The 90,694-nt window shown below is 63.8% G+C and carries 88 protein-coding genes, 1 tRNA gene and 1 pseudogene (1 of these 90 running past the window's edge); 50 read left to right on the forward strand and 40 right to left on the reverse strand.

Annotated features, from left to right (window positions below; all coding sequences use genetic code 11):
* From NDO48_RS08215 to NDO48_RS08255, 8 genes and pseudogenes are all read right to left on the reverse strand, one after another.
* A protein-coding gene (locus NDO48_RS08215) for an ABC transporter permease (protein ID WP_018430228.1) crosses the window boundary here: on the reverse strand, positions 1-308 show its 5' portion. It extends 580 nt beyond the left edge of the window; 308 of the gene's 888 nt are visible here — the first part of the coding sequence; its start codon is at positions 306-308; the stop codon falls past the left edge of the window.
* A complete protein-coding gene (locus NDO48_RS08220) occupies positions 301-1,290 on the reverse strand; it encodes an ABC transporter permease (protein ID WP_018430227.1) in 990 nt (329 codons plus the stop codon). The genes NDO48_RS08215 and NDO48_RS08220 overlap by 8 nt, the downstream gene beginning before the upstream one ends.
* A gap of 13 nt (positions 1,291-1,303) precedes the next feature.
* On the reverse strand, positions 1,304-2,905 hold the full coding sequence (locus NDO48_RS08225; RefSeq protein WP_018430226.1) for an ABC transporter substrate-binding protein: 1,602 nt from the start codon (positions 2,903-2,905) through the stop codon (positions 1,304-1,306).
* A 27-nt stretch (positions 2,906-2,932) separates the two neighbouring features.
* Entirely contained in the window at positions 2,933-4,489 is a 1,557-nt protein-coding gene (locus tag NDO48_RS08230) for a serine hydrolase domain-containing protein (RefSeq protein WP_198292876.1), read from the reverse strand.
* A gap of 5 nt (positions 4,490-4,494) precedes the next feature.
* Positions 4,495-4,623 (reverse strand): hypothetical protein, encoded by a 129-nt coding sequence (locus NDO48_RS08235; protein WP_267321273.1) that lies wholly within the window; start codon positions 4,621-4,623, stop codon positions 4,495-4,497.
* Positions 4,624-4,812: 189 nt separating this feature from the next.
* Complete coding sequence (locus tag NDO48_RS08240; RefSeq protein ID WP_018430223.1) at positions 4,813-6,024, reverse strand: alanine racemase; 1,212 nt, start codon at positions 6,022-6,024, stop codon at positions 4,813-4,815.
* Positions 6,025-6,067: 43 nt separating this feature from the next.
* Positions 6,068-7,941: pseudogene (locus tag NDO48_RS30550) on the reverse strand (ABC transporter ATP-binding protein).
* Positions 7,942-8,193: 252 nt separating this feature from the next.
* Complete coding sequence (locus tag NDO48_RS08255) at positions 8,194-9,147, reverse strand: LysR family transcriptional regulator (protein ID WP_018430220.1); 954 nt, start codon at positions 9,145-9,147, stop codon at positions 8,194-8,196.
* Positions 9,148-9,269: 122 nt separating this feature from the next.
* Between NDO48_RS08255 and NDO48_RS08260 the strand changes: the two genes are divergently transcribed.
* The 6 genes from NDO48_RS08260 (at position 9,270) to NDO48_RS08285 (ending at position 16,796) form a co-directional block, all read left to right on the forward strand.
* Positions 9,270-11,201: an ABC transporter substrate-binding protein gene (locus NDO48_RS08260; protein ID WP_245262256.1), complete on the forward strand. Its 1,932-nt coding sequence runs from the start codon at positions 9,270-9,272 to the stop codon at positions 11,199-11,201.
* Between the two features lie 76 nt (positions 11,202-11,277).
* Positions 11,278-12,315: an ABC transporter permease gene (locus tag NDO48_RS08265; RefSeq protein ID WP_026227644.1), complete on the forward strand. Its 1,038-nt coding sequence runs from the start codon at positions 11,278-11,280 to the stop codon at positions 12,313-12,315.
* Complete coding sequence (locus tag NDO48_RS08270) at positions 12,312-13,184, forward strand: ABC transporter permease (RefSeq protein WP_018430217.1); 873 nt, start codon at positions 12,312-12,314, stop codon at positions 13,182-13,184. Before NDO48_RS08265 ends, NDO48_RS08270 begins: the two co-directional genes overlap by 4 nt.
* Before the next feature lie 22 nt (positions 13,185-13,206).
* Entirely contained in the window at positions 13,207-14,883 is a 1,677-nt protein-coding gene (locus NDO48_RS08275; RefSeq protein ID WP_267321274.1) for a serine hydrolase domain-containing protein, read from the forward strand.
* An 8-nt stretch (positions 14,884-14,891) separates the two neighbouring features.
* On the forward strand, positions 14,892-15,983 hold the full coding sequence (locus NDO48_RS08280; protein ID WP_267321275.1) for an aminotransferase class I/II-fold pyridoxal phosphate-dependent enzyme: 1,092 nt from the start codon (positions 14,892-14,894) through the stop codon (positions 15,981-15,983).
* Positions 15,984-15,998: 15 nt separating this feature from the next.
* On the forward strand, positions 15,999-16,796 hold the full coding sequence (locus NDO48_RS08285) for a M55 family metallopeptidase (protein WP_267321276.1): 798 nt from the start codon (positions 15,999-16,001) through the stop codon (positions 16,794-16,796).
* Positions 16,797-16,950: 154 nt separating this feature from the next.
* On the opposite strand, the gene NDO48_RS08290 is transcribed toward NDO48_RS08285, so the two are convergent.
* From NDO48_RS08290 to NDO48_RS08300, 3 genes are all read right to left on the reverse strand, one after another.
* Complete coding sequence (locus NDO48_RS08290; protein ID WP_267321277.1) at positions 16,951-18,594, reverse strand: ABC transporter substrate-binding protein; 1,644 nt, start codon at positions 18,592-18,594, stop codon at positions 16,951-16,953.
* Positions 18,595-18,696: 102 nt separating this feature from the next.
* A complete protein-coding gene (locus NDO48_RS08295; protein ID WP_267321278.1) occupies positions 18,697-19,494 on the reverse strand; it encodes a 2-keto-4-pentenoate hydratase in 798 nt (265 codons plus the stop codon).
* Positions 19,487-20,485, reverse strand: coding sequence for a zinc-dependent alcohol dehydrogenase family protein (locus NDO48_RS08300; protein ID WP_323848095.1), 999 nt, complete (start codon positions 20,483-20,485; stop codon positions 19,487-19,489). Before NDO48_RS08300 ends, NDO48_RS08295 begins: the two co-directional genes overlap by 8 nt.
* 135 nt (positions 20,486-20,620) lie before the next feature.
* Between NDO48_RS08300 and NDO48_RS08305 the strand changes: the two genes are divergently transcribed.
* Positions 20,621-21,478 (forward strand): LysR substrate-binding domain-containing protein, encoded by an 858-nt coding sequence (locus NDO48_RS08305; RefSeq protein ID WP_018430210.1) that lies wholly within the window; start codon positions 20,621-20,623, stop codon positions 21,476-21,478.
* A 268-nt stretch (positions 21,479-21,746) separates the two neighbouring features.
* On the opposite strand, the gene NDO48_RS08310 is transcribed toward NDO48_RS08305, so the two are convergent.
* The gene (locus tag NDO48_RS08310) at positions 21,747-22,178 is read right to left on the reverse strand and encodes a cupin domain-containing protein (RefSeq protein ID WP_267321280.1); all 432 of its coding nucleotides are present in this window, start codon (positions 22,176-22,178) and stop codon (positions 21,747-21,749) included.
* 183 nt (positions 22,179-22,361) lie between these two features.
* The gene (locus tag NDO48_RS08315) at positions 22,362-22,943 is read right to left on the reverse strand and encodes a cupin domain-containing protein (protein WP_267321281.1); all 582 of its coding nucleotides are present in this window, start codon (positions 22,941-22,943) and stop codon (positions 22,362-22,364) included.
* A gap of 227 nt (positions 22,944-23,170) precedes the next feature.
* On the opposite strand from NDO48_RS08315, the gene NDO48_RS08320 reads away from it, so the two are divergent.
* From NDO48_RS08320 to NDO48_RS08350, 7 genes are read left to right on the forward strand one after another with little or no spacing between them, the layout of a single operon-like run.
* A complete protein-coding gene (locus NDO48_RS08320) occupies positions 23,171-24,382 on the forward strand; it encodes an ROK family transcriptional regulator (protein ID WP_018430206.1) in 1,212 nt (403 codons plus the stop codon).
* Positions 24,382-25,635, forward strand: a complete 1,254-nt coding sequence (locus tag NDO48_RS08325; RefSeq protein WP_267321282.1) for a M20 family metallopeptidase — start codon at positions 24,382-24,384, stop codon at positions 25,633-25,635. Before NDO48_RS08320 ends, NDO48_RS08325 begins: the two co-directional genes overlap by 1 nt.
* A 36-nt stretch (positions 25,636-25,671) precedes the next feature.
* Positions 25,672-26,733 carry a substrate-binding domain-containing protein gene (locus NDO48_RS08330; protein ID WP_267321283.1) on the forward strand — a complete coding sequence of 354 codons (1,062 nt, stop codon included), beginning with the start codon at positions 25,672-25,674 and terminating at the stop codon, positions 26,731-26,733.
* Between the two features lie 59 nt (positions 26,734-26,792).
* Entirely contained in the window at positions 26,793-27,857 is a 1,065-nt protein-coding gene (locus NDO48_RS08335) for a substrate-binding domain-containing protein (protein WP_267321284.1), read from the forward strand.
* Positions 27,858-27,904: 47 nt separating this feature from the next.
* Positions 27,905-28,882, forward strand: coding sequence for an ABC transporter permease (locus tag NDO48_RS08340; protein WP_267321285.1), 978 nt, complete (start codon positions 27,905-27,907; stop codon positions 28,880-28,882).
* A gap of 11 nt (positions 28,883-28,893) precedes the next feature.
* Positions 28,894-30,093 (forward strand): alanine racemase, encoded by a 1,200-nt coding sequence (locus tag NDO48_RS08345; RefSeq protein WP_267321286.1) that lies wholly within the window; start codon positions 28,894-28,896, stop codon positions 30,091-30,093.
* A 9-nt stretch (positions 30,094-30,102) separates the two neighbouring features.
* A complete protein-coding gene (locus NDO48_RS08350) occupies positions 30,103-30,852 on the forward strand; it encodes an ATP-binding cassette domain-containing protein (RefSeq protein ID WP_267321287.1) in 750 nt (249 codons plus the stop codon).
* Between the two features lie 152 nt (positions 30,853-31,004).
* On the opposite strand, the gene NDO48_RS08355 is transcribed toward NDO48_RS08350, so the two are convergent.
* Positions 31,005-31,080 (reverse strand) — tRNA-Ala (locus NDO48_RS08355).
* 18 nt (positions 31,081-31,098) lie between these two features.
* Entirely contained in the window at positions 31,099-31,314 is a 216-nt protein-coding gene (locus NDO48_RS08360) for a hypothetical protein (RefSeq protein WP_267321288.1), read from the reverse strand.
* Between NDO48_RS08360 and NDO48_RS08365 the strand changes: the two genes are divergently transcribed.
* The 3 genes from NDO48_RS08365 to NDO48_RS08375 all read left to right on the forward strand — a co-directional run bounded on the left by NDO48_RS08365 (position 31,313) and on the right by NDO48_RS08375 (position 32,645).
* Positions 31,313-31,603: a YggT family protein gene (locus NDO48_RS08365; protein ID WP_026227641.1), complete on the forward strand. Its 291-nt coding sequence runs from the start codon at positions 31,313-31,315 to the stop codon at positions 31,601-31,603. The genes NDO48_RS08360 and NDO48_RS08365 overlap by 2 nt on opposite strands.
* Positions 31,604-31,613: 10 nt before the next feature.
* Positions 31,614-31,928, forward strand: a complete 315-nt coding sequence (locus tag NDO48_RS08370; protein ID WP_018430198.1) for a DUF167 family protein — start codon at positions 31,614-31,616, stop codon at positions 31,926-31,928.
* Positions 31,929-32,036: 108 nt separating this feature from the next.
* The gene (locus NDO48_RS08375) at positions 32,037-32,645 is read left to right on the forward strand and encodes a hypothetical protein (RefSeq protein WP_267321289.1); all 609 of its coding nucleotides are present in this window, start codon (positions 32,037-32,039) and stop codon (positions 32,643-32,645) included.
* A 62-nt stretch (positions 32,646-32,707) separates the two neighbouring features.
* On the opposite strand, the gene ppa is transcribed toward NDO48_RS08375, so the two are convergent.
* The 5 genes from ppa to NDO48_RS08400 all read right to left on the reverse strand — a co-directional run bounded on the left by ppa (position 32,708) and on the right by NDO48_RS08400 (position 36,174).
* On the reverse strand, positions 32,708-33,244 hold the full coding sequence (gene ppa, locus NDO48_RS08380; protein WP_018430196.1) for an inorganic diphosphatase: 537 nt from the start codon (positions 33,242-33,244) through the stop codon (positions 32,708-32,710).
* A 104-nt stretch (positions 33,245-33,348) separates the two neighbouring features.
* The gene (locus NDO48_RS08385; RefSeq protein ID WP_267321290.1) at positions 33,349-33,855 is read right to left on the reverse strand and encodes a GNAT family N-acetyltransferase; all 507 of its coding nucleotides are present in this window, start codon (positions 33,853-33,855) and stop codon (positions 33,349-33,351) included.
* A 148-nt stretch (positions 33,856-34,003) separates the two neighbouring features.
* Positions 34,004-34,642, reverse strand: a complete 639-nt coding sequence (locus NDO48_RS08390) for a TPM domain-containing protein (protein WP_267321291.1) — start codon at positions 34,640-34,642, stop codon at positions 34,004-34,006.
* Positions 34,643-34,648: 6 nt separating this feature from the next.
* On the reverse strand, positions 34,649-35,506 hold the full coding sequence (locus NDO48_RS08395) for a TPM domain-containing protein (RefSeq protein WP_267321292.1): 858 nt from the start codon (positions 35,504-35,506) through the stop codon (positions 34,649-34,651).
* A 32-nt stretch (positions 35,507-35,538) separates the two neighbouring features.
* Positions 35,539-36,174: a LemA family protein gene (locus tag NDO48_RS08400; protein WP_018430192.1), complete on the reverse strand. Its 636-nt coding sequence runs from the start codon at positions 36,172-36,174 to the stop codon at positions 35,539-35,541.
* A 102-nt stretch (positions 36,175-36,276) separates the two neighbouring features.
* On the opposite strand from NDO48_RS08400, the gene NDO48_RS08405 reads away from it, so the two are divergent.
* The 5 genes from NDO48_RS08405 to NDO48_RS08425 are packed head-to-tail and all read left to right on the forward strand — an operon-like array spanning position 36,277 to position 38,853.
* On the forward strand, positions 36,277-36,534 hold the full coding sequence (locus NDO48_RS08405) for a hypothetical protein (protein WP_018430191.1): 258 nt from the start codon (positions 36,277-36,279) through the stop codon (positions 36,532-36,534).
* Positions 36,534-36,758: a hypothetical protein gene (locus NDO48_RS08410; RefSeq protein WP_018430190.1), complete on the forward strand. Its 225-nt coding sequence runs from the start codon at positions 36,534-36,536 to the stop codon at positions 36,756-36,758. The genes NDO48_RS08405 and NDO48_RS08410 overlap by 1 nt, the downstream gene beginning before the upstream one ends.
* The gene (pdxY, locus tag NDO48_RS08415) at positions 36,758-37,660 is read left to right on the forward strand and encodes a pyridoxal kinase PdxY (protein WP_267321293.1); all 903 of its coding nucleotides are present in this window, start codon (positions 36,758-36,760) and stop codon (positions 37,658-37,660) included. The genes NDO48_RS08410 and pdxY overlap by 1 nt, the downstream gene beginning before the upstream one ends.
* The gene (locus tag NDO48_RS08420) at positions 37,657-38,415 is read left to right on the forward strand and encodes a DUF429 domain-containing protein (protein WP_267321294.1); all 759 of its coding nucleotides are present in this window, start codon (positions 37,657-37,659) and stop codon (positions 38,413-38,415) included. The genes pdxY and NDO48_RS08420 overlap by 4 nt, the downstream gene beginning before the upstream one ends.
* A 33-nt stretch (positions 38,416-38,448) precedes the next feature.
* Positions 38,449-38,853 carry a DUF4440 domain-containing protein gene (locus NDO48_RS08425; RefSeq protein ID WP_018430187.1) on the forward strand — a complete coding sequence of 135 codons (405 nt, stop codon included), beginning with the start codon at positions 38,449-38,451 and terminating at the stop codon, positions 38,851-38,853.
* 17 nt (positions 38,854-38,870) lie between these two features.
* On the opposite strand, the gene NDO48_RS08430 is transcribed toward NDO48_RS08425, so the two are convergent.
* Together NDO48_RS08430 and NDO48_RS08435 are read right to left on the reverse strand one after the other, a co-directional pair.
* Entirely contained in the window at positions 38,871-40,121 is a 1,251-nt protein-coding gene (locus NDO48_RS08430; protein ID WP_267321295.1) for a multidrug effflux MFS transporter, read from the reverse strand.
* Positions 40,118-40,594, reverse strand: a complete 477-nt coding sequence (locus NDO48_RS08435) for a MarR family winged helix-turn-helix transcriptional regulator (protein WP_018430185.1) — start codon at positions 40,592-40,594, stop codon at positions 40,118-40,120. Before NDO48_RS08435 ends, NDO48_RS08430 begins: the two co-directional genes overlap by 4 nt.
* A gap of 130 nt (positions 40,595-40,724) precedes the next feature.
* On the opposite strand from NDO48_RS08435, the gene NDO48_RS08440 reads away from it, so the two are divergent.
* The 3 genes from NDO48_RS08440 (at position 40,725) to typA (ending at position 45,705) form a co-directional block, all read left to right on the forward strand.
* The gene (locus NDO48_RS08440; protein WP_267321296.1) at positions 40,725-42,773 is read left to right on the forward strand and encodes a M3 family metallopeptidase; all 2,049 of its coding nucleotides are present in this window, start codon (positions 40,725-40,727) and stop codon (positions 42,771-42,773) included.
* Between the two features lie 19 nt (positions 42,774-42,792).
* A complete protein-coding gene (locus NDO48_RS08445; protein ID WP_267321297.1) occupies positions 42,793-43,752 on the forward strand; it encodes a small ribosomal subunit Rsm22 family protein in 960 nt (319 codons plus the stop codon).
* A gap of 132 nt (positions 43,753-43,884) precedes the next feature.
* Complete coding sequence (typA, locus tag NDO48_RS08450) at positions 43,885-45,705, forward strand: translational GTPase TypA (RefSeq protein WP_018430182.1); 1,821 nt, start codon at positions 43,885-43,887, stop codon at positions 45,703-45,705.
* Between the two features lie 61 nt (positions 45,706-45,766).
* Here typA and NDO48_RS08455 read toward each other — a convergent pair whose 3' ends face one another.
* Positions 45,767-46,081, reverse strand: a complete 315-nt coding sequence (locus NDO48_RS08455; RefSeq protein WP_018430181.1) for a YciI family protein — start codon at positions 46,079-46,081, stop codon at positions 45,767-45,769.
* Positions 46,082-46,295: 214 nt separating this feature from the next.
* Here NDO48_RS08455 and NDO48_RS08460 point away from each other — a divergent pair, with 214 nt between their 5' ends.
* The 3 genes from NDO48_RS08460 (at position 46,296) to NDO48_RS08470 (ending at position 53,392) form a co-directional block, all read left to right on the forward strand.
* Positions 46,296-46,910 carry a LysE family translocator gene (locus NDO48_RS08460; protein WP_267321298.1) on the forward strand — a complete coding sequence of 205 codons (615 nt, stop codon included), beginning with the start codon at positions 46,296-46,298 and terminating at the stop codon, positions 46,908-46,910.
* A gap of 184 nt (positions 46,911-47,094) precedes the next feature.
* Positions 47,095-51,900, forward strand: coding sequence for an NAD-glutamate dehydrogenase (locus NDO48_RS08465; protein ID WP_267321299.1), 4,806 nt, complete (start codon positions 47,095-47,097; stop codon positions 51,898-51,900).
* Positions 51,901-52,015: 115 nt separating this feature from the next.
* A complete protein-coding gene (locus NDO48_RS08470; RefSeq protein ID WP_267321300.1) occupies positions 52,016-53,392 on the forward strand; it encodes an MFS transporter in 1,377 nt (458 codons plus the stop codon).
* Between the two features lie 43 nt (positions 53,393-53,435).
* Here NDO48_RS08470 and purH read toward each other — a convergent pair whose 3' ends face one another.
* The 4 genes from purH to htpX all read right to left on the reverse strand — a co-directional run bounded on the left by purH (position 53,436) and on the right by htpX (position 59,427).
* Complete coding sequence (purH, locus tag NDO48_RS08475) at positions 53,436-55,052, reverse strand: bifunctional phosphoribosylaminoimidazolecarboxamide formyltransferase/IMP cyclohydrolase (protein ID WP_267321301.1); 1,617 nt, start codon at positions 55,050-55,052, stop codon at positions 53,436-53,438.
* 120 nt (positions 55,053-55,172) lie between these two features.
* Positions 55,173-56,903: a heparinase II/III family protein gene (locus tag NDO48_RS08480; RefSeq protein ID WP_267321302.1), complete on the reverse strand. Its 1,731-nt coding sequence runs from the start codon at positions 56,901-56,903 to the stop codon at positions 55,173-55,175.
* A gap of 104 nt (positions 56,904-57,007) precedes the next feature.
* Positions 57,008-58,417 carry an RsmB/NOP family class I SAM-dependent RNA methyltransferase gene (locus NDO48_RS08485; protein ID WP_267321303.1) on the reverse strand — a complete coding sequence of 470 codons (1,410 nt, stop codon included), beginning with the start codon at positions 58,415-58,417 and terminating at the stop codon, positions 57,008-57,010.
* Positions 58,408-59,427 (reverse strand): zinc metalloprotease HtpX, encoded by a 1,020-nt coding sequence (gene htpX, locus NDO48_RS08490; RefSeq protein ID WP_267321304.1) that lies wholly within the window; start codon positions 59,425-59,427, stop codon positions 58,408-58,410. Before htpX ends, NDO48_RS08485 begins: the two co-directional genes overlap by 10 nt.
* Before the next feature lie 185 nt (positions 59,428-59,612).
* Here htpX and NDO48_RS08495 point away from each other — a divergent pair, with 185 nt between their 5' ends.
* From NDO48_RS08495 to NDO48_RS08505, 3 genes are all read left to right on the forward strand, one after another.
* Positions 59,613-59,825: a DUF1674 domain-containing protein gene (locus tag NDO48_RS08495; protein WP_267321305.1), complete on the forward strand. Its 213-nt coding sequence runs from the start codon at positions 59,613-59,615 to the stop codon at positions 59,823-59,825.
* A 65-nt stretch (positions 59,826-59,890) separates the two neighbouring features.
* Entirely contained in the window at positions 59,891-60,160 is a 270-nt protein-coding gene (locus NDO48_RS08500; protein ID WP_018430172.1) for a PepSY domain-containing protein, read from the forward strand.
* Between the two features lie 44 nt (positions 60,161-60,204).
* Positions 60,205-60,660 carry a thermonuclease family protein gene (locus tag NDO48_RS08505; RefSeq protein WP_267321306.1) on the forward strand — a complete coding sequence of 152 codons (456 nt, stop codon included), beginning with the start codon at positions 60,205-60,207 and terminating at the stop codon, positions 60,658-60,660.
* A 301-nt stretch (positions 60,661-60,961) separates the two neighbouring features.
* Here NDO48_RS08505 and NDO48_RS08510 read toward each other — a convergent pair whose 3' ends face one another.
* The 3 genes from NDO48_RS08510 to NDO48_RS08520 form a co-directional block, all read right to left on the reverse strand.
* Positions 60,962-61,357, reverse strand: a complete 396-nt coding sequence (locus NDO48_RS08510; RefSeq protein ID WP_267321307.1) for a carboxymuconolactone decarboxylase family protein — start codon at positions 61,355-61,357, stop codon at positions 60,962-60,964.
* Positions 61,305-61,721 (reverse strand): MerR family transcriptional regulator, encoded by a 417-nt coding sequence (locus tag NDO48_RS08515; protein ID WP_267321333.1) that lies wholly within the window; start codon positions 61,719-61,721, stop codon positions 61,305-61,307. Before NDO48_RS08515 ends, NDO48_RS08510 begins: the two co-directional genes overlap by 53 nt.
* A gap of 119 nt (positions 61,722-61,840) precedes the next feature.
* The gene (locus NDO48_RS08520; RefSeq protein WP_026227634.1) at positions 61,841-62,665 is read right to left on the reverse strand and encodes a creatininase family protein; all 825 of its coding nucleotides are present in this window, start codon (positions 62,663-62,665) and stop codon (positions 61,841-61,843) included.
* Between the two features lie 260 nt (positions 62,666-62,925).
* On the opposite strand from NDO48_RS08520, the gene NDO48_RS08525 reads away from it, so the two are divergent.
* The gene (locus tag NDO48_RS08525; protein ID WP_267321308.1) at positions 62,926-63,153 is read left to right on the forward strand and encodes an excalibur calcium-binding domain-containing protein; all 228 of its coding nucleotides are present in this window, start codon (positions 62,926-62,928) and stop codon (positions 63,151-63,153) included.
* 50 nt (positions 63,154-63,203) lie between these two features.
* Here NDO48_RS08525 and acs read toward each other — a convergent pair whose 3' ends face one another.
* Entirely contained in the window at positions 63,204-65,159 is a 1,956-nt protein-coding gene (gene acs, locus NDO48_RS08530; RefSeq protein ID WP_267321309.1) for an acetate--CoA ligase, read from the reverse strand.
* Between the two features lie 309 nt (positions 65,160-65,468).
* Here acs and NDO48_RS08535 point away from each other — a divergent pair, with 309 nt between their 5' ends.
* The 3 genes from NDO48_RS08535 to NDO48_RS08545 all read left to right on the forward strand — a co-directional run bounded on the left by NDO48_RS08535 (position 65,469) and on the right by NDO48_RS08545 (position 68,303).
* Positions 65,469-65,741, forward strand: a complete 273-nt coding sequence (locus tag NDO48_RS08535) for an usg protein (protein ID WP_018430165.1) — start codon at positions 65,469-65,471, stop codon at positions 65,739-65,741.
* 107 nt (positions 65,742-65,848) lie between these two features.
* Entirely contained in the window at positions 65,849-66,979 is a 1,131-nt protein-coding gene (locus NDO48_RS08540) for a T6SS phospholipase effector Tle1-like catalytic domain-containing protein (RefSeq protein ID WP_267321310.1), read from the forward strand.
* 217 nt (positions 66,980-67,196) lie between these two features.
* The gene (locus NDO48_RS08545; protein ID WP_267321311.1) at positions 67,197-68,303 is read left to right on the forward strand and encodes a branched-chain amino acid ABC transporter substrate-binding protein; all 1,107 of its coding nucleotides are present in this window, start codon (positions 67,197-67,199) and stop codon (positions 68,301-68,303) included.
* Positions 68,304-68,385: 82 nt separating this feature from the next.
* On the opposite strand, the gene NDO48_RS08550 is transcribed toward NDO48_RS08545, so the two are convergent.
* Entirely contained in the window at positions 68,386-69,048 is a 663-nt protein-coding gene (locus tag NDO48_RS08550; protein WP_267321312.1) for a YggS family pyridoxal phosphate-dependent enzyme, read from the reverse strand.
* Between the two features lie 143 nt (positions 69,049-69,191).
* On the opposite strand from NDO48_RS08550, the gene leuS reads away from it, so the two are divergent.
* From leuS to NDO48_RS08565, 3 genes are read left to right on the forward strand one after another with little or no spacing between them, the layout of a single operon-like run.
* Positions 69,192-71,810, forward strand: a complete 2,619-nt coding sequence (leuS, locus tag NDO48_RS08555; RefSeq protein ID WP_267321313.1) for a leucine--tRNA ligase — start codon at positions 69,192-69,194, stop codon at positions 71,808-71,810.
* Positions 71,797-72,360, forward strand: a complete 564-nt coding sequence (gene lptE / locus NDO48_RS08560) for an LPS assembly lipoprotein LptE (protein WP_267321314.1) — start codon at positions 71,797-71,799, stop codon at positions 72,358-72,360. Before leuS ends, lptE begins: the two co-directional genes overlap by 14 nt.
* A 23-nt stretch (positions 72,361-72,383) precedes the next feature.
* The gene (locus tag NDO48_RS08565; protein ID WP_267321315.1) at positions 72,384-73,517 is read left to right on the forward strand and encodes an AAA family ATPase; all 1,134 of its coding nucleotides are present in this window, start codon (positions 72,384-72,386) and stop codon (positions 73,515-73,517) included.
* Here the strand turns inward: NDO48_RS08565 and NDO48_RS08570 are convergent.
* Entirely contained in the window at positions 73,514-74,413 is a 900-nt protein-coding gene (locus NDO48_RS08570; RefSeq protein WP_267321316.1) for a DMT family transporter, read from the reverse strand. The two genes, NDO48_RS08565 and NDO48_RS08570, sit on opposite strands and share 4 nt — an antisense overlap.
* A gap of 132 nt (positions 74,414-74,545) precedes the next feature.
* On the opposite strand from NDO48_RS08570, the gene NDO48_RS08575 reads away from it, so the two are divergent.
* Positions 74,546-74,983 (forward strand): Lrp/AsnC family transcriptional regulator, encoded by a 438-nt coding sequence (locus NDO48_RS08575; protein ID WP_018430157.1) that lies wholly within the window; start codon positions 74,546-74,548, stop codon positions 74,981-74,983.
* 61 nt (positions 74,984-75,044) lie between these two features.
* Here the strand turns inward: NDO48_RS08575 and fsa are convergent, their stop codons facing one another.
* Positions 75,045-75,698 (reverse strand): fructose-6-phosphate aldolase, encoded by a 654-nt coding sequence (gene fsa, locus NDO48_RS08580; protein ID WP_026227632.1) that lies wholly within the window; start codon positions 75,696-75,698, stop codon positions 75,045-75,047.
* A 90-nt stretch (positions 75,699-75,788) separates the two neighbouring features.
* On the opposite strand from fsa, the gene NDO48_RS08585 reads away from it, so the two are divergent.
* Positions 75,789-77,972: a primosomal protein N' gene (locus NDO48_RS08585; RefSeq protein WP_267321317.1), complete on the forward strand. Its 2,184-nt coding sequence runs from the start codon at positions 75,789-75,791 to the stop codon at positions 77,970-77,972.
* Position 77,973: 1 nt separating this feature from the next.
* Here NDO48_RS08585 and NDO48_RS08590 read toward each other — a convergent pair whose 3' ends face one another.
* Positions 77,974-78,492: an SAM-dependent methyltransferase gene (locus NDO48_RS08590; RefSeq protein WP_267321318.1), complete on the reverse strand. Its 519-nt coding sequence runs from the start codon at positions 78,490-78,492 to the stop codon at positions 77,974-77,976.
* Between the two features lie 130 nt (positions 78,493-78,622).
* Between NDO48_RS08590 and NDO48_RS08595 the strand changes: the two genes are divergently transcribed.
* The 8 genes from NDO48_RS08595 to NDO48_RS08630 all read left to right on the forward strand — a co-directional run bounded on the left by NDO48_RS08595 (position 78,623) and on the right by NDO48_RS08630 (position 85,239).
* Positions 78,623-79,327, forward strand: a complete 705-nt coding sequence (locus NDO48_RS08595; RefSeq protein ID WP_267321319.1) for an aspartate/glutamate racemase family protein — start codon at positions 78,623-78,625, stop codon at positions 79,325-79,327.
* 69 nt (positions 79,328-79,396) lie between these two features.
* Positions 79,397-79,792: a DUF4345 family protein gene (locus NDO48_RS08600; protein ID WP_267321320.1), complete on the forward strand. Its 396-nt coding sequence runs from the start codon at positions 79,397-79,399 to the stop codon at positions 79,790-79,792.
* A 227-nt stretch (positions 79,793-80,019) separates the two neighbouring features.
* Positions 80,020-80,580 (forward strand): F0F1 ATP synthase subunit delta, encoded by a 561-nt coding sequence (locus tag NDO48_RS08605; protein ID WP_267321321.1) that lies wholly within the window; start codon positions 80,020-80,022, stop codon positions 80,578-80,580.
* The gene (atpA, locus tag NDO48_RS08610; RefSeq protein ID WP_018430150.1) at positions 80,580-82,109 is read left to right on the forward strand and encodes a F0F1 ATP synthase subunit alpha; all 1,530 of its coding nucleotides are present in this window, start codon (positions 80,580-80,582) and stop codon (positions 82,107-82,109) included. The genes NDO48_RS08605 and atpA overlap by 1 nt, the downstream gene beginning before the upstream one ends.
* A gap of 16 nt (positions 82,110-82,125) precedes the next feature.
* Complete coding sequence (locus NDO48_RS08615) at positions 82,126-83,004, forward strand: F0F1 ATP synthase subunit gamma (RefSeq protein WP_018430149.1); 879 nt, start codon at positions 82,126-82,128, stop codon at positions 83,002-83,004.
* A 65-nt stretch (positions 83,005-83,069) separates the two neighbouring features.
* Positions 83,070-84,599, forward strand: a complete 1,530-nt coding sequence (gene atpD / locus NDO48_RS08620; RefSeq protein WP_026227631.1) for a F0F1 ATP synthase subunit beta — start codon at positions 83,070-83,072, stop codon at positions 84,597-84,599.
* Between the two features lie 2 nt (positions 84,600-84,601).
* Positions 84,602-84,841, forward strand: a complete 240-nt coding sequence (locus tag NDO48_RS08625) for a hypothetical protein (protein ID WP_018430147.1) — start codon at positions 84,602-84,604, stop codon at positions 84,839-84,841.
* Positions 84,841-85,239, forward strand: coding sequence for a F0F1 ATP synthase subunit epsilon (locus tag NDO48_RS08630; RefSeq protein ID WP_018430146.1), 399 nt, complete (start codon positions 84,841-84,843; stop codon positions 85,237-85,239). The genes NDO48_RS08625 and NDO48_RS08630 overlap by 1 nt, the downstream gene beginning before the upstream one ends.
* Positions 85,240-85,319: 80 nt before the next feature.
* Here the strand turns inward: NDO48_RS08630 and NDO48_RS08635 are convergent, their stop codons facing one another.
* Positions 85,320-86,417 carry a CaiB/BaiF CoA transferase family protein gene (locus NDO48_RS08635; protein WP_267321322.1) on the reverse strand — a complete coding sequence of 366 codons (1,098 nt, stop codon included), beginning with the start codon at positions 86,415-86,417 and terminating at the stop codon, positions 85,320-85,322.
* Between the two features lie 246 nt (positions 86,418-86,663).
* Between NDO48_RS08635 and NDO48_RS08640 the strand changes: the two genes are divergently transcribed.
* Both NDO48_RS08640 and NDO48_RS08645 read left to right on the forward strand, forming a co-directional pair.
* Positions 86,664-86,873, forward strand: coding sequence for a DUF2892 domain-containing protein (locus tag NDO48_RS08640; protein ID WP_267321323.1), 210 nt, complete (start codon positions 86,664-86,666; stop codon positions 86,871-86,873).
* A 17-nt stretch (positions 86,874-86,890) separates the two neighbouring features.
* Positions 86,891-87,385 carry an RNA polymerase sigma factor gene (locus NDO48_RS08645; RefSeq protein WP_018430143.1) on the forward strand — a complete coding sequence of 165 codons (495 nt, stop codon included), beginning with the start codon at positions 86,891-86,893 and terminating at the stop codon, positions 87,383-87,385.
* A 32-nt stretch (positions 87,386-87,417) separates the two neighbouring features.
* Here NDO48_RS08645 and NDO48_RS08650 read toward each other — a convergent pair whose 3' ends face one another.
* The 4 genes from NDO48_RS08650 to NDO48_RS08665 are packed head-to-tail and all read right to left on the reverse strand — an operon-like array spanning position 87,418 to position 90,577.
* Complete coding sequence (locus tag NDO48_RS08650; RefSeq protein WP_267321324.1) at positions 87,418-88,095, reverse strand: class II aldolase/adducin family protein; 678 nt, start codon at positions 88,093-88,095, stop codon at positions 87,418-87,420.
* A 3-nt stretch (positions 88,096-88,098) separates the two neighbouring features.
* Positions 88,099-88,416, reverse strand: a complete 318-nt coding sequence (rhaM, locus tag NDO48_RS08655; protein ID WP_267321325.1) for an L-rhamnose mutarotase — start codon at positions 88,414-88,416, stop codon at positions 88,099-88,101.
* Between the two features lie 12 nt (positions 88,417-88,428).
* Positions 88,429-89,718, reverse strand: coding sequence for an L-rhamnose catabolism isomerase (gene rhaI, locus NDO48_RS08660; protein WP_267321326.1), 1,290 nt, complete (start codon positions 89,716-89,718; stop codon positions 88,429-88,431).
* Positions 89,719-89,740: 22 nt separating this feature from the next.
* Positions 89,741-90,577 (reverse strand): TIGR01459 family HAD-type hydrolase, encoded by an 837-nt coding sequence (locus NDO48_RS08665; protein WP_267321327.1) that lies wholly within the window; start codon positions 90,575-90,577, stop codon positions 89,741-89,743.
* Between the last annotated feature and the right edge of the window lie 117 nt (positions 90,578-90,694).

Genomic DNA, 90,694 nt, shown 5'->3' on the forward strand with positions numbered 1-90,694 from the left:
ACGACGATCAGCGCGACCTGAACGGAGACGCGCGCGCCCATGACAGTCCGGCTGAAGATGTCGCGGCCCATATTGTCGCCGCCGAAGAGGTTGGTCAGGCTGCCGCCGTCCTGCCAGGCCGTCGGCACATAGCGCCATTCGATGACCTGCTGGGCATGGTCATGCGGGGCAATAACGGGGGCAAAGATGGCGCAGAACACGATGATGCCGATCAGTGCCAGTCCGGTCGTTCCCTTGACGCTGCGGCCGAGGCTGCGGAGGAAACGGCGCTCGCCCTTGGCGGCAGGTATGACAGCGGCCTCACTCATCACGCACCCTCGGATCGATGAAGCGGTAAAGGATGTCGACGATCAGGTTGAGCGAGATGAACAGGATCGCCGAGATCAGCACCACTGCCTGGATGATCGGATAGTCGCGCACGTGGATGGAATCGACCGCGAGGCGGCCGATGCCCGGCCAGGCGAACACGGTTTCGATGACCACGGTTCCCGACAGCAAGGCACCCATCTGGAGGCCGGCAAGCGTGACGATCGGCAGCAGCGCATTGCGCAAGGCATGGCGCAGGATGATGGTTCGCCTCGGCACACCCTTGGCCGTGGCGAAGGTGATGTAGTCCTGCTGCAGCACTTCGAGCATGGCCGAGCGGATCAGCCGCGCATTGACGGCGACCAGCACGAAGGCGAGCGAGATCGACGGCAAGATAAAGTAGCGGAAGGCGTTCCAGAAGATCGAGGCATCGCGCTCGACCACGGCGCGCCCGAGGGCGGCAAGTGCCGAGCCGCGATAGCCCGATGCGGGCAGCCAGCGCAGCTCGATCGAGAACCACAGGATCATCAGCACCGCCAGCAGGAAGCCGGGCATCGACACGCCGAGCACGGCAATGAAGGTGCCGGTGTAGTCGAGCCAGCTGTCGCGCTTCAGCGCCGTGGCGATGCCCAATGGGAGGGCAATCGCGAAGGCGACGAGCAAGGTCCAGAAGGCCAGTTCGGCCGTCGCCGGCAGACGCTCGGCGATCAGCGTGCTGACCGGCACGCCCTGGCGGATCGACATGCCGAGGTCGCCCTGGATGGCATGGCCGAGATAGGTGACGAACTGCTCCGGCACCGAACGCGTCAGCCCCATCTTCTCGCGCAGGCCGTCCATGTCCTGGACACTCATGCCGGGATTGCCCGCCGCAATCACGTCGACGGGGTCGCCGGGCACGAGCTTGACCAGCGAGGCCACCACAAGGATGACCCCGAGCAGGATGACGCAGGCATAGAGCAGCCTGGAGACGATCAGCCTCAGCATTCTGTGGCGCGGACTATGACGACATGCCGAGCAGGTCGATGCGCAGCTCGCCGCCGGCATTGATCTGCCCGTCAACAACGTCCTTGGAGACGACCGCGAAGTTGAGCGGCTCGAACAGCGGCTTCCAGTAGGCTTCGGTCACCACCTTGGCCTGGATCTTGTCGAGCAGTGCCTGCCGCGCCGCCGGATCCGAGGTGACGCGCTGCTCGGCGATCATGCCGTCTAGCTCCGGGTTCTCGTGGAAGGCGCGGTTCAGCGCGCCCTTGGTGTGGAGCACCGGATAGAGGATGTCGGCGTCGGTGTAGGAATAGGTGCTGATCACCATGTCCTGCCCGCCCTTGGCGGTGAGTGCCGCCCATTGTGCGATCGGCAGCGTCTCGATGGCGATCTCGACGCCGATCTCGCGCAGTTGTGCCTGCACGACTTCGGCGGTACGGCGGATGACCGGTGTGTCATTGGCGACCAGCGTGGCCTTCAGGCCGCTGCCGACACCGGCCTCGGCCAGCAGGGCCTTGGCCTTTTCGGGATCGTAGCCGTAGCTGAGTTCGGCAGTCTTGGCGGAATAGCCGGGAATGGCGCTGGCCACCGGTGACGTTGCCGGCACGGCAAGGCCGTCGAGCGCAAATGCGATCAGGCGCTTCTGGTCGATGGCATGGGCAAAGGCCTGACGTACCTTGGGATTGTCGAAGGGTGCATGCTTCTGGTTGAAGACGAGCGCGCGCATCATCTGGGCAGGACGTTCGAGCAGCACCGCATCCGGGTTACCGCGCAGGCGACGGACGCTGTCCAGAGGAACGGACGAGCCGCCATAGATGGCATTGATCTCGCCGGTTTCAAACGCGGCGAGGCGCGTCGAATCCTCGGGGTAATGGAAGAACTCGACAGCATCGATGCGCGCCGGCGTGGTTGCCTTGTAATCATTGTAACGCTCCAGCCGCATGCCGCGATCGGTTGACCACGAGACGAAGCGGAAGGGGCCTGCGCCAACAGGATTGCGGCCGTACTGGTCGCCGGACGCTTCGACCGCCTTGCGCGAGACAGGCGCGGAATAGCCCAGCGTGAGCCCGACCCAGACCGGCACGAACGGTTCCTTGAAATGATAGGCAACGGTGAGCGGATCGACGGCCTCGGCGCTTTCGAGCGGTCCGAGGAAGAAGGCGCTCGGGGAGGCGGCTTCCGGCGCGAGGTGACGCGCAACCGTCCAGGCCACTGCCTCGGCATCGCATGGCGTGCCGTCATGGAAGGTGATGCCGGGTTTCAGCTTGAAGGTCAGCGTCTTGTTGTCGTTGGAGAATTCCCAGCTTTCGGCGAGGCCAGGCACGACTTCGCCCTCAAGGCTCATGCGCGCCAGCGGCTCGTAGATCAGGTCCATCGTGGTCGACGAGACCGACAGCGTGGTCTTGTGCGGATCGAGCGTATCGGGCTCTTCGGAACGGCCGACGCGCAGCGTGCCGCCGGTCTGCTGCGCCAAAGCATCGCCGGGCAGGCCAATGGCGGTCGCGGCGGCAAAGGCCGCGGCACCCGCCAGGAAGCTGCGCCGCGACAGGGTCGCCTGGCGCAGGTAGTCGCGCGCCAATGCGTCGAATTCCTTGGGAGAAAGGCTCTTCAGAGACATGGTGGACCTCGCCGTGATGATTATTGGTCAGGCGCGCGTGAAGCGCAGTTTCTTGATCCGGTCCGAGTTCATTTCGAACCCGTCGGCAGTTACGCTCAGCGTTGCGTTCCAGGGCAGGCCCGGGCGCATGTCGGTGCCGGGCTGGAGCAGGAACCAGAGATCGCTGTCGGCCGCGACGATGGGGGCTGACATCGCGCCCAGACCCGAGCGCAGGCGGAATTCGCCCTGCTGGGCATCGCCTGAAATCTCGACCTCAAGGTCCTGGGCCTTGTTGGTGTAGTGCCCGGCCAGCGGGCGGGCGGCGGTGGCGTTTGCCGGAAGCGGTGTATAAAGGCGCGGCGTGCCGCAGAACATGCCGTCGACCTTGCCGTCGGCGCGCGGGCTCAGCACCAGATCGGTGATGGCGCGTTCGGGTTTGGCGCCGCCTTCATGACCGAAGTCGAAACCGCCGACACCGCCGGAGTTGAGGAAGGTCGGCACGCCGTCCTTGGCGACGATCTCGAAGACGTCGGGGCCGCCTTCCTGGCGATAGCGACCGGGAGCAAGTGCGATGGGTGCAGGCGACTTGTCGCCGAAATAGATGTCGGCGATGCGCCGGCCAAGCGCGAAGGAGGCGACCTGGTCGTTGTTGGCGATGATGACGACGCCGAAGCCATCATCGACGAAGCGGGTCGATTCCGATTTGCCGCCGGCGACCGTGCCGCCATGGCCAATTGCACGGCGTCCGCGATAGACGTCGGTGACAAGGCCGAGGCCATAGAAGCCGGTGGCGCCATTGTCGAAGACGCAAGGCGTGGCCATGCGTTCGTACATCTCGATAGTGCCGACCTTGGGATCGAACAGGTTCTGCTGCCAGACGATCATGTCATCGAGGGTCGAGATCATGCCGCCCTCGCCACCGAGATCGAGGCCCCAGTTGAGGTTGGCCCAGCCTTCCGTACGCTTGGTGTAATGCGCTGCAAGCCGCTTCATCGCCGCGCCGTCGCGGATCAGAAGCGATGTGTCGTCCATGCCGAGCGGACCGGTGATGCGCTTGCGCAGCACCTCGTTGAAGGTGGCGCCCTCGATCTGCTCGATGATCTCCGACAGCATGAAGAAGCCGGCATTGCAGTAGGTCATGGCGCTGCCGGGCTTGAAATTCAGCGCGTCCTGGCGGGCGATAACATCACGGCCGGTCTGCCGGTCGGACGGGGTGAAGATCGACATGCCGGCGAAGATCATGGCTTCGAGATGGTCGCGGAAGCCCGACGTGTTCGACGCGAGATGCGCCAGCGTGACCGGCCGCTCGAGCCGCGGCACGTAAGGCAGGTGCTTCTGCACTTCATCCGACAGGCTGAGCTTGCCCTCGGCTTCCAGCATCAGGATCAGCAGGACGGTGAACTGCTTGGTCTGCGAGCCGATGCGGATGATGGTCTTTCGTCCCATCGGTACATCGTTGTTGATGTTGGCGAGACCATAGGCATTGGCGAAGATCTCGCGGCCGTTCTCGGTGACCGCAACGACTGCGCCTGGCATCTCAGGGCCGGTGAACTCGCTGAACAATGCGTCGATGCGCTTGGCAAAATCGGCGGGTGCCCTGGTCATGGTCGTCATTCCTCGGTGATGATGCTGGTGGAGGCGCTTCCCGCCCGGCGGTTGGCAAGGTCGGTGGCGGAAAACAGGCAGAGGACCGCGCCGAATATGCGCGCCGGAAGGTGCCTGTGGTGTTCGCTGTGCATGAATTTGCCTCCCGGCCGGCGCAGCGCGCACGACATCCCTCGGCGCAGGAGCAACCCCACGCTTCCTCTCGATTTCCAGTTCCCGGTTTCTTGTTGCCTAATCGGTAAGTCGTATTTTTCTATACGTCAATAATTTTCGTAAACGCTAAATCCTGCAGTGATCAGGAAAGTGCTTCCAACGCCGGTAGCTCAGGTCTGGCCGGAGCGGGCGTCGACAGGGAGAGTGACGGCTTCGCCGTCGGCACGGCGCAGGGTAAATCGATCGAAATTGGCGATCGTGGCGCAGGAGTGGTTGGGAAAGATGCGGACCCGGCTGCCAAGAGGCAGCGGGCGGCCGGCGACAGATACAAAGCCGTGCTCTTCGGAAAGACGCTCGAGCGTCCAGACTTGCCCGTCGGTATTGTCGTCCACGGCCACCACCATGCCGTAGCCGGGGCCGCCCAGGCCATGAGCGCCACGATCCGAACTCATGCTCTTCGAGCCGGCATCGACAATGAAGTGATGCTCGTTGGCGGCCACGACGCGGGCAACGACCGACAGCGCCAGATCGTCTTCCGAGCAGATGCCCAGCCTGAGTGCCGTGCCATCCAGAAACACGTAGTTGCCGGGGCGGATGCATTGAGCGCCGGCCGGGAGCGGGGCGGCAAGGCAGGTCGGCGTGGCCCCGACTGATATGCAGGGGACGGCGATTCCCGTGCTTCGCAGTTGTTCGGCGAGTGCCGATAGCGAGGCCGCTTCGTCGTTGGCGATCGATGCCAACTGCGCGCGGTTGGCAGCTGCATAGGCGTGGCCGGCATGTGAAAGCAAGCCGGCAAAGTGCAGGCCTTTTGCAGCAACGATGCGCTGGCACAGCGCCACTGCCAATGGGTCGTGCGGCTTCACGCCGACGCGGCCGAGGCCGACATCGACCTTGAGGAATACGCCGATTTCGACGCCATGGCGCATGGCAGCGGCTGACAGCGCGTCAACGCCTGTTTCGCTTGCCGCGATCGTGCGCAGCTCGGTGCCATGCGCCTTTACCGCCGGCAGCAGGCGATCGAGCGAACCGGCACTGACGATCGGGTAGGCGACGATGATCGAGGGGATGCCGGCCTCGACAAATACCAGAGCCTCGCTCGGCTTGGATGCGGTGATGCCCCTCGCGCCGAGCTGGAGCTGCTGCTTGGCGATGTGTACGCTCTTGTGGGTCTTGATGTGCGGAAACAGGGCCACGTCTGCCGCATTGGCGCGGTCCTGCATGACGCGCATGTTGCGCTCGAGCCGCAACGCGTCGACTTCGACGTAGGGCGTGGGGAGGTCGGCGGGAAGGGAGCGCCTGAGTCCGTTCGTTGCAGGCTTGTCGTGAACGCGTGTTGCCGCGCCGGCCGCCGCCGGCGGCCGCGATACTTCGGAAGTGGCCATTTTCGGAATTCTCGATCTGGAGGTTGGTCTGGCGGCCCGGCCGTCAGGTCGCGGCAGCCTGTCTTGCAAAATGGGTCGAGGAAATCTGCAGCATCGGAAGCTCGACCGGGACAAAATCCGGTGCCCGCAAGGCACTCGGTATTTCGTCCGACATCGGCTGTCGCAGCTCCGGCCTCAACTTGGGATCGGCGACCGGAACCGTCGACAGGAGTTTGCGGGTGTAAGGATGCTGCGGGTTGTTGAAGACCGAGCGGCGATCGCCGATCTCGACGATTTCGCCGAGATACATTACCGCGACCCTGTGTGCGATTCGCTCGACCACGGCCATGTCGTGGCTGATGAACAGAAGCGCGATCTGCATGTCGCGCTGCAGGTCCATCAGAAGGTTGATGACCTGCGCCTGGATGGTCACATCAAGCGAAGCGACCGCCTCATCGGCAACGATGAGGCGCGGGTTGAGCGCCAGGGCACGGGCAATGCAGATGCGCTGGCGCTGGCCGCCGGAAAACGCGTGCGGATAGCGCTCCAGATGCTCCGCCGAGAGCTCGACCTTGGCAAGCAACTCGGCAGCACGGGCACGCAATGCCTCCGCCGAGCCCAGCTTGTGGACCCGCATCGGATCCATCAGCGACTGGGCGATGGTCATGCGCGGGTTGAGCGACGAAAACGGATCCTGGAAGATCATCTGCGCTTCACGCCGGAAGCGCGTCAGCACCGGTCTTGGGGCGCCAACAAGCTCGACGCCGTCGAAACGGATGGAGCCGGAGCGTGGCTTGTCGAGTTGCATGATGCTGCGGGCGACCGTCGACTTTCCGCAACCGGATTCGCCAACAAGAGCGAGCGTTTCGCCAGGAAAAATGTCGAAGGAGACATTCTCCACCGCATGGACGCGACCCGAGACATGGCCGAACAGACCTGCCTTGAGATCGAAACGCGTAACCAGATTGCGGACTTCGACGAGCGGGCGGCGGTCGCCGGCAACGCGCGAGGGGGCTGTCATTGTGCGGCCTCCACAGCCAGGGGCTCGGGCTGGTAGACGACCAGCGGAAATTTCTCCGGCGCGTCCTTGTCCTTCATGCTGCCAAGACGGGGCACCGCCGAGATGAGTGCGCGGGTGTAGGCATGCTTCGGCGCTGCAAAGATGTCGTAGACCGAACCCGTCTCAACGATCTCGCCTTTCAGCATGACGCAGACCCGGTCGGCGATTTCGGCGACCACGCCCATGTCATGGGTGATGAACAGCACCGACATGCCGATCTCCTGCTGCAAGGCGCGCACCAGATCGAGGATCTGTGCCTGGATGGTGACGTCGAGCGCTGTCGTCGGCTCGTCGAGGACCATCAGCGACGGGCGACAGGCCAGCGCCATGGCAATCATGACGCGCTGGCGCATGCCGCCGGAGAGCTGGTGAGGGTACTGGTCGAGGCGGCGTTCGGCATCGGGAACGCGCACCAGCTTGAGCGTATTGAGCGCGATCTGGCGGGCCTGATCCGGCGTCTTGTCCTGGTGGTGGGTAACAGCCTCGGCAATCTGGTCGCCGATGGTGAACACCGGATTCAAGCTCGACATAGGGTCCTGGAAGACGATCGAAATCTCGGACCCGCGAAGGGATTCGACGCGCTTTTCGGAAAGCTTGACGAGATCGGCGACGTTGCCGTCCTTGAAGCGCATCATGATCCGGCCGCCGGTGATCGATGCGCCATCATGTTCCGTCAGCCGCATGATGGTCATGGCGGTCACGGATTTGCCCGATCCCGATTCTCCGACCAGCGCCAAGGTTTCACCCCGGGCGATCGAGAACGACACCCCGCGTACCGCACGGACGCTGTTTCTTGCTCTGGCGGCGAAGCAGACCTCGAGATTCTCTACCGACAGGATCACATCTGGCGGCAATCGGTTGGCTTCGGTGGATGTCATCGGCACATATACCCGCATCTGCGATTGGTGGGTCGTGGATGCCGCCATCGAAGGCAACGGGGCCTGTTGCTGTCAATAGGCCGGCAGGTGCCGGAAAGGTCGACGGCCGCCGGGTGGGGATCTGTCGACTTTCTGAGTTCGACCTAAAAGCGAGGGAAATCAAAGCGTCAGGGCATATTGCGCGCAAACTATGCGTGTCACGCATTGCATCGTCTGTCTTCGCATATCGACTTCGGCGACGTGGCAGCTGCTTCAGGCTGCGTCAGAAGCCGGCTCCAGGCTGTTCCGATACTGGGGAAGCTCGGCGCATTGCTTGAGATGCTGCCACAGCGCCTCGCCATCATGGCTGCCGGACCCGGTGCGCCTGAATATCCTGACCTCCATTTCGAGCGACATCTGAGGGCCGCCGATCTGGATAAGCTGCCCTTGCTTGATGGCTTCGCCGGCGCAAATCTGGGGTAGCCAGGCCACGCCGCGGCCGGCCACCGCCATGTGCTTCAGCCCATCCGCCAGGCCCGACTGATAGACGGTGCTGAGGTTGAGCGGCCGGCGCCAGCGCGACTGGATCAGCGACGTCAGCTTGCCGATGTAACCGTCACTCCAGGAGTAGGCGAGATAGGGAATTTCGGCGCTTTCGGGCACGTCGATGTCATAGAGCGCACGGCCGCTTTCGTCTGTTCCTGAAACCAGCATCAGCCGGTCCTTGCCGATGAGCAGGGACTCGAAAGGCCCATTTTCAAGCACTGGCGGCCCATCGGGGTGGTCATAGGTGATGGCGAAATCGCATTGGCCCGAGCACAGGTGGTCGACGCATTCGAGGAAGTCGGCAGCATGCATGCTCGTGCGAAGCGGCATGCGCGAGATCAGCGGCGAACTGATCCAGCGCGGGAAAAAATACATCGCCAGCGTGTGCAGCGACGTGAAGGTCAGCAATTGCGAGCTGGCGCCGGCAACGTTGCGGCAGTCGGTGCGCAGGCGGTAGGCATCACGGACCAGCCGTTGGCAGCCTTGCAGGAACATGTTGCCTGCCCTGGTCAGCTGCACGGGATAGGTGCTGCGATCGATGAGGTCAGTGCCGATCCAGTTCTCCAGAGACTTGATGCGGCGACTGAAGGCCGGCTGGGAAATGTTTCGTGCGGCAGCGGCGGTAGAGAAGTTCCGCGTAGCAGCGATTTCCAGGAAATCTTCGAGCCATTGCAGCTCCATGCCTCACCTCATGCGTCTTTTGCATAACCGATCCTATCTACACATTGGACAGGACGGCAAGCGCTCTTCTAGCCTTCCCGTAACGAGAAGAAGAAAACTTCCTCCGCCACCAGAAGGGAACGATGATGAAACTAGCCTTAGCGTTGGCTATGGGCCTGGGGCTTGCCATGACGGCTGCACCTGTTATGGCCGAGACCAAGAATCCCGGAACATTCGTCTTCATGTGGACCGACGACATCCAGTCGTTCGATCCAGCCTACATCGCCAACACGCCGAGCTCCTATGGCTCGCTGAACATCTACAGCCGGCTCCTGAACTTCAATGGTTCGAAGATTTCCGAATTCGTGCCGTCGCTGTCGACCGAGGTGCCGTCTCTGGAAAACGGCCTGATCAAGCAAGGCGACGACGGCTCGGTGAGCTACACCTTTCCGATCCGCAAGGGCGTCTTTGCCCACAAGGTCGGCGTCAAGGGCGCCGACGGCAAGATCACCTGGGAATATTACGACAAGCTGACCGACGCTCAGAAAGCGGCCATCGAGCCGGGTTATGGGCAGATCACGCCTGATGACGTGCGCTACTCGCTGCTGCGCGCCATCCTGCAAGGCCAGTCTTGGATGTCGAACGCGATCACCGAGGTGATCACCGCCGGCAAATACACTGACATAGCCAAGTGGGTCGAGACGGAAGGCAAGGTCAAATCCGTCAACGACGCCTCGCCCGAGACGCTGCGCGCCGTCTATGACCAGCTTGCGTCGCAGATCGTCGTCGACGGCGACAATGTCACGCTCAAGCTGCCCAAGTCGTTCCCGGCAACGCTCGGCGTCATCGCCCTGCCTTTCGGCACCTCGATCGTCGACAAGGAGTGGGTCGCTTCGGTTGGCGGCTGGGACGGTTCCGGCGACACCTGGAAGGCTCACTATCGTCCGGAACTCGGCGCAAACCCGCTGTTCGCCGAGGAAAACGGCACCGGTCCATTCATGCTCGAGGAGTGGGATCGCACCGACCGCCGCATCACGTTGAAGCGCTTCGACAACTACTTCATGGGCCCAGCCAAGCTCGAGCGCGTCGTCATGCGCACCGTGCCTGAGTGGACGACGCGGCGCCTGCAGCTCCTGTCAGGTGATGCCGACTTCGTTGCGGCGCCGGTCGAGTTTATCGACGAGCTGAGCAAGACCGAAGGCGTCAAGGTCATCGACGGGCTGCAGAAAGTGTTCTCGCGCGGCATCTTCTTTGCCTGGCCGCTCGACGACAACGACAACCCGGCCATCGGCAGCGGCAAGCTGGACGGCAAGGGCATCCCACCGGACTTCTTCGCCGACATCGACGTCCGCAAGGGCTTCAACTACGCGCAGAACTACGACGCCCTGATCAATCAGGTGCTGCTCGGCAAGACCGTGCAGTCGCGTGGTCCGACGGTGCGCGGCATCATGGGCTATCGCGCGGATTCGCCTGTCTACAGCTACGACCCCGCCAAGGCCGAGGAACATTTCAAGAAGGCGTTCGACGGCAAGCTCTGGGACGTGGGCTTCACCTTCACCGCCTACGTGACCGAGGGTAACCCGCAGCTGACGGCAGCGCTGTCAGCGCTGCAGATGGGCCTGTCGCGTATCAATCCGAAGTTCAAGATGCAGATCCAGGCGCTGCCATGGGCGTCCGTTTCCGACAAGCTCAACAATCGCGAGAAGCCGGCAGCACCGCTGACGGTGATGGGCTGGGGCCCTGATTATTCCGATCCGGGCGGCCCGCTGGGCGCGGCATCCTACTACCTCTCGCCCACCGGTCTGGTCGGCGGCATGGTCGGCCAGGGCTATCGCGACCTGATGGCGGAGAAGTTCAAGCCGTTGCTGGATGAGGCCTGGGCCTCGAACGATCCTGCCGTGCGCGAGCCTATCTACGCCAAGCTCCAGGAGATGTCGTACGACTACGCCACCACCCAGTTCCTCTGGGAGGACTTCGGCTTCGTCGTCACGCGCAGCAATATCGACGGCTATGTCGACAACATGATCCTCTACGGCGCCTGGGACTTCTACCCGGTGACCAAGGCCAACAACTGATTGGCAGGGCATGCCGGGCGGCTGCGGTCGCCCGGCATGCCGCTGTTACATCCCCTGAAATCGGAACGTGTGGCCCGTGCTGAACTACGCACTCAGACGACTGATGATGTTGCCCGTCGTCCTGTTCGCTCTGTCGCTGATGATCTTTGCGCTGCAGATGTCGCTTTCGCCGACGCAGCGCCTGGCGGCTTATGCGCCGTCACCTGACTACCTCAAGGGCGGTCAGGAGAGCATCCGCAGAATGATCGAGCAGTACGGGCTCAACGATCCCTTCTACGTCCAGTATGCCCGATGGATCGGCGGTGTGCTGAGCGGCAATCTCGGCTGGTCGGAAACGGCACGCCAGCCGGTCTCGACCGCGCTGACGTCGTTGTTTCCAGCGACGCTGGAGCTGGTCGTGCTGGCGTTCATTCCATGCCTGCTGCTCGCCGTGTTCCTCGGCTCGCGAGCCGGCATCTATCTCAACCGCTGGCCCGATCACATCATCCGCATCTTCACCATCCTCGGCTGGTCGTTCCCGGTTTACGTCTTCGGCCTGTTGATGCTGCTGATCTTTTACTCGGCACTCGACTGGTTTCCGCCCGGCCGGCTCAGCCAGTGGGCTCAGACGATCGTAAGTTCGGACGAATTCGTGCGTTACACGGGCGCCAACACGGTCGATGCGCTCCTGAATGGCAATTGGGCGATCTTTGGTGACTCGCTTCGCCACCTCGCCGCCCCTGTCATCACGCTGACCTATGTCAACGTCGCCTCCATGACGCGGGTGATGCGCACCTCGATGCTGGAGACGCTGCGCCAGGATTATGTGCGCACGGCCCGCGCCAAGGGCCTGCCGCGTCGGGTGGTGGAGCTCAAGCATGCGCGGCGCAACGCGCTGCTGCCGGTGGCGACCATCGCCGGCATGGAGCTTGCCGTCATGATGGGTGGCGTCGTCATCACCGAAACCATCTTCGACTATGCCGGCCTCGGCCAGTTTGCTGCCAAGACGGCGGCCAATCTCGACTTCCCGGCGGTCCTTGGTTTCGGCCTCTATTTCGCGGTCGTTCTCGTGCTGATGAACCTGCTCGTCGACCTCATCTATCCGCTGCTCGATCCGAGGGTGAAGACGCAATGAAGTTTCTTCGCTACCTCGGGCGCAATCCGGTGTCGCTGCTGGGTGTCGCCATCCTCTTGGCCTTTGTGCTGATCGCCATCTTCGCACCCTTGCTGGCGCCGCCGCAGAGCTTTCAGCTTTCGCCTTACGACACGCCGCGCGCCGGCTTCCTGGCGACGCCTCAGCCGCCGTCGCGCGATGCGATTTTCGGCACCACCCAAGGCCAGTACGACATCTTCTACGGTGTCGTGTGGGGCACGCGCACGGCCTTCAAGATCGGCCTCGGCGTCGTTGCCATCTCGGTGCTGATCGGCACCGTGGTCGGTGCGGTCGCTGCCTATTATGGCGGGCTCGCTGAAGAGATCTTGATGCGCATCGTCGACGTGTTCATGGCGGTGCCGTTCCTGATCGCGGCGATGGTGCTGACCGCACTTCTCGGCAAGGGCATCTGGCCGATCACGATTGCCCTGACGACGTTCGGCTGGATGAGTTACGCCCGCATCGTGCGCAGTGAAATCCTGCGAATACGCGAGATGGATTACATCCACGCCGCCAGGAGCTACGGCGCCAGCGATCTCAGACTGATCGTCCTGCACATCCTGCCCAACGCGATGTTCCCGGTATTGGTGCTGGCGACCATGGCCACCGGCTCTATGGTGCTGTCGGCGTCCGCACTCAGCTTCCTCGGCGTCGGCACCGAAGAGGGCTACGCCGATTGGGGCCAGTTCATCGCCTATTCGCGCAACTGGATCGTTGGCCAGCCCGGCAACCCGTTCCAGTTCTGGTACACGCTGGCTTTCCCCGGCGCTGCCGTCTTCCTGTTCGTGCTGTCCTGGAACCTTGTCGGCGATGCGCTGCGCGACATGCTCGACCCCCGCCATTCCCATTGAGATACCCCAAGGAGCATTTGCCATGCCTTCGCTCTCCGCCGCATCGATCGAGCTGTTCGAAGACCTGATCCGCTACGAGGTCGAGGACAAGGCGATCCCGTCGATCTCCTACGCGCTTGTCGACCGGGACGGTGTGCTGGCCCAAGGCCATATCCAGCGCCACGACCGTCATTTCGACATGCGCGAAGACACCTGCTTCCGCATCGGCTCGATCACCAAGACCTTCACCTCGCTGGCGCTGATGCAACTGGTGGAAAAGGGGCTGGTCGACCTTGATGTCGACGTCTCGACCTACCTGCCCGGCTTTCACCCGATCAACCCGTTTGCCGGCGCCGAGGGCGGGCCCAACGGTTCTCACATCAGCCTGCGCAAGCTGCTGACGCATACCGCCGGCCTGGTGCGTGAGCCGAAAAGCGGCCACTATCTCGACGCGACCCGCCCGCCCCTCGAGGATACGGTCAACGAACTGGCCAGCTCGACCCTCAAGCAGGATCCGAGCATTGGTATCATGCATTATTCCAATGCCGGCATTGCGGTTGCAGGCCGGGTCATCGAGGTTGTGACCGGCCAGAGCTATTCCGACTACGTCGCTGAAAGTATCCTGAAGCCGCTCGGCATGAACAACTCGTCATGCGGCATGGCGCCTGGCATCCGCGAGCGGCTTGCGCCCGCCGACATGTGGACGCTGGATGGCGACACGCCGGCGCCGGTGTTCAGCCTTGGCGGGTCGCCTGCGGGCAACATCTTCTCCACCACCGACGACATGTCGCGCTACGTCCAGTGCCTGCTGCGCGGCGGCTTCGACGCCGCGGGCAACTCGATCGTTTCGCCGGCTTCGCTGCGCGAGATGTGGACGCCGTTCGGCAAGCGGCCTGACAGTCTGGACAAGTCGATGGCCGGCTATGGCTTGTGTTTCGGGGCGGGCGAGGTCGACGGCTGGGAGTCGGTGGGCCATGGCGGCGCCGTCTATGGCTATGCCTCGCACATGCTGATCCTGCCTGGCGCAGGTATCGGCGTGCTGGTGTTCGCGACGCTCGACTTCGCCAACCAGATAGCCTCGCGGCTTGGCATTGACGGGCTGCGCATCGCGCTGTCCGAACGCAACATGGGCAAGCCGTTGCAGCGCATGCAGCGACCGCCTGTCATCGCCGACGAGCAGTTCAGGACCTTGCCCGGCTACTACCGCGACGACGCCACCAAGGAGGTCGTCGAGGTCAAGGCCAAGGACGGCAAGCTGTATCTGATGGGCGATGGCGTGCCGCTGCAGATCCGGCCAGTATCAGGCAAGGATTTCGTCATCGACGGCCGCATCTACGGCCGCGGTGCCGGCTATGCGCACATGAACCTGTCCTTCCCCGAGCCGGGCAAGCTGGCGTGGAAGGATGCCAGCTGGAGCCGCATCGAGGCGCCTGCCGACGAGGCGGTGCCGGAGGCGATCGAGCCGCATCTCGGCGAGTACGGCCCTGACTTCAACATCACCTATCTGAGCTACAGCCATGGCGGGCTTAAATGCCTGATCGAATATTTCTGTACCCACAACTGCGAGCCGGTGGGCGAGGGGCGCTTCCGCATGCATGGCAAGCTCTACGAGGATGAAATCCTGGAGCTCGACGCTGTCGACGACCATGGCAGGCGCGGTATCCGTGTCGGCCCGATGTTCCTTGAGCGGCGTCCCTTGTCCCAGGCAGAGGCGGCCTGAGCAGCAGCATGATCGTACCCTTCAAGATGGAATCGCCAATCGGCGCCCGCATGGTCATCGGCGGGCGTGAGGTCGATTATTATTGCGGCACCTCCTATTTCTGCCTGCACGGCCACCCCGAGGTAATCGAGGCGGCCTGCGCCGCCACCAGACAATACGGCATGGGGCCGGGCACACTGGCGCACATGCAGGTCTATGCTGACCTGGAGGACCGATTGCGCCAGTGGTTCGGCACCGACGAGGTCGTCTACATGATCTCCGGCTACACCAGTCCGATGGTGCTGCTGCAGGGCCTGCGCGAGGATTTTGACCTCATCTTCATCGACGCCGCCACGCATTACAGCACGCGTGACGCGATCCCGACGCTGGGCAAGCCGGTGCATGAGTTCCGTCATGGCGATGCCAATGACCTGGCAGAACAGCTGGCCCTGCATGTTGGCGCCGGGCAGCGGCCGGCGGTGCTGACCGATGGGGTGTTTCCATCCTCCGGCCGGTTGGCACCGCTCAACGACTTCAGGCAGGCGATGGCGCCCTATGACGGCGGGCTCCTGTGCATCGACGATTCCCATGGCGTCGGCGTGCTCGGCGAGAGCGGACGCGGTTCGCTGCAGCATTTCGGGCTCGAAGGCGATGGCAACTTCCTCGCCGGCACGATGAGCAAGGCGTTCGGTGCGCTTGGCGGGGTCGTTCCCGGCGACGCCGCATTGGCCGAGAAGATCAAGCGCAACGCGATGATCATGCGCGGCGCCTCGCCGGCCCCGCCCGGCCTTGCTGCTGCCGCAGCCGCCTCGTTGCGGATCCTGCAGACGACGGACAGGCGCGCCAGGCTGGCCCGCAATGTGAGCCAGATGCGCAACGGCCTGCGTGACCTCGGCTTCGAGGTCGCCGACACGCCGGTGCCGATCGTCACCGTCAAGGGCGTCACTGACCTTGAGCTTCTGCGCGACCGTCTCGCCGAACGCGACATCATCGTCAGGGTCCAGCAGCCGGGTGGCTATTCCGACGCATCTGACGTGCCCAGCATGCGGCTGGCGGTGTTTTCCGAGCATTCTCCCGACCAGATCGACCGTTTGCTGCGGTCGATGGCCGAGCTACTCTAACCGAGGATTACGATCATGAAGGTGTTCATCAGTGCCGACATCGAAGGCACCGCCGGTATCACCATGTGGGACGAAGCCCGGAAGGGGCACGCGGCCTATGAAGAATTCCGCGAATACATGACCGACGAGCTGGTGGCGGCCTGCGAAGGCGCCAAGGCGGCCGGCGCCAAGGAAGTGCTGGTCAAGGACGCGCATTCCACCGGGCGCAACCTGATCCTGTCGAAGCTGCCGGACTATGTCACCATCGTGCGCGACTGGAGCGGCCACCCCGACATGATGATGTTCGGCATCGACAAAAGCTACTCGGCCGCCCTCTATACCGGCTACCACAACAAGGCCGGCACCGACACCAACCCGCTGGCGCATACGCTGACGGGCACGGTGTCGCGCCTTTTGATCAATGGCGAGGTGGCGTCCGAATACACGCTCAATGCGCTGTGCGCGGCGCGCTACGGCGTCCCGTCGGTGTTTCTGTCAGGCGACGCCGGCATGTGCGCGGAGGCCAAGCTTCTGGTGCCGCGCATTGGCACTGTGGCGACCAGCGAGGGCTTTGGCCCGGCCACCAAATCGCTGACGCCGAAAGCTGCGGTTGCCGCCATCCGCGCCGGCGTCGAGGAAGCGCTGTCACGCGACCTTAAGGCCTGCATGCCGAAACTGGCCGACAGCTTCGAGCTGGTCGTCGAATACACCAACCCGCACGAGGCCTACCGCGCGAGCTGGTATCCCGGCGTCGAGCATGTAGCGGCGCGCACGCTGCGCTTCCGCGCCAACGACTTCTTCGAAATCCAGCGCGCCATTCGCTTTATCGTGTAGGAAGCTTGTTCAGGCCGCCCGGTTCGATCTCCCGGGCGGCCTGCCACCTCTCTGAATGGCCCGATTAATGGGGCGATCCGACCGCATTTTGTGACTTCGTCACAAGGGTCGCAGCAGGCGTTCTCGCGCCGACCTCGTTGTTGCAGTCGCGACTTCAGGACTCGAGCCAGACCTTCTCGAGCTGGATCTGGAGAAGCGGATGGGCGTGATGATCTTTGACCTTTGGAACAAAGTGGGCAAAGACCTTGCGCCAGTATGGCTGGATGATGACACCCGACCCCTGCAGGATCTTCTCGATGTCCTCCATGGCGCTGCGGCGTTTCTCGACGTCGGCGATCGAGAGCGCCTCGTTGAGCTTCATATCGAACTCGTCGCTGGCAAATCCGGTTTCGTTCCAGGCTTCGCCGCTCCGATAGGCGAGTGCTAATATCTGGACACCCAGCGGACGCATCGTCCAGCCGGTCAGCGAAAACGGATACTTCGTCCAGTCGTTCCAGAACGTGGAGCTAGGCAGCACGGTACGCTTGACCTTGAAGCCCGCTTCCCGCAGTTGACCCGCGATCGCGTCGGCCGTCCCTCGGTGCCAGTCGTCGTCGCTGCTGATCAGTTCATGTTCAAAATCCATCATGCCGGCTTCCTTCATGAGGGCCGCCGCCTTTTCGAGATTCCGTTCGAGCTTCGGCAATGGGAAGTACTCGGGGTGGATTGGGCAGACATGGTGGTTTTCAGCGACATTTCCGCGGCCGCTGTAGCCAAGTTCGAGGACCGCAGCGTTGTCGACGGCAAGTTGCATGGCGTTGCGCACGCGCTGATCGTCGTACGGTTTGTTTGTCACATTGAACCTGGCAACTGCGGTTGCCGCGGTCTGCGCTTCGCTGCGTGCGAGCCCCATCGAATCCAGCACCTGAATCTGATCGCCGGTGGTTTCGAAATTGGCGTCGACTTCGCCTGCCTCGAATGCACTGGCGAGTGCATTGGGATCAGTGCCATAGTCAATGAACTCGACGCCATCGAGGTAGGTTTCGCCGCCCCACCAGCCGTCCCGGCGTTTGTAGACGGCGCGCACGGATGTATCAAAGGAAACGAGCTCGAACGGCCCGGTCCCGATAGGATGCTGTACCAGATCGGAACCTGTTTCCTCGTAACTCCGGTGGACGATGAGTGCGGGGAAATCGGCGAAATTTGCAATCAGCGAGATGTCCGATTTCGACAATGACAGCTTGACCGTATGATCGTCGAGCTTCGCGATGGCGCCGTCACGCGCCTTGCCGGTTGCAGGGTCGACCAGTGCGGCCATGCGGCCGGCCATGGAGTTGCCCGGCGTTTTCTTGTCGCACCAGCGGTTGATGTTGAACATCGCATCGTTAGCCGTGAAATCATCTCCGTTGTTCCATTTCACGCCCTTGCGCAGATGCAGAACGTACTCGGTTGCATCGTCGTTGACGTCCCAGCTCTCAAGAAGCATGGGCTCGAACGTGTAGTTGGCGGTATATTTGACGAAGGGCTCGAGAAATCGCCTGCCAAGATTGCCCATCTCGCCCCAGTCGAACGTACGCGGGTCCTTCAGTTCCTTGACGGGCATCGCAATCCGGAGCACGCCGCCTTTTTGCGGTGTCGCCGCCAGCGCGGTGACGGGCATCGCCACGCCCGCAAGTGCATAGGCGGTTGCGGCGCTCAGCCCCATCGTGCTTGCGATGGTCAGAAACTCACGTCGGTCCATTCGGCCAGCCTTGGCCATTCGCGCCATCTGCACGACCGCCGCAGGTATCGGCTTTTCATCGCGATTGCGGTTGCTCATTAACATGCTACTCCCGAGGAATGTCGGCACCAGGAAATCGTGGTGGCTGGCGACAGTGGTGGCTATTGATTGGGCTGCTTGAACCGAAAGCTGCGGTTTGCTTCAGAACGATGCCTTGACGCTTCCATATGGACCAAAATCCGCCTCGATCTGATCACCGCTGGCTATGGCTACCGCTCTTGCGAAGGCTCCGGACATGACGATGTCGCCTTTGCGAAGGCACTCTCCGGCCTCGACAAGCGCGTTTGCCAGCCACGCGACACAGGCGGCCGGATGGCCCATGCCGATTGCTGAAACACCTGTTTCTTCCACGATGCCGTTGCGCGACAGGGTGGCGCCGACCCAACTGATGTCGACTTTCTCTGGCCGGAAGCGCCGTTCAGAAAGAACGACGGCGGCGAAGGCCGAATTGTCGGCAACCGTGTCAGCGACAATTCGCGGCGGAGCCATTCGATGATCGACAAGCTCCAGGGCCGGGACGACGTAATCGGTAGCCTGCAACACCTCATCGATCGTTGCGCCTGGCCGATCGAGGTCACGCCCGATGATGAAGGCAAGTTCCATTTCGATGTGCGGCTTCACCAACCGCGCGGCTGGAATCCTTGCACCGCTGTCGAAGACGAAATTGCCGAAGATCCTTCCTCGGATCGGCTCGGTCAGACCGCACGCGATCTGGGTTGAGCGCCAAGTCAAACCGATCTTGTGGCCAGCGAAACGAAGCCCCTGCTTCAGGCGCATGCCGTTCAGCAGGTTCTGGATGCCATATGCTTCATCGAGTGTGAGATTTGGACGTTCGCCGCTGAGCGGCGGCATGCTTTTGGCATTGCGTTCAGCATTCAGGATTGCTTCTGCCGCCTTGTGCATATCGAGGCGTTGCAAGGGTACGGGTGTTTCAAGCATCGAAATGTCCAGCTATTTCAACAACGACTTTGCCGAGCGCCCGGCCACTTTCAAGATGGCGAAAGGCATCGGGCAGCCTGTCCAGAGGAAAGCGTTCGGGATCGATCAGGGGGCGAACCTTCCCGTCTTCGACGAGGGTCGCCAGTTGACGGAGGATCCGGCCATGCTCCTTCCTGCCAATGCCCGAAAGCATGGGGATAAGCATGAACACGACGTGCAGAGACAACGCCTTGGCATGCATCGGCGACAGGTCGTGGGTGCTTCGCGCAGCGGTCGCAACGACGCGTCCCTGCGGCGCGGCCGCCTGCAACGAATGGTCCAGGTTGGCGCCGCCAACCGTATCGACGACGACATCGAAGCCATGTCCCCCTGTCAGCCTGTCGACGTACTCCTGCACCGTTTCGCGTGGATAGAGGATCGTGTCATCCGCCCCCAGTTCACGAACAAGTGCTGCCTTTTCGGCTGACGAGACGGTCGCTGTCACGCGCGCGCCGCGTGCTTTTGCCAGCTGGATGGCGATATGGCCAACTCCGCCGCTGCCACCATGAACCAGGACATGGTCGGATGCGGAAATGGCTGCGCGCGTCATGCAGTTCCATGCGGTGATCGACACCAGGGGCAGTGCCGCGGCCTCCGTCATCGAGAGGTTTCCAGGCTTTGGTGCAAGCAGGCGGGCATCGGCGGCAATGTATTCGGCGAACGTCCCGCCAAGGTCCTTCACACCACCTGCGCAGCCATAGACCTCGTCTCCCGGCACCAGACCGGCCACGCCTTCGCCAACGGCTTGCACGGTTCCTGCCAGATCGGCGCCCAGCACGGCAGGCAGAGCAGGTCCGATGGGCAGACCGTTTCGGATGCGGACATCGACCGGGTTGATCGAGGCGGCCTCCACGCGCACCAGCACCTCTCCCGAGCCAGGCCGAGGTGCCTCAAGCTTGCCAAGGCTGAAGTTCTCCGGGCCCCCGTAAGCCCTCAAGACCATTGCACGCATCCACAATTCCCAACACGTTATCGTCTTTCGGGAGTGTGCCGTCAGCGCCGTATCAGAGGAAACGCATAAATCTAATGCTATCGATCTGGAACGCTTCTAGCTTATGGTGGCGCTTGGTGACTGACAGGGGCCGCAATGAGATATCCCGATCTAGAAATCGATCTGCTCCGGGCATTCACGACGGTCGCCGAAACAGGCAGCTTCACAGCTGCAGCTGACGTCGTCGGGCGTTCGCAGTCCGCGGTCAGCCAAAAGATCATCCGACTGGAGGACCTTCTGGGTCGGCCGCTGTTCAGGCGAACCAGCCGTTCCCTTGTTCTCACCGGCGAAGGCGAGCGGCTTCTCTCGGCGGCAAGGCGCATGCTCGAGTTCAACGACCTGGCAGTTCGCACGCTCGTCGATTCTGCTGACCTCGAACGGCTGCGTATCGGCATTTCGGAAGATTTCGTGCCGCACCATCTGCCTGCCTTGTTGTCGAAATTTGCCAGCTTGTGTCCGGCAGTAAGGCTGGAATTGATGACCGGCCTCAGCTGCAACCTCCTGGCAGCCTATGATGAGGACCGCCTCGACATCGTCATTGCCAAAAAGGATGGGCGCGCTCAGCGCGGCAGGGTCATCTGGCGCGAACCCCTGATGTGGATTTCCTCAAAGCAATATGATCGCGATCCAGGCGAGCCGGTGCCGCTGGTTCTGCTGCCCGCCCCTTGCACCTATCGCGGCGTTGCCATCAAGGCGCTCGATTCGGTTCGGCGCGATTGGTATGTGGCCTGCACGACAAATAGCCTGGCCGGCGCGCGGGCAGCGGTTGCCGGAGGGTTCGGCGTAACCGTGTTGGGCAGATCGTTTGTCCAGGATGGAATGCAGGTCATCCGCCCCTCCGATCAGTGGCCCGCCCTTCCGATGACCGAGATCGTGGTTATCGGCGAAGAGAAGAGCGAAGCGCGGATTGTGCAGCCTCTGCTCTCGTTTCTCACCGACAATCTTGCCCATTGATGTTCGGCAACTTCCGCACCGAGGGCGACAGAAATCTGTGAAAGCCGGGTGATGAGCCGTGTGGAGGCGACTGGCGCTGCTGCGTGAGCAAGCTGTCACAACAGGATCATGAGACTCTTGTCACATGTGGACGAGATCGGAGGCCAACGTCAGTCGGATTTTTCGAGTGACTTTCTGTGTCCGACCCGCTGGCAGGGGCAAAAGGCCGGCAGCAGGCGAGCTGCTGCCGGCAATGTGGGTGTTCCAGGGAATGCAGCGATAGGCTGTTTCAGTCGGCAGGGGGGACCCAGAGGTCTTCGAAGCCCTTGGCGGGTTCGAGCTGGTCGAACCAGTCGAAGCCGATCGCCTTCATGATGCGGCTGTTGACGACCACGACGCGCGCCTCGGTGTCGGCGGTGTTGAAGCGCTTGTGGGCGCAGTAGGGCGGGATGTAGATGAAGTCGCCCGGACCCCATTCGAACTTCTTCAGCGTCTTGTCCCACTCCCAGATGAACGCGTCCTTGCAGTCGAAGCGCACATCATGGTGCAGGTCGTAGCCGGTGCCTTCGATCACATAGGCGACTTCCTCGGTGAGGTGGCGGCTGGCGCCGGTTGCGCCTGCAGGCGGGATAAATTGCATGTAGATGTCGAGGGCGCATTCCTTGGTGTTCATGCGCTCGTTGATGATGTGCTTGATCAGGCCATCGGCAGACCGCTCCATCGGCATGTCGTGCCACTTTACCACGCCGGTGCGGTCTTCGTATTCGCGGCGGAACTCCTTCGAGGCTTCGAGGGTATCGGCATAGAAGTTGACCTAGGTGTCGCCCGATCGTGCGCGCTGGCGTTCAGTCAGGTCGAGGAAGGAAGGAATTGCGGACATATGTGACGTCTCCCTGAAATCCGATCAAAGCTCTGCCGGCGGTGCGTAGTGCTCCTGGCCCGCAACCGGTTCCTTGGGCGGGTATTCGACCACCTTCTGGAAGATCAGGTGCATGAACAGGAACAGCGGCTTGGCTTTCATGATCAGCACGATCGTCTCGTCGTCGGGATTGTCGGAGATGTGCTGGTGGACGCAGCCGTTCTCGACGATCAGCGCATCGCCGGTTTCCCAGTCGAGGCGCTTGCCGTCATGGATGTCGTGGCCCTTGCCCTTGAGGACGAAGAACACGGCGCTGTTCATGTGGCCATGCTTCTGGCCGTAGCCGCCTGGCGCGAAAACGTCGATATGCGTTTCGATCGACTGCGCGACCTTGACTGCCTGCGGATTGATCACCTTCTTACCGAAGTTCTGGGGGCCGCCTTTCCACTTGAGGTCACGGGTGTGGTAGACCCGCGGCTGCGAGAAAAGCTCGGACATAAGCTCGCCATATGTGCCTTCGAGGGCGCGGACGAAGGTGCGTTTCTTGGTCCACCGTTCCCAGACAACCTCCCCAGGCTGATCGCCACTGTTGTGGCCGGTCTTGGCTGTCTCTGCGTCAGTTGTCATCGTCTCCTCCCACTCGATTTGGCCAGTCGATTTGGCGTCTTTGGTCCGGCCGTCACCCGCCGGCTTCTCCCCTGGCGACGGCGGAGTGCGGTTGTCGCATCCGCTCCGGTCAAAGGGTTCTCGGCAAAGGCAGTTTCGTGCTGCACCGCATGGCCGAACAATACCGATTGACAAGCTGATATCCTCGCTAATAAGTTCGGTTATAGAACGAATTAAATGAGGTCGGCGTGAACGACAGCCTGCGCATTTCCCGGAAGTTCTCGCAGCGCTCCGTCATGGAAGCGATCGTGCAGGGCGGTCCCATTTCGCGGGCGTCGATCTCCAAGCAGACCGGCCTCTCCAAGCAAACCATCTCCGAGATCGTCCGCGTCTTGGAACAGGAAGGTTGGGTGCAGGAGACGGGTCGCACCAGCGGCCATGTCGGCCGCACGGCCGTGACCTACGAACTCGTCTACGACGCCGCCTACATCGTGGCCGTCGACCTCGGTGGCACCAAGGTGCGCGTCGCGATCACCGATCTGGCCTGCCAGATCTTTGCTGAGGACACTGCGTCGACAGATCCGCGTGGCGGCCAGTACATCGTCGACCAGATCGTCGCGCTGGCCTTCCAGGCGGCGGCCAGGCAGGGCATAGCACGCGACAAGATCAAGCTGGCGGTGATCGGCGTGCCCGGCGCGCCCGATACTGTCACCGGTCGCGTGCTGCTTGCACCCAACATTGCCAATTTCGACAAGATGGACGTGGTCGGTGCGTTCTCCGACGCCTTCGGTTTCGGCGCGATGCTGGAGAACGACGTCAACCTTGCCGTGCTCGGCGAGAACTGGCTGGGGCAGGGTCAGGGCATCGACAATCTCGCCTATGTGGCACTCGGCACCGGCGTCGGCAGCGGCCTCATGGTCGGCGGCCACCTCGTGCGCGGCGCCATCAATGCCGCCGGCGAAATGGGCTTCCTGCCGCTGGGGGCCGATCCGTTCGAGGCTGAGTCGCTGCGTACAGGCGCCTTCGAACGCGCGGTGGCGTCACACGGTATCATGGACCGCTACGCGGCACTTGCCGGCCGTCGGCGGTCGGTGCCGGAAATCTTCGAGGCCGCCGATGAGGGCGACCAGTCGGCGCTGGCGGTGCTCGACGAGATTGCAAGACACCTGGCCCGCGGCATCGGCGCTATCGCCGCCATCGCCAATCCGGAGAAGGTCATCCTAGGCGGCTCGATCGGCCTGCGGCCGGAGGTGCTGTCTCGCGTCAAGGTCTTCCTGCCGCAGTGCTTCCCCTATCCTGTCAATGTAGAGACCGGCGAACTCGGCTCGCGTGCAGCGATCATCGGTGCCGCGGCGATCGGGCTCGGGCAGTTGCACAACACGCTGTTCGGAGTCGATGCCCCGGAAGGCCGCATCTCGCTGCCGAAGGTCGAACTGCGTGCGCTGAGGGAGGCTGTGTGATGACGGACCAACTGACCAGGCGCCTCGAGGCCGCGCTCGACCGCGACGCGGCACTCGCCCTGTTCCGCGGCGCCATCGGCTGTGACAGCATCACCGGCAACGAGGCGAACTTCGTCGCCTATCTCGGGGAGCAGATGGAAGCACTCGGGCTTTCCGGTCTGCGCACCGCGGAGTTCCTGCCCGGGCGACCCAACATCTGGGGTGAGCGCCAGGGTAAGGGTAGCGGCAAGCGACTGCTGTTCATCGGACATACCGACACCGTACATGTCGACGGCTGGCGCGAGCATTGGGCCGGCACCGAGCGCGAGGACCCGTTCGCAGCTCCGATCATTGACGGCGCTGTCTGGGGGCGTGGCTCGGGCGACCTCAAGGCCGGCATCTCGGCGTCGCTCGCCGCGCTCGCGCTGCTCGACAGAGCCGGCATTCGCCTCGCCGGCGACGTGGCGTATGCCTTCGTCGGCGACGAGGAGAGCGGCCAGCCGGGCACAGGCGTTTCCGCCGGCATCAAGGATCTTGCCGTCCGTATCGAGAGCGGCGAGGTGCGGCGTCCCGATTTCACCGTCTATGTCGAGCCGACCCGGCTTGCCGTCTATCCGGCACAGATCGGCTTTTTCATCACGGACATTACCATCACCGGCAAGTCTGCCTATTTCGGCGTACCGGAACTGGGCAAGGATGCGCTCAAGGCGAGCCACGCAGCGATGAGCGCGCTGTGGCAGCATTCCGATGAGATCGCAGCGCGGGCAGAGCACTCGCTGGTCGGGCGCGGTTTCCTGCTCATCACCGGGCTTTCCGGCGGCGGCTACATCGCGGTGCCCGAGCGCTGCACGGTGTCCCTGATCCGCAAGCTGCTGCCGGGCGAGTCCCTGGATACTGCTGCCGCCGAGATCGAGGCGACCGTGCGCGGCGCGATCTCCGATCCCGAGATCAAGGTCGAGTTTGCCTATCCGGCGGGACGCGACCATGTGCTGGGCGGAACCGCTGCCGAGATCGATGCCAACGCCTCGGAGGTTGCCATGCTGTCCGATGCGCTCGGCCAGGCTCTGCCAGGGCGCGGCACGATCGAAGGCGCGCCGTTCTGGTCGGAATCGCCGTTCTTCGTCAATCGGCTGGGCATTCCCGCCGTCTATTGCGCGCCGGGCGATATCCGCAACTGCCACACCTACGAGGAGCACGTCGAGGTCGAGGAATATCTCGCCGGCGTCGTTGCCTTCGCTGCCTTCATGGCCCGCTACTGCGGGGTCATCGAGTGAACTGCCTACTTTGCTAGATATGATCGGGAGGAAAACATGATCATCAAGAAGATGCTTGCCGCTGCCCTCGCAGGCAGTCTTATGCTGGCTGCCGGATCGGCCATCGCCCAGACGGTCGGCCCCTCGGGCGAGGCGGCGACGCCGAGCGCCGACGTCGCCCTGTCGGATGCCGACATCGGTACCCTGAAGGACAAGGGCTACAAGGCAGCCCTGCTGTGGCACACCTCGTCGGACTTCACCAATGCGGTGTCGGCCGGCGCCAAGGACGAGTTCGCCCGCGCCGGAGTAGAGGTCGCGGTGACCACCGATGCAGGCTTCGACGCGGCGCGCCAGCGCAGCGACATCGAGACCGCGCTCGCGGCCAAGCCCAATGTCATCCTGGCCCTGCCGCTCGACCCGGTAACCTCGGCCGAAGCCTTCCGCCAGGCGGTCAAGGACGGCACCAAGCTGGTGTTCTTGTCCAACCTGCCGAGCGGCTACAAGCACGGCTCCGATTATGCCGCGATCGTCACCGACGACCTGTTCCAGATGGGCAAGCAGGCGGCCGACGCACTTGCCAAGTCCATCGGCGGTAAGGGCAAGGTCGGCTACATCTTCCATGACGCCACCTATTACGTCACCAACCAGCGCGACCAGGCGTTCAAGACGACGATCGAAAAGAGCTACCCCGACATCAAGATCGTCGCCGAGCAGGGCATCTCCGATCCGGCGCGGGCCGAGGAACTGGCCAGTGCCATGCTGCTGCAGAACCCTGATCTCGACGGCATCTACGTGACCTGGGCGGAGCCCGCCGACGGCGTGCTCTCGGCCCTGCGCTCCAGCGGCAACGCCAAGACCAAGGTGGTGACGCTCGACCTCGCCGAGCCTGTGGCGCTCGACATGGTCAAGGGTGGCAACGTGACCGCGCTTGTCGCCGACAAAGCCTACGAACTCGGCCGCGCTATGGCCGCCGCCGGCCTCAAGTCGCTGCTTGGCCAGCAGACGCCGGCCTTCGTCGTCGCTCCGGCGCTGACAGTGACCAAGGACAATGTTGCCGATGGCTGGAAGGAATCTCTGAACCGCGACGCGCCGAAGTCGGTGCTCGACGCAGCCAAGTAGGCCATCCGTCCCGGTGGCCAAGGCGCCGCCGGGGCACCATCTGCCAGGGAGGAACAGTCATGCGCATGACATTGAGGGCACTCGCCCTTTCCGCAGCAATGCTATCGGTGACCGCGGCCCTTGCCGCTGACGGCACCACCAAGGGTCCGAATGGCGAACAGCCGACGCCGGCAAAGAGCGTGGTGCTGACGCCGGACCAGGAACAGAAGATCAAGGACGGCAAGTTTACCGCAGCGCTCGTCTGGCACGAGATGAGCGAATACACCAATGCTGTGAATTCCGGCGCGCATGACGAGTTCAAGCGCTTGGGCATCGAGGTGATTGCCCAGACTGACGCCGGCTTTGATGCTGCGCGCCAGAAGGCCGACGTCGAGACGGTGATGGCGAAGAAGCCGTCGATCATCGTCTCGTTGCCGGTCGACCCGGCGACCGCCGCCGTCGTCTACGATCCGGCGCGCAGCGCCGGCGTCAAGCTCGCATTCGTCGACAATTCGCCGGCTGGCTACGTGCACGGCAAGGACTATGTGACCATCGTCTCCGACGACCTGTTCCAGATGGGCAACAAGGCGGCCGTCGCCATGGCCGACGCGCTCGGCAAGAAGGGCAAGCTCGGCTACATTTTCCACGACGCCGATTTCTACGTCACCAACCAGCGCGACAGCGCCTTCAAGGCGACCATCGAGCAGGATTATCCGGAGATGAAGATCGTTGCCGAGGCAGGCATGGCCGACCCCGCCCGCAGCGAGGAAATCGCTCAGGCGATGGTGACCCAGCACCCCGATCTCGATGGCATCTACGTGACCTGGGCCGAGCCGGCGCTGAGCGTGCTGTCGGCACTGCGCAATGCTGGCAACAGCCACACCAGGATCGTCACGCTTGACCTCAACGAGCCTGCGGCGCTCGACATGGTCAAGGGCGGCAACATCGCAGCACTGGTTGCCGACGAGGCGTACAATATCGGCGTGACGGCAGCGCGGTCGGCCGCGGGCGCGCTTGTAGGGGTCGACCAGAAGCCGTTCCTCGTCGTCGACTCGCTCGCCGTGACCAAGCCGACCGTGGCCGAAGGCTGGAAGACGTCGCTCAACAAAGATGTGCCGGCGAGCGTCGCCGAGGCCGCGAAGTAGTTGTCAGGGCAGGGGGCTGGCACCCCCTGCCACCAGGAGGAAGAAAGATGCCCCCAGCCAACACCAGCCTCACCGGCCAGCAGGCCGGTCCGGCCAGTCGCATCAACTTGCAGCAATATGTCGTCTATCTTGGCTTCCTGGCGATCTTCCTGTTCTTCGCCATCGTGCTGAAGGACAGCGGCTTCCTGACGGTCCGCAATCTCTCCAACATCGTGCTGCAGACCGCGCCCGTCACTGTAATGGCCATCGGTCTGGTGTTTGTCATGTCGGCCGGTGAGATCGACCTCTCCATCGGATCGACGGTGGCCGTCGCGGCCCTTGCCGCAGCAGTGACGATCAACGAATACGGGCTGGTCGCAGGCGTTCTTGCCGGCCTGGGCGCTGGCCTGCTGATCGGTCTGCTCAACGGTGCGCTGGTCGCTTATGTCCGGCTGCCGTCGTTCCTTGTGACGCTGGCTACAATGGGATTGTTTGCCGGCGTGGCGCGGTCAATGACCAACCTGCGCTCCATCCCGGTCACAGACAGCACCTTTACCGGCTTCTTCGGTTCGGGCGTGTTCCTCGGCATCCCGTCGCTGATCTGGTGGACGGCGATCGCGGTCGCGTTCGGTCACATCATCTACCGCGAGACGCGCTTCGGCGCCCATGTGCTGGCGACCGGCGACAATGCGCGCGCGGCCAGCGTGTCGGGCATCAGCGTGCCGCGCATCCGCCTCGCAGTCCTTGCCATCAGCGGCGGCCTCGCAGGTCTTGCCGGGTTGCTTTACGCCGGCCGCCTGCAGGCGGCGAAATACACGCTCGGTGAAACAGACCTGATGACGGTGATAGCCGCCGTCATCGTCGGCGGCACGCTGCTCAACGGCGGCAAGGGGTCGGTCATCGGCGCGCTCGTCGGCTCGCTGATGATGGGCATGCTCAACAATGGCCTGATCCTGATGGGCCTTTCCGTCTCCGACCAGATGATCGTTCGCGGTCTCATCATTCTTGCCGCAGTCGCCGTGTCGCTGCGCGAAAAGTCCCGCTGAAGGAAGCACACATGTTTCTCAACGTACTGCGCCGCCGCAACCCGGCCTTCATCGAAGCGGCGATGACCCTGCACCAGCAGGGCAAGATTCCGGCCAATGCCTATGTGCTCGATCTCGATGCGGTCGAGCGCAACGCCGGCGTTCTCGGCGCCGAAGCCCGCCGTCTCGGCCTCAAGATATTCGCCATGACCAAGCAGGTCGGTCGTTCCAGTTCGTTCTGCCAGGCGGTCAAGCGCGGCGGCATCGACAGCGCGGTAGCCGTCGACATGGCCTGCGCCCGCGCCACCCACAAGGCGGGGCTTAAGGTCGCGCATCTCGGCCACCTGCAGCAGGTGGCCCGCCACGAGGCCACAGCCGCGGCCGCAACCTTCAAGCCCGACTACTGGACAGTGTTCAACGACAGCAAGGCCGAAGAAGCGGCCTCAGGCGCATGGGCTGCTGGCCGCACGCAGGACCTTCTGGCCCGCATCCACGCCGAGGGCGACACCTTCTATCGCGGGCATGAGGGCGGTTTCGCCGCAGCCGACGTGACTGCGGTCGCCGACCGCTTCGACGCGCTGGAGGGCGGCCGCTTCGCTGGCATCACCACCTTCCCGGCGCTGCTTTTCGACCACGCCAGTCGCAAGGTGGTACCGACCCACAATCTCGCGACGCTGACCAAGACCGCCGCAGCGCTGGCCAAGGCAGGGCGCAGGGATATCGAGGTGAACGCGCCGGGCACGACATCATCCGTCATGCTCGCCGCACTTGCCGAAGCAGGTGCTACGCAATGCGAGCCGGGCAACGGCCTGCATGGCACCACCGCGTTGCATGTGATGGAAGATCTGCCGGAATTGCCGGCGGTGCTCTATTTGACCGAGGTTTCGCACCTGTCGGGCGGCAAGGCCTATTGCTTCGGCGGTGGCTTCTACATCGACCCGATCTTCCCCGACTACGACGTCAAGGCGATTGTCGGTTCGGAGCCGACGACGGCGTCAGCAGCGTTGCGCAGCGTGGAGGTGCCGCCGCCCTCGGCCATCGACTATTACGGCATGATCGACGCGACCGGTCCCGGCGCGCCGAAGCCAGGCGACACCGCCGTCTTCGGCTTCCGCGGCCAGGCCTTCGTCACCCGCGCCTATGTGGTCGGCGTATCCGGCATCTCGAAGGGCGCGCCCAAGGTGGAAACGATCGAGACCGGCTTCGGCGAAACCGCCGCGTGGCCGGTCTAGGAGGGTGACATGACCACGACGCAAGCAGCCCCCATCCTTAGGCTCAAAGACATCCGCAAGACCTTCGGCGGCATCACCGCGATCGAGAGTTTCTCGCTCGAGGTGCGTGCGGGCGAGATCGTCGCGCTGGTCGGTGACAACGGTGCCGGCAAGTCGACGCTTATCAAGATCATCTCGGGCGTCTACACACCGACCTCGGGTACGATCACCATAGAGGACGAGACGGTGACCATGGCGAACGCGACGATGGCTCGCGCCCACGGTATCGAGGTGGTCTATCAGGATCTGGCGCTGGCCGACCAGCAGTCGGTCTACATGAACATGTTCCTCGGCCGCGAGCCGGTGAACGGATTCGGACTGCTCGACCGCCGCAGGATGATCGCCGAAACCGAGAAGCTGGTGAAGGAGCTCGACGTCCGTATCCCCTCTGCCCACGCCACCATCCGCGACCTCTCGGGCGGCCAGCGCCAAGGCGTGGCGATCGCCAGGGCCACGCACTGGGCGAGCAAGCTGATCCTGCTCGACGAGCCGACAGCGGCACTCGGCGTAGCCGAGACGGCCAAGGTCGAGGAGATCGTCCAGTCGCTCAAGCAGCGCAACATCGGCGTTCTGATCATCAGCCACAGCCTCGACCAGGTGTTCAAGCTGTCGGATCGCATCTGCGTCCTCCGCCGCGGCCGCCAGATCGGTATCCGCGAGACGGCCAAGACCGACAAGAACGAGATCATCGCCATGATCACAGGACTGCAGCAACACTAAGCACGGGAAATGCATTAGAGAGACAAGAGGCCGAGACCGGCCCATGAATGCGTCTCTTCAGCTGACCTAGGTCGCTGCTTCCAAGCCAAAAGCCTGAAAATTAACGACAATACGGAAGCCCGGTATGAGGGCTGTATTTTGGTGATTTCCGCTGGTGGAGCTGAGGAGGATCGAACTCCTGACCTCGTCATTGCGAACGACGCGCTCTCCCAGCTGAGCTACAGCCCCATCCAGCGGATGGCGCATTTATTGACGCTCGAGGGCCGATGTCAAGCAAGCGTTTTCCGCAGCGGCATTGCAGTTGCCGCTGCGTTTTGTTGTTGCTCCTGCCCATTGCGCCTCCTCCAGCCAGGAGCCGATACCCGGCTCGAGAGCAGTGGTTGTCGGTCGGCACAGCACCGCCGGGTCTTGCCGCAAAAGCGTGCAATGGCTAAATGTCGGCAATTCATTGGAGAACGGCATGCTCGCCCTCATTCAGACTGTTGTCCTGGCTCTCGACCTTTACTGGTGGATCATCATCGCCTCGGCGATCTTCTCGTGGCTTTATGCCTTCAACGTGGTCAATCCGCGCAACCAGTTCGTCGGCACCATCGGCAACATGCTCTACAAGCTGACCGAGCCGGCGCTCCGGCCGATCCGCCGTTTTATGCCCGATCTCGGCGGTATCGACATCTCGCCGATCATCCTTTTGCTCATCTTGTTCTTCATCCGCCAGTTCATCGCGACCACCATCGCGCCGATGGTGCTCTGACCGGGCTGTTGTGTCCGGTTTCTTCCGCGACCGCGACGATGGCGTCGATCTGTTCGTCAGGCTGACGCCGAAATCGTCGAAGGATGCGGTTGAAGGCGTGGAGACGACCGCCGACGGGCGCAGCCATCTGGCGGCGCGGGTGAGGGCGGTGCCCGAAAAGGGCGCTGCCAATGCGGCGCTGGAGAAGCTGCTCGCCAGGGCGTTGGATATTCCCAGGAACTCCGTTTCAGTGGTCGCCGGCGGGACGTCGCGGCTCAAGACCGTGCGCGTTTCCGGCGATCCGGCCGAGTTGGCCAAGTCGGTGGCGGCCCTAGCAAAAGCCTGAGCAGGCATCTCAGGCTAAAGCCTTCATCCAGTTGCTCGCCTTTTGCGTGCATATTGTGCGTTGCTCGCGCCGTGGTTATCCTCCCCCCGTGGTGCGAGGGAGGCTGGAATGCGGAAGCTGTTGTTGGCGATGGCACTTGCCATGCCGTGGCATCAGGTGGCGGCGGAAGAGATTTCGAGCGCCTATGTCGAGACCAGGGCCGAGGCCGATTGCGTCATTTTCGAACAGGCTGATAGCGAAGACGGCGGTTTCGTCCACCGGGTCTGCCCGGGATATGGCGGCTATCCGGTGCTGGTGTTCGAGAGCGACCTCAGGGAAAACATCTTTTACGGTTTTCCGCCGGCGGACTTCGTCGACATAGCCTGGCAGAGCTTCGAAACGTTCAACGGAGCCATGGACAAGACCGAGTGGCGCGTCTCAACCCATGAGGGGAAATCGACGCCCTTTGCCACCATCCGGCGCTGGCATGTCCAGGCCGATCTGGAGGGCAAGGAAAAGGATATCGAGGTGCTGGTGGTGTCGAAGGTCGGCCAGCCCGGCAAGCCGGAAGGCTGTGTGGTCGCCCTGGTGTTGGCATCGGGCAAGCCCGGCGCCAACGATACCGCCCGCAAGATCGCCGACGAACAGGCCCGGGACTTCGCCTGCGGCGCCGACGAGCGCGTGCTGGTCGGCGAGCCGATGCCGGTGTTCTATTCGGAAGGCAAGACGCAAAACTAAGGCGCGGCTGGCAGAGCCGACCGCGCCTTACATCTACCTGGCCGTGCGTTAAGCCGGAGGCCTCAGGCCTTCAGGGCGTTGGCGCGTTCGATGGCCTCGACGATCATCTTCTTGGCATAGGCGGCATCGTGCCAGCCGCCGATCTTGACCCACTTGCCGGGCTCGAGATCCTTGTAATGGGCAAAGAAGTGCTCAATCTGCTGGAGGGTGATCTCCGGCAGGTCGGTGTGGTTGAAGACATTTTCGTAGCGGCGGGTCAGCTTGGGCGACGGCACGGCGATGACCTTCTCGTCTTCGCCTGCATTGTCTTCCATGACCAGAACGCCGATCGGCCGCACGTTGATGACGCAGCCGGGGATGAGCTGGCGGGTGTTGCAGACCAGCACGTCGATCGGGTCGCCGTCACCCGAGAGCGTGTGCGGAACGAAACCGTAGTTACCCGGATAGGTCATCGGGGTGTAGAGGAAGCGGTCGACGACCAGCGTGCCGGCTTCCTTGTCCATCTCGTACTTGATGGGCTGCCCGCCGACGGGCACCTCGACGATGACGTTGACGTCTTCAGGCGGATTCTTGCCGATCGAAATCGCATCGATGCGCATGGGGAGGCTCCAGAATTAAAGGTGCCTCCCGATAAACGCCTTGGGCCGCGCGTGCAATGCAATATTGATATCGGGCTATTGCGACGAAAGGCGTGCCCGGGGCGTCACTCCCATACGAAAGCGACCTTCTTGAGGGCTTTCTGGTCGAAGACCTCGACGCCTTCGGCTATGTCGCGGCCGCCGGCACCAGCATAAAAGGCGAGCGCGTTCTCATTCTCCTCCAGCGCCCACACCACCATGCCCTTGAGGCCGTGGTCGGAAAGGCGCTGGCGGGCGGCGGAGAACAGGCGGCTGCCGAGGCCGATGCCCTGGCATTCCGGACGCAGGTAAAGCTCGTAGATCTCGCCCTGCTGCTTGAGTTCGCGGGCGCGGTTGCGGCCAAGCGTGGCATAGCCGGCAATCTTGCCGCCGATCTCGATCACCAGCACGGTTGCAGCGCGACGGATCGCATTGGCCCACCATTCGCCGCCGCGGCGATTGATCATCGAGGTCAGGGCGCGATGCGGGATGATGCCGGCATAGGCGCCGCGCCATGCTTCGTGATGGACCTCGGCGATGGCATCCGCGTCGCGGGGTTCGGCTTTCCTGATGTCGACTGTCAGCGTGTTCATGGTTTTTTAACCATAAACCGCTGATGGCGCGTTGCAAAGTGTCGGGCGCCGGCGGCCGAAGCCCTTTCACGCGATTGGGAACAGTTGTGCAGGCGGTGTGTCCAAATGGACTCACCGGACGCGGCGATGCCCTGACGTCCGGTCTGGGTCAGATTTCGACGAGATGGTCGTCGAGTTCGTTGACGTCGTCGGTCGTGACGGGGAAATGCTGCGACAGCAGGGCGCCGACACTCGATATGGCGCCGACGAAGCCGTCGGCGAGGCGATCGCGGCGGGCGTGATCGATGAGATCGCGCACCACGCCGTCCCATTTTTCCTGCTCGACCCTGGCATCGATGCCGGCATCGGCGATAACAGCGGCGTAGCGCTCGGCGAGCGAAACGAAGACGAGCACGCCTGTCCGCGCCGTGGTCAGGTGGACGTTGCGGGCATAGAACTGCCTGAGCGCATTGGCGTGCGATGCGCGATAGGCGAGGCCGCGCGGCACCAGCCACAGCCTGAGGCCAGGCAGCCACCAAAGCAGCGCGCAGGCGGCGGCGATGGCGAGCAGTTGCACGGCTACGAAGTGCGACAGGCGCACCGCGATCCACCAGTGTTCAAGTGCAAAGGCCGCCACGAGGCTGACGAGCACGATGCCGAGTGTCGTTGCAAAGGCGGCGGGGAAAAAATAGCCGTCGCTGCGGCGGGCGACCACGCAATAGATTTCGCCCGAGGTCTCGGCCTCCGCCGCACGTATCGCTGCGGCGATGCGCGCGTGGTCGTCAGGGTTCAAGGTCGGTTCGCTCATGTCGCCCTACCAGCTTCCCGAGGAGCCGCCGCCGCCGGAGGAGCCGCCCCCGCCGGAAAAGCCGCCGCCGCCCGAAGACCAGCCACCACCTCCACCCGAGAAGCCGCCGCCACCGGAACTCCAGCCGCCTGAACCACCGCCCGAGCGCTGGTTGTAGTTGAAGGTCATGCCCAGCCAGATGTAGCGGCCGGGGCCGAGCTTGCGGCCATAAATACGCGGCAGGATGGCCATGGCGATGCCGCCGACGAACAACGTCGCCCAAAGCGCTATGAAGACGAACATGAGGATGTCATCTTCGCTGAGGCCCGAGAACTGGCTCTGTTCGTTGCGCTTGGCGCGCGCCTCGAGTTCAGCGCCGTCGCCTTCGATGACCATGATGATGTCGTCGACGGCCTTGGAGATGCCGCCGGAAAAGTCGCCGCCGCGGAAGGCGGGCACCATTGTGTTTTCGATAATCAGCTTGGTGTGCAGGTCGGTGAGCGAACCTTCGAGGCCGTAGCCGACCTCGATGCGCATGCGCCGGTCATTGGGCGCGACGATCAGCAGCACGCCGTTGTCCTCGCCGGCCTGGCCGAGCTTCCAGGTGCGGAACAGGCGGTTGGCGTAGGGTTCGATCTCCTCACCATCGAGGCTCGGGATTGTGGCGACGACGATCTGGTCGGAGGATTTCTGCTGGAAGGCCTCGAGCTTCTGGACGAGTTGGGCCTTGGTGGCGGCGTCGATGATGTTGGCGTCGTCAACGACACGGCCGGTGAGGGCGGGGAGTTCGGCGGCGAAAACCGGGGCGGCGAACAGCAGAAGCAGGAACGCCAGAAGCGCCGGCAGGCCAGAAGGGGGTGTCCAGGCGCCCGCTCTCAAGGTCATTGCTGCCACTTCACTTGGGGTGCAACGCTACATCAGCCGCCCTGCTTGGTGCCGAAATTCACCTTTGGCGCTTCGAGTTTGTCTTCGGCGACGGTGAAATTCTGGAACGGCTGGTTGCGGAACCACAGCGAGTTCCAGATCATCGACGGGAAGGTCTTGAGCGTGGTGTTGTAGACGCGCACGGCCTCGATGTAGTCGCGGCGGGCGACTGCAATGCGATTTTCGGTGCCTTCGAGCTGGGCCTGCAAGGCGAGGAAGTTCTGGTTGGCCTTGAGGTCGGGGTAGTTTTCGACCACGGCGAGCAAGCGCGACAGGGCGCTGGTCAGGCCGGCCTGGTTGTCCTGGAATGCCTTGAAGGCGTTGGGGTCGGTGAGCGTTTCGGGCGTGACCGTCACCTGGGTTGCCTTGGCGCGGGCCTCGACTACGCCTTCGAGCGTGTCCTTTTCGTGCGAGGCATAACCCTTCACCGTCTCCACAAGGTTCGGGATCAGGTCGGCGCGGCGCTGGTACTGATTCAGCACTTCGCTCCAGGCTGCCTTCGCCTGTTCTTCCTGCGTCGGGATGGTGTTGTAGCCGCAAGCCGAAAGCAGCGGCACGGCAAGCATCATGAAGATGAATGCCGGGAGGAGACGGAAGGAAGGAAGTGCCGACGAAGCGCGCATCTGCATGTGAATGTCCTCGACAAAGCAGCGAATGCCAAAGCATTATCACAAACGCGCGCCGAGAAAACCGGTATGCGCTCAGGCGATGGTGCCGGGAGACGTTTGACTATGGCATCGCCCAGGGACAGCGATGGCGAAAAGGAATCGCGCCGCATCCTCGATCGCATCGCGCGGGAGAGCGAGGGCGGCGGCACGTCCTATGTGACGCGCAAGACCGGCCAGTTCCGTGACCATCTCAATGCGGCCGATGTCGACAAGACCGATGCCATCGAGCATATCGGCACGCGCATCGGGCGCATTCTCGGCGTTGTGCTGACGGTTGGCCTGCTGCTGTGGCTGATCAATTTTCTCGTTCGAGGCGGATAATGGCAACGGGCAGTGAGGACGAGGGGCAGGCGGAGTCGCGCCGCGCCCTCGAACGGCTGTCACGCGAGAGCGACCATGGCGGTCGCTGCTTTGTCGCACGCCACAAATATGCTGCGGAGGAAAAGGGAGAGACGTCCAACGGCCTGCACATTCTGCTGGGCGCTGTGTTGGCCGTCGCGCTTTTCTTCTGGCTATTGTCTTACTTAGCGGTGGTAAAAACCTGATGAGCATTGAACAGTCTGTTGCGCCACGCGCGGTCATCGTCGTGTCGAGCCATGTGGCGCGCGGATCGGTGGGCAACCGCGCGGCGGTGTTCGCGCTTGAGACGCTGGGCCATCCGGTGTGGGCGGTGCCGACCGTTGTTTTGCCCTGGCATCCCGGGCACGGCCGGGCCACCCGCATCGTGCCGCCGACCGAACAGTTCGCAGCGCTGATGGCCGATCTCGAACGGGCGCCGTGGCTCGGCGAGGTGACCGCGGTGCTGTCGGGCTATCTCGGCGAGCCTGGCCAGGTGGCGGCGGTCGCGTCGCTGGTAAAGGCAGTGAAGGCGCGTAACGAGAAAGCGCTTTACGTCTGTGATCCCGTCATCGGCGACAAGGGCGGGCTGTATGTCGCCGAGGCGTTGGCACAGGGCATGCGCGATCAACTGCTGCCGCTGGCCGACATCGCCACGCCGAACCGCTACGAGCTGGAATGGCTGACCGATACCAAGCTCGACGACATGCGCGCGACGATGGCGGCAGCGCTCGCCGCGCCGCCGCCGACAATGCTGGTGACGTCGGCGCCGGCGATGATGGCCAGTGGCACCGGCAACCTGCTTGTCACGCAGACGCAGGCACTTTTGGCAGAGCACCGTACCGTAGATCGGCCGCCCAACGGCCTGGGCGACCTCAGTGCCGCCGTGTTCCTTGCCCGCCTGCTTGCCGGCCAGCCGATGGCCAAGGCACTGCAGTCGACCACGGCGGCGGTCTACGAGATTCTGGCACGCACCTCCAAGCGTGGTGGCGACGAGCTGCAGCTCGAGACCGATGCACAGAGCCTGTCGCATCCGATGGCGCAGGTCGAACTTCGGACGCTCATCCACCCGTCGCGGAGCCGGAAAGCCGGCGCGGAACCAAGGGTGTGACGGTTGCCGGCGTCGATGGCTGCAAGGCCGGCTGGGTCGCGGTGATCCGGCGTGACGCGGGAATGATGCCTGAGGCGATGGTGTTCTCAGCCTTCTCCGAACTGCTGGCGGCGTTGCCAGACGATGCGATTGTTGCTGTCGACATGCCGATCGGCCTGCCTGACTTTTCCGGTCGCGGCGGGCGCGGGCCTGAAGCACTGGTGCGGCCGTTGCTCGGCCAAAGGCAATCGAGCGTATTTTCGATCCCGTCGCGGGCCGCCGTCTATGCCGACACCGCTGAATTCACCGACCTCGACGCCTGGTATGCCGCCCATCGCCGTGCGAGCGAGGTGGCCTTCAAGACGTCGGAGCCGCCGCGCGGTGTGTCGATCCAGGCCTTTGGCATCTTCTCCAAGATCCGTGAGATCGACGCACTCATGGTCGAAAGGCCTGCGTTGCGCGAGCGGGTGATCGAGTCGCATCCCGAGGTGGCCTTCTGGCGGCTCAATGACGAGCGGGCGATGAGCCTGCCCAAGAAGATCAAGGGGAGGGTCAATCCTGATGGCATGGAAGAGCGCAAGGCGCTTCTGGCGCGCGTCGGCCATGAACGCGGCTTCCTCGACCGTGTGCCGCCGCGCGGTGCTGCCGAAGACGATTTCCTCGATGCCTGCGCCATGATGCTTGTTGCAGATCGGCACCGCCGGAACGAAACCCGTTCATTCCCGACGCCACCGGGGCGCGATAGCTATGGCATTCCAGTGGCCCTCCGGGCTTAAGTCTACTGGAAGGTTCATTGCGGAGGCGCGGCGATGAAGACGATCCAGGCGATGGCGGCTGCGGTTACCATGTTTGCGGCGCTGGAGGCTGTGGCGCAGGAAAGTGTCGTCGACCGCTGGTATGACGCGCTTTTGGTGGCCGACAGGGCCGCATTGTCCGAGCTTCTCGCCAGAGACGCCACCATCAGGCTCGACGATCTCGGCGTCACCCAGACCAAAGAGGAGTTCATCGCCTCGATGGACGAATGGCAGACGGCGGTCAAAGGCGCCAAGATCCGCCACAGAGTCGAGAGCGAGATGGGCGACACCGTCGCCGTGCTCGCCTGCTACGATTTTCCCAACAACGACATGACCATGCGCGAGACGTTCACCACCAAGAATGGCCTGATCGTCGCCAACACGCAGATGACCATCGGCGAGGATTGCGACGGCATCTAGCTGCCGTCGCCAGATCGCTATTTCAGCCGAGTCATGATGGACGGTTCGGGTAACCGGCTCCATGTCAGCCAGGAGACGATGGCCATCAGCCCCATGATCGGGATGACGGTGGCGAGCGCCGTCACCGGATCGCCGATCATCGCCGAGATCGTACCGCCGACGAGGCCCGCGCCCATCTGGAAAAAGCCCATCATCGCCGATGCCGCGCCGGCATTCTTGGGGAAGGGCGCAAGGGCTGCCGTCATCATTGCCGGCAGGACCATGGCGATGCCGAAAGCGTAAATGCCGATCGGACCCATGACGAGCAGGAAGGTCGGCTCGTACAGGCGCAGCACCACGGCCATCGAGATCGAGCCAAGCGCGACGAAGACGAGACCGACAGGCACAAGGCGCGGGGCGCCGAAGCGCGGCATCAGCCGGCGCGTGATGAGCGCGCCGAGCATGAAGTTGGCCGTCTGCATCAGCATGCCCAGGCCGAACTGCGTTGCGGTCAGGCCGACACGCTCCATCAGGATGAAGGCGAGCACGGTCGCTTGCGTATAGATGGCGCCCGAGGTGCCGGCGATGACGAGACTGCAGAGCACGAAATAGGGGCTCGACAGCAGCGACCCGTAGGACCGGAAGAGAGCACCGGGGCGAATGCGGCTCAGGTCGCGCTGCACCGTTTCGCGCAGGGCGAAGACCGTCACCAGCATAACGACGACACCCAGCAGCACCATGACGATGAAGATGGCATGCCAGCCGAAGAACTCCATCGTCAGGCCGCCCAGCGTCGGCGCGATTGCAGGTCCGAGGGCAAGCAGGATGCCGATCATGTTCATGATGCGGGCGGAGCGCTCATGGGTGAAGACGTCGCGGACGACCGCGCGGGAAACCGAAACGCCCACCGCAGCACCCACACCCTGCAGGAAGCGGGCGGCGACCAGCGTTTCGATGTTGGGGGCGAGCAGCGCCAGCACGCTGGCGGCGAGATAGATCGCCATGAAGACGAGCGTGATCGGACGGCGGCCGAAACCGTCGGACAGCGGTCCGCAGACGAGCTGGGCGAAGGCAAAACCGCCGAAATAGAGCGACAGCGTCATCTTCACAGCAGCTTCGGTGGTGCCGAAGGCGTTGACGATCTCCGGCATGGCCGGGGTGAACAGGGCGAGCGAGATCGGGCCGATGGCAACCATCAGGCCGCCGATCAGCGACACCCGGCGCTCGCTCATGATCGGTTCGGGCGCGGCTACGGAATCTGCGGCGGCGATGTCAGTACGCATGTTCATGCCGCCGCGCTCTCACTGGACTGGGTTTCGGCGCGCGCTGCAACGAGGTTCGCGCGGGCGGCGCGCAATGCCAGGAGCAGGCGCTGCCACTCGTCGGGGTCGATGCCGCGGGCGGCATCGCTGCGGATGCCCGAGGCGATGGGCTCGATCTGCGCGACCACTGACGTGCCCGCATCCGTCAGCGTCACCAGCTTGGCACGGCGGTCGGCCGGATCGGGCTGGCGCTCGACGAAGCCCTTGGTTTCCAGACGGTCGAGCGCGCCGCTCAGCGTCATCGCCTCGATGCCCAGGCGTTCGGCGAGCGCTGCCTGGCGGATCGGACCGGTGCGGCTGACATTGAGCAGGACGCGGCCTTCGCCAGTGGTCAGGCCGAGGCCGGCATCGGCGCAGCGCTGGTCCATCTCGGCACGGATGAGCCGGGCAATGTCGTTTACGATGAAGCCGAAGGTGTCGGTGTCACTGGAATTGACCATTTTAGTAAGTAAACCTTATTATATGGGTTCCTTAGTTTGGCGCCTGGCGCAAGTCAAGGCGGTTGCGCCGCATCGAGCGCGGCCCTACATCGTGACGGTCCGCACCGAATGCCAATCAAGGAAGCTGTTCATGTCCGCCACGATCGATCTCGCGCGCCATCCGCTGACCCATTGGACCGGGCCGCTTGGCCTGCCCGACTTCAACAGGATCGAAGACGGCGATTTCGGGCCTGTGTTCGACGCAGCGCTTTCCGCGCATTCCGCCGAGGTCGAGGCGATCGCCAGCAATGCCGAGCCGGCGACGATCGCCAATACGCTCGAGGCGCTGGAGCTGGCAGGAGAGGCGCTCGACCATGTGTCGTCGATCTTCTGGTGCCGCGCCGGTGCCCACACCAATGATGCGATCCAGGCGATGGAACGCGAGATTTCGCCGAAAATGGCTCGGCACTTCTCGGAAATCTCGATGAACGAGAAGCTGTTTGCCCGCATAAACGACCTCTATTCCCGCCGCGCCTCGCTCGGTCTCGACGCCGAGGCACTGAGGGTGCTGGAAAAAACCTGGAAGGGCTTCGTCCGTTCGGGTGCCAAGCTCGACCCCGAAGGCAAGAAGCGCCTCGCTGCGATCCAGGAGGAGCTAGCCTCGCTCGGTGCGAAGTTCGGCCAGAACGTGCTCGCCGACGAGAAGGAATGGGCGCTGTTCCTCGACGAAAGCGACCTTGCCGGCCTGCCGGAATTCGTTCGCGGTGCGATGGCCCAGGCGGCGGAGATGCGCGGACAGAAGGGCAAATACGCCGTCACCCTGTCGCGTTCGATCTATGAACCCTTCACCACCTTCTCCGAGCGGCGCGACCTGCGCGAAAAGGCTTTCAGGGCCTTTGCCGGCCGTGGCGAGACGGGCGGGACCACCGACAATGCCGGTGTCGTGCGCGACACGCTCAGGCTGCGTGCCGAGAAGGCGAAGCTGCTCGGCTATGACAGCTATGCGGCGCTGAAGCTCGACGACACCATGGCGAAGACGCCGAAGGCCGTGATGGAGCTGCTCGAACCGGTGTGGAACAAGGCGCGCGAGAAGGCCGCCGCCGACGAGGCCGAGCTGCAGCGCCTGGCAGCCCGCGCCGGCAGCAACGACAAGCTTGCGGCATGGGACTGGCGTTTCTACCAGGAAAAGCTGCGCGCCGAGAAATACGCCTTCGACGAAGCCGAACTGAAGCCCTACCTCCAGCTCGAACGCATCATCGACGCCTGCTTCGACGTGGCCACCCGGCTGTTCGGCATCACCTTCAAGGAAGTGCCCGGCATTGCCGCCTGGCATCCCGATGCCAGGGTGTTCGAGGTGTTCAATGCCGACGGCAGCAAGCGGGGGCTGTTCCTGGCCGACTATTTCGCCCGTCCGTCCAAGCGCTCGGGTGCGTGGATGAGCTCGCTGCAGTCGGGCTACAAGCTCGGCAAGGGCGCTACGCCGATCATCTACAACATCATGAACTTCGCCAAGCCGTCCGCAGGCGAGCCGGCCCTTCTGTCGCTCGACGAGGCGAAGACGCTGTTCCACGAGTTCGGCCACGCGCTGCACGGCATGCTGACCGACGTCACCTGGCCGTCGGTATCGGGCACTTCGGTCAGCCGCGACTTCGTCGAACTACCGTCGCAGCTCTATGAACACTGGCTGACGGTGCCGGCGGTGCTGGAGAAGCACGCGCTGCATTACAAGACCGGCAAGGCGATGCCGAAGGAGCTGCTCGACAAGATGCTGGCGGCCAAGACCTTCGGCGCGGGCTTTGCCACCGTCGAGTTCACCTCATCGGCGCTGGTCGACATGGCTTACCACGCGCGCCCCGATGCGCCGGCCGACCCGGTTGCCTTCGAGGCAAAGACGCTTGGTGATCTTGGCATGCCTGAGGCCATCGTCATGCGCCACCGCACGCCGCATTTCCTGCATGTGTTCTCGGGCGAGGGCTATTCGGCCGGCTATTATTCCTACATGTGGTCGGAAGTGCTCGATGCCGACGCATTCGCCGCCTTCGAGGAAACCGGTGACGCTTTCAATGCCGACATGGCCGAGAAGCTGCGCAAGCACATCTATTCTGCAGGCGGTTCTGCCGATCCTGAGGAACTCTACAAGGCCTTCCGCGGCAAGATGCCGTCGCCCGAGGCGATGATGGAAAAGCGCGGTCTGGTTTAGGTCGCGGACGAGCAGGCACATGGAACTACCGGCAGCATTGCGGGCGGCGGTCGATCGGGCGCTGGAAGGCGTGCCGCTGGCCGAGTTGCAGCGTGCTGCCGACACGCTGTCCGTCCGCTACCGGGCCGAGGTGCGTGACGGCCGGCTGCATCTGTCGGACGAGATGTATGCCCGCGCCTATCTGGCGACGCGGCTGCCGGCAACCTTTGCAGCGGTCAGGGCCAGCCTCGAAAGCGCTGCCGAGCTGATGCCGGATTTTGCGCCGAAGACCCTGTTCGACGTCGGAGCAGGGCCGGGCACGGCACTCTGGGCCGCGGCCGATTGCTGGTCGTCGCTGGCATCCGCCAGGATGCTCGAGGCCAGTCCGTCGATCCGCGAGGTCGGCGAGGCGCTTGCAGCCCATTCCGGACTGGACAGCGTCGAATGGACGGTCGCCGACGCAAGCAAGGCCATCGAGGCGGGCAAGGCCGATCTGGTGACGCTTGCCTATGTGCTGGACGAGCTGTCGCCGGCGGAAGGGCAAGCGCTGGTCGGGCGGCTCTGGGCGGCGACGGAGGGCCTGCTTGTCATCGTAGAGCCCGGCACGCCCGCCGGATGGAAGCGTGTGATGGCCGTGCGCGAACAGCTGGTCGCGCAGGGCGCCCACTTGGTTGCGCCATGCCCGCATTCGAAACCATGTCCGCTTGTCGAGCCCGACTGGTGCCATTTCTCGCGCCGCGTCGCCCGTTCGCGCCTGCATCGTCTGACCAAGCGCGGCGATGTGCCGTGGGAGGACGAGAAGTATATTTTCCTCGCAGCATCCCGGCAGCCGGCGGAAGCCTTTGGCGCCCGGGTGCTAGCCCCAGCCCACGGCGGCTCAGGCAAGGTCGGCCTCAAGCTCTGCCTCGCCGACGGTTCGGCTGAGGAGAAGCTCGTGACCAAACGCGACGGCGATCTGTTCAAGCGCGCGCGCCGCGCCGACTGGGGCGACATTTTGTAACCTTGCCGGCGAGCGGAAAATCGGCGGATTTGCTCGCCCCCCTTTCGCATCTGCGAAAAAACCTGTATGAGCCCGCCAACCGAAAACGCGGCGCGTCGACAGGCAGTGCCGGCAACGCTCCCGAGTAGATATATGAACCTCCGCAATATCGCGATCATCGCGCACGTCGACCATGGCAAAACCACGCTCGTCGACGCGCTCCTTAAGCAATCCGGCTCGTTCCGTGAAAACCAGCGTGTCGCAGAGCGCGCGATGGATTCGAACGATCTCGAAAAGGAACGCGGCATCACCATCCTGGCCAAGGCGACTTCGGTTGACTGGAAGGACACCCGCATCAACATCGTCGACACCCCTGGCCACGCCGATTTCGGCGGTGAGGTCGAGCGCATCCTGTCGATGGTCGACAGCGCCATCGTGCTGGTCGACGCGGCCGAAGGCCCGATGCCCCAGACCAAGTTCGTGGTCGGCAAGGCGCTGAAGGTTGGCCTGAAGCCGATCGTCGTCATCAACAAGATCGACCGTCCCGATGCGCGCCACCAGGAAGTCATCAACGAGGTGTTCGACCTGTTCGCAGCGCTCGACGCCACCGACGAACAGCTCGACTTCCCGATCCTCTACGGTTCGGGCCGCGATGGCTGGGTTTCCGAGAATCCGGAAGGCCCGAAGGACCAGGGCCTCGCGCCGCTGTTCGACCTCGTGCTCAAGCACGTTCCGGCACCGGCAGTTAACCCCGGCCCGTTCCGCATGATCGGCACCATCCTCGAGGCCAACCCGTTCCTCGGCCGCATCATCACCGGCCGTATCCACTCCGGCACGCTGAAGCCGAACCAGGCCGTCAAGGTCCTGCATCATGACGGTTCGCTGCTCGAAAACGGCCGCGTCTCCAAGATCCTGGCCTTCCGCGGTCTCGAGCGCCAGCCGATCGAGGAAGCGCAGGCAGGCGACATCGTCGCCATCGCCGGCCTTTCCAAGGGCACCGTCGCCGACACCTTCTGCGACCCGGCCGTGACCGAGCCGCTGCATGCGCAGCCGATCGATCCGCCGACCGTCACCATGTCCTTCATCGTCAACGATTCGCCGCTGGCCGGCACCGAGGGCGACAAGGTTACCAGCCGCGTCATCCGCGACCGTCTGATGAAGGAAGCCGAGGGCAACGTCGCGCTCAAGATCGAAGAGTCGGCCGACAAGGATTCGTTCTTCGTGTCGGGCCGTGGCGAGCTTCAGCTGGCCGTTCTGATCGAGACGATGCGCCGCGAAGGCTTCGAACTGGCCGTGTCGCGTCCGCGCGTCGTGATGCAGAAGGACGAAGACGGCAACCTGCTCGAGCCGATCGAAGAAGTCGTCATCGACGTCGATGAGGAGCATGCCGGCGTCGTCGTGCAGAAGATGTCGGAGCGCAAGGCCGAGATGGTCGAGCTGCGTCCTTCGGGTGGCAACCGCCAGCGCCTGGTGTTCCATGCGCCGACGCGCGGCCTGATCGGCTACCAGTCGGAACTGCTCACCGACACGCGCGGCACGGCGGTCATGAACCGCCTGTTCCACTCCTACCAGCCCTACAAGGGCGAGCTGCCCGGCCGTACCAACGGTGTCCTGATCTCCAACGAACAGGGCGAATCGGTCGCCTATGCGATGTGGAACCTGGAAGACCGCGGCCCGATGGTCATCGACGCGGGCGTCAAGGTCTACCAGGGCATGATCATCGGCATCCATAGCCGTGACAACGACCTGGAAGTGAACGTGCTCAAGGGCAAGAAGCTGACCAACATCCGTGCCGCCGGCAAGGACGAGGCGGTCAAGCTGACCCCGCCGATCCGCATGACGCTGGAACGCGCTCTCGCCTGGATCCAGGACGACGAACTGGTCGAAGTGACGCCGAAGACCATCCGCCTGCGCAAGCTCTATCTCGACCCGAACGAGCGCAAGCGCTTCGAAAAGTCGAAGGGCGCGGCATAAGCCCCGGCTCTCCGGAACATCGAAAGGGCGTCTCCACCGGAGGCGCCCTTTTTGTTTGCGGCTACATCTGCACGATGGGTGCTAGTTCCACCGAGCCTCCTGCCTGCAGGATTGGGCAGCCCTTGGCCATGCGGGCTGCATCAGCCGCATCCTTGGCATCGACGATGGAATAGCCGCTCGTCGGGTTCGCGCCGCCGTCGTTCGTCACAGAACCATTGGTGGCAACCGTTTGCGACTTGCCGACCGGCGCGCCGCCGTCGACGACGGCGGCGCCGAGCGTGGCGAACCAATCCATCCAGGCTTTCATCACCCGGGCGCCCTCTTCTTCCGACTGCGGCACCGAGCCGCCGTGGTAAATGTAGAGAAACTTGGCCATGACCTGCTCTCCCTGACGCCGCCATGCCGGGCCTTCCGGTATCGGGCCGGCGCAGGCAAATCATCCGCCCGAAGCTTGTCGCGAGCAAGGTTCGTCTCGCGCGGCGCCTCATCAACTTGCGCCGTCGGGCCTGGCTCTTTTCCGCAGGTTGCAAGTTTTTGCCGTTGCCATAAATTCTCGCGGGCGGATTGAGGGCCAGATTGAGGGAACGACTGTGGAACCGACTTCGCTTCTGATCTTTGCCGGCGCCCTGTTGGTTGCGGCCGGCTCCCCCGGGCCTTCGATCGCGGCCCTTGTGGCGCGTGTCATCTCTAAGGGCTTTCGCGATGTGCTGCCGTTTCTGGCGGCGATGTGGATCGGCGAGGCAATCTGGCTGTCGCTTGCCGTGTTCGGCCTGGCTGTCGTCGCCCAGAGCTTCCACTACGCCTTCGTTGCGGCGAAATGGACCGGCGTCGCCTATCTGGTCTATCTCGCCTGGAAGATGTGGACCGCACCGGTCGAAACCGAAGGCAACGAGATGCCGCGCGAGGATTCGCCCTGGCGGTTGTTTGCCGCTGGCATGGCGGTGACACTCGGCAATCCCAAGATCATGATGTTCTATCTCGCACTGCTGCCGACCATCATCGACCTCGCTGCGGTGACCGTTGTCGGCTGGCTGGAATTGACGGTCACGATGGCTGCCGTGCTGATCGCCATCGATTTCGGCTGGGTGTTTGCGGCGGCCCAGGCGCGCAAACTCCTGCGCAGCAAAAGGGCGATGCGAATCGCGAATCGGGTGAGTGCCGGCACCATGGCCGGGGCCGCGGCGGCGATTGCCGCAAGGTCATGATGAATATTTGATCGAGAGTGCTTGTGCAGTGACCCTTGCGGACGCTGCGTAAGCCTTGTTTTTAGGCAGTTCTTGCCCTGTTTGCGGGCATTTTCCCAACCTTCCGTCAAACCTTTGTCGCTATAGGCAGGCCTTCTGCTACGATAGTCTCAAAGCATATGACGGGACGGGAGATACTGACGTCATGGCCGCATCCGTGAAGTCCAAGGCAAAAACCGCCAAGGCCGCTTCTTCTTCATCGAAATCCACCAAACCCGCCAACAGACCGCCCCAACTGCTCGAGCTCCTGCTTGCCCGCGCGCCGGCAGAGGACGTGGCCGATTACGAGCCCGGCATGCTCGAGCGTGCCGCCGAGCTGGCTGAAAAGGCGGTCATGAAGCACCGCAAGGGCTCGTCGGTCATCGACATCGAGACCGACGCGGGTGTCGTCCGCCACGGACGCCCCGTCACGGTCGTGACCGTCGTCAACGACAACATGCCGTTCCTGTTCGATTCGGTGCTGGGCGAGATCACCGACGCCGCCGGCGAGCCGGTGTTCGTCACCCATCCGGTCATCCATGTGCGCCATGGCCGCTCGAACGTCGAAGAGATCCTGAGCGACAGCGGTGCCCATAAGGGCGACGAAGGCGCCGACAAGATCAGCGTCATCCATGTGCATATCCCGGCACAGGGCAAGGAAGCGGCGGAAGCGCTGCGCGAGCGACTGAAGAAGCTGCTCGGCCAGGTGCGCGCCTGCGTGACCGACTGGAAGCGCATGCTGGCCCGCCTCGACCAGGCCATTTCCGAGTTCCGCTACGCGCCGATCCCGCTCGAAAAGAACGCGGTGACGGAAGCCATCGCCTTTCTCGAATGGCTACGCGATGACAATTTCACCTTCCTCGGCATGCGCGAGTTCAAATACACCGGTGGCGAGAAGAGCGGCACGCTGGAGCGCGCCGAAAAGCAGGGCCTCGGCATACTCGCCGATCCCGACGTCCTGGTTCTGCGCCGCGACACGGTCGATGCGACCTCGACGACCCCTGAAATCCGCGCCTTCCTGCATGGGCCGGATCCGCTGATCGTCACCAAGGCCAACGCCAAGTCGGCAGTGCACCGCCGCGCCTATCTCGACTACATCGGCGTCAAGACCTACGACGCCAAGGGCCAGCTTTCGGGCGAGTTGCGCATCGTCGGCCTGTTCACCTCGACGGCTTACACGCGTTCGGTGATGAAGATCCCCTATCTGCGCTCCAAGGCGGAGACGGTGCTCCACAAGTCGGGCTTCGACCCCGCCGACCATTCGGGCAAGGCGCTCATCAACGTGCTCGAATCCTATCCGCGCGACGAGCTGTTCCAGGTTGCCGTGCCGACGCTGCGCAAGCATTCCGAGGCGATCCTCGGTCTGATCGAGCGTCCCAGGGTTCGCGCCCTGGTGCGTGTCGACCAGTTCGACCGCTTTGTCTCCATCCTCGTCTTCGTGCCGCGTGACCGCTACGATTCGGTGGTGCGCGAAAAGATCGGCGCCTATCTCAAGACCGTGTTCGAAGGCCGCCTGTCGGCCTATTATCCGGCCTTCCCGGAAGGCGGCCTGGCGCGTGTCCACTTCATCATCGGCCGCTCCGGCGGCAAGACGCCCAAGGTCGAGCAGTCGGACATCGAGGCAGCGATCCGCGACATGGTTCGCACCTGGGAGGACGGCTTGCGTGAGGCGTCCGCCGAAGCAGGTTCATCCGCTTCGCTGGTCGGCCTCGCCAACCACTTCCCGCAGGACTACCAGAACAGCTTCTCGCCGGCGGCCGCCCTTGTCGATGCCGGGCGTATTGCCAGCATCGGCCCGTCCAACCCGATCGTCATCGACTGCTATCGCGATGCCGGCCAGGCGCCCGAACAGGCGTCGCTGAAGATCTATCACCACGGCGCGCCGGTGGCGCTGTCGCGGCGCGTGCCATTGCTCGAGAATATGGGCTTCCGCGTCATCAGCGAGCGCACTTTCGAGCTCGGCGAGAAGGGCGAAGACCAGATCTTCATCCACGACATGGAGCTGGAGAACGCCTACGGCCAACCGATCGACCTCGACGACGGGGGCGCTCTGTTCGAAGAGGTGTTCCTGTCGGTCTGGAACGGCGATGCCGACAATGACGGCTACAATGCGCTCGCCCAGACCGCCGGCCTCGGCGCCAACCAGATCGTCATCCTGCGCGCCTATGGCCGCTATCTGCAGCAGGCCGGGATCCCGCAGAGCCAGGACTTCATCGCGGCAGCGCTGAACCGCTATCCCGATATCGCGCGCGGGCTGCACCAGCTGTTCGTCGCCCGGCTCGACCCGGCGCAGGAGAACGATGGGCTGGTCACGGCCAAGCATCTCAAGGCCAAGATCAAGGACGCGCTGGAAGGCGTGCCCAACATCGACGACGACACCATCATCCGGCGCTACGTCAACCTGATCGAGGCGTCGCTGCGCACCAACCACTTCGTGACCGGCAAGAAGGAGCGGGGCCAGTCACTGGCGATCAAGCTCGATTCGCGCAGTGTCGAGGGGCTGCCGGAGCCGCGGCCGTGGCGCGAGATCTTCGTCTATGGCTCGGAGGTCGAGGGCGTGCACCTGCGCTTCGGCCCGGTCGCACGCGGCGGCCTGCGCTGGTCGGACCGTGCCCAGGACTATCGCACCGAGGTGCTGGGCCTGGTGAAGGCGCAGCAGGTCAAGAACGCCGTCATCGTGCCGGTGGGTGCCAAGGGCGGCTTCTTCCCCAAGCGGCTGCCCGTGGGCGGCAGCCGCGACGCCGTCTTCGAGGCGGGCAAGGCGGCCTATGTCAACTTCGTCTCGTCGATGCTGTCGATCACCGACAACATCGAGGGCGACCATGTCGTGCCGCCTGTTGGCGTGATGCGCCGCGACGTCGACGATCCGTATTTCGTCGTCGCCGCCGACAAGGGCACGGCGACCTTCTCCGACACGGCAAACGGTATCAGCGAGAAACACGGATTCTGGCTGGACGATGCCTTTGCCTCGGGTGGTTCGGCCGGCTACGACCACAAGAAGATGGGCATCACCGCGCGCGGCGCCTGGGAAGCGGTCAAGCGGCATTTCCGCGAGATGAACCGCGACATCCAGACCTCGCCATTCACCGTGGTCGGCGTCGGCGACATGTCGGGCGACGTGTTCGGCAATGGCATGCTGTTGTCCGAGCAGACGAAGCTGATCGCGGCCTTCGACCATCGCGACATCTTCATCGATCCCGATCCTGACATGGCGGCGTCGTTTGCCGAGCGCAAGCGTATGTTCGACCTGCCGCGCTCAAGCTGGCAGGACTACGACAAGACCAAGCTGTCGGTCGGCGGCGCGATCGTGTCGCGGTCGCAGAAGTCGGTGACGCTGTCGCCGGCGGCCGCAGCCGCAATCGGCCTCGACAAGACGACGGCCTCGCCGACCGAGATCATGAACGCCATCCTCAAGGCGCCTGTCGATCTCCTGTGGTTCGGCGGCATCGGCACCTATGCCCGCGCGGCCGGCGAGACCAATGCCGAAGTCGGCGACCGCGCCAACGATGCCATCCGCGTCACCGCCAACGAGGTGCGCGCCAAGGTGATCGGCGAGGGCGCCAATCTCGGCGTGACCCAGCGGGCGCGCATCGAGTTCGGCCTCAAGGGCGGACGCTGCAATTCGGATGCCATCGACAATTCGGGCGGCGTCAACTCGTCCGACGTCGAGGTCAACATCAAGATCGCGCTGGCATCGGCCATGCGGAAGGGGGCACTGCAGCGCCCAGCCCGCAACAAGCTGCTGGCCGAGATGACCGACGAGGTGGGCGGCCTGGTGCTGGCCAACAACTACGAGCAGACGCTGGCGCTGTCGCTGGCGCAGCGGCGCGGTTTGCAGGACATCGCTCATCAGGGGCGCTTCATGAGTGCGCTTGAAGGCCGTGGCCTGCTCGACCGTGCCGTGGAAAACCTGCCGAGTGCCGCAGCGCTGGCCGAACGCCAGACACGCGGCGAGCCCCTGACGCGGGCCGAACTCGGCGTGCTGCTTGCCTATGCCAAGATCGTGCAGTTCTCCGACATCATCGCCAGCGACCTGCCCGACGATGCACATCTGGTGCGCGATCTGATGGCCTACTTCCCCAATCGCATGGCGAAGAAATACGAGGCCGAGATCGGCGGCCACCGGCTGCGTCGCGAGATCATCACCCGGGTACTGGTCAACGACCTGGTCAACCGTGGCGGTCCGTCCTTCGTCAATCGCCTGCAGGAGGCCAGCGGGCGGACGGCGGCCGATGTCGCGCGTGCATTCGCTGTCATTCGCGACGGATTCGGGCTACCGGCGCTTTATGCCGAGATTGACGCCCTCGACAATGTCGTCGACGGCACGCTGCAGCTCGACCTCTACCAGGCAGTCAGCCGCCTGATCTTTGCGACCAGCGGCTGGTACCTGCGCAACGACCACAGCGACGCGCCGTTGGAAGTACGTATCGCCGAACTGCAGGAGGTCCGCACGGCCCTCGAGCACAAGCTAGCCGGCATGCTGCCCGCCTTCACCCGCGACCGTATCCAGAACCGCAAGGCCGGTTTTGCGGCTGCGGGTGCGCCGGAAAAGCTGGCCGAGCGGCTGTCGCTGCTCGAGGTCGGCGAGTTGGTTCCCGACATCGCGCTGGTGGCAAAAACTGCCAAGGCCGACATCGTTGCCGCCGCCAAGGCTTTCTTCGGCGTCAGCGAAGCGTTCCGCATCCCGCGCATCGAAGATGCCGCGAACACCATCACCGCCTCTGACTATTACGAGGGGTTGGCACTGTCGCGTGCGACCGACACGATCGGCGCGGCACGGCGGGGTATCGCGGTTGCGGCGCTGACGGGACATGCCGGCGCTGCCGATCCGGTGGCGGCGTGGCTCGAGGCAGGCGGTGAAGGCATCGGCCGCATCCGCGAGCGGTTGCAGGCGCTGACCGAAGGCGGCGACATCACCGTGTCCAGGTTGACGGTGGCCGCCGGGTTGATGACAGACCTGTCTGCCCGCTGACCAGTTCCCAATATGGCCCGCCGCGCTTGTCGCGGCGGGCTTTTTCGTCAAGGGTCGTGCAAGCCAACTGCGCTATGGCATTGTCGGGCGCATCAGGGGAGCGCGCGGAGGAACGATGGCTGACGTAATGGTTGCTGAACGCACGCCGCGCCGCGGCATCTGGGGCTGGATGTTCTTCGACTGGGCAGCCCAGCCTTTCTTCACCGTAGTCACGACCTTCATCTTCGGACCCTATTTCGTCTCACGCATGGCGACCGACCCAGCCATGGGCCAGGCCGCCTGGGGTTACGGTATCGCCATTGCCGGCCTGGTAATCGCCATCCTGTCACCGGTGCTCGGCTCGATTGCCGACCAGACCGGCCCGCGCAAGCCGTGGATTGCCTTCTTCGCGGCGATCAAGATCACCAGCCTTTGCATGCTCTGGTATGCCGAACCGGGTTCGCCGCTCGTGCCGATCGTGCTCTTGTTTTCGCTCGCGTCGGTGGCCGCCGAATTCTCCATCGTCTTCAACGATTCGATGATGCCGCGGCTGGTGTCCAAGCAAGAGATCGGAAAGATTTCCAACATCGCCTGGGGGCTCGGCTATCTCGGCGGCATGATCGTCCTGATCTTTGTCATCGGCTTCCTGGCTGCATCGCCGGATACCGGCAAGACCATCATAGGTGCCGACCCACTGTTCGGCATCGACCCCAAGCTGGGCGAAGATGCTCGCGCCACCGGTCCGATCTCGGCGCTGTGGTACTTCATCTTCATCCTGCCGATGTTCTTTTTCACGCCCGACAGCGGCAAGGGCATGGCCATCAGGCCTGCCGTGCGCGAGGGGCTCTCCGAGCTCAAGTCGACACTGGGCGAAGTCCGCAAGCGCAGCGGCATCTTCCGCTTCCTGATTGCCCGCATGATCTACCAGGATGGCGTCAATGCGCTGCTCGGCCTCGGTGGGGCGTTTGCTGCGGCGATGTTCGGATGGACGATCACCGAGATCGGCATCTACGGCATCATCCTCAATGTCGTTGCCATCTTCGGCTGCCTGGTGGCAAGCCGGCTCGATACGGCACTGGGATCGAAGGTCGTGGTGCTGGTGTCGCTGGTGCTGCTGACCATTGCGACGATAGGCATCGTCTCCACCGGCCCTGGCTATACGTTGTTCGGGGTCTGGCAGATGCCGGGCAGCGACACGGCCGGCCTGTTCTCGACGCCGGCGGAGAAGGCCTACATCGCCTTCGGCCTGCTCATCGGCATTGCTTTTGGCCCGGTGCAGGCGTCGTCGCGTTCCTACATGGCGCGCAGTGTCTCGGCCGACGAGGCCGGCCGCTATTTCGGCATCTACGCGCTGTCGGGGCGGGCGACAAGCTTCCTTGCGCCGTTCATGGTCGCCACGGTCACAGCAACCAGCGGCTCGCCGCGGCTCGGCATGGCGACGATCATCCTGTTCCTCGCCATCGGGTTGCTCGTGCTGCTGCGCACGCCCTATCCGGCTGATCAGGTGAAGTAACCTTTACCTTCTCCCACAAGGGAAGAAGGTAAAGTGGCTTGCTTCAGTGCCTGAAATGCCTGACGCCGGTGAAGACCATGGCGATGCCATGCTCGTCGGCGGCGGCGATGACGTCGTCGTCGCGCATCGAGCCGCCCGGCTGGATAACGGCGGTGGCGCCGGCTTCTACGGCTGAAAGCAGGCCGTCGGCGAAGGGGAAGAAGGCGTCGGAGGCGACCACCGAACCCTTGGTCAGCGGCTCTGCCAGACCGGCGGCTTCGGCCGCATCCAGCGCCTTGCGGGCGGCGATGCGAGCCGAATCGACGCGGCTCATCTGGCCGGCGCCGACGCCGACGGTGGCGAGGTCGCGGGCATAGACGATGGCGTTCGATTTGACGTGCTTGGCGACGCGGAAGGCGAACTTCAGGTCTTCCAGCTCGCGCTGGCTCGGCGCGCGCTTGGTGACGACCCTGAGGTCGAGGCCGTCGACAATGGCATTGTCGCGCGACTGGACAAGGAGGCCGCCGGCCACCGACTTGACGGCAATGCCGGCGCGATCAGGGTCGGGCACGCCGCCTGTCACCAGAAGGCGCAGGTTCTTCTTGGCGGCGACGATGGCCTGCGCCTCGGGCGTGGCGTCGGGCGCGATGATGACTTCGGTGAAGATCTTGACGATCTCCTCGGCAGCCTCGGCGTCGAGAATGCGGTTCAGCGCGACGATGCCGCCGAAGGCCGACACCGGATCGCAGGCGAGCGCCTTCTCATAGGCTTCGCGGAGCGAGCCACCTTCGGCCACGCCACATGGATTGGCGTGCTTGATGATGGCGACGGCGGCGGTGCGGACCGAATCGAACTCGCCGACCAGCTCGAAGGCCGCGTCGGTGTCGTTGATGTTGTTGTAGGAGAGCTGCTTGCCCTGGAGCTGGGTTGCGGTGGCAACGCCCGGGCGCTTGTCGCCGGTCAGGTAAAAACCGGCCTGCTGGTGTGGGTTCTCGCCATAACGCATGACGCTCTGCAGGCGGCCACCGAAGGCGCGCCAATCGGGATTCTCGATCTCGAGCGCGTCGGCGAACCAGCCGGAGATGGCTGCGTCATAGGCTGCGGTGCGGGCAAAAGCCTTGGCCGCGAGCTTCTTGCGGAAAGCGAGCGGCAGGGCGCCGTTGTTGGCGACGATGGCGTCGAGCACGTCCTTGTAGTCGGCCGGGTCGGTGACGATGGCAACATAGGCGTGGTTCTTGGCCGAGGCACGCACCATGGCGGGGCCGCCGATGTCAATGTTCTCGACGATGGAAGCGTAGTCGCCGCCGGCGTTGCGGACTTCCTCAAAAGGATAGAGGTTGACCACCACAAGGTCGATCGGCTCGATGCCGTGGGCGACCATGGCGGCTGCATGCTCGGGATCGTCGCGGACGGCGAGCAGCGCGCCGTGCACCGACGGGTGCAGGGTCTTGACGCGACCGTCCATGATCTCGGGGAAGTTGGTGAGTTCGGAGACGTCGCGAACGGCAATGCCTTCGGCGGCGATGGACTTGGCGGTGCCGCCTGTCGAGACCAGCTCGACGCCGACATTGGCGAGGCGGCGGGCAAAATCGATCAGCCCTGTCTTGTCGGATACCGACAGCAGGGCGCGGCGGACCGGCACCAGATCGGGAGCGGGAATCTTCTTGGAAACGACGGCCATGGCTGGGGGCCCTTCAAAGTTGGGAGGGGAAACTTTGCTTGCGCGCGGCCTAGCACATGAGGCCCGGAAATCAAGGCGCGCAGCCGGCCGACCACCTATTTCCCTAGGGACGTCGCCTGTTCAGAGCCGGTCGTTGTCGATGCGGCCGATGATGCGGGTGCGCGAGAACTGCCAGTGCACCTCCGAAATCTCGGAGGCCTTGAAGGCAAGCACGATCTGGCGCGAGCGGCGCGGACCGCCGAGGCCGGCGAAATAGATCGATTCCTCGACCTCGGCCGGCACGTCGGGCGAGATGAAAACCCAGGTGTCGATGTCGGGGCCGGTCAGCACCAGCCGTTCCTTCTGGTCGCGGAACAGCTGGACGTCGGGGTGGATGTGAAAGCGCACCGTGACGAGGTCGCGGCCGTCGTTCTTTATCGGCGCCGTGCCCGAGCGCAGGATGCGGTCGCGGCCTTCCAGGATGTTGCCGCCCGCCGCAAGCGACAGTTCGCGCTCGTGATGCAGGCCGAAGCGCTGGGCGTAGCCATCGTGGCGGGCGACGAAGCCGTGAATGCCGGGTCTGTCCGAGCGTTGCACCGGCACCGCCTTGGGGCCGGCGACAAGCGGGCTGCCGAGCAGGCCGCTGACGCGCTGGGAATGCGAGAAGCTGGCGGATGAGGTGTCGTTGATGGTGACGGTCGAATGCGCAGCGGTGGCACGCGCCAGGGGCCTCAGCTCGGCGATGCCATATGTGTCGACGCCGGCATTGACGATGTAGTGCTGGCGGCCCGACGACATCTCGAAAGACAGGCAGCCGGCGTGGGCGTAGCTGGACACGTCTATGGGCGGCGGCGCACCAGTATCGGCGATGACTGTGGTGCCGCCCAGCGCCAGTCGCTCATAACCGGAATGGGTGGCATGCAAAGGCGGCGCGCCGCCGGTGTCGTCATGGCGCAGGATGGCAGCGATGCGGTCGTGGATGGTCGCGCCCATGCCGTTGAAGCGGGCAAGACTGCCATCCTGATGGCGGAAGAAGCGCAGCGCCGGCAGCATGCGGTCGACTGCGTTGATCAGTGCCGCCGGTGGCTGTTCGGCCTGGTTGGCGTAGGTGTGGCGCAGCGGCAGGAGGTCGGCAAGGATCTCGAGCACCGCCATGGGATTGCGCGAGATGTGGCCGCCGTCAGGCAGGATCTGGCGGTCGAGTTCTTCGGCCAGGCTGCGTGTCGCGGATCGCAGCGCTGTGGCCGGCACCGGCAGCGACAGCGCGGCAAAGGCGAGTGCCACCCGCGCCCGCAGCCTGTCCTTGCCATTGGGCATCTCGCGCACGATCGAGCGCAGATAGCGGATCTGGACGGCAAGCGAGCGCAGAAAGGCGCGATAAAAGGCGAACTCGGCGCCCTGCAGGACCACTGACGAATGCTGCAGCCAGGCGATGATGCGCTTGGCCGTGGTGGCTGGCTCCCAGGCGACACCAGAGATGCGACCGCCATGCATGGTGATCCAGTCGGAGACGAGCGCCCGGGCATTGGCCGCGGCAAGCTCGGTGCCGGCGGCGCGCATATGGCGCAGCCAGCGGAAGCCGTGCAGGCTGCGCTGCCAGCCGCGGTTCGGCACCTCGACGAGGAAGGGCGACTGCCCGCCGGTCTCGACCAGATGGCCCGACAGCGGGAAGCGGCCGTAATAGATCTCGAGCGCGATCTGCGGATCGGCGAGGCGCAGGTCAGGCGGCGCGATCAGAACGCGTTCGGGGGTGCGGCCGGAATAGCGCCAACGATAGATCGGGCCGGCGCGCAAGCGCCGGCGCGTCTTGCGCCAAAACTCCTTTGCGACGAGCGCCCAAAGGCGCGTCGTGCTGTCCGCCGCGATTGACAAGGTCCCTCCTGCGCCACCCAGGCCAGGTCAAATTAAGTGGTTTCAGAGGCGGGCGCGAGAGTGAATTTTGCGTTAACAACCGCTGGATGAATTAGGCTGGCCTTTCAGGCGACGCGGCGGAACCGTGCGGCAAAAAAGCCGTCGAGCCCCGAAAGCGCCGGGTTGCCAAGGTCTAGCCCGGCAGGAGTGGTGCGCAGATAGCCTTCAGATGTGATGAAGGCGGAGATGTCGGGCACTTCGTCGCGACGAATCGGATCGAGTTCGATCTTGCCCTTGTGGTCGACCAGGAAGGCCTTGGCGAGCGATTCGCCTTCCTCCGGGTCGAGGGAGCAGTTGGAAAAGACGATCGCTCCGCCCAGCTTCACCAGTTCGACTGCCCCGTCGAGCAGCTTGCGCTGGACGGCTGCGAGCTTGGCGATGTCGGCCAGCGACTTGGTCCACAACACGTCGGGATGGCGACGCACCGTGCCGGTCGACGAACAAGGCGCGTCGAGAAGCACGGCGTCGAAAAGCTCATCCGGCTTGTAGGCCAGCAGGTCGGCATTGACCTTTTCCGCCTCGAGCCCAAGCCGGTCGAGATTGGCGGCGAGGCGCACAAGTCGGTTCTTCGAGGCTTCGACTGCGGTGACCTTGGCGCCCGACAGCACCAGCTGGGCCGTCTTGCCGCCGGGGGCGGCGCAGAGGTCGGCAACGCGCTTGCCCTTGATGTCGCCGAACAGGCGTGCCGGCAGGGCGGCCGCGGCGTCCTGGACCCACCACTCGCCCTCGGCAAAGCCCGGAAGGTCGGAAACCGGCCCGCTGAGCTTCTCGAGGCGGACGGTGCCGGTCGGCAGGACGATGCCGCCAAAGGCCCCGGCCCATTTCTGAGGATCGGATTTGACGGTGAAGTCGACGGGGGATTCGAGCCTGTGGGCGGTGAGAATCTTTTTTGCCTCGTCCGCGCCGTAGGCAGCGTTCAGCCTTTCGACGAACCAGTCGGGCGCGTCGGCCGTTTCGGCGAGCACTGCCGGCAGTTCCGCGTCCTTGGCGCGGACAATCGCCCTCAGCACACCGTTGACCAGGCCGGAGAAGCGCACCGTGCGCGGGTCTGACTTTGCATGGGTGACGGCGAGGTCGACGGCGGCACTGTCTGGAATGTCGAGGAAAAGAATCTGGGCGGCCGCCACATGCAGGATGTGAGAAAGAGCTGTGGCGTTGGCAGGCAGCGGCTTTTCCAGGCGGTGAGAGATCAGCTTGCCGATGGTGACGCGATGGCGAAGCGCCGTTGCCAGGATGGCGCGGACGAGGCCACGATCGCGCATGTCGAGTGCGCGGAACTGCGGGTGGCCGTGCTCATGATCGGTAAGTCCGTCAAGCGGCGTCTTGGCGTCGATCGTTGCGGCAAGCAGGCGCGCTGCCGCCATACGTGCGGCGAGGCCGGGTGCGCTCGGCGCGGCATCAGGTCCCGATGGCTTGTTGTTGCCTGCGTTCGGGCGATGTCGCGGGCGGCCGCGTGCGGCGTCCGTCACGACCACGGGCCCTTCGGTCCGGAAGGATTGCGGCCCCACGGACCCGATTGGCGCGGCTGCTCAGGCTGCTGCTGTGGCTGGGCAGGGCTGCTGCCCCACGGCCCTTCGGTCGAGGGCGCGGACTGCTGCGGCGTTGCCGGCTGCTGCGCCTGGCGCTGGGCGGGACGGCCAACACCTTCATTCGCCATGGCCTGAAGCGCAGCGATGCGATTTTCGGTGTTGGGGTGGGTCGAGAAAAGATTGTCCATACGCTCGCCGGAAAGGGGATTGATGATGAAGAGAGGCGCCATCGCAGGATTGCGCTCTGCTTCGGGGTTGTGGATGCGTTCGACGTTGCGGGCGATCTTGTCAAGGGCAGAGGCGAGCCACAGGGGGTTGCCGCAGATTTCGGCGCCCCGGCGATCGGCGGAGTATTCGCGCGTGCGGCTGATCGCCATCTGCACCATCATGGCTGCGAAAGGCGCCACGATCATCGCCACCAAGACGCCGACGAGGCCGAGCGGATTGTTGTTGTTGCGGTTGCCACCGAAGAAGAAGGCGAAGTTGCCGAGCATCGAGATCGCGCCGGCAAGCGTGGCAGTGATCGTCATGGTCAGCGTGTCGCGGTTCTGCACATGGGCGAGTTCGTGGGCCATGACGGCTGCCACTTCCTCGTGGCTGAGACGCTGGAGCAGGCCCGTGGTGGCAGCGACTGCGGCGTTGTCGGGGTTGCGGCCGGTGGCAAAGGCGTTGGGCTGCGGATTGTCGATCAGGTAGACCTTGGGCATCGGCAGGCCGGCATTGGCGGCAAGGCCGCGCACGATGGCGAAATATTCGGGTGCATTGCGCTCGTCGACCTCGACGGCGTTGTTCATGCGCAACACCATCTTGTCGGCGTTCCAGTAGCTGAACAGGTTCATGGCCGCCGCCATGAAGAAGGCGATGGTCATGCCGCCGCTGCCGCCAATGAGGTAGCCGACGCCCATGAACAGTGCCGTCATGATCGCCAGCAGCATTGCCGTCCGCATCATATTCATCGTCTACTCCTGTGGAGCGCCGCACGCTTATTCGAACGAGCAAGGACGCCTGACACTTCTGGGCCCGTAATCGTCGGAGATTTCGGGCCGATACGATGGCCGCGCGAGGGGGTGCAGATCACGCTGGCCTTCGCTATATGATGGGCAAGGGCAGGCCCCGTTTCAATCATCTTTGCAGGATTCCCATGAGCGACGCCAAGCCAGAGACCATTCCGGAAACGCCGGCGCCGAAGGAGCTTTCGCCTGCCGCCATGCGTGCCCTGGCGGAGGCGGAAGCACGCCGTGAAGCCTATAGGGCGGATGAGGCGAAGCGGCCCCGCGAGATAGGCGGGCGCGGCGGCAAGGAGCCGGGGCGCTACGGCGACTGGGAAATCAAGGGACTGACCAGCGACTTCTGAGCGTCGGACGGAACCGAAGGCAGGGTCGTTCGTTCTCCTCCTCGCAAGCGAAGGAGGGGACGATCATGATGAAATCGACGATCCTTGCGGCGCTGATCGTGGCGCTGTTTGTGGCGACGCAGGTTCAGGCGCAGACCAAGGAGCCGCCCATGCCGGCGGAGAAGTCGCTGAAGCTTTCCGAAATCATCGCCAGGATCGAGCAGCGCAGCCAGTTCCGCTATGTCTCGGAAGTGGACTGGAGTACGGACGGCTATTACGACATCGTCTACTACACGACAGACAAGGCCAAGGTCGAAATCAAGATCGATGCGGTGACCGGTGAACCCAGGCTTTGATGCCTGTGATTGCAAACTCCATCCTGTAGGAATAAATACCTTGAATGGATTATCGTCCGTTCAAGATTTTGGCTGCTGCTGCGCTGGCGGTTACCCCGCTGGTGCCGCCGGATGTGCAAGCCAAGCGCGGTCAGAACTTCGCAGGCCCGGTCAGCGCGCAGGTGGTCGAAGTGCTCGACGGCGATACGTTTGTTGCCGACGCCGAAATCTGGCCGGGGCAGACACTGCGCGTCAACGTCCGCATCCGCGGTATCGACGCGCCCGAGATGAAGAGCCGTTGCCAGGCGGAGCGCGACGCGGCGCTCATGGCGCGCTCCGCGCTGGCGGACCTCGTCGCCGAACGCGCCGTCAGCCTGACCAACATCGGCAGCGCCAAATATTACGGTCGCGTGCTGGCCGACGTCAGCACCGAGACAGGTGCTGCAATCGGTGCGGCCATGCTCAAGGGTGGCCTTGTGCGTCCATATGGCGGCGGCAAGCGCGCAGGCTGGTGCGGCTGAGCGGCCGTCTTCAGCGGTTCGGTCAAACAAAAAAGGCCGCCCTTCTTGCGAAGGTGCGGCCTTTCCGTGTTTCCGTCCATGGCGCGGCTCAGGCTGCAACCCGATGGGTCACCAGCCGCGCTTCTCGCGCCTTAACGGGAAGACTGCTTCCCGAAAGGGCAATCCGCTGAGGCCACGTTCTGGAAAACGAAATCACTCGACATCGGATCACCTCCTTTCAGTTCGTTGAACACAAGCCCAAGGTGGGGTGCTTTTGTCGAATGTGCAAGTGCGACATGCACACTACCGATTGCTTGGCCGATTATGCGGCCAGGCTGTGTTCCCCATGAAACACCTCCTTGGCGGCGAACAGGCCGTCGAGCGCGGCCGGGAAGCCGGCATAGACGGCCATCTGCATGATGGTTTCCACGATCTCGTCGCGGCTGAGTCCGACATTGATCCCGGCCTGGATATGGACCTTGAGCTGCGGGGCGGCGTTGCCGAGCGCGGTCAGTGCTGCGATCGTCGCGATCTCGCGCGACCTGAGGTCGAGGCCGGGGCGCGAGTAGATGTCGCCGAACGGGAACTCGATGATGTAGCGGGCGAAATCGGGCGCGATGTCGGCCAGCGAATCCACGACCCTCTGCCCGCCTTCGCCGTCGATCTCAGCCAGGGCGCGCTTCCCGCGCTCGAAGCGGCTTTCGTTGCTGATGTCCATTGGTCTCGATCCTTTTTTCTGCGTCGCCATAGCCGGCAATCTTGGCGTCGAGAACGAGGAGGTTAGACTGGAGGTCGGCGATATGCGCCCGCACCTTGTCGCGGTGTGTTTCGAGCAGGGCGCATCGCTCGGCGTCGGTGGCCGGACCCATCTGTCGAAGAGCTGCATAACGCAGCATTTCGCGGATCGGCATGCCGGTGGTCTTGAGGTGACCGAGGAACTCGATCCAGGAGAGGATCGAGGTATCGTAGTCGCGCTGCCCCGATGCATCCTTGTCGGCGACAGGCAACAAGCCGATCTGCTCGTAGTAGCGGATGGTGTAGGCGGTCAAACCGCTGCGCCTGGCAAGCTCGCCGATCTTCATAATCAACCTTGTCTCGTTACGACGCTCGCGATGCTAGGTGTTCGAGCGCACTCTAAGTCAAGGCCGTTTTCAGAAGACGCGGCGAGCGCCATCCAGGCGCGGCTGCGTGTATGGGAATGTCAGTCGGCGCGGCCGTCGCGCGTGCCGAGGCCGCGTCCTGCCCTCCAGACGGGATCCGGTCGGGTCCACAGGATCGGATCGACGATCAGCTTGGCCAGTTCCCTGGCGTGCAGGTCGAGGAAGAGCTCGCCTTTCTCAACCGTGCCCTTGGCCGGAACGCCCCATGTGCCGGTGTTGGGCGCGCGTTCGGAGAACGAGTAGAAGCGGTGCGCGCCGTCGGGCGCCTCGCGCTTGCCGGCCTCGGCGGTGAAGGCCTCCTCGAACTTGTCCGATTTCACCGTGTCGGGAGAAATCGCCAGCATCACCGAAGCCTCGCCCTCGCAAGCGTGCTTGGGGCCGTTGTCGGTTTCGAACAGCGCTGCCGTTTCCTCGGGCGCCAGCATCCAGGGCGTCGTGTAGACGATGGGCATGGCGAACTCGACCGCCAGTTCGCGCGTCGACATCGCCAGCGGGTCGATGTTGCCGCCATGACCGTTGACGATCAGGAGGCGCTCGAAGCCGATGGCCTTCAGCGACCGGACGATCGACTTCAGCACATGGAAATAGGCGGTGTAGTCGAGGCTGATCGTGCCGCCGAAAGGCAGGTGGTGCTCGCTCATGCCGAGCCACAGGCCGGGAAGCACGGCCAGCGGCACGTCATCGGCGATCAAGCGCGCCGCGCGCCGGGCTGCCGCTTCGGCGCTGGCGGTGTCGGTGATGACAGGCAGATGAGGGCCGTGCTGCTCCAGCGAGCCGACAGGCAGGATCGCCATGGCGTTGCCGCGCGCCGCGATCTCGCGCAGGTCCGGCGCGGTCATCCGTGCCCACTCAACTTCTCGTGCCATCCGGCAACTCCTTTGGAAATTATCGTATAGGAAAATATTTTTCCAATATGCAATGTTGTCAATGGGCGCGCCGGAGAAGGCGTTGGACCAGGTAAGGTGAGGCCTGTTGGGCGGGTGCAGATCGCCGGCCGAGGATTGGCGCCGCGCGGCTTTGATTGAGCGAACCTCAGGGCTATCGTGTGCCGGGCTTTTGGGGGATGAAATTGCTTCAGACGTGCATGCGGATCGCGCCGATCCTTGGATTTCTTCTGATCACATCGATGGAAACGGGTTCTGCGGCGCGCATGGAATTGGAAGGTTCGAACGGCCTGCCTGTCGTGCTGGCCCAGGCTCGAAGCTGCAAGCAGGTGAGTTCATGCGCCGAGGCTGTCGAGTTGTGGTGCAACGGCTATCGGCGCGCCGATGCCGACAATGACGGTATCCCTTGCGAGAACGTCTGCCCGTCCAAGGAACTGGTCGATCAGTTGCGCGACCGGATCGGCTGTTGATGCCGGAAGCAAAATCCCCCGCATCGATGACGCGGGGGAGGGCGTGTTCGTCAGGCTTTCTTGTTTTGCCTGTTGGCGACCAGGTCGTCGACCACAGCCGGATCGGCCAGCGTCGAGGTGTCGCCCAGCGCACCAAAATCGTCCTCGGCGATCTTGCGGAGAATGCGGCGCATGATCTTGCCTGAGCGGGTCTTGGGCAGGCCTGGCGCGAACTGGATCTTGTCGGGCGAGGCGATGGCGCCGATCTCCTTGCGGACATGGGCGACGAGTTCCTTGCGCAGGTCCTCGGTGGCCTCGATGCCGGACATCAGCGTGACGTAGCTGTAGATGCCCTGGCCCTTGATGTCGTGCGGGTAGCCGACGACGGCGGCTTCCGAGACCTTGTCGTGGCTGACCAGCGCCGACTCGACTTCCGCCGTACCCATGCGGTGGCCGGAGACGTTGATCACGTCGTCGACGCGGCCGGTGATCCAGTAGTAGCCGTCGTCGTCGCGGCGGCAGCCGTCGCCGGTGAAGTACTTGCCCTTGTAGGTCGAGAAGTAGGTCTGGATGAAGCGCTCATGGTCGCCATAGACGGTGCGCATCTGGCCTGGCCAGGAGTCGGTGATGCAGAGGTTGCCGTCGGCCGCACCCTCGAGCACCTTGCCCTCGTTGTCGACCAGTTCGGGAACCACGCCGAAGAACGGCCGTGTCGCCGAGCCCGGCTTGAGGTCGGTGGCGCCCGGCAGCGGCGTGATCAGGATGCCGCCTGTTTCGGTCTGCCACCAGGTATCGACGATCGGCACCTTCTTGTCGCCGACGACGTTGTAATACCATTCCCAGGCTTCCGGATTGATCGGCTCGCCGACCGAACCAAGAACGCGCAGCGACTTGCGCGAGGTCTTCTTCACATGGTCGTCGCCGGCGCCCATCAAGGCGCGGATGGCGGTGGGGGCGGTGTAGAAGATGTTGACCTTGTGCTTGTCGACGACGTCCCAGAAACGCGAGGCGGACGGGTAGTTGGGCACGCCCTCGAACATCAGCGTGGTAGCGCCATTGGCAAGCGGACCATAGACGATGTAGCTGTGGCCGGTGACCCAGCCGACATCGGCCGTGCACCAGTAGATGTCGCCGTCATGGTAGTCGAAGACATACTGATGGGTCATCGAGGCGTAGACGAGATAGCCGCCTGTCGTGTGCAACACGCCCTTCGGCTTGCCGGTCGAACCCGACGTGTAGAGGATGAACAGCGGATCCTCGGCCTTCATCTTCTCGGGCTTGCATTCGGCTTTCACCGAACGAACCTCGTCGTGATACCAGTGGTCGCGGCCCGGCGCCCAGCCGATCTTGCCGCCGGTGCGGCGCACCACCAGCACGTCCTTGACCATGACATGATGCTTGGCGGCAATGTCGATTGCCTTGTCTGTGTTTTCCTTGAGCGGAATGGCCTTGCCGCCGCGCAGACCCTCGTCGGCGGTGATGACGAAGGTCGATTCGCAGTCGACGATGCGGCCGGCGAGCGCGTCTGGCGAGAAGCCGCCGAAGACGATCGAATGGATGGCGCCGATACGCGTGCAGGCAAGCATCGCATAAGCCGCTTCAGGAATCATCGGCATGTAGATGGTGACGCGGTCGCCCTTCTTGACGCCGTGCTTCTTCATCACGTTGGCAAGACGGCAGACATGCTCGTAGAGCTCGTTGTAGGTGATCTTCTTGTCGTCGTAGGGGTTGTCGCCTTCCCAGATGATGGCGGTCTGGTCGCCGCGCTTCTTCAGGTGGCGGTCGATGCAGTTGTAGGAGACGTTGGTCAGGCCGTCCTCGAACCACTTGATCGAGACCTTGCCGGTGAAGGAGGTGTTCTTGACCTTGGTGTAGGGTTTGAACCAGTCGATGCGCTTGCCGTGCTTGCCCCAGAACTTGTCGGGGTTCTTGACGCTCTCGCCGTACCATTTCAGGTAGGTGTCGTTGTCGATCAGCGCATTCTTCTTCCACGCCGGCTGGACGCGGTGGACACGGACTTCGGACATTTCTCTCCCTTCCTCCCGGAAACGATCCGGCGGCTCCTTGTGGCCGGCGGACGGCGGCACTGGAGCCGCGTTGGCGCGCATTATTATCAATTCGCGCCTCGCCACAATATTAGACCTTGGATTTGGCCGCGGTCTTTCCGCAGCGGCAAATCGCCGCCGCTATATAGCGATCAGCACTGCCTTCGGTCGAGTGCTAAACTGCTGATTTCTTGGAACTATCATATACGATTTTCGTTGATTTAGCAGACGGTTAACTGCTGCGGCGCAGAGTTGTGCCGTGGAGGAGCTGTTCGACACGGAAGGCTTGCAATGCGCGACGCTTCTGAACTGGAACTTATGCTCAAGGGCTACGGCCTGACCACGGCCGAAATCCTCTATCATCTGCCCGACCATCCTCATGTGCTGCAGACCTACATCTGGCAAGACTACGATCTGGCGCCGAAATTCCCGATCCTGTTCGGCTTCATCGAGTTCTGGCGGGCCAAGCTGGAGGGGCCGCTGCATTCGGTGCATTACACACACCGCAAGCTGATTGCTCCCAACGAGTGGCGCAGGGTCGACGGCGAGTTTGTGCTGCACTGAGGCCGTCTCCAACCCCGATTAACCCAGTTGACCGCAGGCAGGCGCATGTCGCCCTGTCGGCGTGCTAACATCCTGATGTGGCGGGCTGGCAATCGGGGGAAGGCGGCATGTCTCAGACAAGCGATGCTTGGGTTCTGGTCTTTTCAGACGGCACCGGCCAGCGCGGCGTCAGGGCCGACGAGGTCGAGCAGATAGGCGACCAGCACTTCAAGAACACCAATGTCTTCCAGATGTATTCGGCCATTGACGGCAGGCCGGGTATCAGGGCCTTCTACGATGCCGGGCTCGGCGCGCCGGAAGAGGGCGAATGGGACTGGACGCGCACCTTGCGCAATCTCTGGAGCAAGGCCACCGGCTGGGGCATCACCGCCAACATCGTCGACTGCTACGAGGCGCTGCTGCGGGAATGGCGCCCCGGCATGAAGATCGGGCTGTTCGGATTTTCCCGCGGTGCCTACACCGCCCGCTGCGTCGGCGGCGTGCTTTCGGTCTGCGGCATCGCCATGACCGACAAGGGCGCGCCGATTTCACGCGACGAAACCGGACCAGGGGCGATCAGGCGACGGGCGATCGCGGAGGAGGCCGTCAAGGCCTACAAGATCAAGAACGGTTCGGAGCGACGGAAAGCCGGCGCGGATTTCGCCGCCCGGTATGCCGGGCAGGCCGTGGTGCCCGATGTCATCGGCGTGTTCGATACGGTGCGGGCGCTCGGCCTGCCCGGCATCATGAACGCGGTCAATCCGTACCAGCACGAGTTCCACGACAACGAACTGTCGACGCGCGTGCCGGTCGGTCTGCACGCATTGTCGGTCGACGAGAACCGCAAGACCTTTGCGCCGGTGCTGTGGGCAGATCCCGATGCCGCAAGCCGCACCGCCGGCCAGGTCATCGAGCAATGCTGGTTTCCCGGCGTGCATTCCGACATTGGCGGCGGTTATGCCGACGACGACCGCCTTGCCCTGCTCAGCCTCGGCTGGATGGTCGACCGGCTCCGCGTCCTGTCGGGCCTCGACTTCCCGATAGCGGTCGACCTCGATGGCAAGGTGCTTGGCGAGGTCCATGACGAGCGCACCGGCCTCGGCATCTTCTGGCTGCCCGGCGAGCGCACGGTGCGCGGCAAGGCCCAGGATCTCGACAGGCTGTGCGCCAATATCGAGCGTCGCTTCGACGATTTTGCGCTATCCTACCGGCCCGAGCCGCTCAGGCGGCATCCGCGTGTGAGCCGCTATTTCGGCTAGCTCTTGTCAGCAGGAGCACTGCTGGCACAAATCAAAAGCCTGTTCCCGACGGCTGGGCCGATTGCAGCCGGAGCGCCGGGAGGGTATTGCCCGATGCAGTGCATCGGCCCGGCGATTGGGCGATGCGTAAGTGTCAGAGCGCACATGCGTCCCATGCGGCGCTCGGCTCGGAACTTCCGCCGCACCCGTTGGGAGTGGCGGTCAAAGGGAGAAAACCATGAACTTGAAAATCCTCGCGGGCGTTTCGCTCGCGGCACTTGTTGCCTTCGGTTCGGCGGCGCGCGCCGACATTACCATCGGCCTCGTCGCCCCGCTCACCGGCCCGGTGGCCGCCTATGGCGATCAGGTCAAGAACGGCGCCCAGGCGGCGGTCGACGCCATCAACGAAAAGGGCGGCATCCTTGGCGAGAAGATCGTGCTGAAGCTCGCCGACGACGCTGGCGATCCCAAGCAGGGTGTTTCGGCGGCCAACCTTCTGGTCGGCGAAGGCGTGAAATACGTCGTCGGCCCGGTCACTTCGGGCGTGGCAATTCCGGCTTCGGACGTTTTTGCCGAGAACGGCATCCTGATGGTCACCCCGACCGCGACGGCGCCTGACCTGACCAACCGCGGCCTGACCAACGTGCTGCGCACTTGCGGCCGCGACGACCAGCAGGCCGAAGTGGCTGCCGCCTATGTGCTCAAGAACCTCAAGGACAAGCGCATCGCGGTCGTTCACGACAAGGGTACCTACGGCAAGGGTCTGGCCGATGCCTTCAAGGCAGCGCTGAACAAGGCTGGCGTGACGGAAGTGCAGTACAACTCGCTCACCCCAGGTGAGAAGGACCTGTCGGCACTCGTCACGCGCCTCAAGGCCGACAATGTCGACGTGATCTACTTCGGCGGCTACCACCCCGAGGGCGGCCTGCTGGCCCGCCAGCTCAAGGATGGCGGCGTCAACGCCGTGATCATCGGCGGCGAGGGCCTGTCGAACACCGAGTTCTGGGCGATCGGCAACGAAGCTGCGGCCGGCACGCTGTTCACCAACGCTTCCGATGCGTTGAAGAACCCGGCCTCGGCCGACGCGGTCAAGATCCTGAAGGACAAGGGCATTCCCGCCGAGGCCTTCACGCTCAACGCCTATGCAGCGGTCGAAGTGCTGAAGGCCGGTATCGAGAAGGCCGGCAAGGCCGACGACACGGCTGCAGTCGCCACGGCACTGAAGTCGGGCGAGCCGATTGCGACTGCCATCGGCAACCTGACCTATGGTGAGAGCGGCGACCTGACTTCGCCGAGCTTCTCGCTGTTCAAGTGGGAAGGCGGCAAGATCGTCGCGGCCGAGTAAGCCTGAGCGATTTGTCTAAAAAGGGCCGGGGCGAAAGCTCCGGCCCTTTTTTGTTGCTCAGCCGTTTTCAGCTCGGTGCTCTTCAGCGGCTGCCGAAGATCGCTGAGCCGACACGTACGCTGGTGGCGCCGAATGCAACTGCCAGCTCATAGTCGCTGGACATGCCCATCGACAGCTTGTCGACGTCGGCCTCGCGTGCCAGCTTCGCCAGCAGGGCGAAATGCGGCCCCGGGTTTTCTTCGGCCGGCGGGATGCACATCAGGCCTTCGATGGCGAGGCCGTGAATCTCGCGACAGCGCTTGACGAAGGCCACAGCCTCGCGCGGCTCGATTCCGGCCTTCTGCGGCTCGGAGCCGGTGTTGACCTGGACATAGAGTTTCGGGGCGCGGCCCTGGCGCTCGATTTCCCTGGCAAGCTCGGCGGCGATTTTCTCACGGTCGACGGTTTCGATGACGTCGAACAGGGCGACCGCCTCCTTGGCCTTGTTGGACTGGAGCGGGCCGATGAGGTGGAGATCGATGTCGGAGAATTCGGCCTTCAGCGCCGGCCACTTACCCTGCGCCTCCTGGACGCGGTTTTCGCCAAAAACGCGCTGGCCGGCTTCGATGACGGGGCGAATGTGCTCGGCGTCGAAGGTCTTGGAGACTGCGACGAGCGTTGCCGATCCGTCCTGTCTGTTGGCTTCGCGCTCGGCCGCACCTATCTTATGCTTCACCAGCGTTAGCTGTTCGACCGAGTTTTCCATGCCGCTGGCCCTGCTGCTTTTTGCCCGCCCCCGGGCTGCCGGAGTTGACGGGTCCGGGAATCCATGATGAACACCCGGCAACGATTTCCTGAACCGCGGGTTTTCGCCCCGGTCCACGCACGCTTTTAAGTGAAAAACATCCGATGGCAACCGAACGATACAATCCGCGCGCGTCCGAACCCAAATGGCAGAAGGCCTGGGCCGACGCAAAGCTCTTCGAGACCGTGAACGACGATCCACGGCCGAAATACTACGTGCTCGAGATGTTCCCCTATCCGTCGGGCCGCATCCATATGGGCCACGTCCGCAACTACACGATGGGCGACGTCGTGGCGCGCTATCGCCGGGCGCTGGGCTGCAACGTGCTGCACCCGATGGGCTGGGACGCCTTCGGCATGCCTGCGGAAAACGCGGCGATGCAGAACAAGGTCCACCCCAAGGCGTGGACCTACCAGAACATCGACACGATGCGAACGCAGCTGAAGTCGATGGGCCTGTCGCTCGACTGGAGCCGCGAGTTCGCGACCTGCGACGTCGACTATTATCACCGCCAGCAGATGCTGTTCATCGACTTCGTCGAGAAGGGCCTGGTGACGCGCAAGTCCTCGAAGGTCAACTGGGACCCAGAGGACATGACCGTGCTCGCCAACGAGCAGGTGATCGACGGACGCGGCTGGCGCTCGGGCGCGCTGGTCGAACAGCGCGAGCTGACGCAGTGGTTCTTCAAGATCACCGATTTCGCGCAGGACCTGTCCGATGCGCTCGATGGCCTCGACGAGTGGCCCGAGAAGGTCAAGCTGATGCAGCGCAACTGGATCGGCCGCTCGGAAGGCCTGCTGATCCGCTGGCCGCTGGCTGAAGGTACGGCACCCGCTGGCGAGAGCGAGCTGGAAGTCTATACGACGCGTCCGGACACGATCTTCGGCGCCTCGTTCATGGCGATCTCGGCCGACCATCCGCTGGCCAAGAAGGCTGCCGAGAGCAAGCCCGAGCTCGCCGCCTTCATGGAAGACGTGCGCCGCATGGGCACGTCGGTCGCAGCGCTCGAGACCGCCGAGAAGAAGGGCATGGACACCGGCATCCGCGTCGTCCATCCATTCGATCCGAGCTGGACGCTGCCGGTCTATGTCGCGAACTTCGTTTTGATGGACTACGGCACGGGCGCTATCTTCGGCTGCCCGTCTGGGGACCAGCGCGACCTCGATTTCGCGAACAAGTATGGTCTGCCGGTGGTTCCGGTGGTGATGCCGGAAGGCGGCGATGCCGCGACCTTCCAGGTCACAGAGGAGGCTTATACCGACGACGGCGTGATGATCAATTCGCGCTTCCTCGATGGCATGAAGCCGAAGGACGCGTTCAACGACGTCGCCACCCGTCTCGAGCAGATCTCGATCGGCAACCGACCGATGGGCGAGCGCAAGGTGCAGTTCCGCCTGCGCGACTGGGGCATTTCGCGCCAGCGTTACTGGGGTTGCCCGATCCCGATGATCCACTGCGACGATTGCGGCGTGGTGGCGGTGCCGAAGGCCGACCTGCCGGTCAAGCTGCCTGACGATGTCGAGTTCGACCGTCCGGGCAATCCGCTCGACCGTCATCCGACCTGGCGCCATGTCGCTTGCCCGAAATGCGGCAAGGATGCGCGCCGCGAGACCGACACGATGGACACGTTTGTCGATTCGTCGTGGTATTTCGCGCGCTTCACCGCACCGTGGGAGAACGAGCCGACCGATCCGAAGGCCGCCAACGAGTGGCTGCCGGTCGACCAGTATATCGGCGGCATCGAGCATGCGATCCTGCACCTGCTCTATTCGCGCTTCTTCACTCGGGCAATGCGCGAGGCCGGCCATCTGAATCTGGCCGAGCCGTTCAAGGGGCTGTTCACGCAAGGCATGGTCGTGCACGAGACCTATAAGGGTCCGTACGGCTGGGTCACGCCGGCCGAGATCAAGATCGAGGAAGTCGATGGAAAGCGCCGCGCGGCGCTGCTCTCCAACGGCACGCCCATCGAGATCGGCTCGATCGAGAAGATGTCGAAGTCGAAGAAGAACGTGGTCGACCCCGACGACATCATCGCCAGCTACGGCGCCGATACGGCCCGCTGGTTCATGCTGTCGGACTCGCCACCCGAGCGCGACGTCATCTGGACCGAGGCCGGCGTCGAAGGCGCCCACCGTTTCGTGCAGCGCGTCTGGCGCCTGATCTCCGAATCGGCAGACGTGCTGGCCAAGGCCGAGCCGAAGGCCGCGCATGACGGCGATGCCGCTGCGGTCTCCAAGGCGGCGCACAAGGCGCTGAAGGCGGTCGGCGAGGACATCGGCAAGCTGGCCTTCAACAAGGCCGTCGCGCGCATCTACGAGCTGAGCAACACGCTGCAGGCTCCGCTGGCCGATGCGGCTGCAGGCAAGGCTTCGGTCGAGATGGTTTCGGCGCTGCGCGAGGCGGTCGACATCCTGATCGTGATGATCGCGCCGATGATGCCGCATTTGGCGGAAGAGTGCTGGACGTCGATCGGCGGTGAGGGAATGGTTGCTGACAGGCCGTGGCCGACATTCGATCCGGCACTGATCGTCGACAACGAAATCACTTACCCGATTCAGATCAACGGCAAGAAGCGGGCGGATTTGACAATTGCCCGCGACGCAGATCAATTGACCGTCGAAAAAGCGGCGCTGGCACTGGAAGCAGTGCAGAAGGCGCTGGATGGTAAGTCGCCGCGCAAGGTGATCGTTGTGCCGCAGAGGATCGTCAATGTCGTTGCCTGAGGCGCGTAAGTCCAACGGTTCGTTGCGTGCCGTCGCGCGCGTCGCGTTGCTTTCTTCCATCGTGCTCGCTTCGGCCTGCACGGTCCGCCCGCTCTATTCGGACGGACCGGCATCGGCGGGCGTCGAGGCCGGAACGGCAACGCAGCTGGCTTCGATCAACATCAAGCCGGTCAACACGCGTTACGGCCAGGAAGTCCGCAACCATCTGATCTTCATGTTCAATGGCGGGGCAGGGCAGCCGGCCACGGCGCCCTATTCGATGGACCTTTCGGTCGCGTCGCTGACGGAGTCGTCGCTTCTCGCCCAGGTGACGAGCAAGGACGACGAGCCGACCGCAGGCACGGTGACCCTGACGGGCACCTATGCCGTGACCGACATCAAGACGGCCAAGGTCGTGGCCAGCGGCAGACGCAGCGTGACGTCGTCCTATGACCGGCCGCGTCAGGAATACGCCAACATGCGGGCCCAGCGCGATGCGGAAAACCGTGCGGCGCGTGAGCTGGCCGAACTGCTGCGGCTCGCCATCGCCCAGGAAATGACCAAGCGCTAGGGCGTCATGAAGCGGAGCGGTCGATGCGGCTGACCTCGTTTTCAGCCGCCGGCTATCGGTCGCTTCGTTCGATCCGGCTCGACATCGGCCAGGTCGCCGTCTTCGTTGGCGAAAACGGCGTCGGCAAGTCCAACCTCTATCGCGCGCTCCAGCTCATCAAGGCTTCGGCCGAAGGCACGCTCGCTCGCGAGATTGCCGGCGAGGGCGGCATGAGTTCGGCCTTGTGGTCGGGCAAGCGGCGGGTGGGACAACCGGTGCGCGTCATCATCGATGCTGCGTTCCTCGATGACGAGACGGCGGCATGTTACGCCTACAAGGTCGAGATCGGTTTGCCACCGCCTGTTTCGGCCGGCTTTGCCTTCGAACCCCACGTCAAGGAAGAGACGCTCAGCGTCGAGGCAGGGCGGCGCCCGGTCGAGATGATGTCGCGCAAGGGCCAGACGATTTATGCCCGCGACGCCGACGGACGTCGGGTGGAACATCCAGAGCGCGTGCTGAACTCTGAGACGGCACTGGCGCTGCTGGGTGGGGCAGGGCGCTACCCCGAGGTCGGCGATATGCGCGCCGCAGTCAGCAGCTGGCGCTTCTATCATGGCTTCCGCACCGACGCCGATTCGCCGGTGCGCCGACCAGCGCTGGCAACGACGTCGCCGATGCTCGACGAGGATGGCGCCAACCTTGCCGCCGTGTTCGCGACGCTGAAGCACATTCGCGAAGACACCGTTGATCTCGATCGCTGCATCGCCGAGGCGCTGGGCGGGGCGCAACTCGTCGTGCCCGTGCCCGAGGAAACAGCCACTTTCGGACTGGTGTTGCCGGAGTTTCCGCAGCGCGTGTTCAGGCCGCAAGAGTTGTCGGACGGACAGATCAGGTTCCTGGCGCTTGCCGGGGCGCTGTTGTCCTATCGCTTGCCGAAGCTGATTGCGCTGAACGAGCCCGAGGCGAGCCTGCATCCGCGCATGATGCCGGCGCTGGCCGAAATGATCGCCAAGGCGGCCGAGCGGACACAGGTCTGGATCGTCACCCATTCGCGCGAACTGGCCGACCTTGTTCGTGATCGCACCGGGGCGCGGCCGCTCACCGTGGTGCGCAACGAAGGCGCGACCAGCATCGAGGGAATGCGCATCACAGGTGAGATGCCAGACGACGAGGATTAACCGGCTTCGTGGCAGGCGACCCGACGTCGCGTGAACGTCCAGCCCAACGTCATCGCCGCGGCGGCAAGCAGGATCGCGGCAGCGCCGGCCAGTTGCAGAAGCTGCAGGCGCTGGCCGAAGGCGATGTAATCGGCGGCGATAGCCACCACCGGGTAGATAAAGGACAGGGCACCGACCAGATTGGTCGGCAGCTTCTGGATCGCGCCGTAAAGCAGGATGTACATCAGGCCGGTGTGGACGACGCCGATGGTCACGAGGAGCGCCCAGCTGCCAATATCGACCGGCGGGTTGGCGAGATTGGCGAAGGGCGCCAGCATGACGACACCGACCGCGACCTGGATCAGTGCAATCAGATGCGGCGGCACGCCCTTCAGCTTCTTCGCCACGATCGCGGCTATGGCGTAGAAGAAGGCGGCACCGAGGGCGAGCAGGATGCCGCCCAGATAGTCCGTGCCGACATGGGCCGTGCCCGACTTTCCCTGGACGATCATCAGCATGCCGGCGAAGGCCACCAGCAGCCAGCCCAGCTTGGCCAACGTGATGCGCTCGCCGAAGAGCAGCGCACCGAGCGCCACCAGCATGAAAGGCTGGGTGTTGTAGACGGCGGTTGCGATGGAGATCGAGGCGCGCGGAAAAGCGGCGAAGAGCAATACCCAGTTGGCGACGATGGCCACGCCGCCGATGATGGCATAGACGATCTGCCTGCGAGAGACGATGTCAGGGCGAAACAGGCCGAGCCCGGCGCAGATGGCCAGCAGGGTGAGCGTCCCGAAGGCGCAGCGCCAGAACACCACCGACATGACGGGCTGGCCGGAGAGGACGACAAACAGTCCGATCGTGCCTGAGATCACCATTGCCGCGGTCATTTCGATCGTACCGCGCGTCTGGTCCGTCATGTTCCTGCTCCTTGCTGAATGAGGCGTATTGTGCGCAGGGAGACTGCGGAAATATATGAGTCGGCGCAGCCATTTGCCCGGAATAGCCTAACAATGTAAGGTGGTTCTCCCATCTTGGCTCAGGAGCGAAAAATGCTTGACGACCTCGACAGGCGCATCGTCGAAATCCTGGTCGAGGATGCCAGGATTTCGCTCAAGGACCTTGCCCAACGCGTCGGCCTGTCGTCGCCGAGCGCATCGGAGCGGCTGAAGCGGCTGGAGGAGCGGGGCGTCATCCGCGCCTTCACCATCGAGGTGGACCCCGCAGCCCTCGGCTACACCTTGCAGGCGATCGTCCGCATCAGGCCGCTGCCCGGAAAGTTGCATGTGGTGCAGGACCTGATCCAGCAGATCGCGCAATTCTCGGAATGCGACAAGGTGACGGGCGACGATTGCTTCGTCGCGCGGCTGCACATCCGTTCCATCGACGAACTCGACAAGATTCTGGACCGCATCGCCGACAAGGCGGAGACGAGCAGCTCGATCGTCAAGGCGCAGCCGGTCAAGCGGCGTCTGCCGCCGCTTCTGTGAACTGCAGATACAAAAAAGCCGGCGCTGGGGGCGCCGGCTTTGGTCGTCTTGACGAAAAAGATCAGCCGATCTTCTGGCCGGTCTTGGCCCAGTCGGCCAGGAACATCTCGAGGCCCTTGTCGGTCAGCGGGTGCTTGACCAGCGCCTTCAGCGTTGCCGGCGGGATGGTGGCGACGTCGGCGCCGATGAGGGCGGCGCGCTTGACGTGCTCGGTCGAGCGGATCGAGGCCGCGAGGATCTCGGTGTCGAAGCCGTAGTTGTCATAGATGTGGCGGATCTCGGCGATCAGCTCCATGCCGTCGACAGCCATGTCGTCGAGACGGCCAATGAAGGGCGAGATGAAGGTGGCGCCGGCCTTGGCGGCGAGGAGTGCCTGGTTGGCGGAGAAGCACAGTGTAACATTGACCATGCGGCCTTCCGAGGTCAGGGCGCGGCAGGCCTTGAGGCCGTCGAGGGTGAGCGGCACCTTGATGCAGATGTTGTCGGCGATCTTCGACAGAACCGCAGCTTCCTTCATCATCTCGGCATATTCGGTGGCAGCCACTTCCGCGGAGACCGGGCCGTCGACGATGTCGCAGATTTCCTTGGTCACTTCGGCGATGTTGCGACCGGACTTGAGGATCAGCGACGGGTTGGTGGTGACGCCGTCGAGCAGGCCGAGCTCATTGAGCTCGCGGATGTCCTTGACGTCGGCGGTGTCGACGAAAAACTTCATGGTGGTCTCCTTGGCAATGGAAGCATGCCGCCGGGGCACGGCACGTGTCGGCCTTTGCTCTAAACCAAGTTCGGGGCAAGGTCACGCGTCATGACCGCCGATTCGCCAACAAGAAGGGCCGCACCCGTGCTCGTGCCGATGCCGGCCGAGCGGGCGTACTCCTATGCAGTCCCCGAAGGCATGGATGTCGTGCCCGGTTCGATCGTGCGCGTGCCGCTGGGGCCGCGCGAAGTCGCCGGCATCGTCTGGGATGGGCCGGTAGAGGCCGTTGACCCGAAAAAGCTGCGGGCGATCGCCCATGTCTTCGACTGCCCGCCTGTCAATGCCGATATGCGGCGTCTGGTCGACTGGGTAGCCCAATACACGATCTCGCCCCCTGGCATGGTGGCGCGCATGATCCTGCGGGCGCCGGAGGCCTTCGATCCCGAGCCATGGACGGAAGGCATCGTGCGCACCGAGGCGAGCCCGGACCGGATGACCTCGGCGCGCGAGCGCGTGCTCGAGATGGCCAATGACGGCATGGCTTGGACGCGCTCGGGCCTGGCGCATGCGGCCGGCGTGTCGTCGACCGTCGTCGACGGGCTCAAGGCGCAGGGCGTGTTCGAAACGGTGATGATCCCACCGCGCCCGGTGGTGGCGGCGCCCGACACGTCCTACGCGACGGCAGAGCTCGTTGGCGAACAGCAGGCGGCCGCCCAGGATCTGCGCGAACTGGTGGCAGCCGACCGCTTCGGCGTCAGCCTAATCGATGGCGTCACCGGCTCAGGCAAGACCGAGGTCTATTTCGAGGCCGTGGCGGCAGCGCTCGACAAGGGCAAGCAGGTGCTGATCCTGTTGCCGGAGATCGCGCTGACCCAGGCCTTTCTCGAACGTTTCCAGAACCGCTTCGGCGCCAAGCCGGCGGAATGGCATTCTGACCTGCCGCCGCGCATGCGCGAACGCGTCTGGCGCCAGGTGGCGGAGGGCGGCGTTCGCGTCGTCGCCGGGGCGCGTTCGGCGCTGTTCCTGCCGTTCAAGGAGCTTGGCCTCATCGTCGTCGATGAAGAGCACGACCCCGCCTACAAGCAGGAGGACCGTGTTTTCTACAACGCCCGCGACATGGCCGTGGTGCGCGCCCATATCGGCGGCTTCCCCGTGGTGTTGGCGTCGGCCACGCCATCGGTCGAGAGCCGGGTCAATGCCGAGCAGGGCAAGTATCGCCGCACCGTGCTGTCGGCGCGCTTTGCCGAAGCAGCGCTGCCGCATCTCGCCACCATCGACATGCGCCGGTCGCCGCCGGCACGTGGCGGCTTCCTGTCGCCCGTCCTGCTCGGCAAGATGCGCGAGAACCTTGGCCGGCAAGAGCAGTCGCTGCTGTTCCTCAACCGGCGCGGCTATGCGCCGCTGACGCTTTGCCGGGTCTGCGGCCATCGTTTCGGCTGCCCGGTGTGCTCGGCCTGGCTGGTTGAGCACCGCTTTCGCGGCCAGCTCGTCTGCCACCATTGTGGCCACAACGAGAAACGACCCGAAGCCTGCCCGGAATGCGGCACCTTCGATCACCTGGTCGCCTGTGGCCCCGGTGTCGAGCGCATCGCCGAGGAGGTGGTTCATCATTTCCCCGAGGCCCGCACCATCGTCTTGTCGTCGGACATGCTTGGCGGCGTGAAGCGACTCAGGCTCGAGCTGGAAGCCATTGCCAATGGCGAGGCCGACATTGTCATCGGCACGCAGCTCGTCGCAAAGGGCCACAACTTTCCGAACATGACGCTGGTCGGCGTGGTCGATGCCGATTTGGGCCTCGCCAATGGTGACCCACGCGCCGCAGAACGCACCTATCAGCTGCTGTCGCAGGTGACGGGCCGCGCCGGCCGCACCGGCAAGAAGAGCCTTGGCCTGCTGCAGACGTTCCAGCCCGACCATCCTGTCATGCGGGCGATTGTCTCGGGCGATTCGGAGGCCTTCTACGACCGCGAGATCAATGAGCGTGAACGCGCGGCGTTGCCGCCTTTCGGCAGGCTCGCCGGCGTCATCGTCAGTGCTGCGACACGCGCCGAGGCGGAGAGCCATGCGCGCGGCCTGCGCCGTGCCGCCAAGGTTGCGCAGGATGTGCATGTGCTGGGACCGGCCGAAGCACCGCTTGCAATGGTCGGCGGGCGTCACCGTTTCCGCCTGCTTGTCCAGGCCGACCGCAAGGCGGACATCCAGGGCTACATCAAGGAGATGCTTTCAGAAGGGCCCAAGGTCCGCGGCTCAGTGCGCGTGCAGGTCGATATCGACCCGCAGAGTTTCCTGTAGCTCAGTCCGCCGGCCGGGCAATGATGCCCAGAAGCGGCGTGTTCGGCGTCGGGCCAGCGACGACCTCGTCGACCAAATAGCCGGCACCCTTCAGCCTGATCTCGACGGCGCGCATGATGGTCTCGATCTGACTGATGCCGGGCGGTTCGAAGAACAGGAACAGCCTGCCGCCGGGAGCAAGCATCGGCTTCAGCACGGCCAGCTCGCGCATCGCCTCGAGCCAGAACAGGTTGACGTTGATTGCGAAAATCTTGTCGAAGCTGCCGGCCGTGGCGGTGTAGTCGGCGAGCGTGGACTCCACGATCTCCACCTTACCCAAGGCAATGGCATCGGCGTTCCGCGCCTTCGCTGCCTTTACCGCGCTGTCGGAGCGGTCGAGCCCGACGACGTGACCGTCGCCAAGTTTTTGGGCGATCAGCGCGATCGCGACGCCGCGGCCGCAACCGATCTCGAACAGGCGATCTCCAGGTTGGACGCCAAGATGCGACAGGGCCCAGGATATGCGTTCGGGAACGGTCATCAGGCCAAGTCCTCCCCTCGGCAGCCGCCAACAGCGTATGACGGCACGAGCGGCGAGGCTATATCCCCGCATGAGGTGTCGTGCTATCGCCCAGACTCCTTGGCAATCACCTGTTGTCGGCGGGGAAAAGATGCGGAAAATCGGCCTTATTGGCGGCATGAGCTGGGAATCGACGGCGATCTACTATCGCTTGATCAACGAGGAGGTCCGACGCCGCGTCGGTGGGCTGCACTCGGCCAAGCTTTTGCTGTGGTCGTTCGATTTCGCGGAGATCGCCGAGCGCCAGCATGCGGATGACTGGGCCGGAGCGACCGACATGATGGTCGAGGCGGCCCGCACCCTTGAGCAGGCGGGCGCTGAGGCCCTGGTGATCTGCACCAACACCATGCACCGCATGGCCGACGACATCCAGGCAAGGGTGTCCGTTCCACTGATCCACATCGCCGACGCCACCGCCGAGGCGATGAAGGCTTCAGGCGTCTCCAGGCCTTTGCTGTTGGCGACGCGCTTCACAATGGAGCAGGACTTCTACCGGGACAGGCTCGCGGATGGGCATGGGATCGTCGCCACGGTTCCTGACGAGGCGGGGCGCGAGATCGTCCATCGCATCATCTATGAGGAATTGGTGCGGGGCGTGGTCAAGCCCGAGTCCAAGGCGGCTTACCTCCAGGAGGTCGAGCGATTGCGCAGCGCGCCGGAGGGCCGCGACGTAGACGGGCTGATCATGGGCTGCACCGAGATCACCATGCTGATCGGCCGGGATGATTTCGATATCCCGGTCTTCGATACCACTGCGATCCACGCAACTGCCGCCGTCGATTTTGCGCTCGCCTGATACCGGCGCCTGTTGCGCCTGCCGGGCGCTCGGGTAAATTCACGCCAGCAACCGTCGGGGGACAATCCAATGGCATTTACCTTTCCGTGGCCGGTCAGCCAGGGCGAATGGCTGGCCTGGAGCTCGGCCGTTGCGACGCTGCTGTTCGGCGCCATCCTGTTTTTCGCGCCGAGAATCGCGTTCCGCATTCTTCGGCTCCAGGCGCGGCCCGACAATCCCGAAGCCATTGCGCAGGGGCGGGCGACCATGGCCGGCTTCTTCCTTGGCGTCGGTCTGTGCACGATTTTGCTGGCCCAGCCTTGGCTTTACATCGCGCTCGGCGTGTCCTGGCTGTTCACTGCCTTCGGCCGCATCGTGGCGATGATGTCCGATGGCGCCAACACGCCCTATAATTGGGTGGCTATCGTAATCGAAGTGGCGTTGGCGGCCCTGCCTCTGGGCTTCGTTTTCGGCTTCTGGCCGTGAATCGGCAGCTTCATCCCCAGGATGCGACAATAGTGCCCGATGAGCCTGTTAGAGGACGTGTTGCGGTCCTCAAAAGCCTGTGCTAGACGGCAATCGACTTTCGGCCGGGGGGATGCGGCTGTCGCTAGCTCCGGGGTCAAAAAACGCAGTAAGGTCAAAGATTTAGCCGGAGTCTCACGCTCGCGCCAATAATCTTGCGGCCTGTCAGACAAGAGAAAAGACGGTCCGTGACCCAATCTTCCTCGCCAATCTCCGGTGTTGCTGAGCGCTATGCAGGCTCGCTGTTTGAGCTTGCGCTTGAATCCAATGCCGTTGCCAAGGTCGAAGCCGATCTCGGTGCCTTTTCCGCCCTGCTGGAAGGCAGCGCCGATCTCGACCGCCTGATCAAGAGCCCGGTGTTCTCCGGCGAAGAGCAGGAAAAGGCGATTTCGGCTATCGCCGACAAGGCCAAGATCACTGGCCTCGCGGGCAATTTCCTTCGTCTCGTGGCGCGCAATCGTCGCCTGTTTGCTCTGCCTGGCATGATTGCGGCCTTCCGCAAGATCGCCGCCGAGCATCGCGGTGAGGTTTCCGCCGAGGTGACGTCGGCGCACGAGCTGACGGCAGTCCAGCAGACCGAGCTCAAGACGGCGCTGAAGAGCGTTGCCGGCAAGGACGTCGCGATCTCCGTTTCGGTCGATCCGTCGCTGCTCGGCGGCCTCATCGTCAAGATGGGCTCGCGCCAGATCGATACGTCGCTCAAAACCAAACTCAATTCGCTCAAGCTTGCACTGAAAGAGGTCGGCTGATGGACATCCGCGCCGCGGAAATCTCCGCAATTCTGAAAGACCAGATCAAGAATTTCGGCAAGGAAGCCGAAGTTTCCGAAGTCGGTCAGGTTCTGTCGGTGGGTGACGGTATCGCCCGCGTCTATGGTCTTGACAACGTCCAGGCGGGCGAGATGGTCGAGTTCCCGGGCGGCATCCGTGGCATGGCGCTGAACCTCGAAAGCGACAATGTCGGCGTGGTTATCTTCGGCGCCGACCGCGACATCAAGGAAGGCGACACCGTCAAGCGCACCGGCGCCATCGTCGACGTGCCGGTCGGTCCTGGTCTGCTCGGCCGCGTGGTCGACGCCCTTGGCAACCCGATCGACGGCAAGGGCCCGATCGTTGCAGCCGAGCGTCGCCGCGTCGACGTCAAGGCTCCCGGCATCATCCCCCGCAAGTCGGTGCATGAGCCGATGTCGACCGGCCTCAAGGCCATCGACGCGCTCATCCCGGTCGGTCGCGGCCAGCGCGAGCTGGTCATCGGCGATCGCCAGACCGGTAAGACCGCCATCATCCTCGACACCATCCTGAACCAGAAGGCGATCCATGTCGCCGGTCCGGAAAAGGAAAAGCTGTTCTGCGTCTACGTCGCAGTCGGCCAGAAGCGCTCGACCGTCGCGCAGTTCGTGAAGGTGCTCGAAGAGCGCGGCGCGCTCGAATATTCGATCATCATCGCTGCGACCGCTTCGGACGCTGCCCCGATGCAGTTCCTGGCACCGTTCGCCGGCTGCGCCATGGGCGAGTACTTCCGCGACAACGGCCAGCACGCCCTGATCGCCTATGACGATCTGTCCAAGCAGGCTGTCGCCTATCGCCAGATGTCGCTGCTGCTGCGCCGCCCGCCGGGCCGCGAAGCTTACCCGGGCGACGTCTTCTATCTGCACTCGCGTCTGCTCGAGCGCGCTGCGAAGCTCAACGACGAGAACGGCGCCGGTTCGCTGACCGCTCTCCCCGTCATCGAGACGCAGGCCAACGACGTGTCGGCCTACATCCCGACCAACGTGATCTCGATCACCGACGGCCAGATCTTCCTCGAGACCAACCTGTTCTTCCAGGGCATCCGTCCTGCCGTGAACGTCGGTCTGTCGGTGTCGCGCGTCGGCTCGTCGGCCCAGGTCAAGGCGATGAAGCAGGTTGCAGGCTCGATCAAGGGCGAGCTCGCGCAGTACCGTGAAATGGCTGCTTTCGCGCAGTTCGGTTCGGATCTCGATGCCGCTACCCAGCGTCTGCTCAACCGTGGTGCGCGTCTGACCGAGCTGCTCAAGCAGCCGCAGTTCTCGCCGCTCAAGACTGAAGAGCAGGTCACGGTGATCTTCGCCGGCGTCAACGGCTACCTCGACAAGCTGGCCCTCAACAAGGTCGGCAAGTTCGAGCAGGGTCTGCTGGCGTACATGCGCTCCGAAGGCAAGGATGTCCTCGACGGCATCCGCACCGAGAAGGCGCTCAGCGACGACCTGCGCGGCAAGCTCAAGGCGCACATCGACACGTTCGCGAAAAACTTCGCCTGACACTGACGGATAAGGCATGGCCTCGCTAAAAGACCTCCGCAACCGCATCGCCTCGGTCAAGGCGACGCAGAAAATCACCAAGGCGATGCAGATGGTCGCCGCGGCGAAGCTGCGTCGCGCCCAGGAAGCTGCGGAAGCCGCGCGTCCCTACTCGCAGCGCATGGGTGCGGTTCTCGCGAACATCGCCCAGGCGGTCGGCAATGATGGCGAAGCTCCGGCCCTGATGACCGGGACGGGCAAGGACAACGTGCACCTGCTCGTCGTCTGCACGGCCGAGCGCGGCCTGTGCGGCGGTTTCAACAGCCAGATCTCGCGTCTGGCTCGCGATCACGTCCGCAAGCTGCAGGGCCAGGGCAAGACGGTGAAGATCATCACCGTCGGCAAGAAGGGCTACGATGTCCTGCGCCGCGATTTCGCGTCGCTGATCATCGATCGCGTCGAGTTGCGCGATGCCAAGCAGGTCGGCTTCGTTCATGCCGACATGATTGCGAAGAAGGTGATCACCCTGTTCAACCAGGGCGCCTTTGACGTCTGCACGCTGTTCTACTCGGAGTTCAAGTCGGTGATCAGCCAGATCCCGACGGCACAGCAGCTCATCCCTGCTGCCGCTGCCGGAGCTGCCGACACGTCGGCCTCGGGCGCCATCTACGAGTACGAGCCTGAGCCTAACGAGATCCTGGGCGACCTCATTCCCCGCAACATCTCGGTGCAGATCTTCCGTGCGCTGCTCGAGAATGCGGCCGGTGAGATGGGCGCCAAGATGAGCGCGATGGACAATGCCACGCGCAACGCCGGCGACATGATCAACAAGCTGACGATCACGTACAACCGCCAGCGTCAGGCCCAGATCACCAAGGAACTGATCGAAATCATTTCGGGCGCCGAAGCGCTCTAGGCACGCAGGGCCCCGCCGCAGGGCGGTCCAGCGTGAAACAAGGAACGGACACAGAGGTTACAACGATGGCTAAAGCAGCTACTCCGAAAGCGGCGGCGGAAAAGGCCCCGGCAGTGAAGAAGGCGGCGCCTGCGAAGGCGGCTGCCGCCAAGGTCAGCGCCTCGGGCGCGGCAGGCCGCGTCGCCCAGGTCATCGGCGCCGTTGTCGACGTTCACTTCGATGGCGAACTGCCGCCCATCCTGAACGCGCTCGAGACGATGAATGGCGACAACCGCCTGATCCTTGAAGTGGCGCAGCATCTCGGCGAAAACACCGTCCGCTGCATCGCCATGGACATCTCGGAAGGTCTCGTTCGCGGCCAGCCGGTCAGCGATACGGGCTCGCCCATCATGGTTCCGGTCGGCGACGAGACGCTCGGCCGCATCATGAACGTCATCGGCGAGCCGGTCGACGAAGCCGGCCCGGTCAAGACCAAGGCGCGCCGCGCCATCCACCAGGAAGCTCCTGCCTATGTCGACCAGTCGACCGAAGCGCAGATCCTGGTCACCGGCATCAAGGTCGTCGATCTGCTGGCTCCCTACGCCCGCGGCGGTAAGATCGGCCTGTTCGGCGGCGCCGGCGTCGGCAAGACCGTTCTGATCCAGGAACTGATCAACAACGTCGCCAAGGCGCACGGTGGTTACTCGGTGTTCGCCGGTGTCGGCGAGCGTACCCGCGAAGGCAACGACCTCTATCACGAGATGATCGAGTCGGGCGTCAACAAGGACCCGCACGAGAACAACGGCTCGACCGAAGGTTCGAAGTGCGCCCTGGTGTTCGGTCAGATGAACGAGCCGCCCGGTGCCCGCGCTCGCGTCGCTCTCTCGGGTCTGACCATCGCCGAACATTTCCGCGACCAGGGCCAGGACGTTCTGTTCTTCGTTGACAACATCTTCCGTTTCACCCAGGCGGGTTCGGAAGTGTCGGCTCTGCTCGGACGTATTCCGTCGGCCGTGGGTTACCAGCCGACGCTGGCGACCGACATGGGCGCGATGCAGGAACGCATCACCACCACCAACAAGGGTTCGATCACCTCGGTGCAGGCCATCTACGTGCCTGCCGACGACTTGACCGACCCGGCGCCGGCAACGTCGTTCGCGCACCTTGACGCGACGACCGTTCTCAACCGTGCGATTTCGGAAAAGGGTATCTACCCGGCCGTCGATCCGCTCGACTCGACCTCGCGCATGCTCGATCCGCTGATCGTCGGCGAAGAGCACTACTCGGTCGCCCGCCGCGTCCAGGAAATTCTCCAGCGCTACAAGTCGCTGCAGGACATCATCGCCATCCTGGGCATGGACGAGCTGTCGGAAGAGGACAAGATCACTGTCGCCCGCGCCCGTAAGGTCGAGCGCTTCCTGTCGCAGCCGTTCTTCGTCGCCGAAGTGTTCACCGGCTCGCCCGGCCAGCTCGTGCCGCTCGAAGACACGATCAAGAGCTTCAAGGGCCTCGTCGAAGGCGAGTACGATCACCTGCCCGAAGCTGCCTTCTACATGGTCGGCGGCATCGACATGGCGATCGAGAAGGCCCAGCGCCTGGCTGCGGAAGCGGCGTAAAGATGGATGAAGATGCCGACTTCGAGTTCTGCTGTGACGCTATGCAAGCGGCCACGGCGGACCTTCCAGAGCCGGCATCTCCGACCATTTTTGTGTCAGAAGATGAAGTTCTGATGATGGTCGTGGGGCTCGTCGAGACCGAGGACGGTCTGGGCTTCATGGAGCAAGCAGTGGCGTACTGCCCATTTTGCGGTACCCACATTCAGGACGTGGAAGCACTAGCCAAAGAGGCGCGGCAATAATGGCCGAAGCATTCAAATTCGAACTGGTCTCTCCCGAGCGTCTGCTCGTTTCGGAGCAGGTCGAGTCAGTCGTCATCCCCGGTTCGGAAGGCGAGATGACTGTCATGGCCAATCACGCGCCGCTGATGACCACGGTCAAGCCGGGCGTCGTGACGGTCAGGACCGCCGGAGGCAAGGAAGAGCGCTACGTGGTGTTCGGCGGCTTCGCCGACATCGTGCCGGCCGGCTGCACGCTGCTCGCCGAATCGGCGATGGCCGTGAAGGACATCGACCGTGCTGCACTGCTGCGTCGCATCCAGAACGCCCGTGAAGATGTAGCAGACGCCAAGGACGACAATGCGCGTGCCAAGGCGGATGCCTATCTGAACCACCTTTCGACGCTGGAAGCAGCCGTCTGAAAGTGACATCGCCGATCTAGGTCGCGATCTCGATTCCCAAAAGCCGCTGGTCATTGCCGGCGGCTTTTTTGCATTCAGGGCTATGGACGGGTGTCCCAACCCTCGAGGGCATCGGCGAGCGCCAGCGTTTCGCGCGGCCTCGGCCTTGCCTCGGTCGGTGTGCCCGAAAAGCGCGGTGCCGGTGCCGGCTGGACGAAGCCGTCGAGCTCGACGAAGCTATTTCGAGCGACGAGGTGCGGGTGCACGACCGCCTCCTTCATATCGAGCACCGGCGACACACAGGCGTCCGAATATTCGAGTTCCGCCAGCCACTGGTTGCTCGAGCGCGTCCGCATGCGTGCCGCGATTCTTTCGCGAAGTGCGGGCCAGTTGCCTGGATCGGCGCGCAGGGTGTGGTTGTCCTCCTCCAGCCCGACCGCCTTGCGGAACAGTTCGAAGAACTGCGGCTCTATCGGGCCTATGGCGATGAAACGGCCGTCAGCGCATTCATAGGCGCTGTAGTAAGGCGCGCCGCCGTCGAGCAAGTTGGCGTCACGCTGGCTTCGCCACTGGCCGGCCGCATCCATGTCGTAGGCCATAGTGAGCAACTGTACGGTGCCGTCGCAGATCGCGGCATCGACGACCTGGCCCTGGCCCGTACGCTGGGCCGACAGCAGCGCCGCAAGCATGCCGCTCACGAGGAACATGGAGCCACCGCCGAAGTCGCCGACCAGGTTGAGCGGCGGCATGGGCCTGTCCGCTGGTCCTATGGCCGCGAGCGCGCCTGATATGGCGATGTAGTTGATGTCATGACCGGCATGGCTCGCCAGCGGGCCTGTCTGCCCCCAGCCGGTCATACGGCCGTAGACGAGGCGCGGATTGCGTGCCAGCAGGGGTTCGGGCCCAAGGCCGAGCCGCTCCATCACGCCGGGCCTGAAACCTTCGATGAGCGCATCCGCCCGGTCGAGCAGCCGGCGCACCTGCTCGGCATCCGCGGGATTCTTGAGATCTGCCTCGACGGTCGGCCGGCCGCGGCCGGATATCGGGTCGGGCAGGGTAGGCACTGCGCCTGGGCGCGCAATGCGAATGACGTCTGCGCCCATATCGGCGAATTGCATGGCAGCGAAGGGCGCCGGGCCGAGCCCGACGAATTCTATGATTCGAATGCCGACAAGAGGGCCGGCCGAAGGTGCTGACATCTGGGGTACTCCTCGGCCGATGCTAACCTGCCCGGTATGCAGCTGTGAAGCCAGAGGTCGGTGCCATTGGCGATGCCTGGCAAGAGTATGGCCATCGATCTGCTGTGCATCTGCGTTAGCCGTTACTTATGAAATGTCCGAGCCGATCATGCAGTCATGGAAAAATTCGAGCCTCCTGCGAATCCTTTTCTGCCGCCGGCGCCTCTTGGTCTGTGAGGCGCTCGGCCTCTGACACAGGAGACGAATATGGCATTCTACAGAAAGAACATTGGCGGGCTTCATCAGCTGCTGCGCGTCATGGTCGGCACCGGCGTGGCCGTCGCAGGCTTCGTCTACGTGCCCGGGATGGCGGCATGGCTCGTCGCTGCGGGCGGAGCCGGTCTCGCGCTGAGCGGCGTGGTCGGTTACTGCCCGATGTGCGCCGTGGCCGGCATTGGCGGAAGAGGGAAGGCTTGAGAACCGCACCTGCAGATATGTTCGAGGCGGCGCGTCTTGGAGATCGCGCCGCCATCATCGGGCTGCTCGATCTTTCGCAGCCGGATATCCGTCGCTATGCGCGTTCGGCCTGCCGCACATCAGCCGATGCCGAAGACGCTGCGCAGGAGGCGCTTTGGCTGCTCTTTCGGCACGTCGGAGCCATCCGCTCCGTTGCCGCGCTCTCGGGCTGGCTGTTCACGGTGGTCCGGCGCGAATGCATGCGCTTGGCCCGCCGAACCGGCATGGTGGCCGCAGCCGGGGATGAAGAAGCCGAGGCCGAACTGTTGTCGCGACCGGAGCCTGAGCTTCGGCTCGACCTTGCCGCCGCCTTCGAATCCCTGCCGCCACACTATCGCGATGTCGCACTGATGCGCGACATCAAGGAAATGAGCATCGCCGAGATCGCCACTGCACTCGACCTGTCGCGCGAGACGGTCAAGGCGCGGCTGCACCGCGCGCGCGTGCTGATGCGCGAATTCCTGACGCGGTGACAAGGAAGGCCACGCAGAGCCTGCAGCAGGCTCTACCGCGGCCGCGCCACGTCGTTGGTGCCTTCGGCGTCCGGTGCCAGGCCGTAGCTCATACGGCGCATCTGCTCGATGACCCTCTCCATCTCCTCGTCGGACAGGACCGGCGGCTCGCCGAGGGTAAGCGCCTGGACATACATGCGCGACAGCGTTTCCACCTCGATCGCCAGCCACAGCGCGTGTTCGAGGTTGGTCCCGAGCGAGATCTGGCCATGCTGGCCGAGCAGACAGGCGAGCCGGTCCTTGAGTGCGACAAGCGCATTGTCTGAAAGAGCCTGGGTGCCGAAGGTGGCATAAGCGGCGCAGCGGATGGTCGTGCCGCCGGCGACACCGGTCATGTAGTGGAACGACGGAATGGTCCTGTGGTGGCAGGCGAGCGTCGTCGCGTAGACCGAATGGCAATGGAGCACGACGCTGATGTCCTCGCGTGCCTTCAGGATATCGCGGTGGAAGCGCCATTCTGACGACGGGCGGCGGCCGACATAGGTGCCGTCGAAATCCATCTCGACGATATCGTCAGGGCCCATGATGTCATAGGGCATGCCCGACGGCGTGATCAGGAAGCCGCTGCTCGACCGCACCGAAAGATTGCCCGCCGTGCCCTGGTTGATCCCGCTGGAATTCATGCGCCGGCAGATCGACACCATCTCGTCGCGCAGTGCCTTGTCAGTCATCGTCTACTCCATATGAAAGAGCTGCTGCAGTGGCACGACCAGCGGCTCGTTGCGGTCGGTGTACTGCATGATGTCGGCCATGAAGTCCCACCAGCGGCGGTTGACCTCGGTTTGCGGCAACCTGTCCATGCTGTGGTCGTCGGTGCGGACCAGCGTCGCGAACAGGTGGTTGGTCTCGGGATCGAGCCAGATCGTGTAGTCGGACACCCCCGCCTCGCGCAGGGCGGTGCTGAGTTCCGGCCAAATCTCGTCATGCCGCTTCTTGTACTCGGCGGCCTGGCCAGGATTGAGGACCATGCGGAAGGCGATGCGTTCGGGCATTGCGACGCTCCCTCAGACGATGCCGCCGCTGCCGCCGACCGATGCTGGCCGCTCGGCCGCGACCTTCTGGCGGTAACCGCTGGCGCGGTAGGCCGCGACCGGATCGATAGCACCGCCGCTGTTGAGCCGCGCCATGGCAAGGATAGGCCCGACGTCGGTGCGGTAGGCGGCTTTCAGCGTCTGGGTCGCCATCAGCGCGTCGTTGGCCTCCTGGAAACCTTCGAGCGCCTTGCGGTCGACCAGCAATGCGGCGGCATAGGCACGCTGGACCTCGACCGCCGACAGCATCAGGCTCTCGATCGGATCGGTGACGTTGTGGCTCTGGTCGAGCATGTGGGCAGGGTGAAAATCCTTCGCCCCGGAAAGCTCGGCGTCGACCAGCTCGTTGAAGACCAGGAACAGGCGGTAAGGATCGATAGATCCAGCATCGAGATCGTCGTCACCATATTTCGAGTCGTTGAAGTGGAAACCGCCCAGCTTGCCGAACTGGATCAACCGGGACACGATCATCTCGATGTTGACGTTGGGAGCGTGATGGCCGAGGTCGACGAGGCAATAGGCCTTGTCGCCCAACTCCTTCGCGATGATGTAGTTGGTGCCCCAGTCCTGCACGACGGTCGAATAGAAGGCCGGTTCGTACATCTTGTGTTCGGTGAACAACCGCCAGTCGTCTGGCAATGTCGCGTAGATGTCCTTCATTGCGTCGAGATAACGTTCGAAAGCGCGGGCGAAATTGACCTGGCCGGGAAAGTTGGAGCCATCGCCGATCCACACCGTCAGCGCCTTTGACCCAAGCGCGCGGCCGATCTCGATGCATTCGATGTTGTGCTCGACGGCCTGCCGGCGGACGGCGGCATCGGCGTGGCTGAGGGAGCCGAACTTGTAGGACTGCTTCTGGTCGCGCGCGTCGGAGAAGGTGTTGGAGTTCATGGCGTCGAAGCCGAGCCCGAAACGCGCCGCCGCTTGCTTCAGGCGGTTCGGGTCGGCCTTGTCCCAGGGAATGTGCAGCGAGACGGTGGGCGTGGCGCGCGTCAGCTGGTTGATGACCGAACAGTCCTCGATCTTGTCGAACACGTCGCGCGGTTCGCCCTGGCCAGGGAAGCGGGCAAAGCGTGTACCGCCGGTGCCGACGCCCCAGGACGGGATCGCGACGCCGAAGGCCTCGACCTTCCTGAGAATGGCATCGATGGCGATGCCGCGCCGGTCGAGTTGTTCGCCCAGCGACGCGTAGTCGGCGCGCAGGGCCTTTTCGTTGACGGCGTTGCTCTTTTCGACGGCGTCGCCCGATATCATCGTTTCCATCACATCCTCCTCCTGCGCGGCATCACCACGCAAATGTCCGCACAAGAAAGTCCGGCGTTGCGTCGTGCTCGGCGAACAGTTTTTCGCGCTCAGCCTGGCTGCTCGTTTCGAGCACGCCGGTCATCACCAGCCCTGTCCGCAGCCCTGCGCCGTGGCCGCCCGATATGTCGTGCTCGATGCTGTCGCCGACGCAGACGACACGCGCCGGGTCGGGATTGCCGAGCATGTCGAGTGCGGCGGCGTAAATCTCGGGAAACGGCTTGCCGATCCAGGTCACCTCGCCGCCAAGCTCGACGTAGAGTTCGGCAATGCGCCCGGCACCGAAGCGCGGGCCAAGCGGTGTCAGCATGATCTTGTCGGGGTTTGTGCAGAGGCACCGGATGCCTCGTGTCGCTGCTGGCTTAAGCAGGCGGCGATAGTGATCGAGGTCGAAGCGGTCGCCCTCGCTGGCCGACAGCAGCACGATGTCGGCCTCTTCACCTGTTTTGACCAGCGTCAACGGCAGGCCATCGACCGCCGAGCGGTCGCCGTCGCGGGCGATGAGCAGGCAGCGCAGACCGGTCCCGTCTGCGAGTTGCCTGCGCAAGCTCTGCCAGGCGACTTCGCCCGAGGACAGGAAATGATCCCAACTGCCGGGCACGAAGCCGAGCTTGACCAATCGCGCCTCGTTGGGCGCCGAACGCTTGCCGGAATTGGACAAGAGCAGCGTGCGCCTGCCGGCCTGCTTCAACCGGACCAGCGTCTCCACGGCGCCGGGGTAAGGTGCTGCGCCGTCGTGCAAGACGCCGAACTGGTCGAGGATGAAGACGTCGAAGCGCTCGGCCAGGTCGCGAATGCCTGAAAGCTGGAGAGGGGACATCACAGATCTCCCACCGCTTCGAGACCGATTAGTGCCAGGCGTGGGGGGGGGGGGGGGGGGGGGGGGGGGGGGGGGGGGGGGGGGGGGGGGGGGGGGGGGGGGGGGGGGGGGGGGGGG

The sequence above is a fragment of the Aminobacter sp. MET-1 genome, from assembly GCF_026521175.1.
Classification (GTDB): Bacteria; Pseudomonadota; Alphaproteobacteria; order Rhizobiales; family Rhizobiaceae; genus Aminobacter.

What these genes read in the sequence shown, in the direction of transcription:
- atpA (WP_018430150.1), top strand. Translation starts at nt 80,580, where the DNA reads ATGGACATCCGCGCCGCGGAAATCTCCGCAATTCTGAAAGACCAGATC.
- NDO48_RS08595 (WP_267321319.1), top strand. Translation starts at nt 78,623, where the DNA reads ATGCGGAAAATCGGCCTTATTGGCGGCATGAGCTGGGAATCGACGGCG.
- NDO48_RS08570 (WP_267321316.1), bottom strand. Translation starts at nt 74,413, where the DNA reads ATGACGGACCAGACGCGCGGTACGATCGAAATGACCGCGGCAATGGTG.
- NDO48_RS08515 (WP_267321333.1), bottom strand. Translation starts at nt 61,721, where the DNA reads ATGAAGATCGGCGAGCTTGCCAGGCGCAGCGGTTTGACCGCCTACACC.
- NDO48_RS08350 (WP_267321287.1), top strand. Translation starts at nt 30,103, where the DNA reads ATGACCACGACGCAAGCAGCCCCCATCCTTAGGCTCAAAGACATCCGC.
- atpD (WP_026227631.1), top strand. Translation starts at nt 83,070, where the DNA reads ATGGCTAAAGCAGCTACTCCGAAAGCGGCGGCGGAAAAGGCCCCGGCA.
- NDO48_RS08640 (WP_267321323.1), top strand. Translation starts at nt 86,664, where the DNA reads ATGGCATTCTACAGAAAGAACATTGGCGGGCTTCATCAGCTGCTGCGC.
- NDO48_RS08305 (WP_018430210.1), top strand. Translation starts at nt 20,621, where the DNA reads ATGAGATATCCCGATCTAGAAATCGATCTGCTCCGGGCATTCACGACG.
- NDO48_RS08220 (WP_018430227.1), bottom strand. Translation starts at nt 1,290, where the DNA reads ATGCTGAGGCTGATCGTCTCCAGGCTGCTCTATGCCTGCGTCATCCTG.
- NDO48_RS08590 (WP_267321318.1), bottom strand. Translation starts at nt 78,492, where the DNA reads ATGACCGTTCCCGAACGCATATCCTGGGCCCTGTCGCATCTTGGCGTC.
- NDO48_RS08285 (WP_267321276.1), top strand. Translation starts at nt 15,999, where the DNA reads ATGAAGGTGTTCATCAGTGCCGACATCGAAGGCACCGCCGGTATCACC.
- NDO48_RS08445 (WP_267321297.1), top strand. Translation starts at nt 42,793, where the DNA reads ATGGAACTACCGGCAGCATTGCGGGCGGCGGTCGATCGGGCGCTGGAA.
- NDO48_RS08430 (WP_267321295.1), bottom strand. Translation starts at nt 40,121, where the DNA reads ATGAACATGCGTACTGACATCGCCGCCGCAGATTCCGTAGCCGCGCCC.
- NDO48_RS08400 (WP_018430192.1), bottom strand. Translation starts at nt 36,174, where the DNA reads ATGCAGATGCGCGCTTCGTCGGCACTTCCTTCCTTCCGTCTCCTCCCG.
- lptE (WP_267321314.1), top strand. Translation starts at nt 71,797, where the DNA reads ATGTCGTTGCCTGAGGCGCGTAAGTCCAACGGTTCGTTGCGTGCCGTC.
- NDO48_RS08525 (WP_267321308.1), top strand. Translation starts at nt 62,926, where the DNA reads ATGGAAACGGGTTCTGCGGCGCGCATGGAATTGGAAGGTTCGAACGGC.
- fsa (WP_026227632.1), bottom strand. Translation starts at nt 75,698, where the DNA reads ATGAAGTTTTTCGTCGACACCGCCGACGTCAAGGACATCCGCGAGCTC.
- NDO48_RS08410 (WP_018430190.1), top strand. Translation starts at nt 36,534, where the DNA reads ATGGCAACGGGCAGTGAGGACGAGGGGCAGGCGGAGTCGCGCCGCGCC.
- NDO48_RS08240 (WP_018430223.1), bottom strand. Translation starts at nt 6,024, where the DNA reads ATGGCCACTTCCGAAGTATCGCGGCCGCCGGCGGCGGCCGGCGCGGCA.
- NDO48_RS08540 (WP_267321310.1), top strand. Translation starts at nt 65,849, where the DNA reads ATGTCTCAGACAAGCGATGCTTGGGTTCTGGTCTTTTCAGACGGCACC.
- NDO48_RS08230 (WP_198292876.1), bottom strand. Translation starts at nt 4,489, where the DNA reads ATGACCAGGGCACCCGCCGATTTTGCCAAGCGCATCGACGCATTGTTC.
- NDO48_RS08470 (WP_267321300.1), top strand. Translation starts at nt 52,016, where the DNA reads ATGGCTGACGTAATGGTTGCTGAACGCACGCCGCGCCGCGGCATCTGG.
- NDO48_RS08425 (WP_018430187.1), top strand. Translation starts at nt 38,449, where the DNA reads ATGAAGACGATCCAGGCGATGGCGGCTGCGGTTACCATGTTTGCGGCG.
- typA (WP_018430182.1), top strand. Translation starts at nt 43,885, where the DNA reads ATGAACCTCCGCAATATCGCGATCATCGCGCACGTCGACCATGGCAAA.
- NDO48_RS08395 (WP_267321292.1), bottom strand. Translation starts at nt 35,506, where the DNA reads ATGACCTTGAGAGCGGGCGCCTGGACACCCCCTTCTGGCCTGCCGGCG.
- NDO48_RS08630 (WP_018430146.1), top strand. Translation starts at nt 84,841, where the DNA reads ATGGCCGAAGCATTCAAATTCGAACTGGTCTCTCCCGAGCGTCTGCTC.
- NDO48_RS08405 (WP_018430191.1), top strand. Translation starts at nt 36,277, where the DNA reads ATGGCATCGCCCAGGGACAGCGATGGCGAAAAGGAATCGCGCCGCATC.
- rhaM (WP_267321325.1), bottom strand. Translation starts at nt 88,416, where the DNA reads ATGCCCGAACGCATCGCCTTCCGCATGGTCCTCAATCCTGGCCAGGCC.
- NDO48_RS08255 (WP_018430220.1), bottom strand. Translation starts at nt 9,147, where the DNA reads ATGGAGCTGCAATGGCTCGAAGATTTCCTGGAAATCGCTGCTACGCGG.
- NDO48_RS08290 (WP_267321277.1), bottom strand. Translation starts at nt 18,594, where the DNA reads ATGAGCAACCGCAATCGCGATGAAAAGCCGATACCTGCGGCGGTCGTG.
- NDO48_RS08325 (WP_267321282.1), top strand. Translation starts at nt 24,382, where the DNA reads ATGACGGACCAACTGACCAGGCGCCTCGAGGCCGCGCTCGACCGCGAC.
- NDO48_RS08390 (WP_267321291.1), bottom strand. Translation starts at nt 34,642, where the DNA reads ATGAGCGAACCGACCTTGAACCCTGACGACCACGCGCGCATCGCCGCA.
- NDO48_RS08385 (WP_267321290.1), bottom strand. Translation starts at nt 33,855, where the DNA reads ATGAACACGCTGACAGTCGACATCAGGAAAGCCGAACCCCGCGACGCG.
- NDO48_RS08340 (WP_267321285.1), top strand. Translation starts at nt 27,905, where the DNA reads ATGCCCCCAGCCAACACCAGCCTCACCGGCCAGCAGGCCGGTCCGGCC.
- NDO48_RS08260 (WP_245262256.1), top strand. Translation starts at nt 9,270, where the DNA reads ATGATGAAACTAGCCTTAGCGTTGGCTATGGGCCTGGGGCTTGCCATG.
- pdxY (WP_267321293.1), top strand. Translation starts at nt 36,758, where the DNA reads ATGAGCATTGAACAGTCTGTTGCGCCACGCGCGGTCATCGTCGTGTCG.
- NDO48_RS08520 (WP_026227634.1), bottom strand. Translation starts at nt 62,665, where the DNA reads ATGGCACGAGAAGTTGAGTGGGCACGGATGACCGCGCCGGACCTGCGC.
- ppa (WP_018430196.1), bottom strand. Translation starts at nt 33,244, where the DNA reads ATGCGCATCGATGCGATTTCGATCGGCAAGAATCCGCCTGAAGACGTC.
- NDO48_RS08275 (WP_267321274.1), top strand. Translation starts at nt 13,207, where the DNA reads ATGCCTTCGCTCTCCGCCGCATCGATCGAGCTGTTCGAAGACCTGATC.
- NDO48_RS08500 (WP_018430172.1), top strand. Translation starts at nt 59,891, where the DNA reads ATGATGAAATCGACGATCCTTGCGGCGCTGATCGTGGCGCTGTTTGTG.
- NDO48_RS08545 (WP_267321311.1), top strand. Translation starts at nt 67,197, where the DNA reads ATGAACTTGAAAATCCTCGCGGGCGTTTCGCTCGCGGCACTTGTTGCC.
- NDO48_RS08310 (WP_267321280.1), bottom strand. Translation starts at nt 22,178, where the DNA reads ATGGAGCGGTCTGCCGATGGCCTGATCAAGCACATCATCAACGAGCGC.
- NDO48_RS08495 (WP_267321305.1), top strand. Translation starts at nt 59,613, where the DNA reads ATGAGCGACGCCAAGCCAGAGACCATTCCGGAAACGCCGGCGCCGAAG.
- NDO48_RS08440 (WP_267321296.1), top strand. Translation starts at nt 40,725, where the DNA reads ATGTCCGCCACGATCGATCTCGCGCGCCATCCGCTGACCCATTGGACC.
- NDO48_RS08510 (WP_267321307.1), bottom strand. Translation starts at nt 61,357, where the DNA reads ATGGACATCAGCAACGAAAGCCGCTTCGAGCGCGGGAAGCGCGCCCTG.
- NDO48_RS08565 (WP_267321315.1), top strand. Translation starts at nt 72,384, where the DNA reads ATGCGGCTGACCTCGTTTTCAGCCGCCGGCTATCGGTCGCTTCGTTCG.
- NDO48_RS08270 (WP_018430217.1), top strand. Translation starts at nt 12,312, where the DNA reads ATGAAGTTTCTTCGCTACCTCGGGCGCAATCCGGTGTCGCTGCTGGGT.
- NDO48_RS08535 (WP_018430165.1), top strand. Translation starts at nt 65,469, where the DNA reads ATGCGCGACGCTTCTGAACTGGAACTTATGCTCAAGGGCTACGGCCTG.
- NDO48_RS08600 (WP_267321320.1), top strand. Translation starts at nt 79,397, where the DNA reads ATGGCATTTACCTTTCCGTGGCCGGTCAGCCAGGGCGAATGGCTGGCC.
- NDO48_RS08315 (WP_267321281.1), bottom strand. Translation starts at nt 22,943, where the DNA reads ATGACAACTGACGCAGAGACAGCCAAGACCGGCCACAACAGTGGCGAT.
- NDO48_RS08335 (WP_267321284.1), top strand. Translation starts at nt 26,793, where the DNA reads ATGCGCATGACATTGAGGGCACTCGCCCTTTCCGCAGCAATGCTATCG.
- NDO48_RS08295 (WP_267321278.1), bottom strand. Translation starts at nt 19,494, where the DNA reads ATGCTTGAAACACCCGTACCCTTGCAACGCCTCGATATGCACAAGGCG.
- NDO48_RS08645 (WP_018430143.1), top strand. Translation starts at nt 86,891, where the DNA reads ATGTTCGAGGCGGCGCGTCTTGGAGATCGCGCCGCCATCATCGGGCTG.
- NDO48_RS08665 (WP_267321327.1), bottom strand. Translation starts at nt 90,577, where the DNA reads ATGTCCCCTCTCCAGCTTTCAGGCATTCGCGACCTGGCCGAGCGCTTC.
- NDO48_RS08330 (WP_267321283.1), top strand. Translation starts at nt 25,672, where the DNA reads ATGATCATCAAGAAGATGCTTGCCGCTGCCCTCGCAGGCAGTCTTATG.
- NDO48_RS08365 (WP_026227641.1), top strand. Translation starts at nt 31,313, where the DNA reads ATGCTCGCCCTCATTCAGACTGTTGTCCTGGCTCTCGACCTTTACTGG.
- NDO48_RS08465 (WP_267321299.1), top strand. Translation starts at nt 47,095, where the DNA reads ATGGCCGCATCCGTGAAGTCCAAGGCAAAAACCGCCAAGGCCGCTTCT.
- NDO48_RS08625 (WP_018430147.1), top strand. Translation starts at nt 84,602, where the DNA reads ATGGATGAAGATGCCGACTTCGAGTTCTGCTGTGACGCTATGCAAGCG.
- NDO48_RS08280 (WP_267321275.1), top strand. Translation starts at nt 14,892, where the DNA reads ATGATCGTACCCTTCAAGATGGAATCGCCAATCGGCGCCCGCATGGTC.
- htpX (WP_267321304.1), bottom strand. Translation starts at nt 59,427, where the DNA reads ATGAATATGATGCGGACGGCAATGCTGCTGGCGATCATGACGGCACTG.
- acs (WP_267321309.1), bottom strand. Translation starts at nt 65,159, where the DNA reads ATGTCCGAAGTCCGTGTCCACCGCGTCCAGCCGGCGTGGAAGAAGAAT.
- NDO48_RS08345 (WP_267321286.1), top strand. Translation starts at nt 28,894, where the DNA reads ATGTTTCTCAACGTACTGCGCCGCCGCAACCCGGCCTTCATCGAAGCG.
- NDO48_RS08235 (WP_267321273.1), bottom strand. Translation starts at nt 4,623, where the DNA reads ATGCACAGCGAACACCACAGGCACCTTCCGGCGCGCATATTCGGCGCG.
- NDO48_RS08375 (WP_267321289.1), top strand. Translation starts at nt 32,037, where the DNA reads ATGCGGAAGCTGTTGTTGGCGATGGCACTTGCCATGCCGTGGCATCAG.
- NDO48_RS08650 (WP_267321324.1), bottom strand. Translation starts at nt 88,095, where the DNA reads ATGACTGACAAGGCACTGCGCGACGAGATGGTGTCGATCTGCCGGCGC.
- rhaI (WP_267321326.1), bottom strand. Translation starts at nt 89,718, where the DNA reads ATGGAAACGATGATATCGGGCGACGCCGTCGAAAAGAGCAACGCCGTC.
- NDO48_RS08575 (WP_018430157.1), top strand. Translation starts at nt 74,546, where the DNA reads ATGCTTGACGACCTCGACAGGCGCATCGTCGAAATCCTGGTCGAGGAT.
- NDO48_RS08435 (WP_018430185.1), bottom strand. Translation starts at nt 40,594, where the DNA reads ATGGTCAATTCCAGTGACACCGACACCTTCGGCTTCATCGTAAACGAC.
- NDO48_RS08550 (WP_267321312.1), bottom strand. Translation starts at nt 69,048, where the DNA reads ATGGAAAACTCGGTCGAACAGCTAACGCTGGTGAAGCATAAGATAGGT.
- NDO48_RS08585 (WP_267321317.1), top strand. Translation starts at nt 75,789, where the DNA reads ATGACCGCCGATTCGCCAACAAGAAGGGCCGCACCCGTGCTCGTGCCG.
- purH (WP_267321301.1), bottom strand. Translation starts at nt 55,052, where the DNA reads ATGGCCGTCGTTTCCAAGAAGATTCCCGCTCCCGATCTGGTGCCGGTC.
- NDO48_RS08455 (WP_018430181.1), bottom strand. Translation starts at nt 46,081, where the DNA reads ATGGCCAAGTTTCTCTACATTTACCACGGCGGCTCGGTGCCGCAGTCG.
- NDO48_RS08225 (WP_018430226.1), bottom strand. Translation starts at nt 2,905, where the DNA reads ATGTCTCTGAAGAGCCTTTCTCCCAAGGAATTCGACGCATTGGCGCGC.
- NDO48_RS08505 (WP_267321306.1), top strand. Translation starts at nt 60,205, where the DNA reads ATGGATTATCGTCCGTTCAAGATTTTGGCTGCTGCTGCGCTGGCGGTT.
- leuS (WP_267321313.1), top strand. Translation starts at nt 69,192, where the DNA reads ATGGCAACCGAACGATACAATCCGCGCGCGTCCGAACCCAAATGGCAG.
- NDO48_RS08615 (WP_018430149.1), top strand. Translation starts at nt 82,126, where the DNA reads ATGGCCTCGCTAAAAGACCTCCGCAACCGCATCGCCTCGGTCAAGGCG.
- NDO48_RS08360 (WP_267321288.1), bottom strand. Translation starts at nt 31,314, where the DNA reads ATGCCGTTCTCCAATGAATTGCCGACATTTAGCCATTGCACGCTTTTG.
- NDO48_RS08300 (WP_323848095.1), bottom strand. Translation starts at nt 20,485, where the DNA reads ATGCGTGCAATGGTCTTGAGGGCTTACGGGGGCCCGGAGAACTTCAGC.
- NDO48_RS08635 (WP_267321322.1), bottom strand. Translation starts at nt 86,417, where the DNA reads ATGTCAGCACCTTCGGCCGGCCCTCTTGTCGGCATTCGAATCATAGAA.